Origin of the sequence: Pseudomonas boreofloridensis, assembly GCF_030580795.1 — a bacterium.
Lineage (GTDB): Bacteria > Pseudomonadota > Gammaproteobacteria > Pseudomonadales > Pseudomonadaceae > Aquipseudomonas > Aquipseudomonas boreofloridensis.
Genome location: NZ_JAUQOQ010000003.1, coordinates 57,672 through 167,301, shown reverse-complemented (window position 1 = coordinate 167,301; position 109,630 = coordinate 57,672). Strand labels below are relative to the sequence as shown.

General features: G+C 63.2%; 108 protein-coding genes, 6 tRNA genes and 1 pseudogene (2 of these 115 only partly in view). 67 read left to right on the top strand and 48 right to left on the bottom strand.

From position 1 onward, the window contains the following. Window positions 1–27, top strand: partial view of a ComEA family DNA-binding protein gene (locus tag Q6A47_RS04990; protein ID WP_039579228.1) — the 3' end only. Its footprint begins 297 nt before the window's first position; 27 of the gene's 324 nt are visible here — the last part of the coding sequence; its start codon lies beyond the left edge, outside the window; its stop codon occupies window positions 25–27. Window positions 28–75: 48 nt separating this feature from the next. Here Q6A47_RS04990 and Q6A47_RS04985 read toward each other — a convergent pair whose 3' ends face one another. Next, on the bottom strand, window positions 76–243 hold the full coding sequence (locus Q6A47_RS04985; protein WP_080754748.1) for a DUF2897 family protein: 168 nt from the start codon (window positions 241–243) through the stop codon (window positions 76–78). Window positions 244–421: 178 nt separating this feature from the next. Between Q6A47_RS04985 and pyrF the strand changes: the two genes are divergently transcribed. Continuing rightward, window positions 422–1,123 (top strand): orotidine-5'-phosphate decarboxylase, encoded by a 702-nt coding sequence (pyrF, locus tag Q6A47_RS04980; protein ID WP_304483329.1) that lies wholly within the window; start codon window positions 422–424, stop codon window positions 1,121–1,123. 42 nt (window positions 1,124–1,165) lie between these two features. Here pyrF and Q6A47_RS04975 read toward each other — a convergent pair whose 3' ends face one another. Further along, on the bottom strand, window positions 1,166–2,167 hold the full coding sequence (locus Q6A47_RS04975) for an NADP-dependent oxidoreductase (RefSeq protein ID WP_295482632.1): 1,002 nt from the start codon (window positions 2,165–2,167) through the stop codon (window positions 1,166–1,168). Window positions 2,168–2,396: 229 nt separating this feature from the next. On the opposite strand from Q6A47_RS04975, the gene Q6A47_RS04970 reads away from it, so the two are divergent. Further along, a complete protein-coding gene (locus tag Q6A47_RS04970) occupies window positions 2,397–3,158 on the top strand; it encodes an SDR family oxidoreductase (protein WP_304483327.1) in 762 nt (253 codons plus the stop codon). Here Q6A47_RS04970 and Q6A47_RS04965 read toward each other — a convergent pair. Then, complete coding sequence (locus Q6A47_RS04965) at window positions 3,109–4,281, bottom strand: MFS transporter (protein WP_304483326.1); 1,173 nt, start codon at window positions 4,279–4,281, stop codon at window positions 3,109–3,111. The two genes, Q6A47_RS04970 and Q6A47_RS04965, sit on opposite strands and share 50 nt — an antisense overlap. Before the next feature lie 147 nt (window positions 4,282–4,428). On the opposite strand from Q6A47_RS04965, the gene Q6A47_RS04960 reads away from it, so the two are divergent. From Q6A47_RS04960 to Q6A47_RS22920, 3 genes and pseudogenes are all read left to right on the top strand, one after another. Next, window positions 4,429–5,826 carry an aminotransferase-like domain-containing protein gene (locus tag Q6A47_RS04960; protein WP_304483325.1) on the top strand — a complete coding sequence of 466 codons (1,398 nt, stop codon included), beginning with the start codon at window positions 4,429–4,431 and terminating at the stop codon, window positions 5,824–5,826. Window positions 5,827–5,941: 115 nt separating this feature from the next. After that, window positions 5,942–7,021, top strand: a pseudogene (locus Q6A47_RS22925) (HAMP domain-containing protein); the annotation flags it as partial. Then, window positions 7,010–7,885, top strand: coding sequence for a methyl-accepting chemotaxis protein (locus Q6A47_RS22920; protein ID WP_369811417.1), 876 nt, complete (start codon window positions 7,010–7,012; stop codon window positions 7,883–7,885). The pseudogene Q6A47_RS22925 and the gene Q6A47_RS22920, both read left to right, overlap by 12 nt. Before the next feature lie 67 nt (window positions 7,886–7,952). Here Q6A47_RS22920 and Q6A47_RS04950 read toward each other — a convergent pair whose 3' ends face one another. Then, the gene (locus Q6A47_RS04950; RefSeq protein ID WP_029613740.1) at window positions 7,953–9,146 is read right to left on the bottom strand and encodes a benzoate/H(+) symporter BenE family transporter; all 1,194 of its coding nucleotides are present in this window, start codon (window positions 9,144–9,146) and stop codon (window positions 7,953–7,955) included. A 142-nt stretch (window positions 9,147–9,288) separates the two neighbouring features. Between Q6A47_RS04950 and Q6A47_RS04945 the strand changes: the two genes are divergently transcribed. Then, window positions 9,289–9,891 carry a glutathione S-transferase family protein gene (locus Q6A47_RS04945; protein WP_304483322.1) on the top strand — a complete coding sequence of 201 codons (603 nt, stop codon included), beginning with the start codon at window positions 9,289–9,291 and terminating at the stop codon, window positions 9,889–9,891. Between the two features lies 1 nt (window position 9,892). Here Q6A47_RS04945 and Q6A47_RS04940 read toward each other — a convergent pair whose 3' ends face one another. The 5 genes from Q6A47_RS04940 to Q6A47_RS04920 all read right to left on the bottom strand — a co-directional run bounded on the left by Q6A47_RS04940 (window position 9,893) and on the right by Q6A47_RS04920 (window position 12,594). Next, window positions 9,893–10,264 (bottom strand): glutaredoxin family protein, encoded by a 372-nt coding sequence (locus tag Q6A47_RS04940; RefSeq protein ID WP_304483320.1) that lies wholly within the window; start codon window positions 10,262–10,264, stop codon window positions 9,893–9,895. 77 nt (window positions 10,265–10,341) lie between these two features. Then, entirely contained in the window at window positions 10,342–10,887 is a 546-nt protein-coding gene (folE, locus tag Q6A47_RS04935; RefSeq protein ID WP_039579200.1) for a GTP cyclohydrolase I FolE, read from the bottom strand. A gap of 67 nt (window positions 10,888–10,954) precedes the next feature. After that, on the bottom strand, window positions 10,955–11,515 hold the full coding sequence (locus Q6A47_RS04930) for a Smr/MutS family protein (RefSeq protein ID WP_304483319.1): 561 nt from the start codon (window positions 11,513–11,515) through the stop codon (window positions 10,955–10,957). 88 nt (window positions 11,516–11,603) lie between these two features. Further along, window positions 11,604–11,924 carry a hypothetical protein gene (locus Q6A47_RS04925; protein ID WP_304483318.1) on the bottom strand — a complete coding sequence of 107 codons (321 nt, stop codon included), beginning with the start codon at window positions 11,922–11,924 and terminating at the stop codon, window positions 11,604–11,606. Between the two features lie 79 nt (window positions 11,925–12,003). Further along, window positions 12,004–12,594: a cysteine hydrolase family protein gene (locus tag Q6A47_RS04920; RefSeq protein ID WP_295482611.1), complete on the bottom strand. Its 591-nt coding sequence runs from the start codon at window positions 12,592–12,594 to the stop codon at window positions 12,004–12,006. A 177-nt stretch (window positions 12,595–12,771) separates the two neighbouring features. On the opposite strand from Q6A47_RS04920, the gene prmB reads away from it, so the two are divergent. Next, window positions 12,772–13,680, top strand: coding sequence for a 50S ribosomal protein L3 N(5)-glutamine methyltransferase (gene prmB, locus Q6A47_RS04915; RefSeq protein WP_039579190.1), 909 nt, complete (start codon window positions 12,772–12,774; stop codon window positions 13,678–13,680). Between the two features lie 37 nt (window positions 13,681–13,717). On the opposite strand, the gene Q6A47_RS04910 is transcribed toward prmB, so the two are convergent. After that, a complete protein-coding gene (locus tag Q6A47_RS04910) occupies window positions 13,718–14,500 on the bottom strand; it encodes a hypothetical protein (RefSeq protein WP_039579187.1) in 783 nt (260 codons plus the stop codon). A 111-nt stretch (window positions 14,501–14,611) separates the two neighbouring features. Further along, complete coding sequence (locus Q6A47_RS04905) at window positions 14,612–15,568, bottom strand: alpha/beta hydrolase (protein ID WP_304483316.1); 957 nt, start codon at window positions 15,566–15,568, stop codon at window positions 14,612–14,614. Window positions 15,569–15,703: 135 nt separating this feature from the next. Here Q6A47_RS04905 and aroC point away from each other — a divergent pair, with 135 nt between their 5' ends. The 3 genes from aroC to Q6A47_RS04890 all read left to right on the top strand — a co-directional run bounded on the left by aroC (window position 15,704) and on the right by Q6A47_RS04890 (window position 18,548). After that, a complete protein-coding gene (gene aroC, locus Q6A47_RS04900) occupies window positions 15,704–16,795 on the top strand; it encodes a chorismate synthase (protein ID WP_029613746.1) in 1,092 nt (363 codons plus the stop codon). A gap of 68 nt (window positions 16,796–16,863) precedes the next feature. Then, the gene (locus Q6A47_RS04895) at window positions 16,864–18,018 is read left to right on the top strand and encodes an MFS transporter (protein ID WP_304483313.1); all 1,155 of its coding nucleotides are present in this window, start codon (window positions 16,864–16,866) and stop codon (window positions 18,016–18,018) included. Continuing rightward, window positions 18,018–18,548, top strand: a complete 531-nt coding sequence (locus tag Q6A47_RS04890) for a cupin domain-containing protein (protein WP_304483312.1) — start codon at window positions 18,018–18,020, stop codon at window positions 18,546–18,548. Before Q6A47_RS04895 ends, Q6A47_RS04890 begins: the two co-directional genes overlap by 1 nt. An 87-nt stretch (window positions 18,549–18,635) precedes the next feature. On the opposite strand, the gene Q6A47_RS04885 is transcribed toward Q6A47_RS04890, so the two are convergent. Then, the gene (locus Q6A47_RS04885) at window positions 18,636–18,908 is read right to left on the bottom strand and encodes a DUF3509 domain-containing protein (protein WP_029613749.1); all 273 of its coding nucleotides are present in this window, start codon (window positions 18,906–18,908) and stop codon (window positions 18,636–18,638) included. 272 nt (window positions 18,909–19,180) lie between these two features. On the opposite strand from Q6A47_RS04885, the gene Q6A47_RS04880 reads away from it, so the two are divergent. Continuing rightward, a complete protein-coding gene (locus Q6A47_RS04880) occupies window positions 19,181–19,702 on the top strand; it encodes an ankyrin repeat domain-containing protein (protein WP_029613750.1) in 522 nt (173 codons plus the stop codon). Window positions 19,703–19,755: 53 nt separating this feature from the next. Beyond that, window positions 19,756–20,286: a hypothetical protein gene (locus tag Q6A47_RS04875; RefSeq protein ID WP_304483309.1), complete on the top strand. Its 531-nt coding sequence runs from the start codon at window positions 19,756–19,758 to the stop codon at window positions 20,284–20,286. Window positions 20,287–20,331: 45 nt separating this feature from the next. Here Q6A47_RS04875 and Q6A47_RS04870 read toward each other — a convergent pair whose 3' ends face one another. Further along, the gene (locus Q6A47_RS04870) at window positions 20,332–21,270 is read right to left on the bottom strand and encodes a ZIP family metal transporter (protein WP_039579168.1); all 939 of its coding nucleotides are present in this window, start codon (window positions 21,268–21,270) and stop codon (window positions 20,332–20,334) included. Between the two features lie 128 nt (window positions 21,271–21,398). Between Q6A47_RS04870 and Q6A47_RS04865 the strand changes: the two genes are divergently transcribed. The 4 genes from Q6A47_RS04865 to Q6A47_RS04850 all read left to right on the top strand — a co-directional run bounded on the left by Q6A47_RS04865 (window position 21,399) and on the right by Q6A47_RS04850 (window position 24,769). After that, on the top strand, window positions 21,399–21,590 hold the full coding sequence (locus tag Q6A47_RS04865; protein WP_029613753.1) for a PLDc N-terminal domain-containing protein: 192 nt from the start codon (window positions 21,399–21,401) through the stop codon (window positions 21,588–21,590). Between the two features lie 154 nt (window positions 21,591–21,744). Next, window positions 21,745–23,823, top strand: a complete 2,079-nt coding sequence (locus tag Q6A47_RS04860) for an LTA synthase family protein (RefSeq protein ID WP_039579161.1) — start codon at window positions 21,745–21,747, stop codon at window positions 23,821–23,823. 190 nt (window positions 23,824–24,013) lie between these two features. Continuing rightward, the gene (locus Q6A47_RS04855; RefSeq protein WP_029613755.1) at window positions 24,014–24,250 is read left to right on the top strand and encodes a hypothetical protein; all 237 of its coding nucleotides are present in this window, start codon (window positions 24,014–24,016) and stop codon (window positions 24,248–24,250) included. Between the two features lie 186 nt (window positions 24,251–24,436). Beyond that, the gene (locus tag Q6A47_RS04850; protein ID WP_029613756.1) at window positions 24,437–24,769 is read left to right on the top strand and encodes a ribonuclease E inhibitor RraB; all 333 of its coding nucleotides are present in this window, start codon (window positions 24,437–24,439) and stop codon (window positions 24,767–24,769) included. 33 nt (window positions 24,770–24,802) lie between these two features. Here Q6A47_RS04850 and Q6A47_RS04845 read toward each other — a convergent pair whose 3' ends face one another. After that, a complete protein-coding gene (locus Q6A47_RS04845) occupies window positions 24,803–25,603 on the bottom strand; it encodes a cytochrome c (protein ID WP_304483307.1) in 801 nt (266 codons plus the stop codon). 535 nt (window positions 25,604–26,138) lie between these two features. On the opposite strand from Q6A47_RS04845, the gene Q6A47_RS04840 reads away from it, so the two are divergent. Further along, window positions 26,139–26,867 carry an amidotransferase gene (locus Q6A47_RS04840; RefSeq protein WP_029613758.1) on the top strand — a complete coding sequence of 243 codons (729 nt, stop codon included), beginning with the start codon at window positions 26,139–26,141 and terminating at the stop codon, window positions 26,865–26,867. 61 nt (window positions 26,868–26,928) lie between these two features. On the opposite strand, the gene Q6A47_RS04835 is transcribed toward Q6A47_RS04840, so the two are convergent. From Q6A47_RS04835 to Q6A47_RS04825, 3 genes are all read right to left on the bottom strand, one after another. After that, window positions 26,929–27,900: a magnesium and cobalt transport protein CorA gene (locus Q6A47_RS04835; protein ID WP_039579153.1), complete on the bottom strand. Its 972-nt coding sequence runs from the start codon at window positions 27,898–27,900 to the stop codon at window positions 26,929–26,931. A 70-nt stretch (window positions 27,901–27,970) separates the two neighbouring features. Further along, window positions 27,971–28,690 (bottom strand): lysophospholipid acyltransferase family protein, encoded by a 720-nt coding sequence (locus tag Q6A47_RS04830; RefSeq protein ID WP_304483306.1) that lies wholly within the window; start codon window positions 28,688–28,690, stop codon window positions 27,971–27,973. 102 nt (window positions 28,691–28,792) lie between these two features. Next, entirely contained in the window at window positions 28,793–29,482 is a 690-nt protein-coding gene (locus Q6A47_RS04825) for a crotonase/enoyl-CoA hydratase family protein (protein ID WP_304483305.1), read from the bottom strand. A 289-nt stretch (window positions 29,483–29,771) separates the two neighbouring features. Here Q6A47_RS04825 and Q6A47_RS04820 point away from each other — a divergent pair. Continuing rightward, window positions 29,772–29,861: transfer RNA gene (locus Q6A47_RS04820), tRNA-Ser, on the top strand. 56 nt (window positions 29,862–29,917) lie between these two features. Here Q6A47_RS04820 and Q6A47_RS04815 read toward each other — a convergent pair. The 5 genes from Q6A47_RS04815 to Q6A47_RS04795 all read right to left on the bottom strand — a co-directional run bounded on the left by Q6A47_RS04815 (window position 29,918) and on the right by Q6A47_RS04795 (window position 35,073). Then, entirely contained in the window at window positions 29,918–30,883 is a 966-nt protein-coding gene (locus Q6A47_RS04815) for a 2-hydroxyacid dehydrogenase (protein ID WP_304483304.1), read from the bottom strand. Between the two features lie 8 nt (window positions 30,884–30,891). Next, window positions 30,892–32,184 carry an MFS transporter gene (locus Q6A47_RS04810; RefSeq protein WP_304483303.1) on the bottom strand — a complete coding sequence of 431 codons (1,293 nt, stop codon included), beginning with the start codon at window positions 32,182–32,184 and terminating at the stop codon, window positions 30,892–30,894. A 60-nt stretch (window positions 32,185–32,244) separates the two neighbouring features. After that, complete coding sequence (locus Q6A47_RS04805) at window positions 32,245–33,195, bottom strand: sugar kinase (RefSeq protein WP_304483302.1); 951 nt, start codon at window positions 33,193–33,195, stop codon at window positions 32,245–32,247. Beyond that, window positions 33,188–33,967 carry a sugar phosphate isomerase/epimerase family protein gene (locus tag Q6A47_RS04800; RefSeq protein WP_304483301.1) on the bottom strand — a complete coding sequence of 260 codons (780 nt, stop codon included), beginning with the start codon at window positions 33,965–33,967 and terminating at the stop codon, window positions 33,188–33,190. The genes Q6A47_RS04805 and Q6A47_RS04800 overlap by 8 nt, the downstream gene beginning before the upstream one ends. 83 nt (window positions 33,968–34,050) lie before the next feature. Next, complete coding sequence (locus Q6A47_RS04795; RefSeq protein WP_304483300.1) at window positions 34,051–35,073, bottom strand: LacI family DNA-binding transcriptional regulator; 1,023 nt, start codon at window positions 35,071–35,073, stop codon at window positions 34,051–34,053. Window positions 35,074–35,308: 235 nt separating this feature from the next. On the opposite strand from Q6A47_RS04795, the gene Q6A47_RS04790 reads away from it, so the two are divergent. Next, window positions 35,309–36,745, top strand: coding sequence for a sensor domain-containing diguanylate cyclase (locus Q6A47_RS04790; protein ID WP_304483299.1), 1,437 nt, complete (start codon window positions 35,309–35,311; stop codon window positions 36,743–36,745). On the opposite strand, the gene Q6A47_RS04785 is transcribed toward Q6A47_RS04790, so the two are convergent. Next, a complete protein-coding gene (locus Q6A47_RS04785; protein WP_304483298.1) occupies window positions 36,742–38,874 on the bottom strand; it encodes a TonB-dependent siderophore receptor in 2,133 nt (710 codons plus the stop codon). The two genes, Q6A47_RS04790 and Q6A47_RS04785, sit on opposite strands and share 4 nt — an antisense overlap. A gap of 474 nt (window positions 38,875–39,348) precedes the next feature. Here Q6A47_RS04785 and Q6A47_RS04780 point away from each other — a divergent pair, with 474 nt between their 5' ends. Genes Q6A47_RS04780 through Q6A47_RS04760 form a run of 5 tightly spaced genes read left to right on the top strand, consistent with a single transcriptional unit; the run spans window position 39,349 to window position 45,644 of the window. Continuing rightward, complete coding sequence (locus Q6A47_RS04780) at window positions 39,349–40,806, top strand: serralysin family metalloprotease (RefSeq protein ID WP_039579134.1); 1,458 nt, start codon at window positions 39,349–39,351, stop codon at window positions 40,804–40,806. A gap of 55 nt (window positions 40,807–40,861) precedes the next feature. Continuing rightward, window positions 40,862–41,242 (top strand): AprI/Inh family metalloprotease inhibitor, encoded by a 381-nt coding sequence (locus Q6A47_RS04775; RefSeq protein WP_304483296.1) that lies wholly within the window; start codon window positions 40,862–40,864, stop codon window positions 41,240–41,242. A gap of 34 nt (window positions 41,243–41,276) precedes the next feature. After that, window positions 41,277–42,998 (top strand): type I secretion system permease/ATPase, encoded by a 1,722-nt coding sequence (locus Q6A47_RS04770; RefSeq protein ID WP_039579131.1) that lies wholly within the window; start codon window positions 41,277–41,279, stop codon window positions 42,996–42,998. Next, a complete protein-coding gene (locus Q6A47_RS04765) occupies window positions 42,995–44,287 on the top strand; it encodes an HlyD family type I secretion periplasmic adaptor subunit (RefSeq protein WP_304483295.1) in 1,293 nt (430 codons plus the stop codon). Before Q6A47_RS04770 ends, Q6A47_RS04765 begins: the two co-directional genes overlap by 4 nt. Before the next feature lie 10 nt (window positions 44,288–44,297). Next, window positions 44,298–45,644, top strand: coding sequence for a TolC family outer membrane protein (locus Q6A47_RS04760; RefSeq protein ID WP_304483294.1), 1,347 nt, complete (start codon window positions 44,298–44,300; stop codon window positions 45,642–45,644). Between the two features lie 6 nt (window positions 45,645–45,650). Here Q6A47_RS04760 and Q6A47_RS04755 read toward each other — a convergent pair whose 3' ends face one another. Together Q6A47_RS04755 and Q6A47_RS04750 are read right to left on the bottom strand one after the other, a co-directional pair. Further along, window positions 45,651–46,133: a GreA/GreB family elongation factor gene (locus Q6A47_RS04755; protein WP_039579123.1), complete on the bottom strand. Its 483-nt coding sequence runs from the start codon at window positions 46,131–46,133 to the stop codon at window positions 45,651–45,653. A 2-nt stretch (window positions 46,134–46,135) separates the two neighbouring features. Next, a complete protein-coding gene (locus tag Q6A47_RS04750; protein ID WP_304483292.1) occupies window positions 46,136–46,525 on the bottom strand; it encodes a hypothetical protein in 390 nt (129 codons plus the stop codon). A 186-nt stretch (window positions 46,526–46,711) separates the two neighbouring features. On the opposite strand from Q6A47_RS04750, the gene earP reads away from it, so the two are divergent. Together earP and efp are read left to right on the top strand one after the other, a co-directional pair. Continuing rightward, window positions 46,712–47,842 carry an elongation factor P maturation arginine rhamnosyltransferase EarP gene (gene earP / locus Q6A47_RS04745; RefSeq protein WP_304483512.1) on the top strand — a complete coding sequence of 377 codons (1,131 nt, stop codon included), beginning with the start codon at window positions 46,712–46,714 and terminating at the stop codon, window positions 47,840–47,842. 48 nt (window positions 47,843–47,890) lie between these two features. After that, entirely contained in the window at window positions 47,891–48,460 is a 570-nt protein-coding gene (gene efp / locus Q6A47_RS04740) for an elongation factor P (protein WP_029613941.1), read from the top strand. Window positions 48,461–48,530: 70 nt separating this feature from the next. Here efp and Q6A47_RS04735 read toward each other — a convergent pair whose 3' ends face one another. The 3 genes from Q6A47_RS04735 to Q6A47_RS04725 form a co-directional block, all read right to left on the bottom strand. After that, window positions 48,531–48,959: an organic hydroperoxide resistance protein gene (locus Q6A47_RS04735; protein WP_304483290.1), complete on the bottom strand. Its 429-nt coding sequence runs from the start codon at window positions 48,957–48,959 to the stop codon at window positions 48,531–48,533. A 114-nt stretch (window positions 48,960–49,073) separates the two neighbouring features. Next, complete coding sequence (locus Q6A47_RS04730) at window positions 49,074–49,529, bottom strand: MarR family winged helix-turn-helix transcriptional regulator (RefSeq protein WP_304483289.1); 456 nt, start codon at window positions 49,527–49,529, stop codon at window positions 49,074–49,076. 57 nt (window positions 49,530–49,586) lie between these two features. Continuing rightward, on the bottom strand, window positions 49,587–50,540 hold the full coding sequence (locus tag Q6A47_RS04725) for a LysR family transcriptional regulator (protein WP_304483287.1): 954 nt from the start codon (window positions 50,538–50,540) through the stop codon (window positions 49,587–49,589). 114 nt (window positions 50,541–50,654) lie between these two features. On the opposite strand from Q6A47_RS04725, the gene Q6A47_RS04720 reads away from it, so the two are divergent. After that, on the top strand, window positions 50,655–51,404 hold the full coding sequence (locus Q6A47_RS04720) for a sulfite exporter TauE/SafE family protein (protein WP_304483285.1): 750 nt from the start codon (window positions 50,655–50,657) through the stop codon (window positions 51,402–51,404). On the opposite strand, the gene Q6A47_RS04715 is transcribed toward Q6A47_RS04720, so the two are convergent. The 4 genes from Q6A47_RS04715 to Q6A47_RS04700 form a co-directional block, all read right to left on the bottom strand. Then, window positions 51,401–52,078: a response regulator transcription factor gene (locus Q6A47_RS04715; RefSeq protein ID WP_039579112.1), complete on the bottom strand. Its 678-nt coding sequence runs from the start codon at window positions 52,076–52,078 to the stop codon at window positions 51,401–51,403. The two genes, Q6A47_RS04720 and Q6A47_RS04715, sit on opposite strands and share 4 nt — an antisense overlap. A 7-nt stretch (window positions 52,079–52,085) precedes the next feature. After that, a complete protein-coding gene (locus Q6A47_RS04710; RefSeq protein ID WP_304483284.1) occupies window positions 52,086–52,463 on the bottom strand; it encodes an SH3 domain-containing protein in 378 nt (125 codons plus the stop codon). 115 nt (window positions 52,464–52,578) lie between these two features. Further along, window positions 52,579–52,878 carry a YciI family protein gene (locus Q6A47_RS04705; protein ID WP_304483283.1) on the bottom strand — a complete coding sequence of 100 codons (300 nt, stop codon included), beginning with the start codon at window positions 52,876–52,878 and terminating at the stop codon, window positions 52,579–52,581. A 1-nt stretch (window position 52,879) separates the two neighbouring features. Further along, window positions 52,880–53,476 carry a septation protein A gene (locus Q6A47_RS04700; RefSeq protein WP_029614291.1) on the bottom strand — a complete coding sequence of 199 codons (597 nt, stop codon included), beginning with the start codon at window positions 53,474–53,476 and terminating at the stop codon, window positions 52,880–52,882. A gap of 67 nt (window positions 53,477–53,543) precedes the next feature. Here Q6A47_RS04700 and Q6A47_RS04695 point away from each other — a divergent pair, with 67 nt between their 5' ends. The 6 genes from Q6A47_RS04695 to Q6A47_RS04670 all read left to right on the top strand — a co-directional run bounded on the left by Q6A47_RS04695 (window position 53,544) and on the right by Q6A47_RS04670 (window position 59,975). Then, on the top strand, window positions 53,544–54,404 hold the full coding sequence (locus Q6A47_RS04695) for a PHP domain-containing protein (RefSeq protein ID WP_295482511.1): 861 nt from the start codon (window positions 53,544–53,546) through the stop codon (window positions 54,402–54,404). Between the two features lie 13 nt (window positions 54,405–54,417). Further along, on the top strand, window positions 54,418–55,047 hold the full coding sequence (locus Q6A47_RS04690) for an L-threonylcarbamoyladenylate synthase (RefSeq protein WP_304483511.1): 630 nt from the start codon (window positions 54,418–54,420) through the stop codon (window positions 55,045–55,047). Beyond that, the gene (locus Q6A47_RS04685; protein ID WP_116888690.1) at window positions 55,044–55,871 is read left to right on the top strand and encodes a segregation and condensation protein A; all 828 of its coding nucleotides are present in this window, start codon (window positions 55,044–55,046) and stop codon (window positions 55,869–55,871) included. Before Q6A47_RS04690 ends, Q6A47_RS04685 begins: the two co-directional genes overlap by 4 nt. A 16-nt stretch (window positions 55,872–55,887) precedes the next feature. Next, window positions 55,888–56,652: an SMC-Scp complex subunit ScpB gene (gene scpB, locus Q6A47_RS04680; RefSeq protein WP_116888689.1), complete on the top strand. Its 765-nt coding sequence runs from the start codon at window positions 55,888–55,890 to the stop codon at window positions 56,650–56,652. A gap of 168 nt (window positions 56,653–56,820) precedes the next feature. Further along, complete coding sequence (gene rluB / locus Q6A47_RS04675) at window positions 56,821–57,903, top strand: 23S rRNA pseudouridine(2605) synthase RluB (RefSeq protein ID WP_304483282.1); 1,083 nt, start codon at window positions 56,821–56,823, stop codon at window positions 57,901–57,903. Between the two features lie 650 nt (window positions 57,904–58,553). After that, window positions 58,554–59,975, top strand: coding sequence for an amino acid permease (locus tag Q6A47_RS04670; protein WP_304483281.1), 1,422 nt, complete (start codon window positions 58,554–58,556; stop codon window positions 59,973–59,975). A gap of 212 nt (window positions 59,976–60,187) precedes the next feature. Here the strand turns inward: Q6A47_RS04670 and Q6A47_RS04665 are convergent, their stop codons facing one another. Further along, window positions 60,188–61,072, bottom strand: coding sequence for a LysR substrate-binding domain-containing protein (locus tag Q6A47_RS04665; protein WP_039579092.1), 885 nt, complete (start codon window positions 61,070–61,072; stop codon window positions 60,188–60,190). 162 nt (window positions 61,073–61,234) lie between these two features. On the opposite strand from Q6A47_RS04665, the gene ydiJ reads away from it, so the two are divergent. Next, a complete protein-coding gene (ydiJ, locus tag Q6A47_RS04660) occupies window positions 61,235–64,255 on the top strand; it encodes a D-2-hydroxyglutarate dehydrogenase YdiJ (RefSeq protein ID WP_304483279.1) in 3,021 nt (1,006 codons plus the stop codon). A 34-nt stretch (window positions 64,256–64,289) separates the two neighbouring features. On the opposite strand, the gene Q6A47_RS04655 is transcribed toward ydiJ, so the two are convergent. From Q6A47_RS04655 to phhA, 4 genes are all read right to left on the bottom strand, one after another. Beyond that, window positions 64,290–65,477, bottom strand: coding sequence for an MFS transporter (locus tag Q6A47_RS04655; protein ID WP_304483277.1), 1,188 nt, complete (start codon window positions 65,475–65,477; stop codon window positions 64,290–64,292). A gap of 95 nt (window positions 65,478–65,572) precedes the next feature. Beyond that, a complete protein-coding gene (locus tag Q6A47_RS04650; protein ID WP_275898054.1) occupies window positions 65,573–65,701 on the bottom strand; it encodes a hypothetical protein in 129 nt (42 codons plus the stop codon). 282 nt (window positions 65,702–65,983) lie between these two features. After that, a complete protein-coding gene (locus Q6A47_RS04645) occupies window positions 65,984–66,340 on the bottom strand; it encodes a 4a-hydroxytetrahydrobiopterin dehydratase (RefSeq protein WP_304483275.1) in 357 nt (118 codons plus the stop codon). A gap of 39 nt (window positions 66,341–66,379) precedes the next feature. Next, window positions 66,380–67,165 (bottom strand): phenylalanine 4-monooxygenase, encoded by a 786-nt coding sequence (gene phhA / locus Q6A47_RS04640; protein ID WP_304483273.1) that lies wholly within the window; start codon window positions 67,163–67,165, stop codon window positions 66,380–66,382. A gap of 252 nt (window positions 67,166–67,417) precedes the next feature. On the opposite strand from phhA, the gene Q6A47_RS04635 reads away from it, so the two are divergent. Then, complete coding sequence (locus Q6A47_RS04635) at window positions 67,418–68,980, top strand: sigma-54-dependent transcriptional regulator (RefSeq protein ID WP_304483272.1); 1,563 nt, start codon at window positions 67,418–67,420, stop codon at window positions 68,978–68,980. Window positions 68,981–69,041: 61 nt separating this feature from the next. Here Q6A47_RS04635 and Q6A47_RS04630 read toward each other — a convergent pair whose 3' ends face one another. Next, a complete protein-coding gene (locus Q6A47_RS04630) occupies window positions 69,042–69,299 on the bottom strand; it encodes a DUF2790 domain-containing protein (protein WP_029614282.1) in 258 nt (85 codons plus the stop codon). 402 nt (window positions 69,300–69,701) lie between these two features. Here Q6A47_RS04630 and acs point away from each other — a divergent pair, with 402 nt between their 5' ends. From acs to astE, 13 genes are all read left to right on the top strand, one after another. Beyond that, on the top strand, window positions 69,702–71,663 hold the full coding sequence (gene acs / locus Q6A47_RS04625; protein ID WP_039579080.1) for an acetate--CoA ligase: 1,962 nt from the start codon (window positions 69,702–69,704) through the stop codon (window positions 71,661–71,663). Window positions 71,664–72,173: 510 nt separating this feature from the next. Beyond that, entirely contained in the window at window positions 72,174–72,959 is a 786-nt protein-coding gene (locus Q6A47_RS04620) for an ABC transporter substrate-binding protein (protein ID WP_029614281.1), read from the top strand. Between the two features lie 91 nt (window positions 72,960–73,050). Further along, window positions 73,051–73,740: an ABC transporter permease gene (locus Q6A47_RS04615; protein ID WP_029614280.1), complete on the top strand. Its 690-nt coding sequence runs from the start codon at window positions 73,051–73,053 to the stop codon at window positions 73,738–73,740. Then, entirely contained in the window at window positions 73,737–74,435 is a 699-nt protein-coding gene (locus Q6A47_RS04610) for an ABC transporter permease (RefSeq protein WP_039579076.1), read from the top strand. Before Q6A47_RS04615 ends, Q6A47_RS04610 begins: the two co-directional genes overlap by 4 nt. Before the next feature lie 22 nt (window positions 74,436–74,457). Beyond that, window positions 74,458–75,222, top strand: a complete 765-nt coding sequence (locus tag Q6A47_RS04605) for an ABC transporter ATP-binding protein (protein ID WP_039579073.1) — start codon at window positions 74,458–74,460, stop codon at window positions 75,220–75,222. A 93-nt stretch (window positions 75,223–75,315) separates the two neighbouring features. Continuing rightward, window positions 75,316–76,296 (top strand): transcriptional regulator ArgR, encoded by a 981-nt coding sequence (argR, locus tag Q6A47_RS04600; protein WP_029614279.1) that lies wholly within the window; start codon window positions 75,316–75,318, stop codon window positions 76,294–76,296. A 205-nt stretch (window positions 76,297–76,501) separates the two neighbouring features. After that, a complete protein-coding gene (locus tag Q6A47_RS04595; RefSeq protein ID WP_304483269.1) occupies window positions 76,502–77,722 on the top strand; it encodes an aspartate aminotransferase family protein in 1,221 nt (406 codons plus the stop codon). A gap of 145 nt (window positions 77,723–77,867) precedes the next feature. Further along, window positions 77,868–78,887, top strand: coding sequence for an arginine/ornithine succinyltransferase subunit alpha (gene aruF, locus Q6A47_RS04590; RefSeq protein WP_116888677.1), 1,020 nt, complete (start codon window positions 77,868–77,870; stop codon window positions 78,885–78,887). Between the two features lie 62 nt (window positions 78,888–78,949). After that, on the top strand, window positions 78,950–79,981 hold the full coding sequence (gene astA / locus Q6A47_RS04585; protein WP_039579066.1) for an arginine N-succinyltransferase: 1,032 nt from the start codon (window positions 78,950–78,952) through the stop codon (window positions 79,979–79,981). Continuing rightward, on the top strand, window positions 79,978–81,441 hold the full coding sequence (gene astD, locus Q6A47_RS04580; protein WP_304483268.1) for a succinylglutamate-semialdehyde dehydrogenase: 1,464 nt from the start codon (window positions 79,978–79,980) through the stop codon (window positions 81,439–81,441). The genes astA and astD overlap by 4 nt, the downstream gene beginning before the upstream one ends. A gap of 23 nt (window positions 81,442–81,464) precedes the next feature. Beyond that, window positions 81,465–82,814 (top strand): N-succinylarginine dihydrolase, encoded by a 1,350-nt coding sequence (gene astB, locus Q6A47_RS04575; protein ID WP_116888675.1) that lies wholly within the window; start codon window positions 81,465–81,467, stop codon window positions 82,812–82,814. Between the two features lie 16 nt (window positions 82,815–82,830). Continuing rightward, window positions 82,831–83,121, top strand: a complete 291-nt coding sequence (locus tag Q6A47_RS04570) for a hypothetical protein (RefSeq protein WP_039579059.1) — start codon at window positions 82,831–82,833, stop codon at window positions 83,119–83,121. Window positions 83,122–83,132: 11 nt separating this feature from the next. Next, window positions 83,133–84,140 (top strand): succinylglutamate desuccinylase, encoded by a 1,008-nt coding sequence (gene astE, locus Q6A47_RS04565; RefSeq protein ID WP_304483265.1) that lies wholly within the window; start codon window positions 83,133–83,135, stop codon window positions 84,138–84,140. 4 nt (window positions 84,141–84,144) lie between these two features. On the opposite strand, the gene Q6A47_RS04560 is transcribed toward astE, so the two are convergent. Further along, a complete protein-coding gene (locus tag Q6A47_RS04560) occupies window positions 84,145–85,335 on the bottom strand; it encodes a M91 family zinc metallopeptidase (RefSeq protein ID WP_304483263.1) in 1,191 nt (396 codons plus the stop codon). Between the two features lie 358 nt (window positions 85,336–85,693). Between Q6A47_RS04560 and alaS the strand changes: the two genes are divergently transcribed. The 8 genes from alaS (at window position 85,694) to mgtE (ending at window position 92,446) form a co-directional block, all read left to right on the top strand. After that, window positions 85,694–88,318 carry an alanine--tRNA ligase gene (gene alaS / locus Q6A47_RS04555; protein ID WP_039579051.1) on the top strand — a complete coding sequence of 875 codons (2,625 nt, stop codon included), beginning with the start codon at window positions 85,694–85,696 and terminating at the stop codon, window positions 88,316–88,318. A gap of 87 nt (window positions 88,319–88,405) precedes the next feature. Beyond that, complete coding sequence (locus tag Q6A47_RS04550) at window positions 88,406–89,641, top strand: aspartate kinase (RefSeq protein ID WP_116888672.1); 1,236 nt, start codon at window positions 88,406–88,408, stop codon at window positions 89,639–89,641. A gap of 170 nt (window positions 89,642–89,811) precedes the next feature. Then, window positions 89,812–90,000 carry a carbon storage regulator CsrA gene (csrA, locus tag Q6A47_RS04545; RefSeq protein WP_003254503.1) on the top strand — a complete coding sequence of 63 codons (189 nt, stop codon included), beginning with the start codon at window positions 89,812–89,814 and terminating at the stop codon, window positions 89,998–90,000. Window positions 90,001–90,072: 72 nt separating this feature from the next. After that, a tRNA-Ser gene (locus tag Q6A47_RS04540) sits at window positions 90,073–90,163 on the top strand. 106 nt (window positions 90,164–90,269) lie between these two features. Then, window positions 90,270–90,346 (top strand) — tRNA-Arg (locus Q6A47_RS04535). A 72-nt stretch (window positions 90,347–90,418) separates the two neighbouring features. Continuing rightward, window positions 90,419–90,495, top strand: a tRNA-Arg gene (locus Q6A47_RS04530). A gap of 88 nt (window positions 90,496–90,583) precedes the next feature. Then, window positions 90,584–90,660, top strand: a tRNA-Arg gene (locus Q6A47_RS04525). 343 nt (window positions 90,661–91,003) lie between these two features. Beyond that, entirely contained in the window at window positions 91,004–92,446 is a 1,443-nt protein-coding gene (mgtE, locus tag Q6A47_RS04520) for a magnesium transporter (protein WP_039579015.1), read from the top strand. A gap of 63 nt (window positions 92,447–92,509) precedes the next feature. Here mgtE and Q6A47_RS04515 read toward each other — a convergent pair whose 3' ends face one another. Continuing rightward, window positions 92,510–92,836, bottom strand: coding sequence for an Arc family DNA-binding protein (locus Q6A47_RS04515; RefSeq protein ID WP_029613963.1), 327 nt, complete (start codon window positions 92,834–92,836; stop codon window positions 92,510–92,512). A 622-nt stretch (window positions 92,837–93,458) separates the two neighbouring features. Here Q6A47_RS04515 and Q6A47_RS04510 point away from each other — a divergent pair. Next, window positions 93,459–93,530 (top strand) — tRNA-Arg (locus Q6A47_RS04510). 77 nt (window positions 93,531–93,607) lie between these two features. On the opposite strand, the gene lpdA is transcribed toward Q6A47_RS04510, so the two are convergent. The 4 genes from lpdA to Q6A47_RS04490 are packed head-to-tail and all read right to left on the bottom strand — an operon-like array spanning window position 93,608 to window position 98,560. Further along, window positions 93,608–94,987, bottom strand: a complete 1,380-nt coding sequence (lpdA, locus tag Q6A47_RS04505; RefSeq protein ID WP_304483258.1) for a dihydrolipoyl dehydrogenase — start codon at window positions 94,985–94,987, stop codon at window positions 93,608–93,610. A 2-nt stretch (window positions 94,988–94,989) separates the two neighbouring features. After that, a complete protein-coding gene (locus Q6A47_RS04500; RefSeq protein ID WP_304483257.1) occupies window positions 94,990–96,270 on the bottom strand; it encodes a dihydrolipoamide acetyltransferase family protein in 1,281 nt (426 codons plus the stop codon). Further along, window positions 96,271–97,326 carry an alpha-ketoacid dehydrogenase subunit beta gene (locus Q6A47_RS04495; protein WP_039579008.1) on the bottom strand — a complete coding sequence of 352 codons (1,056 nt, stop codon included), beginning with the start codon at window positions 97,324–97,326 and terminating at the stop codon, window positions 96,271–96,273. Window position 97,327: 1 nt separating this feature from the next. Next, entirely contained in the window at window positions 97,328–98,560 is a 1,233-nt protein-coding gene (locus tag Q6A47_RS04490; protein ID WP_039579006.1) for a 3-methyl-2-oxobutanoate dehydrogenase (2-methylpropanoyl-transferring) subunit alpha, read from the bottom strand. Window positions 98,561–98,757: 197 nt separating this feature from the next. Here Q6A47_RS04490 and bkdR point away from each other — a divergent pair, with 197 nt between their 5' ends. From bkdR to Q6A47_RS04475, 3 genes are all read left to right on the top strand, one after another. Next, the gene (gene bkdR, locus Q6A47_RS04485) at window positions 98,758–99,243 is read left to right on the top strand and encodes a Bkd operon transcriptional regulator BkdR (protein WP_039579003.1); all 486 of its coding nucleotides are present in this window, start codon (window positions 98,758–98,760) and stop codon (window positions 99,241–99,243) included. A 207-nt stretch (window positions 99,244–99,450) separates the two neighbouring features. After that, a complete protein-coding gene (locus Q6A47_RS04480) occupies window positions 99,451–100,692 on the top strand; it encodes a glutamine synthetase family protein (protein ID WP_304483510.1) in 1,242 nt (413 codons plus the stop codon). A 126-nt stretch (window positions 100,693–100,818) separates the two neighbouring features. Next, window positions 100,819–102,174 carry an MFS transporter gene (locus tag Q6A47_RS04475; protein WP_039579000.1) on the top strand — a complete coding sequence of 452 codons (1,356 nt, stop codon included), beginning with the start codon at window positions 100,819–100,821 and terminating at the stop codon, window positions 102,172–102,174. A 62-nt stretch (window positions 102,175–102,236) separates the two neighbouring features. Here Q6A47_RS04475 and Q6A47_RS04470 read toward each other — a convergent pair whose 3' ends face one another. From Q6A47_RS04470 to flgA, 4 genes are all read right to left on the bottom strand, one after another. Further along, window positions 102,237–102,980 (bottom strand): flagellar brake protein, encoded by a 744-nt coding sequence (locus tag Q6A47_RS04470; protein WP_039578998.1) that lies wholly within the window; start codon window positions 102,978–102,980, stop codon window positions 102,237–102,239. A gap of 80 nt (window positions 102,981–103,060) precedes the next feature. Then, the gene (locus tag Q6A47_RS04465; RefSeq protein WP_304483253.1) at window positions 103,061–103,528 is read right to left on the bottom strand and encodes a flagella synthesis protein FlgN; all 468 of its coding nucleotides are present in this window, start codon (window positions 103,526–103,528) and stop codon (window positions 103,061–103,063) included. Between the two features lie 46 nt (window positions 103,529–103,574). Beyond that, window positions 103,575–103,889: a flagellar biosynthesis anti-sigma factor FlgM gene (flgM, locus tag Q6A47_RS04460; RefSeq protein WP_039578995.1), complete on the bottom strand. Its 315-nt coding sequence runs from the start codon at window positions 103,887–103,889 to the stop codon at window positions 103,575–103,577. A gap of 159 nt (window positions 103,890–104,048) precedes the next feature. Further along, entirely contained in the window at window positions 104,049–104,801 is a 753-nt protein-coding gene (flgA, locus tag Q6A47_RS04455; RefSeq protein WP_039578992.1) for a flagellar basal body P-ring formation chaperone FlgA, read from the bottom strand. 67 nt (window positions 104,802–104,868) lie between these two features. On the opposite strand from flgA, the gene Q6A47_RS04450 reads away from it, so the two are divergent. From Q6A47_RS04450 to flgE, 6 genes are all read left to right on the top strand, one after another. Further along, entirely contained in the window at window positions 104,869–105,798 is a 930-nt protein-coding gene (locus tag Q6A47_RS04450; protein ID WP_029612440.1) for a chemotaxis protein CheV, read from the top strand. A 51-nt stretch (window positions 105,799–105,849) separates the two neighbouring features. Continuing rightward, the gene (gene cheR, locus Q6A47_RS04445; protein WP_304483251.1) at window positions 105,850–106,677 is read left to right on the top strand and encodes a protein-glutamate O-methyltransferase CheR; all 828 of its coding nucleotides are present in this window, start codon (window positions 105,850–105,852) and stop codon (window positions 106,675–106,677) included. A gap of 253 nt (window positions 106,678–106,930) precedes the next feature. Beyond that, window positions 106,931–107,338 carry a flagellar basal body rod protein FlgB gene (flgB, locus tag Q6A47_RS04440; protein ID WP_029612438.1) on the top strand — a complete coding sequence of 136 codons (408 nt, stop codon included), beginning with the start codon at window positions 106,931–106,933 and terminating at the stop codon, window positions 107,336–107,338. Window positions 107,339–107,340: 2 nt separating this feature from the next. Beyond that, window positions 107,341–107,784, top strand: a complete 444-nt coding sequence (gene flgC / locus Q6A47_RS04435; protein ID WP_029612437.1) for a flagellar basal body rod protein FlgC — start codon at window positions 107,341–107,343, stop codon at window positions 107,782–107,784. A gap of 16 nt (window positions 107,785–107,800) precedes the next feature. Then, window positions 107,801–108,493: a flagellar hook assembly protein FlgD gene (gene flgD, locus Q6A47_RS04430; RefSeq protein ID WP_029612436.1), complete on the top strand. Its 693-nt coding sequence runs from the start codon at window positions 107,801–107,803 to the stop codon at window positions 108,491–108,493. Between the two features lie 30 nt (window positions 108,494–108,523). Further along, a protein-coding gene (flgE, locus tag Q6A47_RS04425; RefSeq protein WP_039578988.1) for a flagellar hook protein FlgE crosses the window boundary here: on the top strand, window positions 108,524–109,630 show its 5' portion. It continues 252 nt past the right edge of the window; only the first 1,107 of its 1,359 coding nucleotides appear in the window; the start codon lies at window positions 108,524–108,526; its stop codon lies beyond the right edge, outside the window.

The window sequence follows — 109,630 nt, the reverse complement described above, 5'->3', positions numbered from 1 at the left end:
AATCGGGGCAAGATGACCGTTCAGTAACAGGCCCATCAGGTCGGGGCCTGTGCCCCGACCTTCACTGTCGCTCAGTCACCGATCCCGCGCATCCTTGGCATCTGCCTCGGCATTGCGTTCATGTACTTTCTTCAACTGCTCGTCCGTCAGCGGCAATTTCTTCGCTGTATCGCGCAGCATCATCAGCCCACCTACGATGGAGCCGATGGCTACGATGAGTATCAGCCAGGCATACCAGGGCATTGTCGTTCTCCTGTGATCGTGAAAATGCTGCTTGTCATGGTATCGGACCTAGGGCTGCGATCATGCGTTCCTCTACGGCCAGCCTTGTTCATGCCAACTGTATCGTTGCGTATCCCCAATCGACTCGCCACTTCGTTTACAATGCGCGCCGTTCACGACTTGCCACAGAGATCCGACCATGTCCGCCTGCCAGACGCCCCTGATCGTCGCCCTCGATTTCCCGACCCGTGAGGCCGCCCTGAAGCTGGCTGACCAGCTCGATCCTGCACTGTGCCGAGTCAAGGTGGGTAAGGAGCTGTTCACCAGCAGCGCATCCGGTATCGTCGAGACCATTTGTGCCAAGGGCTTCGAGGTGTTCCTCGACCTGAAATTCCACGATATCCCCAACACCACGGCCATGGCGGTCAAAGCGGCTGCCGAGATGGGTGTATGGATGGTCAACGTGCACTGCTCTGGCGGCCTGCGCATGATGTCTGCATGCCGTGAAGAATTGGCCAAGCGCAGCGGTCCGCAGCCACTGCTGATCGGGGTGACCGTGCTGACCAGCATGGAGCGCGAGGACCTGGCCGGTATCGGCCTGGATGTCGATCCACAGGAGCAGGTGCTGCGCCTCGCTGCGCTGGCGCAAAAGGCAGGAATGGACGGCCTGGTGTGCTCGGCCTTGGAAGCTCCGGCGCTCAAGGCAGCCCATCCGTCGCTGCAACTGGTGACTCCGGGCATTCGCCCGGCAGGCAGTGCACAGGACGATCAGCGTCGCATTCTCACGCCGCGCCAGGCACTTGAAGCGGGCTCCGACTACCTGGTTATCGGTCGCCCGATCAGCCAGGCCGCGGATCCGGCGCAGGCGCTGGCTGCCGTGGTGGCCGAGATCCGTGCCTGATTGAAGCCAATCGGGGCCGCATTACGGCGGCCCCCTGCACGGTCAAACCTTCAACACCAGCTTGCCGAAGTTTTCCCCGTTGAACAGCTTCAGCAGTGTTTCGGGGAAGGTTTCCAACCCGTCCACCACGTCTTCCTTGCTCTTGACCTTGCCGCTGGCCAGCCAGCCCGCCATTTCCTGTGCGGCCTTACCGTACTCCTTGACGTGGTCCATCACCACGAAGCCTTCCATGCGTGCGCGATTGACCAGTAGCGACAGGTAATTGGCCGGTCCTTTTACCGCTTCCTTGTTGTTGTACTGGCTGATGGCCCCGCAGATGACCACGCGCGCCTTGAAATTAAGACGGCTGAGTACCGCGTCGAGGATATCGCCGCCGACGTTGTCGAAGTACACATCAACGCCCTTGGGGCACTCGCGCTTGAGGCCCGCCAGCACGTCCTCGGCCTTGTAGTCGATGACGCCGTCGAAGCCCAGTTCGTCCTTGAGGTACTGGCACTTCTGGGCACCACCGGCGATACCTACCACGTGACAACCTTTGATCTTGGCGATCTGTCCGGCGATGCTGCCCACAGCGCCTGCCGCACCGGAAATGACCACGGTATCGCCGGCCTTGGGTTGTCCTACTTCGAGCAGGGCGAAGTAGGCGGTCATGCCAGTCATGCCCAGGGCCGACAGATAGCGGGGCAGGGGGGCCAGGTTCGGGTCGATCTTGTGCATGCCCTGCGGGGTGCCAGTGAAATAGTCCTGTATGCCAAGCGCACCACTGACATGGTCACCAGGCTTGTAGTCCGGATGGTTGGACGCGACGACCTCACCTACACCCAAAGCACGCATCACGTCGCCCAGCCCGACCGGCGGAATATAGGATTTGCCTTCGTTCATCCAGCCGCGCATGGCCGGGTCCAGCGAAAGGTAGAGGTTGCGCACCTGGATCTGGCCGTCCGCCGGTTCGCTCGCCGGAACCTGTTGATAGTCGAAGTCTTCCCGCCGGACGGCGCCGGTCGGTCGCTTGGCCAGCAGGAAGCGGCGGTTGGTCTGGGTCATGGAACGTCTCCGGGTAGATGGCAAAGTCTGTTGATAAACCGTCGAGTCTTACTGTTCAAGCCTGACCTGAATGGCGAATGCTCGTCGATCCAGCAGAGTGATTGAGTGCCATGCATAAAATCACCACCGACGATGGTACTGCAACGGCAGACCTGATGATGCTGCCCTGTGCCCGGTTGTGCTGAGTAGACTCACCCGCCATGAGCCTTCATGAAAAACGGAGTGTGCGATGAGCATGACATTTTCTGGCCAAGTCGCTTTGGTTACCGGTGGTGCGGCGGGCATAGGGCGGGCGACGGCACTGGCGTTCGCTGCGCAGGGGCTGAAGTTGGTGGTGGCCGACGTGGATGCGGTCGGTGGCGAAGCGACGCTGGGGTTGATCCGTGAAAGCGGCGGCGATGGTCTGTTCGTCGCCTGCGATGTCACCCACGACAGCGATGTGCGCCAGCTCCACGAGCGCATCGTCGCGGCGTACGGTCGACTGGACTACGCCTACAACAATGCCGGAATCGAAATCGAGAAGGGCCGCCTCGCCGAAGGCAGCGAAGCCGAGTTCGACGCGATCATGGCGGTCAACGTCAAGGGCGTGTGGCTGTGCATGAAGTACCAGTTGCCGCTGATGATGGCCCAAGGCGGCGGCGCTATCGTCAATACCGCGTCGGTCGCAGGCCTTTGCGCGGCGCCCAAGATGAGCATTTATGCAGCGTCAAAGCATGCCGTGATCGGCCTGACCAAGTCGGCGGCCATCGAATACGCGAAAAAGGGTATTCGGGTCAATGCGGTGTGTCCGGCGGTGATCGATACCGATATGTTCCGCCGTGCTTACGAGGCCGACCCGCGCAAGGCAGAGTTCGCCGCAGCGATGCACCCGGTCGGGCGCATCGGCAAGGTCGAGGAGATCGCCAGCGCGGTGCTGTACCTGTGCAGCGATGGCGCGAAGTTCACCACTGGCCATAGCCTGACCGTGGATGGCGGCGCCACCGCCATCTGAGCCTTGGCCCGGCGCCGATCAGTGCAAGGGCCACCAGCGCGCATCCCAACACCAGGGCGGCACCGAACAGTTGCAGAGCGATGTGGGCACCCAGTCGATCGCTGAGCAACCCGGTGAAGACGACCGGCAGGCTGAATCCCAGATACGCGAGAAGAAAGAACCCGGCGCTGGCGCGCGGCTTCTCCGTGCCACCCAGGGCATTGACCGCCGCCAGACCGCCCAGGTAGATAAAGCCGTAGCAGGCGCTGCTGGCGGCCACTGCCCCGATCAACACGGCCATCAGTCTGCCGCTATCGGCCCCCCAGGCCAACAACAGGAAGCTGGGCGGCAGAATGACCAGCCCCAGCAGAGTCGCCGGCCTGCTGTTCAAGCGTCGGGCCAGCGGCTGGAACAGCACGCCGCAACTGATCACGCAGAAGGTAGAGAACCCTGACCATTGATCCAGACCGTGTTGTCGCAGCACGCCCGGCACCAGCGCGATGACCAGCCCGGTGCAGGCCCAGGCCAGCAGAATGGCCAGCCCATAGGGCAAGCTGCCGGCTGGATAGCAGGGCAGGCGCAGCATCGGCGTGCGATGTGCATTGCGCTGATCGGGCAGGCGCCAGACCAGGAACAACGCAGTGGCTGCCAGCGCCAGGTGTAGAGGGAAACTGAGTGGCGTCAGGCTTGGACCACACAGTAGGAACAGGCTGGTCAAAGCCGCCCCCAGGCCGAAGCCCAGCGACGTGCTGGCAGTGACCCAATTCGCCGCCCGTGTGGTGTCGCCATCGCCTTGCAGTTCGCCCATGTAGGCCGTGGCGAGGGTGGTCGAAAGCGCCGTGCCCACGCCCATCAGCAGCCGCGCCAGGGCCAGCGTCTGTAGTCCAGGCGCGAACATGACGAGCGTGGTGGCGATCATCGACAAGATCAGTGCGACCCTGATCAGCAGTCGGCGGCCCACCCGGTCGGCCAGCCCGCCAAACGCCAGGAGTACGGGCAGTACCCCCAGCACGTAGCTGGAGAAGGCCATGGCGGTGGCGGCGGCACCGTATCCCGAGAGGGTGGCATAGGTGGTGTAGAGCGGGGCTTGCAGGTTCACCGCCAGGGTGATCAGGCAAAGGGCAAAAGCCAGGCGTGCGGGCATGGGAGGTCCGTCTGGAAGTGGTGGATCAGGTGGTAAATACGGGGGAGCCCCGTGCAATCAGCTTCGGTTCATGGCCTTGCACAGGCAAGGCACGCCTCACGGGGATTTGTGATTAACTGTTCGCTAAAAATCGTCGAACACTTTGCCATGCACCTGACTCTGGATCGTCTCGCCGCTACACCCTTGGCCCAGCAACTCACTGAACAACTGCAAGCCTGGATCGAGCAGCAGCGCCTGCGTCCTGGCACGCGCCTACCCTCCATTCGCAGCCTGGCCCGCACCCTGGCGATCAGCCATGGCTGTGTGATCGATGCCTATGATCGACTGGTCGCCAGTGGTTGGCTCGAAGCGCGCCATGGGGCCGGGTTTTTCGTCGCCGAGCGGATGTCGACCTACGTTCGAGACGATGCGCTGGCCTGGGGCGATGCCATCGATGGCAGTTGGCGGCAGTTCAGTGACGCCCATCCAGCACTGCTCAAGCTCGGTTGCGGCTGGTTGCCCGACGCCTGGCAGGCGCAGGAGGCGCTGGCCCAGGCGATACGTCAGGTGAGTCGCGGCGACCCGCAAGACTTGCTCCGCTACTGCCCGCCATTGGGAATGGCCGGGCTGCGGCAGCAGTTGCTCAAGCGTCTGGCGCAGTTGCAGATTCCCAGCGAGCCGGAGGGCGTGCTCACCACACAGGGCGCCAGCCACGGGCTGGACCTGCTGGTGCGCACGCTGCTCGTGCCAGGAGATGCTGTGATCGTCGAAAGTCCCGGCTACTACAACTTGTTCAGCCTGTTGCGCCAGCACCAGGTGCGCATGCTGCCCTTGCCCCGCACCGCGACCGGGCCCGATCTGCAGGCGCTCGAGCAGCTTCTGGCTGAGCACCGGCCGCGCTGCCTGTTCATCAACAGCCTGTACCAGAATCCCACGGGTACCAGCCTCAGCCCCAAGACGGCCTATCGCGTGCTGGAACTGGCACGCGAGCATCATCTGCGGATCATCGAGGACGATATCTACGCCGACTTCCAGGATGGCCCCGCCACTCGCCTGGCGACGCTGGACAGCGAGCGGCAGGTGATCTACTTGTCGAGCTTCTCCAAAACATTGAGCAGTGCGCTGCGCGTGGGCTTTATCAGTGCAGATCCCGAACTCATTGCGCGCCTGGCGCAATTGAAGATGGTGACCGGCATTGGCACTTCCAGGTTCGTCGAGCAGGTGGTCGGACACCTGCTCGGCAATGGCAGCTATCGCAAGCATGTGCAGCGGGTGCGTGGGCGTCTGGCCGAGCACATGGCGAAGGCGTTGGGACAACTGGAAACCCATGGCTGGGAGGTACTCTGCGAACCCTACGGCGGCCTGTTCGTCTGGGCGCGCATGCCGGGTCGGGATTTCGCCTGGCTCGACCGCCTGGCCCTGGAGCATTCGGTGCTGCTCACGCCCGGCAGCGCCTTCGACCCCGTGGGCGGGCAAAGCGAGTGGCTGCGCATCAACGTCGCCTACGCACAGGACAGACGCGCCCAAGCGTTTCTCGCCGCTGCTGGACGACCCGCAGTTAGCTGAAAACGACAGGTTCATAGCTATTTGACACCATTCTGACCGCAGGGCCTTGTGACCCGAGCCATGCGGTTGTCACTCTTGTGCCTTCGGCAACACCTAAGGGCGAGGGGGAGTGGCGATGACGTCGACCAAGCGCGGTAGTCTGGCCAACCTGGGCATGGCCCGCAAACTCGGCCTGGGCTTCGCTCTGGTACTGCTGCTGACGTTGGCCGTGGCGGCCATCGGCATCCAGGCCTTGAGCAAGGTCGGCCAGCGTTTCGACGCATTGCACCAGATGGGCGAGGTCAAGGCCGACCTGCTTAGCCTGCGCCAGCACGAACAGGCCTTCGCCTTACGCTCGGACATCAAGCAAGCCGAAGCACTGCGCGCCGGCCTGCAGGCATTGATCGAACGCATCCGGGGCATTCCCCTATTGGCGGCGGGCGAAGCCGACCTGCATGCCTACGGCCAGGCATTCGATGCGTTCGTCGAGGCGGTGCAGGGCAAGGAGCTGGCGCTGGACACCGCTGCGTGGTCGGTCTCCAGTGTGGCCGGTAACCTCGATGTGCTGCAGTCGGGCTTGGCCGACGATGGCGCCGATGCCCTCAAGCAATCCCAAGGCCAGCAGGGCAGCGAGATGCTCGAACAATCCACCCAGGTGGCGCAGGTCTCGCGCTTGATGCTGCAGGCCATGGATGCTGCGCGGGTGCGCCTGGAGCAGGCACGCAAAGGCGATGAGTCGATTGACCAAGGGCGCATCGCGCAGACCGTCGAGGCCGCGAATCTGGTCGATGAACTCAAGACATCGGTTGCCGACACCAGTTACCAGAGCCTGCTCGGTGAGGTGGCCGGCCACATCGCCTCGTTCTCCGAAAAGCTCGATGAGTACACGGCCGAACTGGGCAAGGAGCAGGACATCAAGGCGCAGTTGCAGGCCAGCGCCGCACAGGTCACGGCACGCATCGACCAGGCGTATGATGCGCAGCAGGCGGCGATGCGCCAGGAGCTGACTCACAATACGCTGGCCATCGCGCTGGCCACGGCATTGGCCTTGCTGGTCGGGATCGTCGCCGCCTGGCTGATCACCCGCGCCGTGGTAGCGCCGCTCAAACGTGTGATCGCCAGTGCGCAGCGCATTGCCGCAGGGGACCTGTTGGTCGATGCGCAGGTCGCCGGGCGCGACGAGGTGGGCCAGTTGACCCTGGCCATGCAGCAGATGGCCGCTGGGCTGTCGGGCATCGTCAGTGGTTTGCAGCAGGGCATCGAACAATTGGCTGGTAATGCTCAGGCATTGTCGGCGGTGACCGAGCAGACCAATCGCGAGGTCGGCAGTCAGAAAGAGGAAACCGAGCAGGTCGCCACCGCCATGCAGCAGATGACGGCTACGGTGCACGATGTGGCGCGCAACGCCGAGGAAGCGGCCCAGGCGGCCCAGCAGGCCGATGACAAGGTCGAGTCCGGTCAGCAGGTGGTGCGCCAGAGCATGCAGCGTATCGAGCAACTGGCGCAGGCGGCGGAAACCGCCAGTGCCGGCATCGACAGCCTGAGTGCCGAGATTCACACCATTGGCGATGTGCTGGAAGTGATCAAGAGCGTGGCCGAGCAAACCAACCTGCTGGCGCTCAATGCGGCTATCGAAGCGGCGCGTGCTGGTGAGCAGGGTCGCGGTTTCGCGGTGGTCGCCGACGAAGTGCGTGCGTTGGCGCGCCGCACCCGTCAATCGACCGAGGAAATCGAGCGTTTGGTGGCGAGCCTGCGCGGCAACGCGCAGCAGTCGGTGACGCAGATCCGTGGCAGTACCGAGTTGGTGCGTCTGGCGGTGGCCGATGCGCTGCACACCGAAAGTGCCCTGGGCAGCATCGCGGCTGCCGTGTCATTGATTCAGCAGATGAACCAGCAGATCGCCGCAGCGGCCGAGCAACAGAGCTCGGTGGCCGAAGAGATCAGCCGCAGCGTCACGCAGATTCGCGGCAGCGCCGATCAGGCGGCGCTGGCCATGCAGGACACGGCGCGCTCGAGCGTCGAGTTGGCGCAGTTGGGCGATGAACTCAAGGGGATGGTGGGGCACTTCAGGCTGCATTGAGAGGCTGTAGTAGTCTCTTCGTGTCGCGCCCCGCGATCCCAGGGAGGGTCCATCGCCGGCGTGATGTTCATCCGGCCTTGCGCGGACTCAGAATCATCAAGGTGATCACTCCCGCCACGATGCCCCAGAACGCCGAACCGATGGAAAACAGCGTCAGCCCCGAGGCCGTCACCATGAAGGTGATCAGTGCCGCTTCGCGCTCGCGGGCCTCGCTCATGGCCACGCTCAGGCCGTTCATGATCGATCCGAACAGCGCCAGGGCCGCGATCGACAGAACCAGTTCCTTGGGCAGCGCGGCGAACAATGCCGCCAGTGTGGCGCCGAAGACCCCGGCGATACCGTAGAAAATCCCGCACCAGACGGCAGCGGTGTAGCGCTTGGCCGGATCCTCGTGGGCGTGTGGGCCGGTGCAGATTGCGGCGCTGATCGCTGCCAGGTTGACGCCGTGGGCGCCGAAGGGGGCCAGCACCAGCGAGGCCAGGCCGGTGGCCGAGATCAGCGGCGAGGCGGGCACCTGGTAGCCGTCGGCGCGCAGCACGGCCACGCCGGGCATGTTTTGCGAAGTCATCGCCACCACGAACAGCGGGATGGCGATGCTGATGGTCGCCGCCAGCGAAAAACTCGGTGTGGTCCACACCGGCCGTGCCACTTGCAAGTCGAAGTGACTGAAGTCCAGCAAGCCCAAGGCGCCGGACAATGCGCTGCCGACCAGCAGGGCGGCGAGCACGCAATAGCGCGGTGACAGGCGCTTGACCAACAGATAGCTGAAGAACATGCCCAGCACCAGCAGGGTGCGATGTTGCGCAGCGACGAAGATTTCGCTGCCGATCTTGAACAGGATGCCGGCCAGCAGGGCCGAGGCCAGCGACGCGGGAATGCGGCGAACCAGGCGCTCGAAGCTGCCGGTCATTCCGCAGATCACCACCAGCGCGGCGCAGGTGACGTAGGCACCGATGGCCTCGGCGTAATTGACCCCACCCAGGCTGGTAATCAGCAGCGCCGCGCCCGGTGTCGACCAGGCCACGGTGATCGGCGTGCGATAGCGCAGCGACAGGCCGATGCTGCACACCGCCATGCCGATCGACAGCGCCCAGATCCAGGAGGAGATCTGCGCATTGCTCAGACCGGCGGCCTGGCCGGCCTGGAACATCAGCACCAGCGAACTGGTGTAGCCGGTGAGCATGGCGATGAAGCCGGCCACCACGGCCGACGGCGAGCTGTCGGCCAGTGGACGCAGGGGCGTGGAAGTGGCGTCGGTCACGGTGCATTCCTTGTGCAATGGGGCATTTCGCGCAGCCTAACGCGCAGCGACCTGCCGCGCGCCATACAGCGACCATTGCATTTAGCCGTACAGTCCTCAACTATGGAGCGCTGACTTGCAGCTGCGCAGGAGGGGAGGGGCGATGTACAAGGTGTATGGGGACTATCAGTCAGGCAACTGCTACAAGGTCAAGTTGATGCTCAGTCTGCTGGAACGGCCGTGTGAGTGGCACCCGGTGGACATTCTCAAGGGCGAAACCGAAACACCGGAATTTCTCGCGCGCAATCCCAACGGCAAGGTTCCCGTGCTGGAGCTCGAAGACGGTACCTGCCTGTGGGAATCCAACGCCATTCTCAATTTTCTCGCCGATGGCAGCGAGTTTCTGCCCACCGAGCCGCGTTTGCGTACCCAGGTGCTGCAATGGCAGTTTTTCGAGCAGTACAGCCATGAGCCCTACATCGCGGTAGCGCGCTTCATCCAGTTCTACCTGGGGCTGCCGCAGGAGCGCCTGGAGGAATACCGCAAGCTGCACAAGGGCGGCTACAAGGCGCTGAGGGTCATGGAACGGCAGTTGCACATGACGCCGTACCTGGTGGGCGAGCAATACTCGATCGCCGATGTCGCGCTCTATGCCTATACCCATGTGGCCCACCAGGGCGGCTTCGATCTGGCCGAGTATCCCGCCGTGCGCGCCTGGCTGGAGCGGGTCGCCAGTCATCCCCGGCACGTGCCGATGGTGGGCTGACTCAGATCGAGCCGAAGCGCTTGTCCAAGTAGGCGATGATGTCGTTGGACTCGTACATCCAGGTGGTCTTGCCGTCTTCCTCGATACGCAGGCACGGCACTTTCACCCGCCCGCCGCCGTCTTGCAGTGCTTGACGGTGCTGCGGGTCGTTCTTCGCATCGCGCAGTGCCACCGGCACGTTGAGCCGGTGCAGGGCGCGGCGGGTCTTGACGCAGAACGGGCAGGCATGGAACTGGTACAGCGCCAGGCCTTTGGCCTGTTGCTCGACGTGGGCCTGGGCGGCGGCGTCACGCTTGCGCTTGGCCGGGCGGCTGATCCAGTCGCCGAACACGATGAGCTGGCCGAGGCCGACCCGCAGGGATTTGACGATCATGGGCTACTCCTGAGCTTGGGGGCACGAAGGCCAAATAAAAAGCCGACCCCGAGGGGCCGGCTTAAGGTCGACGCCGATCACTTGATCAGGCTGAGGAACTCACTGCGGGTGGCGGCATTGGCACGGAATTCGCCAAGCATCACCGAGGTGATCATGCTGGAATTCTGCTTTTCCACACCGCGCATCATCATGCACATGTGCTTGGCCTCGATGACCACGGCCACACCGGCTGCGCCAGTGACCTGCGAGATGGCCTCGGCGATCTGACGGCTGAGGTTCTCCTGGATCTGCAGGCGACGCGCGTACATGTCGACGATCCGTGCCACCTTGGACAGTCCCAGCACCTTGCCCTTGGGCAGATAGGCCACATGGGCCTTGCCGATGAACGGCAGCATGTGGTGCTCGCACATCGAATACAGCTCGATATCGCGGACCAGCACCATTTCGCTGTTGTCGGAAGTGAACAACGCGCCGTTGGTGACTTCTTCCAAGGTTTGCTCATAACCGCGGCAAAGGTACTTCATGGCCTTCGCGGCCCGCTTGGGCGTGTCGAGCAGGCCCTCGCGGGAGACGTCCTCGCCAATCTGGCTGAGGATCTCGGTGTAGTTCTGTTCCAGGGACATGGATCTACCTGTGGGAAAAAACGCAAAAACGAAGGGTACGGCGGCGCACGCGGCGCTGCAAGCGCGATTACTCGTCGCGGCCTTCGAGCATGGTCCGCTTGAGCATCACGTAGAGCGCACCCGTGCCACCATGGCGGGCCTGGCACGACGCGAATCCAAGCACCTGCGGGTGCTGGCGCAACCAGGTGTTGACGTGGCTCTTGATCATCGGCCGCTTGCCATCCAGGCGGGCCGCCTTGCCGTGGGTGACCCGCACACAGCGTACTTCCAGGCGGGTGGCTTCGGCGATGAAGGCCCACAGCGTCTCGCGGGCGCGCTCGACGGTCATGCCATGCAGGTCGAGGCTGCCTTCGAAGGTGATCTGGCCAAGCTTGAGCTTGCGGATCTGGCTTTCCTGAACGCCGTCACGGCGCCACATGAGCTCGTCTTCAGCACCCACGTCGATGACGAACTGGTCCGACAGACCGTCGACCACCAGCGCTTGGCCGGTGCGCACGCTGGCGGCCTGACGCAGGCCGGCCAGTTGCGTGCGGTCAGCCTTGGGCTTGCCCACTTCGGCACGGTCATGAGCGATGGGCTTGACGCCGCGCACTTCGCTGCGGAAGAGGGAAAAGTCGTCGTCTTGCATGGGAGCCTCCACGTGGGCGGCGTAGTCTACGCGATCGGCGCTGGGTCGTCAGCAGACGCGCCAGCGCACGCCTCGGCGTGTGGGGGCTTCAGTCGTGTTTCTTCATCAGGTGCGGCGACAGGTTGAGATCGCGACTGCGGCGCAGGCGAATGCGGCTCAGGCGCCAGAAGCGCACACCCAGGTAGAGCAGTAGCAGGCCGAGCGCGACGAGAATCGCCGCGAGGCTGTGATTGGCGTTCAACTCGGCCAGGGCTTCGTAGTTGCCCAGCAGGCCCGCAATGCCCGCCATGGCCAGAAGAATGCCCACTGTGGCCAGCAGCGCCGACAGTGCTGCCGCCAGGCGCACGCCCCAGTTGCCCGCTTGGCGTGGGCGCAGGCGTCTGGCATCGAAACTGCCTTTGAGCTTCATTCCGTATTCCTCTCTCGGTATCGGAATTCGACCTGCGCCGACCCGTGCGGTTCCGCCCGGCGGCCGGGCGCTGGGGCGATCAGATCAGGCTGTCGGTGGGCGCTACGCAGGCGAAGTTGTCGGCCATGACCGCCATCTCGCTGCGATGAATCTGCGCGGCCGGGATGACCGTGTCCTTGAACGCCAGGTCGCGGGTGGCGGAGGCGTCTTCGACCAGCGTGCAGCGGTAGCCGTAGTCCTTGGCGCGGCGCACGGTGGTGCTGACGCTGGAGTGGCTCATGAAGCCGCAGACGATCAGGTCCAGGTGGCCGAGGCGCTGCAAGGTTTCGTGCAGGCTGGTGTTCTTGAAGGCATTGGGCATGCGCTTTTCGATGACCACTTCGTCACCCTGTGGCTCCAGGCCCGGGATGAACTCCCCGGCAGGGCCCTGTGGGTCGAAGCGTCCGCCCACCGTACCGAGGTGGCGGACATGGATGATCGGGCGGCCGGCCTTGCGGGCCGCGTCGAGCAACCGGGCAATGTTCGCCACGGCCTCGTCCATGCCCGAGAGTGCCAGCGGACCGCTGAGGTACTCCTTCTGCGCGTCGATGACGATCAGGCTGGCTTGGCTCAACCGGGCCGGCGGGTAGTCGCGACCGGTGAGGCGGAACATCGTGGTTGGAACGGACATCGAGGGCTCCTCGGGAAGGGCTTACATCGCGCTATTGTCACTTGCCCAGGCGCCAATGTGAATGGTTGACAACGCAGATGGCGCCGTTACTGGCCTGTGGCTACCTGAGCGGCGGGCGATGGAACATTTCAGCTAGTGGACTGGTAGACTTTTGCACAGTCTGAAAAGGAGTACTTTGTGATCACTTCTCGCCTGCGCACCCTGCGCGACCATATTCGCTGGGCTGTCAGCCGTTTCCATGAGCATGAGCTGTTCTTCGGCCATGGTGCCGACAACGCCTGGGACGAGGCCCGCCTGCTGGTGCTGGGGGCCGTGCATCTGCCCTGGCAGATGGCTGACAGCTACCTGGACTGCCAGTTGGAAGATGACGAGCGCGTGCGTCTGCAGCACCTGCTCAAGCGCCGCATCGAAGAACGTGTGCCCACCGCTTACCTGCTGGGCGAAGCCTGGTTCTGCGGCATGTCGTTCATCGTCGACGAACGCGTACTGGTGCCGCGCTCACCGATTGGCGAACTGATCGAGAAGCGCTTCGAGCCCTGGCTGGCCAGTGAGCCGGCGCGCATTCTCGACCTGTGCACGGGGTCCGGCTGCATCGGCATCGTCGCGGCTGACGTCTTCCAGGACGCCGAGGTGGTACTGGCCGACCTGTCGTTCGACGCCCTGGAAGTGGCCAACCGCAATATCGAGCGTCATGGCCTGGAGCAGCGCGTCTTCACGGTGCAGGGCGATGGCTTCGCCGCCCTGCCGGGACAGCGCTTCGACTTGATCCTGTCCAATCCGCCGTATGTGGATGCCGAGGATTTCGCCGACATGCCCGCCGAATACCAGCACGAACCGGAGTTGGGCCTGGCGTGCGGCAACGATGGGCTGGACCTGGTACGGCGCATGCTCGCCGAGGCGGCCGATCACTTGACGGAAAAGGGCTTGTTGATCGTCGAAGTGGGCAACAGCCAGGTGCATGTCGAAACCCTGTACCCGGAAGTGGATTTCACCTGGCTGGACTTCGAGCGTGGTGGCCATGGCGTGTTCATGCTCACGGCGCAGCAGTGCCGCAACCATCAGGAACTGTTCGTCTCGCGGGTCTAGGACCAGGCCTGGCGGGCGTGTGGCCCGCCAGGCACATTCAGCGTGTGGCGATCCAGATCAGCAGGCCTGCCTGAAAGACTGCAAAAGCCACCAGGCAGGTAATGGTGAAGCGCAGCCCGCTGTCCTCGCGGCGATACTTGGCCACACGCTCGTCACGCTCGCGCAGTTGCACGTCTTTCTCATGCAGTTTCTGATCGGCCTGTTGCAGCAGCGTCGCAGCCTCGAGCATGTCGACGCGCTGCAGCTTGTCGTTGCTCCAGCCGCCCTTGAGCTGGCCCACGGACGTTTCCACGGTACGCGCCTTGAGCGTCTGGCCATCGGCGTATTCCACCTCGATGCCAACGCTGCGCAACACATGGTCGCGACGCAAGCGGGTGTCCTCGTTGAGGGCATCCTTGTTCGGCAATGCCATGCCTTCGACGCGATAGTGCGACCACTTGCGTTGCAGCCACTGCACGGCCTGGGTCAGCAAGTACCGGCCCAGGCCACGATTGAGCGGCTCAAGTTGCAGGCCGGCCGGATCGCCGATGCGCACCAGGTGCTGCTCATGGTCGACGCGCACGTCCAGTCGATTCTGTTCCTTGCGCACCTTCTGTGCGGGCAGCAGAATTTCCAGGCGCAACAGGCTGTTGGCCTTGTCATGCCGTTCGGCATAGCCCAGTTGGACGAAGCGCAGCGGTCGCGCGCCGGTGCTGCGGTCGGTGGGCAGCGGCGCCAGGCGCAGCAACTGGAAGTGCTCGGCGGTCAGGTCCGCCCAGGGCAGTGGGGGGCTTTCGGGCGGTTGTTGTTCGGTCGCCTCGGTGGCGGGAGTATCGGTCATCAGGCCATCCTCGATTGCGTGGGTCGGTGACAGCCAAGCGCCTGGCCCGGTTTCACCGCCTGTTGCCCTGCGTTATCGGCAGGGCGGGGCAAGACCTGAGGAGGGTGTCGATCAGGCCGACTGCAATTGCTTGATGAACGCGACGATGCGTTCGCCCAGCTCGCGGGCCAGGGGCAGGTCAGGGTTGCTGTAGCTGTCGCGCTGCGCGCTCATGGCCTTGGGACTGATGCGCAGCATGTGGTTCATGCCGTCGATCAATACCAGTTGCGCATCGGGTTTCGCCGCCTTGAGGCGTTCGGCGTCTTCGACCTCGACCTGCACGTCGTTACGCCCCTGCACGATCAGCGCCGGCACCTGCACCTGAGCGAACGCTTGGGCGGGATCCTGGCGGAACAACGAGATCAAGTAGGGTTGCACCGTCGGGCGGAACACTTCGCGCAAAGGCGCCGGCACGTCCAGGCTGGTCTGCCCGGCCTGCAGGCGATCGAGCAGGCGATTGCCGCGGGCCAGTTGCGCCGGTGACAGGCGCTGGGCGAGTTGCTCGCGCAACACGTCGGCGATGGGGCGTCCGCTGCCGGCCAGGGTGATCACGGCGCGGGCATCGGCTTGTGGCGCGGCGAGGCTGGCGATCAGCGCGCCTTCGCTATGGCCAATCAGAATCAGCGGCCCGAAGCGCGGGTCGGACTGCAGTAGATGTGCCCAGGCCACCACGTCGGCGACATAGCCCTCCACGCTCAGGTCGCGCTCGTCCGGCGCGGCAGGGCGGCTGGTCGCGACGCCGCGCTTGTCGTAGCGCACGCTGGCGATGCCTTGGCTGGCGAGCAGTTGCGCCAAGCGCTTGAGGTTGTCGATGCGTCCCGAGGCGGGGTTGTTGCCGTCGCGGTCGGTGGGACCGGATCCGGAAATGATCAAGGCCACCGGTACGGGCGTGTCCTGCTGGGGCAGCAGCAGGCTGCCATGCAGCACGCCAGTGCCGGTGTCCAGGTCGATGGGGCGTTTGATGACGGTGGCGGGGCTGGCCTGGGCCAGGCCGGTGCAGAACAGCAGGAACAGGGCGACGAAGCGCATCGGCGAATACTGCGTGGGGAGATGCTCGATTTGACCGGGGGGCCAAGCGAAGGTTCTCGGGTTTTTTGTCGCAGGGGCGCGGCTTTCCGTATACTGGCGACCTTCTCAAGTTCAGGCTGATTTCGCGGAGCGTCCATGTCCGGCAATACCTACGGCAAGCTGTTCACCGTCACCACCGCAGGCGAGAGCCATGGTCCCGCGCTGGTCGCCATCGTCGACGGCTGCCCGCCCGGTCTGGACATCACCCTGGCCGACCTGCAACGTGACCTGGATCGGCGCAAGCCCGGCACCAGCCGCCACACCACCCAGCGTCAGGAGGCCGACGAAGTCGAGATTCTTTCCGGGGTATTCGAGGGGCGCACCACCGGTTGCTCGATTGGTCTGCTGATCCGCAACACTGATCAGAAGTCCAAGGACTACTCGGCGATCAAGGATCTGTTCCGCCCGGCCCACGCCGACTACACCTATCACCACAAGTACGGTGAGCGCGACTACCGCGGCGGTGGCCGCAGCTCGGCGCGCGAAACCGCCATGCGCGTGGCGGCCGGTGCCATCGCCAAGAAATTCCTGGCGACCCAGGGTATTCGCGTGCGCGGCTACATGAGCCAGTTGGGTCCGATCGCGATTCCGTTCAAGACCTGGGACAGTGTCGAGCAGAACGCGTTCTTTTGCCCGGACCCGGACAAGGTGCCGGAACTGGAGGCCTACATGGATCAATTGCGCCGCGACCAGGACTCGGTCGGTGCCAAGATCACCGTGGTCGCCGAAGGGGTGATGCCTGGCCTTGGCGAGCCGATATTCGACCGTCTGGATGCCGAGTTGGCCCACGCCCTGATGAGCATCAATGCGGTGAAAGGCGTCGAGATCGGCGCCGGTTTCGCCAGCATTGCCCAGCGGGGCAGCGAGCACCGCGACGAGATGACGCCCGAGGGCTTCCTCAGCAACAACGCGGGCGGCATTCTTGGCGGCATTTCTTCGGGTCAGCCGATCGTGGCCCATCTGGCGCTCAAGCCGACCTCCAGCATCACCATTCCCGGACGCTCCATCGATGTCGATGGCAATGCGGTGGAGGTGGTGACCAAGGGCCGTCATGATCCCTGCGTGGGCATTCGGGCCACGCCCATCGCCGAGGCCATGATGGCGATCGCCTTGATGGATCACCTGCTGCGCCACCGCGCGCAGAACGCCGATGTGAAGGTGACCACGCCGGTACTCGGTCTGCGCTGATCCACCTGCTGCGGCTCTGTCGCACCCCGGTGTGACGGAGTCGGCGCAGGTTATTCCCAGGTCCACCCATGTCTTCCATTCCCTACTGGCGCCTGTCCAGCTTTTACCTCAGCTACTTCGCCCTGTTGGGCGCCACTGCGCCGTTCCTGGCCCTGTACTTCGATCATCTGGGGTTTGCTCCGGCACGCATCGGCGAGCTAGTGGCCATTCCCATGCTCATGCGCTGCGTGGCCCCGAACTTGTGGGGGTGGCTGGGTGATCGCAGCGGTCGCCGGCTGTTGATCGTGCGCCTGGGCGCACTGTGCACGCTGGGTGCGTTTTCGCTGATCTTCTTCGCCAAGAGCTACGCCTGGCTGGCGCTGGTCATGGCCTTGCATGCGTTTTTCTGGCATGCCGTGTTGCCGCAGTTCGAGGTGATCACCCTGGCTCACCTGCATGGCCAGACCTCGCGCTACAGCCAGGTCAGGCTGTGGGGTTCGATCGGCTTCATTCTCGCTGTCGTGGGCCTGGGACGATTGTTCGAGTGGTTGAGCCTGGACATCTATCCGCTGGCGGTGGTGGGCATCATGGCCGGCATCCTCGTCGCCAGCCTTTGGGTACCCAATGCGCAGCCGGCGGAGCATGCAGTGAGACCTGCTGGCGAAGGCTTTCTGGCGCAACTGCGGGCTCCGGGCGTGTTGGCGTTCTATGGGTGCGTGGCACTGATGCAATTCAGTCATGGGCCTTACTACACGTTCCTCACCCTGCATCTGGAGCACTTGGGCTACAGCCGTGGCGCCATCGGCCTGCTGTGGGCGCTGGGGGTGGTGGCCGAGGTGCTGATGTTCCTGTCGATGAGCCGGGTGTTCGCGCGCTCGAGCATACGCGCTGTGCTGCTGGTGAGCTTCCTGCTTGCCACACTGCGCTGGCTGCTATTGGGCAGCCTGGCCGAAGTGCCGGCCGTGCTGATTTTCGCGCAATTGCTGCACGCGGCGACCTTTGGTTGCTTTCATGCCGCGGCCATCGCCTTCGTCCAGTCCAGCTTCGGGGCGCGGCAACAGGGGCAAGGGCAGGCGTTGTACGCTGCGCTTTCCGGAACCGGCGGCGCGTTGGGTGCACTGTTCTCCGGTTATGCCTGGAGCGGCCTGGGCCCGTCATTCACCTTTGGTATGGCCAGCCTCGCGGCGCTGGCCGCAGCCATTATCATTGCCCGCCATTGTCCACCGAGCAGGAGCAGCCCCTGATGAGCATTCTCAGCGTTTTCCAGTGCAGCAGCCCACAGCTGCCGTACAAGGTGCTGACCCACCACGACGACATCGTTGCAACGTTGGCCGAACATGGCGTGCGGTTCGCCCACCAGAGTCTTCCGTGGTCTATCCGGCCAGGTAATGCCCAGCAACAGGTTAGCGACGAGGCGGGTGAGTGGATCGATGGGCTAATGGCTGAGCATGGCGCCACATCATGGACGTTGCTCGATTGTGAGGAAGAATTGCCGGACGCTGGCGGCTGGCGCGAGGAGCACGTTCACAACGCGCTTGAGGTATTTGCCGTGATGGCGGGGCGTGCTCAGGTCAGCCTGCGGATAGGCGATGAGGTGTTCGCAGTATTGTGCGAGAGGGGCGATATTCTGCACGTGCCAGCCGAAATACGGCGCTGGATCGACCTGGGGGACAGGCCGTTCTGCCTGGCGCTGCGCCTCACCGGGAACGGTCAGCCCGCGAAATTCACAGGGGATAACGTGTGCCGCGAACTTCCTGGGATGGCTGAGCTCTAACGCTCCACGCAACGATCGCGGGGTACTCCTGCTCCAGCGCAGTCCCTTCGTGGGAGCAGGAGTGCCTCGCGAACCCGGTGGCCACGCTCAACGGTAGGTTGGCAGGGCGAAGCGTTGTTGGCTTTGCAGCATGGAAATGACGGGCAATTCGCTTGCCTGCTCGGCCAGATCGCGGCGGATGGCGCTGATGGCCCAGGACAGTTGCTCGGCGCTGTGCAGTTGTGCGTAAGAGAGCACGCGGCGGGTCACGGTACCGTCAGCAGCGCGCAGCGTCAGCAGGATGCCACCGTCCGGGCGGGACTTGGTGTCGACCTGGTAAGCGGAAAAGACCGAAACGAATTTTTCCTGGATAAGGTCCATTAGCAACTCCTGATGTGTAAGCGTTGGCAATCGTGGAGTAATGGTTGCAGTCACCGTGCCAGGAATCGGACTTTATTATTTTCCTTTAAAATCAATTACTTATTACTGATTTCCATAAAGCCTTCCATGCATTGTGCATGGTCGTGCAATTTGCACAGTGCATTTTGCAAGGTCATAGCCGCTGTATTTGACGTCGATAGAATCTGAACCTTTGTCCTGCGCCTGAGGCCTGAAGCAGAATCAGGCCATCATTTTTTGCCAGGAGGTTGCAGATGTCCGATTCACAGCCCGTCACCATGACTGAAGATGAAACCGCTGCGTTCGCTGCAGAGGTATTCGAGCGCGCCCGCCAAGGCGATGCGGTGATGATCGAGCGGCTGCTCGAAGGTGGATTGCCTGCCAACTTGCGCAACCACAAGGGTGACACCTTGCTGATGCTGGCCAGCTATCACGGCCACCACGCCACGGTGCAGGTGCTGTTGAACCACGGTGCAGATCCCCTGATCGCCAATGACAATGGTCAGTTGCCTATCGCCGGGGCGGCCTTCAAAGGCGACCTGCCGATGATTCGCCTGTTGGTCGAGCATGGCGTGCCAGTCGATGCCGCCGCCCAGGATGGCCGCACCGCGCTGATGCTGGCGGCCATGTTCAACCGCAGCGAGATTCTCGACTACCTGCTCGCCCAGGGTGCCGATCCGGCTCATCGGGACGCGCGGGGCGCCACGGCCTTGGTGGCCGCGCAAACCATGGGCGCCAGCGACGCTGCCGCTCGGCTCCAGGCCCTGGCCGGCTGAGGGCGCGGCGGGTATCCTTGGCGCCTTTTTGCCCTTCGCCAAGCAGGCCCTCCATGAAAACCCAGTTGCTCGAATTCATCAGCCTCATCGGCGCCGGCTGCATCCCGGAGGCTGACATCGAGCGAATCGCTGACGAAGCCGCCCAGGCCTACGCCGATCCGGCGGCTTTTCTTGCAGCCAATCCCGACATCAATTACGACGACAGCTTCCCGATCCCGCTCGGCGAATGGGTGGTGCTCGGCAGTCTCCCGGATACCGTGGTGTTTCAAGCCGATACCTACCAAGGGCTGTTTCAGGCCATCAGTGACTCCTTCGACAAGAGCGTGCCATTGACCCTCAAGCCCAAGCAGTTGGCGCGCACCGAACCGCTGACAGCGCTCAACCGCATTCAGGTTCAGTTGAGTGCGCTGAACAAGGAGGCGGGCGGCTATGTGCTGCTCGACTTCAGCCAACTGCTCGATGACGAATTGCAGATGGTGATGGTCGGTCAACATGACCTGCCGCGGGTGCTGGAGTTGGGTCAGGCACTGGGTATCAAGGTGGCGCCAGCGCTGGAGGCGCTCAAGGTCGCTGTTCACGTCTGAGGCGCGAGTCAGTGCCTTGAGCGGGTAAGAGGACGTGCCGACGCGTCAGCCCAGGGCCGTGTCGAGAAACATCATCACTGCGAAACCGCCCATCAGACCCAGGGTTGCTGAGGTTTGGTGACCGTTGCGATGGGTTTCGGGGATGACTTCATGGGACACCACGAAGATCATCGCGCCAGCCGCCAGGCCCATGCTGATGGGGTAGGCGAGGGCAAAGCCGGTGGAGATGCCCAGGCCAATCACCGCGCCCAGCGGCTCCATGAGCCCCGAGCCGATGGCCACAAGCGCCGCCTTGAAATTCGACAGCCCCGTGGCGCGCAGTGCCATGGCCACCGCCAGACCCTCCGGGATGTCCTGAATGGCGATGGCGCTGGTCAATGGCAAGCCGATGCTCATGTCGCCATTGGTGAAGCTCACACCGATGGCCATGCCTTCGGGCAAGTTGTGCAGCGTGATCGCCAGTACGAACAGCCATACCCGGCTCACCCGCTCGGCGTCCGGGCCGCAAGGACCAGTGCTTTCGTGCTCATGGGGGGTGAAGCGGTCCAGGCCGAGCATCAGCAGGACCCCCAGGCCCATGCCCAGCACCACCACAGCGGCAGCGGCCGGGCCGTTGCCGGTGATCGCCCGAGCCGCATCCAGCCCGGGCAGAATCAGGGAAAACGAACTGGCGGCGAGCATCATGCCGGCGGCAAAGCCCAGCATCACGTCCTGGCTGCGGGCGCTGACGTCGCGCAGCACCACGGCCAGGATCGCGCCCAGCGCCGTCGCGGCAAAGCCCGATAGACCGCCCAGTGCCGCCAGGTGCAGGTTCTGCGAGTGATCGCCATTGACCGCATTCCACAAGCTGGCCAGCAGCAGCAGGATGATCGCCAACAGGCTCAGCCCCAGTCCGGCGCTCAGCCAGGGCGTGTTCAGCGCCTGCTGGCGCCAGGCATCCAGAAACGAGGAGGGTGAGGAGCCGTGGGTGTGAACTGGGGGCATGCAGACCTCTGCGACGATGAATGGCGGCAGTCTATCCAGTGACCCGTGGCGCGGGCCAAGGATTCCCTTCTATGGGGGTAATAGCCGACTATGCTCAGCCCTATCGACGTCACACTGGGAGTTGCCACATGGGTTCAACCTTCAATGGCCTCGTTGGCCTCATCATTCTGGCCCTGGATATCTGGGCGATCATCAACGTGCTGAAAAGCTCGAGCGAGGTCGGGATCAAGATCCTGTGGATTCTGCTGATTGTGTTGTTGCCGGTCTTGGGACTGATCATCTGGGCGATTGCCGGACCGCGCGGTGACGTGCGGCTGTGACCGTTCGTCGTGACAAAATTTTCACACGGGATTCACCAAACTCCGCGCCGCACGTTTACTGTATGCGTCCCTGCCGGCAATCGACCGGCACGGGCCTGAAAAAGGCGCGCCAGTGCCTTCTCCCACTCCCTGAAACCCTAGGATCCTCCCATTCATGGCCAATTCGGATGCCTTGAAGCCACGGGCCACGTCGGCACCGTTCGCACCGACCGTCAAATCACACCTTGCCTACACCTTGCTCAGCGGTCTGCTGATCATGCTGATGCTCAGCCTGGTGCGCCTGGCGCTGCTGATCTACAACAGCGACCTGATCGGCGATACCCCGGCGGCTACGGTCGCCGAAGGCTTCGTCAACGGCCTGCGCTTCGACCTGCGGGTCGTGGTGTACCTGAGCATTCCGCTGCTGCTGGCGACCCTCAGCCCATGGGCCATGGCACGCCGCGGGCTGTTCCGTTTCTGGCTGACGGTCAGTTCCAGTGTGGTGATGTTCCTCGGCCTGATGGAGCTGGACTTCTACCGTGAGTTCCACCAGCGCCTGAACGGTCTGGTCTTCCAGTACATCCAGGAAGACCCCAAGACCGTCATGAGCATGCTCTGGTACGGCTTCCCGGTGGTGCGCTACCTGTTGGCCTGGCTGTTCGGCACCTGGCTGCTGAGCTTGCTGTTCAAAGGTATCGACCGCCTCACCCGGGGCAGCGGCAGCACGGCGCAGGTGGCCGGAGCGCGTCGCGTGGCACCCTGGTACGGGCGTCTGGCCGTGTTCATGGTACTGCTGCTGGTGGCGGTGGTCGCGGCACGCGGCACGCTGCGTCAAGGCCCGCCGATGCGCTGGGGCGATGCGTTCACCACCGACTCGAACTTCGTCAACCAGTTGGGCCTCAATGGCACCCTGACATTGATCGATGCGGCGAAGAGCCGTTACGGGGAGGACCGCGCCAATATCTGGAAGCCGGTCCTGGACACCCAGGTGGCCCAGCAGACCGTGCGCAACATGCTGCTGACGCCCAACGACACGCTGGTCGATGCCGACCAGGCGGCCGTGCGCCGCGACTTCCGGCCGCCGGCCGAGAACACCTTGCCGATCAAGAACGTGGTCGTGATCCTGATGGAGAGCTTCGCCGGCCACTCCGTCGGCGCGCTGGGCAGTCCGAACAACATCACACCGTATTTCGACAAGCTGGCCAAGGAGGGGTTGTTGTTCGACCGCTTCTTCTCCAATGGCACCCACACCCATCAAGGCATGTTCGCCACGATGGCGTGCTTCCCCAACCTGCCGGGCTTCGAGTACCTGATGCAGACGCCTGAGGGCGGGCACAAGCTGTCCGGTCTGCCGGCGCTGCTCAGTGCCCGCGACTATGACGATGTCTACGTCTACAACGGCGATTTCGCCTGGGACAACCAGTCCGGTTTCTTCGGCAACCAGGGCATGACCACCTTCATCGGCCGCAACGACTTCGTCAACCCGGTGTTCTCCGACCCGACGTGGGGTGTGTCCGACCAGGACATGTTCGATCGCGCCAATCAGGAGTTGTCGCACAATTACGGCAAGAAGCCTTTCTACGCCCTGCTACAGACGCTTTCCAACCACACTCCGTATGCCTTGCCGGCAGACCTGCCGGTGGAAAAGGTCACTGGCCAGGGACGTCTGGACGAGCACCTGACTGCCATGCGCTACTCCGACTGGGCACTTGGCCAGTTCTTCGAGAAGGCGCGCAAGGAGCCGTACTTCAAGGACACTCTGTTCGTGATCGTCGGCGACCACGGTTTCGGCAACAACCAGCAGATCACCGAGTTCGACCTGGGTCGTTTCAACGTGCCGTTGCTGTTGATCGCGCCGGGTATCCAGGAGAAGTTCGGTGCGGTCAGCCACACGGTCGGCACCCAGGTCGACATCGTGCCGACGATCATGGGTCGCCTGGGTGGCGAAACCCGCCACCAGTGCTGGGGGCGTGATTTGCTGAACTTGCCTGCTGGCGACCAGGGTGTAGGCATGATCAAGCCTTCGGGCAGCGAGCAGGTGGTCGGTCTGGTGCAGGGCGATCGCTTGCTCATCGAGTCCAAGGACATGTCCCCGCGCATGTATCGCTACCAACTGGGTCGCGAATTCAAGGCCGAGCTGATCGAAAGCCCGGACCAGCCGGAGATGCTCCAGAAGCTCGAAGCCTTCATCCAGACGGCCACCAAGAGCCTGCTGGACAACACGGCTGGCGTGGTTCACGGCAAGCCGCAGTAATTGCCAGCGGTATGATCGAGCCCGCCGTCTATCGGCGGGCTTTTCATATGCCACCCAGGCTCATAGGGGGCGTAGTGGATCCTGAAAAAATCTTCATGCCACAGCGCCAGCCTTTCTGAACAACGCCCTAGCCCCATGGTCAGCTATTAACAGACGTCACCCACGTTGTGCTTCGAGCGAGGATCTATCAATGAAAGAATGGGAAGTCATCTTTCTCGACCAGAAAGGTGTGAAGCAGAGTTTGCGTTTTGCCAGCGAGCGCGAGCCTAGCTTCGAGGCTGCGGCGCACGAGATTCTTTCAAAATGGTTCCCTGTGACGAAGCGGCTCGACCTCAATGATTTCGAGGACCGTAATCCCACCCCAACGCTCGAGCTGCTCAAGGAACAGCATGGGGTGACCATTCACACGATTCTCGAAGCGTCCTGATCACAACGCCCTGGCTGGGCACCGCACGACGTACTACTCTGCACACAGGCGCCGGTTCACTTCGAGTCGGTGCCTATCACCTCCACCGCTGCATCAGCTCGAACTGCCAGTCACCTAACCTGCGCGCCCGCGCGGGCGCGTCAATGCACGGAAAGTCTATCCCTTGGTTTTTCAGGAGGACGATTCATGAGCAGCCAGAACGATGACATCAGCAGCAGCGTACTCCGCCAGATGAAGGCGGGCGGGTTCGACTTCACCCAGATCCATCCCATCGAGTTCTATGCCACCTTCCCGGACGAGGACGGTGCGCGTCAGGCTGCCGGACAGTTTCGCGGGGAGTCGATCAATGCCCAGGTGCATGAGCGTGACGATGGAGCCTGGCACCTGGAACTGAGCAAAGTAATGTTCGCCACCCATCGTGGTATCGGGGCGTTCGAGCAAGCCTTCGAGGCGGTGATTTCGCCCTTGGGCGGCGAAGTCGAGGGCTGGGGCGTTCGGCAGGAACGCTGTGTAGCCTGAACCGGCGGGGCCATGGATCGGCCCCCTCATCGCTCAGCGTCGACGTCCGGCCATATGCGCCAGATAGCCGATCAGCGCGTCCAGTTCCTGATCACTCCATACCGTCTCCGGGAATCCAGGCATGCGCGCCTGCGGCCAGTGCCTGAGGCTCTGTGGGTCACGCAAGTACTGGCGCAGATAGCCGGGCTGGAAATATTCAGTGGGGTTGTGCGGCACATTGAGGTCCGGTCCGAACTGCGCGTCGCCTGCGCCGTTGAGGCGGTGGCAGACCAGGCAGTTTTGCTGAAACAGCGCAAAACCCTGCCGCACAGGGTCTTCGGCCGACAGTTCAGCCGCAGGCAGCAGGGCAGGGAAGCGCTCGGAGACGGGCGCCAGCCGACGGATGCTGGCTATCTGATAGGGCCATTGTTCAGGGCGAATGGCGCTGGCAGCTGGATCAGTCCACACCAGATAGAAGGGACCTGCACTGGACTTGCCTGGTTTCAGGCCGGGCCATGGTTGATGCGGGTCTTCCACTGCCACCCAGGCCCGCGCCGGGCCGGATTGCAGTAAAGGGCCAGCCGGCATTTCCGCGGCGAATCCATCCAGCGCTACGGCCTGCAGATGATCGTCTTTGTCGACGCCCTCGAGCAGGCTTGCCAAGGGTACGGCACGGTAGTGCATCGCTCGCTTGTAGGCCACATCCTCTGGAATGTCGATCGCTCGAGCTTGCGGGTGCTTCAACAATTGCTCGGTCTGCCACTCACGCTGACCATGCCCCAGGTCCAGTGTCAGTTGCGCGGCCGCCAACGGCGCGCTGATCAGCAAAAGGAACAAGCCCAGACAGTGGCGCACGACGTTTCTCCAACCCATGAGGGTTGGCAGGTTACCGTTGCCCGGCCTGATGGCGCCAGCCTTGCATCAACCGAACAGACGCGTCAGGTTGGGAAGGATCAGCAGCAAGGTGGTGGCGAAAAGTATGAGTCCCGCTTGGCGTACTTTCGAGTGTCTGAACATGGCGGACCGCCTTCTTGTTGTTATTCCTGAATAACCCTTGGCTTCCTTGTCGCGCGTCGGGTCGATCACGATGGCGTGCACAACGCCATTTCTGCTTGCCTGTTGCTGCCCTGATACACGTGTCTACACCCAAAAGTAGGGCGATTGTCACCCGTGTTTCAGAACCCTTTGTTCTAACGTAAGACGTCTGCATTCCCTGACATTATGAGGCCATTGGCCAGATCGCTGTCATGCTTGGACTAGACGCCTTCAAGTGAGCCCTCGAGAGAACGTTGCTTCCCTACCGTTCGTCAGTGCACACCTCTTGCTTGTACGTGGCTTTCGCGGCAGTCTCTAGCGTTGATTTCTACCCTTGTCGTTCAGGACTATCCCTATGTCGTTACGCATCTGCATCCTTGAAACCGATGTCCTGCGACCGGAGTTGACGGCGCAGTACCAGGGCTATGGAAGGATGTTCGAGCAGCTGTTCTCGCGTCAGCCGATCGCAGCGCAATTCTGCGTCTACAACGTGATGAACGGTGAATACCCTCCGGAAGGCGAAACCTTCGACGCCTATCTTGTGACCGGCAGCAAGGCCGACTCGTTCGGTTCCGATGCCTGGATTCAAACGCTCAAGGCCTACCTGCTGAAACTCTACGAGCGCGGTGAAAAGTTACTGGGCGTCTGTTTCGGCCATCAGCTGCTGGCGCTGGTGCTCGGAGGGAAGGCCGAGCGTGCCGATCGCGGCTGGGGGCTGGGCATCCACCGCTACCGTCTGGCCGCCCATGCGCCGTGGATGGATCCGCAGGTCAGTGAACTCACCCTGTTGATCAGCCACCAGGACCAGGTGACGCAACTGCCCGAAGGCGCAACGCTGATCGCCTCAAGCGATTTCTGCCCCAATGCCGCTTACCACGTGGGTGACCAGGTCCTGTGCTTCCAGGGCCATCCGGAATTCGTCCACGACTACTCGCGTGCATTGCTCGATGCCCGTCAGGATCGCTTGGGCGATGAAGTCTACAACCAGGCCGTAGCGAGCCTGAGCACCGACCATCAAGGTGATCTGGTGGGCGAGTGGATGCTGCGCTTCATCCAGCATCCCCGCAAGCAAAGCGCGGCCTGACTTCAGACGAAAAAGCTCACCGAAGCCAGCGCCCGCATTGGGCGCTGCGCTTCGCGGGCGGTCACAACCAGCCTGAGCGCTTGAAGCTGGCGAACAGCCCGGTGCAGCCGGCCGCGATCACGCCCAGGACCAGGAAATAACCGTAGTGCCAGCCCAACTCCGGCATGTTCTGGAAGTTCATCCCATAGATACCGGCAATGGCCGTAGGGAAGGCGAGAATCGCCGCCCAGGCAGCGAACTTGCGCTGCACGATGCTCTGTCGTGAGGACTCCAGCAGCATGCCGATCTCGATGGTCTGGCTGGCGATGTCGCGGATGCCGACCAGGTCTTCCATCTGTCGGGTGACGTGAATCTGTACGTCCCGAAAGTACGGGCGCATGTTCTTGTCGATGAAGGGAAAGCTCAGGCGCTGCAGCTCTTCGCCAATTTCCACCATCGGTGCCACGTAACGTCGCATGCGCAGGATGTCACGGCGCAGACTGTGCAGGCGGCGGATGTCCTGTTCCTGCAGCGAGCCACTGAGCACGCTCTGCTCCAGTGCCTCGATCTCGCTGTGGATCGCCTCGCTGACCGGCTGGTAGTTCTCGGTGACGAAGTCGAGCAGGGCGTACAGCACGAAGTCCTCGCCATGTTCGAGCAGCAAGGGCCGCGCTTCGCAGCGCTGGCGGACCAGGGCATAGGATTTGGAGTGACCATTGCGGCAGGTGATGACATAACCCTTGCCGGCGAAGATGTGGGTCTCGATGAATTCCAGGCGACCTTCATGGCGCACCGGCGAATACGTGACGATGAACAACGCGTCGCCGAAGGTCTCCAGCTTCGGGCGGCTGTGCTTTTCCAGTGCGTCCTCGATGGCCAGTTCATGCAGGCCGAACTGGCGCTGCAGGTTGGCCAGTTCCTGGGCACTGGGTTCCTCCAGGCCGATCCAGACGAAATGACCGGGTTTGTTCGCCCATTCGCTGCCTTCGTCGAGGCTGATGTTGGTGACCTTTCTGCCGGCGCTGTACACCGCCGCTGCAACGACTCGACCCATGGCTGCCTGCTTGTTCGGTTGATTGTTGCGACAGCTTGGGCTGAGTCGCGGCGAACGGCAAGCAGCGCGCTCAGCGCGTGGGCAGTTCCTGCTCCATGTGATCGATGCACTGCTGCATCTGCGTGCGGCACTGTTCCATCAGGGCGGGCAAGTCCTGTTGGCTGAGCCCTCGCGTGGCAATTGGCGGCAGCGAGCGGACGATCACCGTACGTCGTCGCCAACTGTTCAGGTTCAGGCGCTGCGTGTAGCGGCTGACGCACACGGGCACGATGGGCACGCCGGCTTCCAAGGCCATGTGAAAGGCGCCTTTCTTGAACGCCAACAGCTGTTCGGACGGGTTGCGCGTGCCTTCGGGGAAAATCCAGATCGAGGTGCCGTCGCACAGGATACCCGTCGTGGTCTGCAGCGCCTTACGCGCCTGGTAGGCATTCTTTCGATCCACCAGCACGTTGCCGCCGAGCCAGAACAACTGGCCGAACAAGGGAATCCAACCCAGGGTCTTCTTGCCGATGGCCACGGTGCGTCGCGGCACCACTTGCCCGAGGATGAACAGGTCGTAGTTGGATTGATGGTTGGCGACGATGACGCAGCCGGGCGGTTGATCCCACAAGGGCCCGACTTCGGCCTTGACCTGGATACGCATGAACCAAGCGGCCGGCACACTGTAGAGGCGGGCAAAGAGGCGGCTGTTATCCGGGTTGAAGGGGCGGCACAGGCCGATGAGCAGACCCACGGCGCCGACCAGTAGGAAGTGCAGGCCCAGCACAAGCATGCGAAGCAGATAGAGCATGATACGACTCACACCAGACAGTCGCGGTGCAGTGTACGACCGTGCACTGGCTGGGGCAAACACCGGCAGCGCTGACCACCGGTGAGCCTGGGCCCAGGCGTGTCAGCCCATGTGATGCTGGTCGGCTTGGATCGCCTCGTCCAATTTCGCCAGCAACGCCTTGCGCACCTTCAGCTTGGTGTTCTTGTGGGCCAGCATATTGAGCTTCTTCAGTTCGTGTGCTGCCGCGAGCGCTGCCTGCTGGAGCTGTTCGGCCGGCACCACCTTGTCGAGGAAGCCGGCGACCACGGCGGCGTGCGGATCGAACACTTCGGCGTTGTTCACCGAGCGCTGGAAGCTCGAGCGGGTCAGGCGGTCGCGCGCCAGCTCGATGCCAGCGTGATGCATGGTCATGCCGATCTGCACTTCGTTCAGGCAAATCTTGAACGGGCCTTCGACGCCAATCCGGTAGTCGGCCGAGAGCAGCAGGAACGCGCCTTTGGCCACGGCATTGCCGGGGCAGGCGACGATCACCGGGAAGGGGTGCGAGAGCAGGCGGCGGGACAGGGTGGAGCCAGCGGTGACCAGACCGATGGCCTCCTTGGGACCCGCCGTCATGACCTTCAGGTCGTATCCACCCGAGAGAATGCCGGGTTGGCCGGTGACGATCACCACCGCGCGCTCCTCGGCAGCGCGGTCCAGGGCCGCATTGAAGGCCGTGATCAGGTCCGGCGAGATCGCATTGACCTTGCCATTGTTCAGCGTCAAGGTGGCGATGCCGTCTTCGGCATGGTAGGTAATCAGCTCGCTCATGACAGAGTCCTTTGGGTGGCGTGGCCACGACGTTACCCAGCGCTGCCGGCCAGGTAAAGCGCCTTGGCTGACTGCCTGGTCAGCCGACGCGGCGCAGGCCGCGTGTCGTCGGGTCCGATTGAAAGGCAGTGAAAAAAGCACGGGTCAGATTGGCCGTATTGCCCTGGCCCCGAGCGCTTGCCGGACGAAAGCCTTAAGCGCATGAAAATTCTGAAAAAAATGCTTGCCAAAGAAAAGCGCTTCTACTAAATTAGCGCGCCTCGACAGGCTGAATGGCTTGAAGAGATCCGGTGAAGTGTCCGAGTGGTCGAAGGAGCACGCCTGGAAAGTGTGTATACGAGAAATCGTATCAAGGGTTCAAATCCCTTCTTCACCGCCACTTTCATGCAACCCCAGCACATCGACGATGTGCTGGGGTTTTGCATTTCTGGACCCTCAGAACGGGTTTACCCAATGCCTCGGCCGCTCTCCGGCCAATCCCTCCAGCAGATTCTCCACCGCGCAGCGGGCCATGGCTTCACGAGTCTCGTGGGTCGCCGAGCCGATGTGCGGAGTCGCCACCACGTTGGCCAACTGCAGCAGCGGCGAGTCGGCCGGCAGCGGTTCCTGCTCGAAGACATCCAGTCCCGCGCCGCGCAGGCGTCCGCTGCGCAGGGCCTCGATCAGCGCCGCTTCATCGACCACGCGACCGCGGGCGATGTTCACCAGGATCGCCTCCGGCTTCATCAGCGCCAGTTCCCGGGCGCCGATGAGGCCTTCGGTGCTGGCGCTCAACGGCACGGTCAGGCAGACGAAATCCGCTTCGCCCAGCAAGGCCTCGAGGCTGCGAAAGCGCGCGCCGTGGCGGGCCTCGGCGTCGGGCTTGCGTTGGTTGCTGTGGTACAGCACGCGCATGCCGAAGCCGGCAGCGGCGCGTCGCGCCAGGGCGTCGCCGATGCGGCCCATGCCGATGATGCCGAGGGTCTTGCCTTGCACATCGGTGCCAAAATGCGCAGGTCCCAGGCTCTTGTGCCAGTGGCCATCGCGCACCCAGTTGGCCAGCTCCACCACCCGCCGCGCACTGGCGAGAATCAGCGCGAAACCCGTGTCGGCGGTGGTTTCGGTGAGCACGTCCGGGGTGTGGGTGAGCATTACCCGGCGTCGAGTCAGGTCCGCGACATCGTAGTTGTCCACGCCCACCGAGATGCTCGATACCACTTGCAGATTCGGCGCGAGGTCCAGCAGCGCGCTGCCCAACGGCAGGCTGGCACCGAGCAGGCCGTGGGCGTCGGGCAGGGCATCGCGCAGACGTGCCAGCCCGTCGGAGGCGTTGAGGTCCACTTGAGTGACGTCCACCTGCTGCTGTAGACGCTCGAGCAGCGGCTGGGACAGCGTCTTGTACACAACGACACGTTTGTTCATGTCAGCTCCTAATGACTGGCCGCCAGTTGCGCTGGACCTTGATCGTTGCAGTCGGCGCGGTGCGGGGGTTTGAGAAAGGCGGTCAGCGCTACGGCGAGCAGTAGCGCTGCCGCCATGAACAAGTACGAACTGCCGGGTCCGCCGGTGATGCCGTTGAGGTAGCCCACCAACCACGAGCCACCGAACGAGCCCAGCGCGCCCATGCTGTTGATCAGGGCCATGGCGCCACCGGCGACGTTGCTTGGCAGGATCTCCGGCACGATGGCGAAAAACGGCCCATAGGGCGCATACATGCACGCGCCTGCGACGACCAGCAGCGTGTACGACAGCCAGAAGTGTTCACTGCCCAGCGCATAGGAGCCGTAGAACGCCACCGCTGCGATCAGCAGCGGCGGCCAGACGAAGCGCTTGCGCACTTGCAGGCGATCCGAGGTCCAGGACACGCCGACCATCGCCAGCACGGCCGCCAGGTAGGGCACCGAAGCGAGCCAGCCGGCTTCGACGATGTCCACCTGGGCGGCCTGCTTGAGGATCGACGGCAGCCACAGCACGAAGCCGTACACCCCGATGCTCCAGCAGAAATACTGCAGCGACAGGATCATCACCTGCGGCGAACGGAAGGCCTCACGGTAGTTCTTCACCGGTTTCAGCCCCTGCTGTTCATCGGCCAACGCCTGCGCCAGTCGGGCTTTATCCGCCTCGCTCAGCCAGCTCGCCTGCGCCGGCCGGTCATCCACCAGGCGCCACCAGATGAATGCCCAGATCACCGCCGGCAAGCCTTCGATGATGAACATCCAGCGCCAGTCCAGGTGCTTGATCAGGTAACCGGATACCACCGACATCCAGAGGATGGTCACCGGATTGCCGAGCATCAGGAAGGTATTGGCCCGTGAGCGCTCGGCGCGCGTGAACCAGTGGCACAGGTACACCAGCATCGCTGGCATCACCACGGCCTCTACCACGCCGAGCAGGAAGCGGATGGCGATCAGCAGGTAGACGTTGCTGACCATCCCGGTCAGGGTCGCCAGGCCGCCCCAGAGGATCAGGCTGACGAAGATCAGCTTCTTGACGCTGCCTTTCTGGGCGTAGAGCGCACCGGGCACCTGGAAGAAGAAGTAGCCCAGGAAGAACAGCGCTCCCAGCAGCGAGGACAGGGCCGGGGTGATGTGCAGGTCGTCGGCCATGCCCGAGGCGGCGGCGAAGCCGTAGTTGGCGCGGTCCAGGTAGGCCAGGCTGTAAGTGATGAAGACGATGGGAATCAGGTACCACCAGCGCCGAGGCGCGAGACTGTTCGAGTGCATGAAAAAACTCCTGAGCGAATTGTTGTTGTCTCAGCAGGGCCGGCGCACCGGCGATGTTCATCAGGCGCTGGCGCGCAACTCGTAGGCGGCCAGTTCTTCGCGCCGCGGCAGGCCCTCCATGTCGCCCAGGCTTTGTACGGCGCGGCTGCCACACCAGTTGCCACGGGCCACCGCCAGTGCCAATGGCAGGCCGTCCAGCAGGGCACTGATCACGCCGACGGCGAAGGCATCGCCGGCACCGACGGTATCGATCACCTTGGCTACCGGCACCGGGGCGACCAGGCCCTGGCTGGCGGCGTCGCGGTAATAGGCCCCGGCGGCACCGAGCTTGATCGCGACGCGCTGGACACCCTGGTCGAGGTAGAACGCGGCAATGTCGGCTGGCGTGCTCCAGCCGGTCAGTACGCGACCTTCCTCCAGGCCCGGCAGCACCCAATGCGCTTTGATCGCCAGGGCGTTGATCTCGCGCACCATGGTCTGGCGGTCCGGCCACAGGGACGGGCGCAGGTTGGGATCGAAGGAAATGCTCGCGCCCGCCGCCCGCATGCACTCGATCAAGCGATGTGACAGCTGCCGACATGGGGCGGACAGGGCAGGAACGATGCCGGTGGCGTGCAGATGGCGCGCCTGCGTCGAGGCGACGTCCAGATCGTCGACCGATAACCTGCTCGCCGCCGAACCCGCGCGGAAGTACTCGACCGCCGGGTCGCTGCCGTCATCACAACGGGCCTTGAGCTGAAAACCGGTGGGATGACGCGGATCGACCGCCACCTGGCTGCAATCCAGGCCCTCGCGGCGCAGGCTGGCGAGGACGAAGCGGCCCAGCGCATCGTCGCCCACGCGGCTCAGCCAGCGCACCCGCAGACCTAGCCGTGCCAGACCGATCGCGACATTGCTGTCGGCGCCGGCGATACGCCGGCTGAAGGTCTCCACCTGGTCAAGGTCGCCCGGTTGCTGGGCCACGAACATGGCCATGGTTTCGCCGAAACACAGCACGTCATGCTCAGGCATGGCTCACCTCCGGGTGAGTGCCGAGCCGGGCCAGTGCGCAGGCGTGCAGATGGGTCACGGCGGTGAGGTCGGCACCGACCAAGGGATACTCCACGGCCCGGGGCACCCCTGGCGGGAAACAGGCGAACAAGCGCTGCCAGTTCGCCAGCTCGCTCGGCTCCGGCGGTACGGCGACCAAGCGGCCATCGGGGTTGCGCGCCACCGCCTTGCAGTGCACGTAGCGCACCCAGCCCCCCAGATGACGCGCCGCGTGTGCAGGCGATTCGCCTTGCCAGTGCCAGTTGCCGATGTCGAATGTCATGCCCACCGGCAGTGCGGCCTGTTGTGCGCGTTGGAAGAAGCTCAGCAGCGCCTCGAGCCGACCGCCGTACGCGGTCTGGTCGTTCTCGACCAGCAACAGCGGATCGCCGGGCTTGAGCCAGGGCCCGAGGTCGGCCAGGTCGCATTCGGCGCGGAAATGACCGAGCGATACCTTCAGCGCGACCGCGCCCAGCGCCCGGGCTGTGGCCAGTGCCTGTGGCAACTGCGGGTCCGGCCGGCCTTGCCGCGTCCACAGCTCCAGGGGCGCTGAATACAGGCATTCCAGACCGCGGCTGGTGATCGCTGCCTTGAGCCGGGCGGTATCAGGCGGCTCGGTGAACAACTCTTCGCGCAGTTCGACGCGGTCGACCCCGGCATTGGCCAGCACGTCGAGAAAAGCGACCTGGCCACGCTCGCGGACCTGGTCGGCGCCGTAGCTGGAGAGGCTGATGGAAACAGGATTGGGCTGCATTGTTATTGTCCTCGTCTGCTTCGAATGAAACCGGTTTCATTTTGAGTCGCAGCGGTGTGCTGCGCGGTGTCGTCGCAACCTTGTTACGTGGGGAGGGGTGTGGAACCGCGCACGATCAACTGCGCTTTGAAATCCAGACGCCGAGGCTGGGCTTCACTGCCGCGCAGGCGTTCGAGCAGGCACTCGAACGCGGCAGCGCCGATGCGTTCGGTGGGCTGGGCCAAGGCAGTGATGCCGGGACCGACCAGCGAGCACCAGTCCAGTTCGTCGATGGCGATCAGGCCCAAGTCATCGCCCAGCCCCCGTCCCGCAACCTGCAGGGCGCGGGTCACAGCCAGCGTAGCGACACCATTGAAGGTGAGCAGGGCCTGGGGACCGTGATCGTCGTTGGCCAGACATTGCTCGAGTGTCTGCGGCAAATGGGCATCGAGGCTCAGCACCCGCCCGCGCACGCTGGCCCGTCGTTGCACGGAGGCGGTAAAGGCCTGCACACGCTCATGACGCGAACTGGTGCCGTCCAGCGGCTCGCCAATGGCAATGATGTCGCGGTAGCCCTGGGTCTGGAGGTGGTCCAGGGCCTGCTCGACGGCATCGGTGTTGTCCAGCCCGACCAGGTCGACCTGCAGATCCGCCAGTTGGCGATCCACCAGCACCATGGGCAGGCGACGGTGCAGGTCGAGCAATTCGCCGGGCTGATGACCGAGGGTATTCACGATCAGGCCTTCGACGTTGTACGACTGCAGCGCTTGCAGGTGGTGACGTTCCTGCTCATCGTCACGGTTGGTGTTGCACAACACCAGGCTGTAGCCGTGCTGGCGGCAGGCCGTTTCCACGCCATGGATCACCGCGACGGAATAGGGGTTGAGAATGTCCGCGACCAGCATGCCGATCAGCCGCGTCTGTCCGCGCTTCAGGCCACGGGCCATCTGGTTGGGGCGGTAGCCCAACTGCTGGATCACGGCTTCCAGGCGTTGGGCAGTGGCTTCGGCCAGCAACTGGCGGTCGCCGCCGATGTAGCGCGACACGGTGGCTTTGGACACACCGGCGGCTTTCGCCACTTCGCTGATGGTGACCCGGGGCCGGGTCAATGAAGATTGTGTGGTCATTGCGAGCCTTATTGGCGTTGTAATGGGCGAATGAAACCGGTTTCAATACAGCAAATGTTCAGACATCCGTCAATCTACCGTTGGTCAGGCAGCCATGCCGGCGCGTGGTTACCTGCCGTTGCGACAGGTGATCGACCGGTCGAAGATGCATCAATCTGCCAGACTGTCTTTTGAAATAGCGTTGTTTTCCGACAGAATCGGTCGCAGCCCTGGGTCGCGAGTGGATTGCCTCATGATGAGCTTCGTTCGAGCCGGACGCTGGTTGCGCTGGAGCCTGCCGCTCCTGGCCTTCACCGGCTTCTTCCTGCTCGGCTGGATTCTGTTGGAGCGTTTCGACGAGGACGCTCGACGCCTCGAACAGGTGCGCACCGGCGAGGTGGCGACTACCTTTGCGGTGGCGGTGGAAAAAGTGCTTGAGCGGGCGCTGACCGCCAATCGCACGCTGGCGGTGATGGTCTATCAGGGTCACGGCCAAGTGCCGGATTTCCCCGCCCTCGCGCATTTTCTGCTGCCGCTGTACAAGGGCGCCTACGCGTTCTCACTGGCCCCCGAGGGCATCATCCGCCAGATCGAGCCGCTGGACCGCAACCTGATCGTGCGCGATCACGATCTGCTGGAGTTCTATGACCGCAAGCAGGTACTGGCTGCGCTGGACCCTGTGGCGCCGCGTCTTCAGTTCACCGGTCCCTTCACCCTGATCCAGGGACCTTTGGGCGCCATTGGCATGCTCCCGGTCTTTCTGCCGGATTCAAACGGAACACCACGCTTTTGGGGGTACACGGTGGTCACCCTGGTGCTGCCCGAAGCCCTGGAAGATGCCAACCTGCCAGCCATCGAGGCTCAAGGCTACGCCTACGCGCTGTCGGGCCTGGATGCCGAGACCGGCGAGCGTCGCGTGCTGCTGCGCTCGCCAGGTGATCTGGTCGACGGGCTGTGTCGCGATGTCAGGATCGGTACCACGGTATGGAATCTGTGTGTGGCGCCGCTGCACGCCACAGCCGCAGATGCCCGGCACTACTTCGAGTTCGGACTGATCCTGCTGGGCAGCGGCTCGGTCGCCTGGCTGATGCATGCCTTGCTGAGCCTGCGCCAGCGCCGCGCCGAACTGCTGCGCCAGGCGCTGATCGATCCACTCACCGGGCTGGCCAACCGAAGGCTGATGCTACGGCGCCTGGAGCAGGCCGAGCAGCGCAGCCATCGGCAAGGCAAGCGCTTCGCCCTGGCGCTGCTGGACCTGGACGGTTTCAAGGGCGTCAATGACCGTTTCGGCCACGCTCAGGGTGATCGGGTGCTGATCACGGTTGCCCAGCGTTTGCTGGGCAAGGTGCGCGGTTCAGACACGTTGGCGCGGCTGGGGGGCGATGAGTTCGTGCTGATCATGGAGGACCTGTCCGGGCGCCCTGAATGCCGCATGATCCTCGATCGGGTGATCGCTGCCGTGCGCGAGCCGATTGCCTTGGAAGGTGGCAGCGCTCAAGTGCGCGCCAGCGTCGGTGTGATCCTCTGCGAAGACGCCAGCGACACCGACAGCGACAGCCTGCTCAGGGCGGCGGATGCCGCGATGTACCACGCTAAGCACCTGGGCAAGGACCGCTATGTGTTCGCCGACGAGTTCGAAGCGCCCGTGCAGGACAGCGCTTGGGAGAGCTGTCCGCGTCCGCAAGCGCCCTAGAAGCTGACCGACGCCGACAGCCTGGCGGTACGCGGCGCGCCCTGGAACAGGTAGTCATCGCCCAGGTAATCGCCGACGTCGCGCCAGTAGCGTTTGTCGAACAGGTTATCGACGCTCAAGCGCACGACCGTGTCGTAGTCGCCGATACGGGTGCGATAACGGCTACCCACATCGAATACGGTGTAGCCGCCCACGGCCACGTTACCCGCCTGACTGGCGTACTTGCTGGCGCTGTAGCGAGCGCCGCCGAGCAGCGCCAGGCCGGGCAGCGGCAAGCTGTATTCGGCCTGCAACGCAGCGCGAAGGCGTGGCACGTTGATCGCCTGGTGACCCTCGTAGGCGTCGGTGCCTGTGTCGTTCACCCGCGCCCGGATGGCCGCCGCACTGGCATGCAGTTGCAGGTTGGCGGTGACCCAACCGCTGGCCCCCAGCTCCAGGCCGGTGTTCTTTTGCTGCCCCTGCTGCACGTAGAGCGGCGCGGCGCCGTCTCCGGGCTTGGCGTACTGGTAGGCCTGACGGATCTGGAACAGCGCTGCGCTCAGGCTCACGCCCTGCCAGTCACGCTTGATACCCACCTCCAACTGGCGTGACAGGGTCGGCGCGAGGATCTCGGCGGCGTTGCTGGCGAACCAAGGCGCGGTGTCGCCGGCTGACAGGCCCTTGGACCAGCTGGCGTAGAGGGTGGTGTCGGCCTGCGGTTTGTAGATCAGCGCGACGTTGGGCAACAACTGGTACTGCCGTGTGTGGCGGTCAGGCGTGCCGGTCTCGTCCCAGGTCTTCTCGTCCAGGCGCACTTCGCGCGCGCCGAGCACGGTCTGCCAGTGTTCATCGAAGCGGATGCGGTCGCTGAAGAACAGGCCGTACTGGCGACTGTCCAGGCGGCGTTCGCTGTGCCCCACCGGCTTGTCCGAAGGGGCGAGGGCGGGTGCGCCAGTGTCGATGTTGCCGGTGCCCAGCCACTCGTTGTAGTAAGGGCGCTGATCCACGGTGCGCCGCTGGGCGCTGCTGCCCAGGGTCAGCTCGTGGTCGAGGCCCAGGGCCTGGAAGCGTCCATCGAGGGTGGCCTGCAGGGCGTCCACACGCCGGGTGTCGTCGGGGCTGCGGTAGTCGTAGATACCGTAATCACCGTTGCGGGCGAACACGGCGCCAGCGTCCGAGCCCCAGGCGAAGGCGCTGTAGTCGTCGATCACCACCTGGCTGCGCGACGCGCTCAACGCACCGCTCCAGGTGTCGCTGAAGCGGTATTCGAAGCGACCGCCCAGGTTCAGCGAATCGTTCTGCACCGGCTTTGCCCACGACTGATAGGCCAGGCGATCCCGCGGGTTGACGCCGTGCGGCACCTCGCTACCCCCCAGCAACTGGTAACCCGGTACCGAGCGCTGTTCACGGTGCTGGTATTCAGCATCCAGTTGCAGCGTGGCATTGGCGTTGATCTGCCAGTCGAAGGCCAACGAGGCGAAGTCGCGCCTGCCGTCGGCGTGGTCGACGTAGTTGCGCAGGTCTTCATGGGCCAGGTTGGCGCGCAGACCGAACTGCTTCTGCTCACCGAACCAGCCGCCCAGGTCGGTGGCCAGGTAGCGCTCGCCTTGGTCGTTGGTCGAGACGGTGACGCTGCGCACGTCCTCGGTGCGCTTGGTCACGTAGTTGATCAGCCCGCCGGGTTCGGAGACGCCGCTCTGCAGCCCCGACAGACCCTTGAGCAGTTCGACCTGCTGCTTGTTCTCCAGCGCCACGTTCTGCTCGCCGGCGATGGTCTGGCCGTTGATTCGGTAGCTGTTGGCCGCGTCGAGGCTGAAGCCACGCACGTTGAAGTTCTCGTAGTAGCCGATGGGCGCATAGCTCTCGCCGACCGAGGCATCGCTTTGCAGCACTTGGCTGAGCAGACGCACTTGGCGATCGTCGAGCAGTTGGCGGCTGAACACGCTGACCGAGGCGGGGGTGTCGAGCAGTGGGGCCGCTTGCCAGCCGCCAACCTGCGCTTGATCGGCCTGGTAGCCGGCGTCCGTCGCCCGTTCGCTGATCTGCACCGGTGCCAGGTTGACCGGTTCTGCGCCATGGCCAGGGCAGGCGTGCAGCGCAACCCCCAGGCCCAACAGGCCGAAGGGCAGACGAGAACGAAGCGGGGTCATGCGAGGCTCCTTGGAAGCGGGCAGGGCGGGGAGGGCAAAAAGGGCGACATGGTAGCAGGGCGGCTCGATGTCGGGTGGCCGAGCCTGAACCGGTCGGAGCCGACGACGGACAGCGCGCGTCTTTGAATTCAAACGAATAGCGATAGCGCTGTTTTACCGATGCGCCACACGCGTTGTAATTCATGTCGCTTTTTTATAATAAAACTTCCCGGACGCGCATAATGAACGGCCAGTCATTATTTGAATAAATCGTTCTGCACTGCCCTAATAATTCGCGACTGTTTGCGCAAATAACCCAGAACTTCGACGTGGTTGGCAATTCGTATAACGCACGCCAAAAAAAGACTGGACATTAAGTTTCAGGGTGTGTCAGTTTTTTTACGCCTCATAAGGGCGAGTGACAGGATGCTCTCGCCAAATGCTTGAGCGTTCCTGTCGAACTTCAATCATTTCCGCAAACAAGGAAGTGTCTGCATGTCGAATGTCAATGCTAAGGCCCTGTACGCTGCTGCCTCGGCGCTGCAGCCCAACGGTCCCAGTTCAGCTTTCGGGCTGATCAACGGCTTCGCCCACCAGTACGATCGCGGTGGTGCGAAGATCAATGGCAAACCGTCGTTCACCGTCGACCAGGCAGCGACCCAGCTGCTGCGTGACGGCGCGTCCTGGAAGGACCTGAACAAGGACGGCACCATCAGCCTCACCTACACCTTCCTGAGCAAAGCGCCGTCTGACTTCGTCAGCCGCGGCCTGGGCACCTTCAGTCAGTTCAACACCCAGCAGAAGGCCCAGGCCAAGCTCGCCATGCAGTCCTGGGCGGACGTGGCCAAGGTCACCTTCACCGAGTCGGCCTCAGGTGGCGACGGTCACATGACCTTCGGCAACTACAGCGCCAACGACGGCGGCGCGGCCTTCGCCTACCTGCCGTTCGACGGCGCCGGGTCGCACAAGGGTGAGTCGTGGTACCTGGTCAACAACGGCTACCAGGTCAACATCAGCCCGGACACGGGCAACTACGGTCGCCAGACCTTGACCCACGAGATCGGCCACACCCTGGGCCTGTCCCATCCCGGCGACTACAACGCCGGCCAGGGCAACCCGAGCTACCGTGACGCTTCGTACGCCCAGGACACCCGCGGCTACAGCGTGATGAGCTACTGGAGCGAGAGCAACACCGCGCAGAACTTCGTCAAAGGCGGTGGCCAGTACTATGCCTCGGCGCCTTTGATCGACGACATCGCGGCGATCCAGAAGCTCTACGGCGCCAACTACGCCACCCGCTCGGGCGACACCGTGTACGGGTTCAACTCCACGGCCGATCGCGATTTCTACTCGGCCACCTCGGCTTCGTCCAAGCTGGTGTTCACTGTGTGGGACGGTGGCGGCAACGATACCCTGGACTTCTCCGGGTTCACCCAGAACCAGAAGATCAACCTCAACGAAGCCTCGTTCTCCGACGTGGGGGGGATGGTCGGCAACGTCTCGATCGCCAAGGGCGTGACCGTGGAAAACGCCATAGGCGGTTCGGGCAACGACCTGCTGATCGGCAACGCGGTGGCCAACGTGCTCAAGGGCGGTGCCGGCAACGACATCATCTACGGCGGCGGCGGGGCGGACGTGCTCTGGGGCGGTAGCGGCGCAGACACCTTCGTCTATGGCGCAGTCAGCGATTCCACGGCCAAGGCGCCGGACCGGATCATGGATTTCGCCAGCGGTCAGGACAAGATCGACCTGTCGGCCATCCCGGCCTTCGCCCAGAGCAAGTTGCCACTGGCCTTCGTCAACAGCTTCAGCGGCCATGCCGGCGAAGCGGTGCTCAGCTATGACCAGGCCACCAACCTGGGCAGCCTGGCCATCGACTTCACCGGTAACAGCCAGGTTGATTTCCTGGTGACTACCGTGGGTCAGGCGGTCGCCACGGACATCGTGGTCTGACCTGACGGGGCGGCCCGTGCAGGCTGCGGGTCGCCCTCGCCACGGAGGTGGACGAATGCGAGCAGTCAACCCCATGATCGCGCTAGGCGCGATCGTCCTGATATCGATGACCGAGGTAGGTATGGCGAGCAGCCTGCTACTCCCCAGCGCGGCGCAACTGGCCGGGCGCTGGCAGCTTTATCCGCAACCACGTCCGGCCGAGGGCTGCGCCCTGCGCCTGGAGGCCGAGCAAGGCACCCTGGACGGCGACCTGGCCTGCGCCCAGGCCCTGCTGGGTCTGCGTCCCGGCAGTTGGTTGGTGACGCCCGACACGCTGGCCCTGGTGGGGGCCGATGGCAGCACCGTAGTGCATTTCAGCCGCCAACAGGTAGACCGCTATACCGGCACTGTGCCGGGCGGTGAGGTGTTGGTACTGGAGCGTCTGGATAATAACTAACCAGGCCAAGTTGCAACGGTAATAAGGGCGAAACATGAAACTTCCGAGCCATCAGCCCGGTGCACTTCTGTGGGCGGCACTTGCCGAATTCAAATCGACCTTGATCAGTGTTGGCTGTTTTACCGCCTTGATCAATGTTCTCATGCTGGTGCCGTCGATCTATATGTTGCAAGTGTACGACCGTGTACTGACTTCGCAGAATCCCACGACGTTATGGATGTTGACCCTGATGGTCGTGGGCTTCTTCTTTTATATGGGCGTGCTGGAGGCAGTGCGCAGTTTCATCGTGATTCGAGTGGGTTATCGGTTGGAACAGCGGTTCAACTTGACCCTCTATCGCGCCGCCTTCGAGCGTAACTTGCGCCAGGGTGACGGGGCGGCGGGGCAAGCCCTGACCGACATGACCCAGGTGCGCCAGTTCGTCACCGGTCCGGCTTTGTTCGCCTTCTTCGACGCGCCCTGGTTTCCGGTGTACTTGGCCGTGATCTTCCTGTTCAACGTCTGGCTGGGCGTGCTCGCCAGTGCCGGCGCCTTGTTGCTGGTGCTGCTGGCGGTGCTCAACGAGCGCTTGACTCAACGCCCCTTGGCCGAGGCCAGCGGCTTGCAGCAGCAGTCCAGCAGCCTGGCCGCCAGCCAGTTGCTCAACGCCGAGAGCATCCAGGCCATGGGCATGCTCGGCGTCCTGCGCCAACGCTGGTTCGCCCTGCACAGCCGTTTTCTCACGCTGCAGAACCAGGCCAGCGACACCTCTGCGGTGATCACTGCGACCAGCAAGGCCCTACGCCTGTGCTTGCAGTCGTTGGTGCTGGGACTCGGTGCCTTGCTGGTGATCGAAGGGCAGATGACGCCCGGCATGATGATCGCCGGCTCGATCCTGATGGGACGGGTGCTGGCGCCGATCGACCAGCTCATCGCTGTGTGGAAGCAATGGAGCGGTGCGCAGTTGGCCTACCGGCGTCTGGATGCGCTGCTGCGCGAGCACCCCGAACCGCCGGCACCGATGCCACTGCCCACGCCGCTTGGGCAATTGACGGTGGAGCAGGTCAGCGCTGGACCGCCCGGTCGCCAGCAGGCCACGCTGCAGCAGGTCAGCTTTGCGCTGGCGCCGGGTGAGGTGCTGGGTGTGCTGGGCGCCTCGGGCTCGGGCAAGTCGACGTTGGCGCGTTTGCTGGTCGGTGTCTGGCAGCCATTGGCCGGTCATGTTCGCCTGGACGGCGCCGAGCTGCGCCAGTGGGATCGGGAGGCGCTCGGCCCGCACATTGGCTATTTGCCCCAGAGTATCGAACTGCTGCGCGGCAGCATCGCCGAGAACATTGCCCGCTTCGGCGAGCTCGACGGCCTCAAGGTGGTGGAGGCCGCGCGCCTGGCGGGGGTCCATGAATTGATCCTGCGCCTGCCGCACGGCTACGACACCCGCTTGGGCGAAGGCGGCGCCGACCTCTCCGGTGGCCAGAAGCAGCGCATCGCGCTGGCGCGGGCGCTGTACGGCCATCCGTGCCTGGTGGTGCTCGACGAGCCTAATTCCAACCTGGACAGCCTCGGCGAGGCGGCATTGGCCAATGCCTTGGTCCAGCTCAAGGCGCTGGGGCGCAGCGTGGTACTGGTGACCCATCGCAGCGCGGCGCTGGGCCAGGCCGACAAGCTGCTGGTGATGAACGAGGGGCGGATGCAGGTGTTCGGCCCAGCACGTGAGGTGCTCCAGGCCTTGGGCCAGGGCGCGGTGCATCGTCCGCTGCAGGCCGGAGGTGGCGCATGAGCCGTTCGATGCGCGATTCAGGTTTCTATGTACGCCTGGGCTGGCTGCTGACCCTGCTCGGCTTTGGCGGGTTCATGCTCTGGGCCAGCCTGGCGCCGCTCGATCAGGGCGTGACGGTGCCTGGCACCGTGGTGGTGTCCGGCAAGCGCAAGGCGGTGCAGTCGATGGCGGCGGGCGTGGTCAGTCGCATTCTGGTCAGCGAAGGGCAGGCGGTGCGCCAAGGCGAGCCGCTGCTGCGTCTGGACCGGACCCAGGTGCAGGCCGATGTCGAGGCCTTGCAGGCCCAGTACCGCATGGCCCAGGCCAGCCTGGCGCGGTGGCGCGGCGAGCGTGACAATGCGCAGCAGGTGCAATTTCCGGCCGAACTGAACGAGGCATCCGACCCGCAGTTGGGACTGGTGCTCGAAGGTCAGCGTCAACTGTTCGAGAGCCGTCGCCAGGCCCTGGCCCGCGAGCAAGGCGCATTGTCGGCGAGCGTCGAGGGCTCGCGGGCGCAGTTGGCCGGTATGCGCCGGGCGCGCGGCGACTTGCAGGCTCAGGCCGACTCCTTGCGCGAGCAGCTCGACAACCTGAGGCCATTGGCTGGCGAGGGCTATATCCCGCGCAATCGGGTGCTGGAGTACCAGCGCCAGTTGTCCCAGGTCCAGCGCGACCTGGCGCAGAATGCCGGCGACAGCGCCCGTCTCGAACAAGGCATCGTCGAAGCCCAGCTCAACCTGCAACAGCGCCGCGAGGAGTACCAGAAGGAGGTGCGCAGCCAGTTGGCCGATGCGCAGGTACGCGCTGCGACGCTGGAGCAGCAACTGAATTCGGCACGTTTCGAACTGCGCCACAGCGAGATCCTGGCGCCGGCCGACGGCATCGCCATCAACCTGGGCGTGCACACCGAAGGCGCGGTAGTGCGGGCGGGCGAGACCCTGCTGGAAATCGTGCCCCAGGGCACGGCCCTGGAAGTGGAGGGGCGTCTGCCGGTGAACCTGGTGGACAAAGTGGCGCCGCAGTTGCCGGTGGACATTCTGTTCACCGCCTTCAACCAGAACCGCACGCCGCGGGTCACTGGCGAAGTGGCGCTGATCTCGGCCGACCAGTTGCTGGACGAGCGCAGCGGCCAACCCTACTACGTGCTGCGCAGCACCGTGAGCGAAGAGGCGTTGACGCGTCTGCAGGGGCTGTCGATCCGCCCCGGCATGCCGGCGGAGCTGTTCGTGCGCACCGGCGAGCGCTCGCTGCTCAACTACCTGTTCAAGCCCCTGCTCGATCGAGCGGGCAGCGCCTTGAGCGAACCTTGAGGACGCTGTGATGAAGTCTTTTGCCACCGGCCTGCTGGCGGCCTGCACACTGTTGCCGGCCTTGGTCCAGGCCGCCATGGGGCCGTTCCAGGTCTACGAGCAGGCGCTGCGCCGAGACCCGACCTACCTGGCGGCCTTCAAGGCCCGCGAGGCGGGCCAGGAGTACCGTGCGATCGGTCGCGCGGGTCTGCTGCCGAACCTGTCCTACAGCTACAACAAAGGCCGCAACGATTCGAAGGCCAGCTACCTGGGTGACGCGCGGCGCACCAGCGAAGATCGGCGCTACGATAGCTACGGCTCGACCTTCATTCTGCAGCAGCCGCTGTTCGACTACGAAGCCTACGCCGCCTATCGCAAAGGCGTGGCCCAGGCCTTGTTCGCCGACGAGAGTTTCCGTGACCAGAGCCAGCAGTTGCTGGTGCGGGTCATGACCAGCTATACCCAGGCGCTGTATGCCCGTGATCAGATCGCCATCAGCGTGGCCAGCAAGCAGGCCTACCGCCAGCAGTTCCAGCAGAACCAGCGGTTGTACCAGGCGGGCGAGGGCACGCGTACCGACATCCTCGAGGCCCAGGCACGTTTCGAGCTGGCCGATGCCGAGGAAATCCAGGCCCGCAACGACGAAGACGCCGCCCTGCGCGAACTCGGTGCGTTGATCGGCGAACCGGCGGTGCACATCGACGATCTGGCGCCGCTGCGCAGCGGCTTCGCCTTGCCGGTGATGGCGCCCACAGGCTTCGAGGCCTGGCAGTCGCTGGCGTTGGAGGGCAACCCCGTGCTCGGCTCGCAGCGCCATGCGCTGGACGTGGCCCGCTACGAAGTCGAGCGCAACCGGGCCGGGCACCAGCCCAAGGTCAATGCCTTCGCCACCTCGCGGCGCCAGGAGTCGGACAGCGGCAACACCTACAACCAGCGTTATGACACCAACACGGTGGGTATCGAAATCAGCCTGCCGCTGTTCGCTGGCGGTGCCGTGAGTGCGTCCACCCGCCAAGCCAGCCGACACCTGGAGCAGGCCGAGTACGAACTCGATGGCAATACCCGCAGCACCCTGATCGAACTGCGTCGGCAATACAACGCCTGCGCCTCTGGCGCCAGCCGCTTGCGCGCCTACGAACGGGCCCTGCAGGCCGCCGAGGCGTTGGTGGCCTCGACGCGCAAGAGCGTGCAGGGCGGGGAGCGGGTCAACCTGGATGTGCTCAATGCCGAGCAGCAGTTGTCCACCACTCGACGCGATCTGGCCCGGGCGCGTTACGACTACCTGCTGGCGTGGATCAAGCTGCACTATCAGGCCGGCACGCTGAGCGAGGCGCAGTTGGCTCGGGTGGACGAGGCTTTCGTGGCCAGCGGCGGGTAGGGCGGCTCAGTCGACCTCGACCACGCACTGCACCTGCGCGGTGCCGGCGAGCATCAGGGTGACTTCGTCGTCGAGTCGCTTGCCGAGCAGTTGCAGGCCCAACGGCGAGCGCGGGGTGATCACGGTGACCTGTGCATCGCCTTCGCCGATCTTCAGGCCTGCACCCTCAGGTCCGAGGAACAGGCACTGGCGAGTGCCCTGCTCATCTTCGAGGGTGACCCTATTGCTCACCTGGATACCTCGCACGGGGTCGTAGTCGCGCAGCAGCAGTTGCTGATAGCTCACCAGCGCCTGGCGAATCTCGGCCGTGCGCCGCGCTTGTCCGGTGGCGAGGTAGGAGGCTTCCAGGCCGAGCGTGTCGTACTTGTTCTCGGCGATGTTTTCTTCGGCTGTCGCGGTTTCGTAGGCCGTCTGGGCGGCGCGACGCAGCACCTCGCTGTCGTGCTCGAGGCGTTCGATGATGTGGGCGAGCAGGCAGGCCTTGTCCATGATCAGTTGCAGAACTCCATCACTTTGGCCTGGCTGTTGGCGGTGGGGGCGTTGCGGTTCTGCTGCAACCAGAACTGGCATTTGGGGTTGGCCAGATGGCGCGGATCGGCCTCGATGGCCTGGCGTGCCTGCTGCTCCTGCAGCACCTGCTGGTAACGCTCGAACATCGCCTGCTGAGCGTCTTGTTGCGCGGGCGCTGGTGGGGTTGGCCCTGGCGCAACGCGTGCCGGCGCCACGGCGCGTGCCAACGGCTCGACCTGCGCCGGCCAGAGATGCCAGACCAGCCCTACGCTCAAGCCAACGGCCACCGCCCCAAGCCATAGGCCCAAGGCAATGCTCAGGACCAACTGCACAGGGCTAAGCGTGATCTTCACTGCGCGACGACGATTCATCGTGGCTTCCTGGAAAAGAGAATGACCCCTCGATTGTCGCACGACCACGCATCGGCACCCACACTCGAACCAGAAAACCCGGTGAGGACTGCGCCCACAAGCAACGCTTTCCCCCTCGTCCCTTTACCGCCAGAATACCCGGCCCCCAATCCGCCGCTATCGAGAATGACCATGCAGCACGCGCCCTTGCCGCCCACCTGGGACATCTTCTGCACGGTCATCGACAACTACGGTGATATTGGCGTGACCTGGCGCCTGGCCCGGCAACTGGCCAATGAGCACTCACTGCACGTGCGCCTGTGGGTCGACGATCTCACCGCCTTCACCCGCCTGTGCCCAAGCGCCGACCCGCAAGCCTCACAGCAGTGGCAACAGGGTGTCGACGTGCGTCATTGGGCAAGCGACTGGCCCGCGTGCGCCACTGCCGAGGTGGTCATCGGCGCCTTCGGCTGCCGCCTCCCTGGCCCCTACCTCGACGCGCTGGCGGCACGTCCAACGCCCGCGTTATGGCTGAACCTGGAATACCTCAGCGCCGAAGACTGGGTCGAAGGCTGCCATGGCTTGCCTTCGCCACAGCCCAATGGTCTGCGCACCGTGTTTTTCTTTCCCGGCTTCACGGCCAAGACCGGTGGCCTGCTGCGAGAACGCGATCTCGTCCAGCGCTGCCTGGTCTGGCAGACCGACGACACCGCGCGACAGGCATTCCTGGCCCGGTTGAACGTGCATCCAGCGCCCTCGGCACGGCTGATCTCGCTGTTCGCCTACGAGAACCCGCAGTTGGCCAACTGGCTGGACGCGTTGATCGAAGATGTCCAGCCCACGCACTTGCTGGTGCCAGAGGGACGAATTCTCGCCGACCTCAATGTCTGGTTCGGCGAAGCCTTGGCCGTGGGGGATGTACGCCGTCGCGGTGGCTTGACGCTTCAGGTACTGCCGTTCGTCAGCCAGCAAGACTACGACCAGTTGCTCTGGTGCTGCGATTTCAACGCCGTGCGCGGTGAGGATTCCTTCGTGCGCGCCCAGTGGGCCGGCCAGCCGTGGCTGTGGCACATCTACATTCAGGATGAGAACGCCCACTGGGAAAAGCTCGAAGCCTTCTTGAAGATCTACCGCCAGGGCCTGTCGGACGAAGCGGCGCAGGCGCTGCTGGCGGTGTGGCGGGCGTGGAACATGGACCGCGACATGGCCCAGGCCTGGCGCGCGTTGCAGCCCCACTGGCCGACACTCCAGGCGCACGCCCGGCAGTGGCGCAGCGCACAGGCCGCTCGACCGGACCTTGCTACAGCGCTGGTACAGTTTTATCGAAATTGGCTATGATACGCGGCCTCGATTTTTATAAATCCATCCAGATTCGGATACTGCGTAATGAAAACTGGTAAAGAACTGAAACCCGGCACCGTCCTGCGGATCGACAACGACCCGTGGCTGGTCCAGAAAGCGGAATTCACCAAGTCGGGCCGTAACAGCGCGATCATGAAGACCAAGCTGAAGAACCTGCTGACCGGCTACAAGACCGAGACCGTCTACTTCGCCGACGACAAGCTGGACGACGTGATCCTGGATCGCAAAGAAGCGACCCTGTCGTTCATCAATGGTGACGAATACACCTTCATGGACACCACCGACTACACCATGTACGAGCTGAACGCCGAAGACATCGACGCCGTTCTGCCGTACATCGAAGAAGGCATGGAAGACATCTGCGAAGCCGTCTTCTTCGAAGGCCGTCTGGTGTCGGTCGAACTGCCGACCACCATCAGCCGTAAGGTCGTCTACACCGAGAACGCTGCCCGTGGCGACACCTCCGGCAAGGTCATGAAGCCTGCCAAGCTGGCCAACGGCACCGAGATCCAAGTCGCCGACTTCATCGAAATCGACGAGTGGATCGATATCGATACCCGCGACAACAGCTTCAAAGGCCGCACCAAGAAGTAAGACTTCTGGTGAGCCAATAAAAAACCCGGCGTATGCCGGGTTTTTTGTGTCCGTCAGCAAGGCGGCTGATTCAGACCGTCACGTGCAGGCGCACATCCACGTTGCCACGGGTGGCGTTGGAATAAGGACAGACCTGATGGGCCTTCTCGACCAGCGCCTCGGCGTCCGCCTGGGTCAGGCCGGGGAGGGCGATGTGCAGGTCGATGTCCAGCCCGAAACCACCGGGGATCTGACCAATACCGACCTTGGCGGTGATCGCCGTGTCAGCGGGCAATGCTTGCTTGGCCTGGCCGGCGACGAACTTAAGCGCACCGATGAAACAGGCCGAGTAACCCGCAGCGAACAACTGCTCGGGATTGCTGCCTTCCCCGCCTGCGCCGCCCAGCTCCTTGGGGGTGCTGAGCTTGACCTCGAGCTTGCCATCGCTGGAGCGGGATTGGCCGTCACGGCCGCCGGTGGAAGTCGCTTGTGCAATGTACAGCGCATTGACCTTGTGCATCTTGAGCCTCGCTTGCGTGATGAGCGCCGGAGCGCGATGGGGTGTGGCTATTAATTTAGTTCGCAATTATTTTGCGCGCAATATAATTTTCACGCCATTCGTCCGGTTGCTCGCTCACAGGCTCTTTTGCAGGCTCTCGCGCAATTCCAGTAATTCAGCCTGCAATTTCTGCAGGCGCTGCACTGTGCGCCCGGAGGCTTCCAGGATGCACTGCGGCACCTTGCGCGCTTGCTCGCGCAGAGTCCGTCCTTTGTCGGTCAGTTCCACCAGCACCACACGCTCATCTTCACGGCTGCGGGTGCGGTTGAGCAGCCCTTCGCTCTCCAGGCGCTTGAGCAAAGGGGTCAACGAACCGGGATCGGTCAGCAGGCGATGGCTGATTTCACCTACGGTGAGCCCGTCCTGCTCCCACAACACGAGCATGGCCAGGTACTGCGGGTAGGTCAGACCCAAGGCTTGCAGCAGAGGCTTGTAGACCTTGGTCATCAGCAACGAGGTGGAATGCAGGGCGAAACACACCTGATTGTTCAGCAGCAGCTCGTCGCACGGGGCGTTGGTGTCGGCGTTCATGCAAGTCCTTGAATGAGTTCGGTTAAGAATCTAGCACGCTGATCGTTAGTGCGCTCACTAACTGCGCAGTCCACTGCGCAGTGCCAGGTCCCAAGGCGGTACCGGGCTGAAGCGGCTCTTGAGGAATTCGAGCAACAAGCGGCTGCGAGAGTTCGTTTCATGTTCGAGTCGCAACGCATAGATGCCGGTGGTTTCCGGTTCTGGCAGGCCGTTTTCGCAAAACAGCGGCTGCAATTCGCCGCGCAGCAGGTACTCGCTGACCAGCCAAGTGGGCAGATGCGCGATGCCGAGGCCGGCCAGGGCGCCGAACAGCAAGGTCTCGGCATTGTTCGCGGTCATGCGCAGGCGGGCAGGGCGATACAGCCGCTGTTGGCCATTCACGGTGAAGCGCCAGGCAAAAGGGGGGGCCAGGCCGTCCCAGTCCAGGCCATCGTGCTGCGGCAGTTCACTGGGGCAGCCGGGTACGCCGCGGCTGGCCAAATAGGCAGGACTGGCGCAGGCGATGCGCACCATCTTGGCTAGAGGGGTCGCCACCAAACGAGTGTCGGCCAGCGTGCCGGCGCGCAGGACCAGGTCGACCTCGCCCAGATGCCCACCGTGCATGTCGACGAAGCTGTCGATCAAGCGCAGTTGCACGTCCAGGCCGGGATAGGCCACCAGAAAGTCGGCAATGGCCGGCGCCAGGTGACGACGGCCGAAGGCGGCGGGTGCGTCCATGCGGATCAGCCCTTCGGGCGCGCTGCTCAACGACACCGCCTCGGCCCGCGCCAGGCGCAGTTCCTCGATGATGCGTCGGGCACGTTCGGCGAACGCGTTGCCCGCCGGGGTCGGGCGCACGGCGTGGGTACTGCGCACGAACAGGCGGCTGCCCAGGGCGTTCTCCAGCGCGTCGATGCGCCGGGCAACGGCCGAGGGGGTCAGCGGATGGCGTCGCGCGGCGGCGGAGAAACTGCCGGTGTGCAACACGTCGAGGAACAGGCTCAGCTGTTCGGTGAGGATATCGGGGCTCATGACAGGTCCTTGCTTGTGCGTGATACGCATAGCCATTGTGCGCTGCTGTGCGTTTCCCTGCCAGGCACGACTGCGTAGCATGCGGGCATCGAGAACGTGGCGCATGAGGGACTGATGATCGAGTGGTTGATGTATGTGCTGTTGGGGACGGTGCTGGGCACCGTTGGCGGGTTGTTCGGGATCGGTGGCGGCCTGATCGCCATTCCCGCCCTGGGTGTGCTATTCGGCCTCGATCAACAACTGGCTCAAGGGACCGCGTTGGTCATGGTGGTGCCGAATGTGCTGCTGGCGCTGTGGCGCTACCATCAGCGTAACCGTATCGAGCTGCGACACGCCGTGCCCTTGGCGCTGTGCAGCTTTGTGTTCGCCTGGCTGGGCTCGATCTGGGCGGTGGGGCTCGATGCGCACGCGATGCGTCTGGGCTTCGTGGCGTTTCTGGTGGCTTTGGCGGTGTGGAACGTGGCGCGCATGTTCATGAAGGTGGCGCCACCGAGCAGCCAGTTACGTTATCCCTGGCCGTGGCTCGGTGTGCTGGGCTGTTTTGCCGGCAGCATGGGCGGGCTGTTCGGGGTCGGCGGGGCCGTGGTGGCCACGCCCCTGTTGACCAGTGTGTTCGGCGCCTCGCAGGTGGTGGCCCAGGGCTTGTCGCTGGCACTGGCGGCGCCCAGTACCCTGGTGACCTTGGTCACCTACGGTGTGCATGGCAGCGTCGACTGGCGCATGGGCGCTGGCTTGGCCATCGGCGGGCTGCTGAGCATCAGCTGGGGCGTGCGGCTGGCCCATGCGCTGCCTGAGAAGGTGCTGCGCACGCTGTTCTGCGTGTTCTTGATCCTGTGCGCGGTGGTGCTGGGGCTGGAGCTCTAGAGGCTGTAGTAATAACCCCGGCTGCGCAGGGCAACGATGCGCGGCCGGCCATCGGCATGGGGGCCGATTTTCTTGCGCAGGTTGCTGACGTGCATGTCCAGGCTGCGGTCGTACAGCGTGAGTTTGCGGCCCAGGGCGAGCTGCGCCAGGGCCTGCTTGTCCAGCGGCTCGCCGGGCTGGCGCAGCAGGGCTTCGAGGATACGGCTCTCCGACAGGGTCAGGCTCATCTCGCGCTGATCGATGCTGACCACGCCGCGCACCGGGCTGAAGATCAGGTCACCGATCTCGACCTGGGTACTGGGCGCAGCCGGATGGCTGCGGCGCAGTACCGCACGCAGGCGGGCGGTGAGCTCGCGTGGATCACACGGCTTGGCCAGGTAATCGTCGGCGCCCAGTTCCAGGCCGAGAATGCGATCCAGCGGTTCGCCACGGGCCGAGAGCATCAACACGGGCAGTTCGGCGTGCTCGCTGCGCAGTTGCTTGAGCAACTCCAAGCCGCTGCCGTCGGGCAGCATCACATCCAGCACCACGGCCGCCGGCGCCTGGGCGGCCAAGGCCTGGCGCGCACTTTCGCCATCGTGGCAGGCGCGGACCGCAAAACCTTCCTGAGTCAGCCAACTGCCGAGCAGCTCGCACAACTCCTGGTCATCATCAATCAGTAACAGCTCGCTCATGACTCACTCAATTCAACCATTGCCGACGTCTTCTGTGTCCGCCGCTGGCTAAGATACCGCACACAGCCGATAACAGTGCAACGCCCGAGCCGATCACGAACCACTGTTGCTGTTCGGTGAGCAGGTGCAGCGGGCCGCTGGCCTGCTGTTTCTGCACGGCTGCCTGCAAACGCTGGTTCTCCTCACGCAGGCGTTCGAGCTGGGTGCTGTCGATTCCCTGGAGTTGTCGGCTCAGCACCGCGCGCTGCTGCTCGCTGGCTTGCAGGCGCTGCTGCAGTTCGCTGACACGTGCATCGGTATCCGTCGAGTGCGGTTGCTCGGCGAGCGCGAGGGGGGAGGACGACAGCAGGCAGCACAGCAGCAGGAACAACGGACCTTGGCGCATCGGAACTCCTGATTCTCTGATTCGATTCAGGAGGTTGTCGGCAGGTGGCCGCGATAGATGAATGTTCAGCAAAAGGCCTGTGCGTCGCAGAGCGTGCGTACAGGCCTGGGGCCGGTCAGGGCAGGACTTGCTTGAACGGCTTGACCACCACTTGCGCGTAGACGCCGGCCGCCACGTAAGGGTCGGCATTCGCCCAGGCCTGGGCCGCGGCCAGCGAGTCGAACTCGGCGACGATCAGGCTGCCGCTGAAGCCTGCCGCCCCGGGATCGTTGCTGTCGACGGCCGGATGCGGGCCGGCCAGCACCACGCGGCCTTCGGCCTTGAGCTGCTGCAGCCGCTCGATGTGCGCGGGGCGTGCGGCCAGGCGCTGTTCCAGGGAGTTTTCGACGTCGCTGGCGATGATGGCGTAGAGCATGTCAGTCCTTGGGTTTGGAAGGGGAGGTGTCGGCGTCGTGCAAATGGCGCGACAGGTAAACGCCCTGGGCGATGAGGAAGACCACGGTCATGCCGAGGCTGCCGAAGACTTTGAAGTCGACCCAGAAGTCCTGGAAGGTGAAGGCGACGAACAGGTTGGCCGCACCGCAGACCAGGAAGAATGCGATCCAGGCCAGGTTCAGGCGGGTCCAGATTACGTCCGGCAGGGTCACGGCGTGGCCCATGATGCGCTTGATCAGGACCCGATCGCCGATGAAATGGCTGCCGGCGAAGGCCAGGGCGAACAGCCAGTTGACCACCGGTGCCTTCCATTTGAGGAAGGTTTCGCTGTGGAAGGCCAGGGTCAGGCCGCCGAACACCAAGCAGGCGACCAGGGTCAGCAATTGGCTCTTTTCCAGCCTGCGCTGGCGCAGGAAGACGGCGCCATAGACCAACACGGAGCTGACGATGAGCATCGCCGTGGCGCTGTAGATACCGCCGAACTCGAAGGTGTGGCCGGCGAATTCCAGCGGTCGCGGGTCCATCTTGTAGACGATGAAGAACAGCAGCAGCGGGATGAAATCGATGAATTGTTTCACAGTGGCAGCCAGAAGCGGGATGTGACGGCATAATAACAAACATCGATTCCGGCGAAAGCGCTCCTCCATGAATGTTGATCTGCACTGTCACAGCACGGCCTCCGACGGCGCCTTGTCGCCCACGGCACTGGTCGCGCGCGCCCATGAACACGGGGTGCGCACGCTGGCGTTGACCGATCACGATACCCTCGAAGGCTTGTCGGAGGCGCGTGCCGCCTGCCTGGAGCGGGGCCTGCAGTGGGTCAGCGGTGTCGAACTGTCGTGCACCTGGGGTGGGGCCACCATTCATGTGCTGGGTTACGATTTTGCGCTCGATGCGCCGCCTCTGCTCGAGGCCATCGAACAACTGCATCGCGGTCGCTGGATGCGCGCCGAGGACATCGCCCGACGCCTGGCGGCCAAGGGTATGCCCGATGCCCTCGACGGGGCCCGGGCGGTGCAACAGGCGTTGGGCGACAGCCAGAATGCGCCGGCACGCCCGCATTTTGCCGAATTCCTGGTCCGTGCCGGCTACGTCAAGGACCGCGGCGAGGCGTTTCGCAAGTGGCTGGGCGCCGGCAAACTGGGCGACGTCAAGTTGCACTGGCCGACGCTCGAGGAAACTGTCGCGACCCTTCGTCAGTCAAACGCTTGGGTCAGCCTGGCCCACCCGATGCACTACGAGCTCACCCGCAGCAAGCGCAGGCGCCTGATCGCCGACTATATTCAAGCGGGAGGGCAGGCACTGGAAGTGGTCAATGGGATGATGCCGCCCGAACAGGTGGGCACGATGTCCATTCTGACCCGTGAGTTCGGCCTGCTGGCAAGCGCCGGCAGTGATTTCCACGGCCCCGGCACCTGGGGCGAGATCGGTGCCTACCGGCCCCTGCCCGAGGACCTGCCACCTCTGTGGCGCCGATTCCATCATGAACAGCCTATGGCGGTATGAACAGGACGACGAAGTGAGCCAATTCTTCCAGATTCACCCGGAGAATCCGCAGTCGCGGCTGATTCGTCAGGCCGTGGAGATCATTCGCAAAGGCGGAGTGGTGGTCTATCCGACCGACTCGGCTTATGCCCTGGGTTGTCAGATGGGCGACAAGGCGGCGATCGAGCGCGTCCGGCGTCTGCGAGGCTTGGACAAGACCCACAACTTCACGCTGATGTGCTGCGACATGTCGCAGTTGGGGCTGTATGCCAAGGTCGACACCGGCACCTTCCGCCTGCTCAAGGCCCATGTGCCCGGCCCCTACACGTTCATTCTCAACGGCACCCGCGAGGTGCCGCGTTTGCTACTGCATGAAAAACGCCGCACCATCGGTCTGCGTGTGCCGAACCATGCGATTACCCTGGCGCTGCTGGCCGAGCTTGGCGAGCCCCTGATGAGCGTCAGCCTGATCCTGCCGGGCGACGACGAACCGATGACCGATCCCTACGAAATCCGTGAGCGCCTGGAGCACCACGTCGACCTGGTGATCGACGGTGGATTCGGCGATCTCAAGGCGTCCACCATCATCGATCTGTCCGGCGCCGCGCCGAAGCTGATCCGCGAAGGGTGTGGCGACCCGTCGCCTTTCCTGGTCGACGCGTGAGCCAGGCCGACGCCCCCGAGGCCCTGACGCACGAACCTGAAACGCCGCAGCAATTGCAGTTGGCGCTGGTCTATGGCGAAGCCCTGACCGAGCTGCCCATCGACCTGTATATTCCGCCGGATGCGCTGGAGGTGTTTCTCGAAGCCTTCGAAGGCCCGCTGGACCTGCTGCTGTACCTGATCCGCAAGCAGAACATCGACATCCTCGACATCCCGGTGGCCGAGATCACCCGGCAGTACATGGGCTACGTCGAGTTGATGAAGTCCGTACGCCTGGAACTGGCGGCGGAGTACCTGGTGATGGCCGCCATGCTCGCCGAGATCAAGTCGCGCATGCTGCTGCCGCGCTCCAGTGAAGTCGAGGAAGAAGAGGGCGATCCGCGCGCCGAGCTGATCCGTCGCCTGCAGGAGTACGAGCGCTTCAAGGCTGCCGCCGAGGACATCGACGGCTTGCCGCGCATTGGCCGCGAGGTGCTGGTGCCGCAACTGGAGGCGCCCCAGGCCAAGGTGCGCAAGCTGCTGCCGGAGGTGGCGCTGGAGGAGATCCTGCTGTCCATGGCCGAGGTCATGCGCCGCAACGACCTGTTCGAAAGCCACCAGATCACCCGCGAGACGCTCTCTACCCGCGAGCGCATGAGTCAGGTGCTGGAGCGCTTGAAGGGCGGCGGCTTCGTACCCTTCGTCGAGCTGTTCGAGGCCGAGGAAGGCAAGCTTGGGGTGGTGGTCACCTTCATGGCGATTCTCGAGCTGGTGAAGGAATCGCTGATCGAACTGGTGCAGAATGAGCCGTTCACCCCGATCCATGTCCGAGTCCGCGCCGAGTAACGGTCAAACTACCCCGATGAACCTCAATGAACCCCGCGACCTGGCGTCGCTGATCGAAGCTTTTCTGTTGGCCAGCGGCAAGCCGCAGTCGCTTGAGCGCCTCTACGAGCTGTTCGAGGAGGCCGAGCGGCCGGCGCCGGCCGTGTTCAAGAAGGCGCTGGCAGCCTTGGAGAAATCCTGCGCCGGGCGCGCCTTCGAGCTCAAGGAAGTGGCCAGCGGCTATCGTCTGCAGATCCGCGAAACCTACGCGCCGTGGGTCGGCCGGCTGTGGGAAGAGCGCCCGCAGCGTTACTCCCGCGCGCTGCTGGAGACCCTGGCGCTGATCGCCTACCGTCAACCCATCACCCGCGGGGAGATCGAGGACGTGCGTGGCGTGGCGGTCAACAGCAATATCGTCAAGACGCTGATGGAGCGCGAGTGGATCCGCATCGTCGGCTATCGCGAAGTGCCGGGCCGTCCAGCGATGTTCGCCACTACCAAGGCGTTCCTCGATCACTTCAATCTGCGTAGCCTGGACGAGCTGCCGCCGCTGGCCGAACTGCGGGAAATGGAGCCGCAGGTGCTGGCTGACGACCCGGACGAGGCCCCGGTGCCTGCGCATCTGCAGGCGCTGGCCGACGCCAGCCTCGCCGATGAGGCCCAGGAGGGTGAGCCGAAGGAGCAGACCAGCTTCCGCAGCTTGTTGGTGGAGCTCGACGCGATGGAGGAGGGACTCAAGACCGATTTCGATGATTTGCGCCAGGCCAATGATGCGGTCGAGGCGCCGGAGGACAAGATCTGAGGGCCTGGCACCGGCTGCGCCCATGATCAGGTCGACGTGTTGCATACCGTTGGGAAAAAAACACCTGCGCCCCGATGCATCGCTTGCGTCAACCACGTACAATGCGCGCCCCCTTGGCGCATCCGTCGCCGAATCGCTTTCATACACCGTACACCGGGAGGTGCCCAGATGAGCGACAAAGACCTGCAAGAAACCCAACCCACCCCGCCGTCCGGCGAAAAGCTGCAAAAGGTGCTGGCGCGCATTGGCGTGGGTTCGCGCCGTGACGTCGAAGCCTGGATCAGCCAGGGCCGCATCAAGGTCAACGGCGTCGCTGCCACGCTTGGCCAGCGCGTCGACCTGCACGATGCCATCGCCGTCGATGGCAAGCTGATCAAGCGCGAGGAAGCCGCCGAGGCGACCCGCCGCGTCATCATGTACAACAAGCCCGACGGCGAGATCTGCACCCGTGACGACCCCGAAGGTCGTCCCACCGTGTTCGATCGCCTGCCGCGTCCCAAGGAAGGCCGTTGGATCAACATCGGTCGCCTGGACATCAACACCACCGGCCTGCTGCTGTTCACCACTGATGGCGAGTTGGCCAACCGCCTCATGCACCCCTCCTACGAGATGGACCGCGAATACGCGGTGCGCGTGCGGGGCGAGGTCGATGACGAGATGATCGACCGCCTCAAGGCCGGTGTGATGCTCGAAGACGGCCCGGCCAACTTCACCGACATCCAGAAGGCGCCCGGTGGCGAAGGTTTCAACCACTGGTATCACTGCGTGGTGATGGAAGGTCGCAACCGTGAAGTGCGCCGGTTGTGGGAATCCCAGGGCATGGTGGTCAGCCGCCTCAAGCGTGTGCGCTTCGGCCCGGTATTCCTCAACTCAGACCTGCCGATGGGCCGCTGGCGTGAAATGAGCCAGGGCGAGATCGATATCCTGGCAGCCGAAGTCGGGCTGCAGCCGGTGGCGCTGCCGACCCTCAACCTCAAGGCCAAGGACAAGCTCGAGCGTCTGCAGCGCAAGTCCACCCGACCGCTGGGCCGTGGCGAGCGCGTGCGCAACCTGCGTCCTGCCCAGGAGGCGGGCGAGCGCCAGCCGCGCGAGGCGGCTGAGCGTCCGGCACGTCCAGTACGCGAAGAGGCCCCGCGCAAGGGCAATCGCGGCAGTGCCGTCGCCGAGCGTCCAAGCGAGATGCGTAAGCGTGCGACCAAGCCCGGCGCTGACAAGCCGGCCGGCCGTGGACGCGGCAAGCCACGCGGCTGATCGGTTTGCGCCGTGCATGAGCCAGCCCTCGGGCTGGCTTTTTTGCACCTGCGCAAAGAGCCGGAAAGTTATTACAAGTCCTTGAGCAAAAAGTCTTTTTCCAGCCTGTGGAAGATCTGGTTTCCACCTTGTAAAGAAAAGTGTACGAGTGCTTCGCGCAGGCCTTGAAGAAAACGCCGCATCGGCGCCACCTGTAAAGCCAGCGTTCCGTATCGGGGTGCGTTGGCACGTTTCTGTCTGCATCACGGGCCTTGTCTGACGCGTGCGTTCTCACCGATAGTCCAGCCAGCCCCGTGCACCGCGCAGCCACGATGCTGCGCCCGACAACAATAAATGGAGGCGCCATGTACGCCGATCATCCCGCCTCAGTCGGCCTCTCCCTCAGGACCGCTGCGTTTTGCCCCGAGCAAACCACGCAACGCGTTGATGCCTGCGCGCTCGCAGGGGTATACAATGCGCCGCGTTTTACCTGTGACCCCCTCGCGTACCACGCATTCTCGCCGACACCCGGCTGATCTGCCCCAGGCCCAGCGCCCGGCGCGGCGCCAGGGTCCGAGAACCCAAGGTAACCACCTTGCTTCATTCCGCTGTGCCACGAGCGCTGCGGGTCCGATTCCGTCACAGATAAAAACAAGCAGGTGACTTCGTTCATGAGTGGACAACATTCGCAGCCGTCAGGCGAACTCAAGCGCGGCCTGAAGAACCGCCACATCCAGTTGATCGCCCTGGGCGGTGCCATCGGCACCGGGTTGTTCCTGGGCTCGGCCGGGGTGATGAAATCCGCCGGCCCGTCGATGATTCTCGGTTATGCCATCTGCGGCTTCATCGCCTTCATGATCATGCGCCAACTCGGCGAGATGATCGTCGAGGAGCCGGTGGCAGGCTCATTCAGCCATTTCGCCCACAAGTACTGGGGCGGTTTCGCCGGCTTTCTGTCGGGCTGGAACTGCTGGGTGCTGTATATCCTGGTGGGTATGTCGGAACTGTCGGCGGTCGGCAAGTATGTCCACTACTGGTGGCCGGAGATCCCCACCTGGGTCACGGCGGCGGGTTTCTTCGTGCTGATCAACGCCATCAACCTGATGAACGTCAAGGTGTTCGGCGAGGCTGAGTTCTGGTTCGCGATCATCAAGGTGGTGGCCATCGTCGGCATGATCGCTTTGGGCGCCTACCTGCTCACCAGCGGCAGCGGCGGTCCGGAGGCTTCGGTGAGCAACCTGTGGAGCCACGGCGGTTTCTTCCCCAATGGCGTCAGCGGATTGGTGATGGCATTGGCGATCATCATGTTCTCCTTCGGCGGCCTGGAAATGCTCGGTTTCACCGCTGCCGAAGCCGACAAGCCGAAGACGGTGATTCCCAAGGCGATCAACCAGGTCATCTACCGCATCCTGATCTTCTACATCGGCGCGCTGGTGATCCTGCTGTCGCTGACGCCGTGGAACAGCCTGGTGGCGAGCATCGACGCGTCCGGCGGCAGTTATGGCAGCAGTCCGTTCGTGCAGGTGTTCTCCCTGCTGGGCAGCGACGTGGCGGCGCACCTGCTCAACTTCGTGGTGCTCACTGCCGCATTGTCGGTCTACAACAGTGGCACCTACTGCAATGCGCGCATGCTCTACGGCATGGCCGAGCAGGGCGACGCGCCGGCGGCCCTGGCAAAAATCGACCGTCGTGGCGTTCCCGTCCGGGCGATCCTGGCATCGGCGGCCTTTACCCTGATTGCCGTGCTGCTCAACTATTTCATGCCGCAACAGGCCCTGGAGTTGCTGATGTCGCTGGTCGTAGCGGCGCTGGTGATCAACTGGGCGATGATCAGCTACTCGCACCTCAAGTTCCGTCAGCACCTGGACCGCACGGGCCAGAAACCGCTGTTCAAGGCGCTGTGGTATCCGTATGGCAACTACCTGTGTCTGGCTTTCGTGGTGCTGATCCTGGGCATCATGCTGCAGATTCCAGGGATCCAGATTTCGGTCTACGCGATTCCGGTGTGGTTGCTGGTGATGTACGTGTTCCATGTGATCAAGAGCAAGCGCATGGCGCAGGCGGGCGAGGCGACGCGCAGCGTGGCCGAGTGAAGCGCGGTTGATGCCATCAAACCCGGTGCCAGGTAACGGGTACCGGGTTTTTTGTTGTCTGGGCGAAAGCTAGGCTCTGTTTGAAAAGCCTTGAGACGAAGGTCAGGCAAGGCGAAAACCGCCGAGGAAGCGGAGTTTACGGGTTGTAAATGAGCATTCCGAGGCGGTTTTCAACGCAGCATCACCGAGTGTCAAGGCTTTTCAGGCAGAGCCTAGATCTGCTCCAGCAACCACCCGCGAAAGGCCCGCAACGACGGCAGCCCTTCATTGCGGGGTGGATAGATCAGGTAGTAGCTGCGCTGGCTGGCGAACGCCCCTGCGGGACTGAACAGCTCGCCTTTGGCCAATTCCTCGGCCACCAGGATCCTGGGCACCAGGCCGATGCCGATGCCCGCACGGACCGCCTGGATCAAGTGCGAGGTCAGCTCGAAGCTTGGCCCCAGGCGCATCGAGCGGTGCGCCAGTCCATGATGGGAGAACCATTCGCCCCAGGCGTGCGGATTGTTGGCGACGTTGAGCAGCAGCTCTTCGCTGATCCGCCGCGGTGTCCAGCCATCGGCCGCAAGTGCCGCTTGCGGCGGCAGGATCACCACCAACTCTTCGGCATGCAGCCGATGACAGATCAAGCCAGGTAGGTCGTGGCTGGCCACGCCGATGGCGGCATCGATTTCGCTGGTGTCGAAGTCGATGGCTTCGATACGTGAATGAATATGCACCAGCATGCCCGGATGCGCCTGATAGAACGCGTGCAAGCGCGGCAGCAGCCATTTCGAGCCGAAAGTCGGCAAGGTCGCCAGGCGCAAGGTGCCGACCCCGGATTGGTAGGCCAGGGCCTGCAGGGTGGCGCTGCGAATTCGACCCAGGGCTTCGCTCAATTCGCGCTGGTACAAGCGGCCCACATCGGTCAATTGCACCTGGCGCCCCTCGCGGCGGAACAGTGTCAGCCCCAGTTGCTGCTCCAGCGCCTGGACCTGGCGGCTGACCGCACTCTGGGTGAGCGACAGCTCCACGGCAGCGCGGGTGTAGCTTTCATGGCGCGCAGCCGCCTCGAAGGCCAGCAGCAGCGACATCGAGGGCGTCAAGTGGCGGTAATTCATTCATGAAACTCATCGATAGCGGCAGGATTATCCGTTTGCCCTCGAGCGGAAACTACAGGAACATGGGCGCATCCGTCATCTGACCTGTCGGCATTCATGCATGCTGCGCAGGTGTCAGTAACGTCCATACCGTGATCAGACCTATCAAGAGGCCATCCTTCGATGATCGCCCAGTTGCCTGTCCGTGCGCCTGCCGCCGGTTACCCCGAATTCCTCGACGCTCTGCGTGCCAGCGGTTTCCGCGGCCAGATCAGCGCCGACTACGGCACCCGCACGGTGCTGGCCACCGACAACTCGATCTACCAGCGCTTGCCCCAGGCGGCGGTGTTCCCGCTGGACGCCGACGATGTGGTGCGGGTCGCCACGCTGATGGACGAGCCGCGCTTCACTCAGATCAAGCTGACCCCGCGCGGCGGCGGCACCGGCACCAACGGCCAGTCGCTGACCGATGGCATCGTCGTCGACCTGTCGCGGCACATGAATGCCATTCTCGAGATCGACGTCGAACAGCGCTGGGTGCGGGTGCAGGCCGGTGTGGTCAAGGACCAGCTCAATGCCGCGCTCAAGCCTCACGGGTTGTTCTTCGCTCCTGAGCTGTCCACCTCAAACCGCGCCACCCTTGGCGGCATGATCAACACCGATGCCAGCGGCCAGGGCAGTTGCACCTACGGCAAGACCCGCGACCACGTACTCGAATTGCACAGCGTGCTGCTCGGTGGCCAGCGCCTGCACAGCCTGCCGCTGGACGACGCAGCCCTGGAACGGGCCTGCGCCGCACCCGGACGGGTGGGCGAGGTGTATCGCACGGCGCGCGACATCCAGCAGAGCCAGGCCGAATTGATCGAGGCGACCTTTCCCAAGCTCAACCGCTGCCTGACCGGCTACGACCTGGCGCACCTGCGCGACACGCAAGGCCGCTTCAACCTCAACAGCGTACTGTGCGGCGCCGAGGGCTCATTGGGCTATGTGGTCGAGGCCAAGCTCAATGTGCTGCCGATTCCCAAGTATGCGGTGCTGGTCAACGTGCGCTATGCCAGCTTCATGGACGCGCTACGCGATGCCAATGCGCTGATGGCGCTCAAGCCGCTGTCGATCGAGACGGTCGACTCCAAGGTGCTGATGCTGGCGATGCAGGACATCGTCTGGCACAGCGTGGCCGAATACTTCCCCGCCGATACGCAGCGTCCGACCCTGGGCATCAACCTGGTCGAGTTCTGCGGCGATGAGCCGGAGGCAGTCAATGCGCGGGTGGCGGCGTTCGTCGAGCACCTGCGCAGCGATACCAGCGTCGAGCGCCTGGGCCATACCTTGGCCGAGGGCGCCGAAGCGGTGACGCGGGTGTACGCCATGCGCAAGCGGTCGGTGGGGCTGCTGGGCAACGTCGAGGGCGAGGTGCGGCCGCAGCCCTTCGTGGAGGACACCGCCGTGCCGCCGGAGCGCCTGGCCGACTACATCGCCGAGTTCCGCGCGCTGCTCGACGGCCACGGCCTGGCCTACGGCATGTTCGGTCATGTCGATGCCGGTGTGCTGCATGTTCGGCCGGCGCTGGACATGAAGGACCCGGCCCAGGCCGCGCTGGTCAAGCCGATCTCCGATGCGGTAGCAGCGCTGACCAAACGCTACGGTGGCCTGCTCTGGGGCGAGCATGGCAAAGGCTTGCGCTCGGAGTACGTACCCGAATATTTCGGCGAACTGTACCCGGCCCTGCAGCGCCTCAAAGGTGCCTTCGACCCGCGCAATCAGCTCAACCCTGGCAAGATCTGCACCCCGTTGCACAGCGCCGAGGGCCTGACGGCGGTCGATGGCGTGACCTTGCGCGGCGACCTCGACCGTCACATCGACGAGCGCGTCTGGCAGAGTTTCGCCAGCGCGGTGCACTGCAATGGCAACGGCGCCTGCTACAACTACGACCCCAACGACGCCATGTGCCCGTCGTGGAAAGCCACCCGCGAGCGCCGCCACTCGCCCAAGGGCCGCGCCTCGCTGATCCGTGAGTGGCTGCGCCTGCAGGGCGAGGCCGATATCGACGTACTGGCCTCGGCGCAGCGCAAGGCACCGTGGTTCAAGGGCCTGCCCAAGCGCTTGGCCAACCGGCGCGCGCAGCGCCAGGGGCAGGCCGACTTCTCCCACGAAGTCTACGACGCCATGGCCGGTTGCCTGGCGTGCAAGTCCTGCGCCGGGCAGTGCCCGATCAAAGTCAACGTGCCGGACTTCCGTTCGCGTTTCCTCGAGCTCTATCACGGGCGCTACCAGCGCCCGTTGCGTGATTACCTGATCGGCTCGCTGGAATTCACCATTCCTTACCTGGCCCGCGCGCCGGGCCTGTACAACGCCGTGATGGGGGCGAAGTGGGTGAGCCGCCTGCTGGCCGAGCAGGTGGGCATGGTCGACAGCCCGCTGATCAGCCGCTTCAACCTGCAGGCCACGCTGACCCGCTGCCGGGTGAAGATGGCCAGCGTACCCAGCCTGCGCGAACTGACGCCGATGCAGCGCGAGCGTAGCCTGGTGCTGGTGCAGGATGCCTTCACCCGCTATTTCGAAACGCCGCTGCTGGCCGTGCTCATCGAGCTGGCGACCCGCCTTGGCTATCAGGTGTTTCTCGCCCCCTACAGTGCCAATGGCAAGCCGCTGCACGTACAAGGTTTCCTCGGTGCGTTCGCCAAGGCGGCGATTCGCAATGGTCGTCAACTCAAGGCCCTGGCCGACTGCGGCATACCCTTGGTCGGGCTGGATCCGGCGATGACCTTGGTTTATCGCCAGGAATACCAGAAAGTCGATGGGCTCGAAGGCTGCCCCAAGGTGCTGCTGCCTCAGGAGTGGTTGGTCGATGAGCTGCCACGCCAGGCTGCAGGGCAGGGCGGCAGCTACCGTCTGCTGGCCCACTGCACGGAGAAGACCAACGCGCCGGCCAGCACGCGTCAGTGGGAGCAGGTGTTCGAGCGGTTGGGGCTCAAGCTGGTGACCGAAGCCACCGGTTGCTGCGGCATGTCTGGCACCTACGGCCATGAGGCGCGCAACCAGCAGACGTCGAAGGCCATCTTCGAGCAGTCCTGGGCGGGCAAGCTGGACAAGGCAGGCGAGGCCTTGGCGACGGGTTATTCATGCCGTAGCCAGGTCAAGCGCATGACCGACAAGCCGTTGCGACATCCGTTGGAGGTCGTGCTGCAACATCTGCTGCGCTGATCCTGATGGTCACCCCGCGCCTTCACAGGCGCGGCTACCCGCGATCGTATCGGCGCGTCTGCCGGTACAGATACACACTCAACACCAGCCCGCACACCGCAGCCCCAGCGGCGAACAGGAAGATCGAGCGGAATCCGAACCCTGCGGCCACCGCGCCCACCAGTGGCCCGGTGATCCCCAGCGACAGGTCGATGAACAACGAGTACGCCCCCACCGCTGCGCCGCGGTTGGCGGCCGACACCTGATTGACCGCCTCCACGCCCAGTGCCGGAAAGACCAGGGAGAAACCGAATCCGCTCAAGGCCGCGCCGAGCAGCGCAAGCTCCGCGCTCGGTGCCAGCCACAGCAACAGCAGCCCAAGGGTTTCCACCGACAGGCAGGCGATGGCCACGCGAAAGCCGCCCAGGCGGTTGATCAGGTTGCCGAACAGCAGGCGCGCGCAGATGAAGCTGGCGCCGAACACGCTCAGCGTCAGTGCGGCGCTCGGCCAGCCGCGACTGGCGTAGTACAGAGTGATGAAAGTCGCGATGGTGCCGAAGCCGATCGAGCCCAGGGCCAGTCCCGCGCCGTGGGGAAACACCTTGCCCAGCACTTGCAGAAATGGCAGGCGCTTGCCAGCCACGATCGGCGCCGCCGGCTTCGACCACGCCAGGGCCAGACCGATCAGGCCCAGCGCAATGACGCTGGCGCCCATGCTCCACAGCCCCAGGCGGTTGACCATCAGCACCCCGAGCGGAGCGCCGATGGCCAGGGCGCCGTAACTGGCGATGCCGTTCCAGGAAATGACTTTGGCCGTGTGTTCGGCGCCCACGCGGCCAATGCCCCAGCCTATCGAACCCGAGCCCACCAGGCTTTCCGCGCTGCCTAGGACCAGGCGCCCCACCAGCAGACAGGCCAGGCTCACCCACGGCAGGTGGCCGAGGAAGCTGCACGCGAGCATGAACACGCCGCTCAGGCCGCAGCCGGCCAAGCCCCACATCACCGCCTTCTTGCTGCCCAGATTGTCGATGATGCGGCTGGCGGTGGGGCGGCTGAGCAGGGTGGCCAGGTATTGCACGCTGATCACCAGGCCGGCCAGTACGGCGCTCAAGCCCAGGTCGTTATGCACGTAGCCGGGTAGCACGGCCAGCGGGATGCCGATGTTCAGGTAGCCGATGAAGGTGAACAGTACGATGGAGACGATTTGCAGCGTGATCGCCAAGCGGCGCGGTGATTCGGGCATTGGGGGATTCGCGGGAGAGGGTCTGGACAGTGTGAAAGCGCGCTGACGGGGCGAGCCCGCAGGTCAGCCGTTTTCACACGGTCGGGGGTGCGCGATTAGTCCTGATCGGCGCTGGAGGGGTCGTCACCTTCGTGCCCAGCAGGTGCCGGCTCGGCGGCATGGGCGGTAACGGTCTGCTCTTCGGGGTTCAGGCTTGGGAAGGGAAGATTCGGGATTTCGTGCATCTCGTCGTTCCTCGCAAGTGTGAGTGAAAAGGCTGCGCCAGGCGCATTCTGAAGCGTTTGCAACGCCGAGGCAGGATACAGGAGTCTGGATGACAGTTTGAAAAAAATCCCGCGCGCACTTCGGATTTGTGGGCGGATAGCGGACGGTCAACGCGCTGGGCGAGCGCGAGAAACCTTGAGCAGTGGGAGGTGGCAGGGATCATGGGCGCTGCTCGCGCCAGGTGCAGAGGCGCGGGCATCGCGGGTGAATCGCAGCGGCAAACCGCTGCGAATGTGCAGCGCTTACTTACGCCCTTCAGCCGTTTGCGCCACCTGGTCGGTACGCGCGCACATGATGAAGTCGTTGCGGTGCAGGCCCTTGATGGAGTGGCTCCACCAAGTGACGGTGACCTTGCCCCATTCGGTCAGCAGGCCTGGGTGATGCCCTTCGGCTTCGGCGATTTCACCGACCGCGTTGGTGAAGGCCAGCGCATGCTTGAAGTTCTTGAACAGGAACACCCGCTCCAGTTCCATGTGACCGTCGCGCACTTCCACGCTCCAGTCGGGTATTTCGCGGATGAGCTCGGCCAGCTCTTGGTCGCTGACCTTCGGTGCATCGGCACGGCACGCTTCACAGTGGGCTTGGTTCAAGGCATTCATCGAGGGTTTCCACTATCAGTTTGTTGTCGACAAGGTGGCTCAGGCCGCCTTGGGTGGGAATTTCGGCGCATGCAAGCCCAACTGCGTGGCTCGCTGGACCATGCCCATGATGTCTTCGTGGGCCAGGTCGAACAGGCGCTTCATGTTCGGCAGCACGAAATACACCGGCTGCAGAATGTCGATGCGATACGGCGTACGCATGGCTTCGATGGGGTCGAAGGCCTGGTGCTCGGGCTCGTTGGAAAGGCTATACAGGGTTTCCTTGGGCGAGGAGAGAATACCGCCACCGTAGATCTTGCGGCCGTGGGCAGTCTCCATCAGGCCGAACTCGATGGTCATCCAGTACAGTCGCGCCAGGTACACGCGCTGCTCCTTGGTCGCGGCCAGGCCGAGCTTGCCGTAGGTATGGGTGAACTCGGCGAACCAGGGATTGGTGAGCAAGGGGCAGTGACCGAAGATCTCGTGGAAGATGTCCGGTTCCTGCAGGTAGTCGAGTTCTTCGGCGCTGCGAATGAAGGTGGCGACAGGGAAGCGCTTGCTGGCCAGCAATTCGAAGAACGTCTGGAAGGGGATCAGCGCCGGGACCCGGGCGACTTGCCAGCCAGTGGTAGCGGCCAGCACCTTGTTGATTTCACCCAGTTGCGGGATGCGGTCGTGGGGTAGGGCGAGCTGCTCGATGCCGTCCAGGTATTCCTGGCAGGCGCGGCCCTCGATCACCTTCAACTGACGGGTGATCAAGGTGTTCCACACCGCATGCTCATGCTGCGGGTAGTCGATAAAACCTTGCGCGTCGGGCTCACGGGCCACGTACTGCGTTTGTTTCATGTCGCTCTCCTGCTGAGGGCTTTGTTGTTATGACCGCGATGGCATTAGAAATAGCCCTTGGTTTGGGCGATTGCATCCGGTGATCAGGTCAGGCGAGCCGTGTCTGCAAAGGATTTCTGTAAGGTAAATTTTACAAAGAGCCTGTATTGACCGAAGATCCGCCTTCCTAAGGCCTTAAGGCTGATTGATTTGTCAGCTTATCTTTACGAATTTCTGCGCTGAACATGAAAAAGACGGCGTGACGGAGCTTCCATGCGCATCAAAGTCCATTGTCAAAACCGCATCGGCATCCTGCGCGACATTCTCAATCTTCTGGTGGAGTACGGCATCAACGTGCTGCGCGGGGAGGTCGGCGGCGATCAGGGCAATGCGATCTATCTGCACTGCCCCAACCTCATCAATCTGCAATTTCAGGCCCTGCGTCCAAAGTTCGAGGCCATCGCCGGCGTGTTTGGTGTCAAGCGCGTCGGCTTGATGCCCAGCGAGCGCCGACATATGGAACTCAACGCCCTGCTCGGTGCGTTGGAATTTCCCGTGCTGTCGGTGGACATGGGCGGCAGCATCGTCGCGGCCAACCGCGCGGCGGCGCAGTTGCTGGGCGTGCGCGTCGACGAAGTGCCTGGGCTACCGCTGGCGCGCTATGTCGAAGATTTCGACCTGCCGGAACTGGTGCGGGCCAATCAGTCGCGCATCAACGGCCTGCGGGTCAAGGTCAAAGGCGATGTATTCCTGGCCGACATCGCCCCGCTGCAGTCCGAGCACGACGACAGCGAAGCGCTCGCCGGCGCCGTGCTCACGCTGCACCGCGCCGACCGCATCGGCGAGCGCATCTACAACGTACGCAAACAGGAGTTGCGCGGTTTCGACAGCATCTTCCAGAGCTCTCGGGTAATGGCCGCAGTGGTGCGTGAGGCGCGGCGCATGGCGCCGTTGGATGCGCCGTTGCTGATCGAGGGCGAGACCGGCACCGGCAAGGAGCTGCTGGCTCGCGCCTGTCACCTGGCCAGTCCGCGCGGCCAGGCGCCGCTGATGGCGCTCAACTGCGCCGGGTTACCGGAATCGATGGCCGAGACCGAGCTGTTCGGTTACGGTCCTGGCGCCTTCGACGGCGCCCGCGCCGAAGGCAAGCTCGGCCTGTTGGAACTGACGGCAGGCGGTACGCTGTTTCTCGATGGCGTGGCCGAGATGAGCCCGCGGCTGCAGGTCAAGTTGCTGCGCTTTCTGCAGGACGGTTGTTTTCGTCGTGTCGGCAGCGACGAGGAGGTGCATCTGGACGTGCGGGTGATCTGCGCGACCCAGGTGGACCTGTCGGAGTTGTGCGCACGCGGCGAATTTCGTCAGGATCTGTATCACCGCCTCAATGTGCTGTCATTGCATATTCCGCCACTGCGTGAATGCATGGATGGTCTCGAAGGGTTGGTTCGTCATTTCCTCGACCAGGCCAGTCGACAGATTGGCTGCGCCTTACCGACATTGGCGCCGGCGGCATTCAACAAGTTGAGTCTTTATCAATGGCCGGGCAATGTGCGGCAATTGGATAACGTGGTGTTCCAAGCCGTCTCGTTATGCGAGGGCGGGGTGGTGAAAGTTGAACATATTCGCCTGCCGGATTACGGCGCGCGTCAACCGCTGGGTAACTTTTCGTTGGAAGGAGAACTTTCGGATATTATCGGTCGCTTTGAAAAAGCGGTGCTTGAAAGTTTGAAGGCAGACTTTCCAAGTAGTCGAGCGCTGGGGAAACGATTGGGCGTCTCGCACACGACGATTGCCAACAAGTTACGCGATTATTCCCTGGGCAAGATGACCGATCGATAGTGGGCCTGTGGGGTGTCCGTCGGGGCGGCGAAAGGGGCCCGCAGGGCCCCCGTGTCGCGACTCAACCGTTGGAGCAGCCATTGCCCATCACGCGGTACTCGAGGACGTGTCGGTGGCCTTGGGAGTCCTCGTAGGTCATGCGCGCCGGCACCACTGCGCAGACATCGGCGACCGGGCTCATGGACAGCACCTTGGCGATATCCAGGTGCTGGGAGTAATTGTAGTGTTCGACCGGAATCTGCTCGGCGGGCGGCGTCAGGTCATCGGCCATCGCCGCGCTGCAGACACTGCCCAGTAGCAATACCAGTAAAGCTTTCATGTTCGAGTTACCTGTCTAAGGTCGTGAAGGGACGCGCGGCACGCAGGGCGCCGCGAAAACGTACAACGTTGAAAGTTGAGTTCGGGAGAGGATCAACAAAGCCGCGTGGGGGCTGGACTGGAAGTTGATCGGTTTGCCGTTGTTGGCGAGGGCCATGTTAGGCCTGCGTGGCAAGTTGAAAAAGACACTGTTTTGATACAGTTTTTGCTGGATTCGGTAACAATCTTTTCCTGCGCCACCGCTTTTTTCTGGACATCAGCGATTACGCCGGTTGCAGCGCTGTCGTGGAAGCGCTGACGCGCCAGTCGGGTTTTGGTACTACCAACGTCGAATGGTCACGCGCGCTCTGGTACAGTTAAAACCTTCGTATACAAAAACAACTATTACACCGAGGTAAAACAGATGAGTGCGGCTCCCCTGTATCCCGTTCGTCCCGAGGTCGCGGCAAATACCCTGACCGACGAGGCCACCTACAAGGCCATGTACCAGCAATCGGTGATCAACCCGGACGGCTTCTGGCGCGAGCAGGCCCAGCGCCTGGACTGGATCAAGCCTTTCACCAAGGTCAAGCAGACCTCTTTCGATGACCACCACGTGGACATCAAATGGTTCGCCGACGGCACTCTGAACGTCTCCTACAACTGCCTGGATCGTCACCTCGAAGAGCGGGGCGACCAGTTGGCCATCATCTGGGAGGGTGACGACCCTTCCGAACACCGCAACATCACCTACCGCGAGCTGCACGAGCAGGTGTGCAAATTCGCCAACGCGCTGCGTGGGCAGGACGTGCACCGTGGCGATGTGGTGACCATCTACATGCCGATGATTCCCGAAGCGGTGGTGGCGATGCTCGCCTGTGCACGCATCGGCGCCATTCATTCGGTGGTGTTCGGCGGCTTCTCGCCCGAAGCGCTGGCCGGACGCATCATCGACTGCAAGTCCAAGGTGGTGATCACCGCCGACGAGGGCCTGCGCGGCGGCCGACGCACGCCGCTCAAGGCCAACGTCGACCTGGCCCTGACCAATCCTGAAACCAGCAGCGTGCAGAAGATCATCGTGTGCAAGCGCACCGGTGGCGACATTGCCTGGCACCAGCACCGCGACATCTGGTACGAGGACCTGATGAAGGTGGCCTCCAACCACTGCGCGCCCAAGGAAATGGGCGCCGAGGAAGCGCTGTTCATCCTCTATACCTCGGGTTCGACCGGCAAGCCCAAAGGCGTGCTGCACACCACCGGCGGTTACCTGGTGTACGCCGCGCTCACCCATGAGCGGGTCTTCGACTACCGTCCGGGCGAGGTCTACTGGTGCACCGCCGACGTAGGTTGGGTCACCGGGCACAGCTATATCGTCTATGGTCCGCTGGCCAACGGCGCCACCACGCTGCTGTTCGAAGGCGTGCCGAATTACCCCGACATCACCCGTGTGTCGAAGATCGTCGACAAGCACAAGGTCAACATCCTCTACACCGCCCCGACCGCCATCCGCGCGATGATGGCCGAAGGCGAGGCGGCAGTGGCCGGCGCCGACGGTTCGAGTCTGCGCCTGCTCGGCTCGGTCGGCGAGCCGATCAACCCGGAAGCCTGGAACTGGTACTACAAGACGGTCGGCAAGGAGCGTTGCCCGATCGTCGACACCTGGTGGCAGACCGAAACCGGCGGCATCCTCATCAGCCCGTTGCCAGGTGCCATCGGCCTCAAGCCAGGCTCGGCGACCCGGCCGTTCTTCGGCGTGGTGCCGGCACTGGTGGATAACCTGGGCAACCTGATCGAGGGCGCGGCCGAGGGCAACCTGGTGATCCTCGACTCCTGGCCGGGGCAGTCACGTTCGCTGTATGGCGACCACGACCGTTTCGTCGACACCTACTTCAAGACCTTCCGTGGCATGTACTTCACCGGTGACGGCGCGCGTCGAGATGAAGATGGCTACTTCTGGATCACCGGGCGGGTCGACGACGTGCTCAACGTCTCTGGCCACCGCATGGGCACCGCCGAGATCGAGAGCGCCATGGTGGCGCACGCCAAGGTCGCCGAAGCGGCGGTGGTGGGCGTGCCGCACGACATCAAGGGGCAGGGCATCTATGTCTACGTCACCCTCAATGCCGGCGAGGAGCCCAGCGAGCAGTTGCGCCAGGAGTTGAAGAACTGGGTGCGCAAAGAGATCGGCCCGATTGCCTCGCCGGATGTCATCCAGTGGGCACCAGGCCTGCCCAAGACCCGCTCGGGCAAGATCATGCGCCGTATCCTGCGCAAGATCGCCACGGCCGAGTACGATGCGCTGGGTGATATTTCCACCCTGGCCGATCCGGGTGTGGTGCAACACCTGATCGACACCCACAAGGCCATGAGCCGGGCGTCGGCGTAGTTGCATGACAGGGGCTGCGATGCAGCCCCTTTTCATTCTCGCGGCAGCTTCCCCTTTAAGGGGGTTCTGCTCGATTTTGCCGAGTGTTACCCGATATTCATCGGTAACCCGTCGCGCTGATCCATTGCACCGAATCGGGGCCAGGGGAAACAGTCCTGCAGCCCTCCGGTGCATTTCCTATCCCATCGCCACCCCCACGCACCCCGCACTTGCCGGAATTCAAGGCTTTGCCAATAATAGGCGCGCTTATTGCTTCGTCTAAAGGTTGTATTCCTTTTGCGCTTGCATGTTTCGCAAGAGCTGTCAATATCGCCGCCCGCAGGTTTATTCGCTTCTATACGTAGTTGTCGCTTTGAAGAAATATCGACCACCGGGCTGCCGTTAGAATGCCACTCACTCGCTCGTGGTCTGCGACCCTGGTCGAACCCTGCGCGGCTCGCGTTGTACTCATTCGCCTCTCGGGCAGTCGTTTCCCTGCCTGCTAGTGCCCCGTACCGATGGAGTTACCTGATGAAGAAGCTCGCACTGCTTGGCGCCCTGGCGCTGTCCGTGTTTTCCCTGGTCTCGCAGGCCGACGAAAAGCCGTTGAAGATCGGTATCGAAGCGGCCTATCCACCCTTTGCCTTCAAACAGCCCGATGGCAGCATTGCCGGCTTCGACTACGACATCGGTAACGCCCTCTGCGAAGAGATGAAAGCCAAGTGCACGTGGGTCGAGCAAGAATTCGACGGCCTGATCCCGGCACTGAAAGTGCGCAAGATCGACGCCATCCTGTCCTCCATGTCGATCACCGACGATCGCAAGAAGTCGGTTGACTTCACCAATCGTTACTACCTGACCCCGGCGCGCCTCGTGATGAAGGACGGCACCACCGTCAGCGACAGCCTTGACGAGCTCAAGGGCAAGAAAATCGGCGTACAACGTGGTTCGATCCATGACCGCTTCGCCAAGGAAGTGCTGGCACCGAAGGGCGTCACCGTCGTGCCCTATGGCACGCAGAACGAAGTCTACCTGGACGTCGCGGCCGGTCGCCTGGACGGTACCGTGGCCGATGCCACCCTGCTCGAAGACGGCTTCCTCAAGACCGACGCTGGCAAAGGCTTCGCCTTCGTCGGGCCTGCCTTCACCGACGTGAAGTACTTTGGCGACGGTGTGGGTATCGCCGTGCGCAAGGGTGACGACGCCAACCGCGAGCGCATCAACAAGGCCATCGACGCCATCCGCGCCAACGGCAAGTACAAGCAGATCGAGGCCAAGTACTTCAACTTCGACATCTACGGTCCAGACGCGAAATAAGCGTCCGGCAATCACCTGAGCAATGGTGCAAACAGCAGGAGCGCTGAGGTTTGCACCATTTTTCGTTCCCAAGTCCTGAGGAATTCGAAACATGTTGAAAGGCTACGGGGCAGTCATCCTCGAGGGGGCGTGGCTGACGTTGCAGCTCGCCCTGTCGTCGATGGCCCTGGCCATCGTTCTTGGCCTGATCGGCGTAGCCTTGCGGTTGTCGCCGGTGCGCTGGCTGGCCTGGCTGGGTGACCTCTATTCCACGGTCATCCGTGGCATCCCGGACCTGGTGCTGATCCTGCTGATCTTCTATGGCGGTCAGGACATCATCAACCGGGTCGCACCGCTGGTCGGCTACGACGACTACATCGACGTGAATCCGCTGGTCGCTGGCATCTTCACCCTGGGCTTCATCTTCGGTGCATATCTGTCGGAAACCTTCCGTGGCGCGTTCCTCGGGATTCCCCGTGGGCAGGCCGAAGCCGGGGCGGCTTATGGCATGAGCTCGCGGCAGGTGTTCTTCCGCATCATGGTGCCGCAGATGATCCGTCTGGCGATTCCGGGCTTCACCAACAACTGGTTGGTTTTGACCAAGGCCACTGCGCTGGTGTCGGTGGTGGGCCTGCAGGACATGATGTTCAAGGCCAAGCAGGCAGCCGACGCTACCCGCGAACCTTTTACCTTCTTCCTGGCGGTAGCCGCGTTGTACCTGGTGTTGACCAGCGTCTCGCTGCTGGCGCTCAAGTACCTGGAAAAACGCTACTCGGTCGGCGTGAGGGCCGCTGAACTATGATCTTCGACTACAACGTCGTCTGGGAAGCCATGCCGCTGTACCTCGGTGGCCTGCTCACCACGCTCAAGTTGCTGGCGCTGTCGCTGTTCTTCGGCTTGCTGGCGGCGATCCCGCTGGGTTTGATGCGCGTCTCGCGCCAACCGCTGGTGAACATGACCGCCTGGCTCTACACCTACGTGATTCGTGGCACGCCGATGCTGGTCCAGTTGTTCCTGATCTACTACGGCCTGGCCCAGTTCGAGACCGTGCGCGAGAGCTTCCTGTGGCCGTGGCTGTCCAGTGCGACCTTCTGCGCCTGCCTGGCCTTCGCCATCAACACCAGTGCCTACACCGCCGAAATCATCGCCGGCAGCCTCAAGGCCACGCCCCATGGCGAGATCGAAGCGGCCAAGGCCATGGGCATGTCGCGCCTGAAGATGTACCGCCGCATCCTGCTGCCTTCGGCGCTGCGCCGCGCGCTGCCGCAGTACAGCAACGAGGTGATCATGATGCTGCAGACCACCAGTCTGGCGTCGATCGTGACCCTGATCGACATCACCGGCGCCGCGCGCACGGTCAGTGCCCAGTACTACCTGCCTTTCGAGGCCTTCATCACCGCGGGCGTGTTCTACCTGTGCCTGACCTTCATCCTCGTGCGCCTGTTCAAGATGGCCGAACGCCGCTGGCTCAGCTACCTGGCGCCGCGCAAGCACTGACCGCTCTGTGAGAATCGACAGCATGTACAAACTCCAAGTCCAAGACCTGCACAAGCGCTACGGCAGCCATGAGGTCCTCAAGGGCGTGTCCCTGGAAGCCAAGGCGGGCGATGTCATCAGCATCATCGGCTCCAGCGGTTCCGGCAAGTCCACCTTCCTGCGCTGCATCAACCTGCTCGAGCAGCCCCACGCGGGCAGGATCGTGCTCAACAACGAAGCGCTCAAGCTGGTGGCCGACAAGGACGGGGCGCTGCGCGCCGCCGACAGCAAGCAACTGCAACGCCTGCGCTCGCGCCTGTCGATGGTGTTCCAGCACTTCAACCTGTGGTCGCACATGACTGCGCTTGAGAACGTCATCGAAGCGCCAGTGCACGTGCTGGGCGTCAATCGCAAGGAAGCGCTGGAAAAGGCCGAGCACTACCTGGCCAAAGTCGGTGTGGCGCACCGCAAGGACGCCTTCCCCGGACACATGTCCGGCGGCGAGCAGCAGCGTGTGGCGATCGCCCGTGCGCTGGCCATGGAACCTGAGGTCATGCTGTTCGACGAACCGACCTCAGCGCTTGACCCGGAACTGGTGGGCGATGTGCTCAAGGTCATGCAGGCGCTGGCCCAGGAAGGTCGGACGATGGTGGTGGTCACCCACGAGATGGGCTTTGCCCGCGAGGTGTCCAACCAGCTGGTCTTCCTGCACAAGGGGCTGGTCGAGGAGCGCGGCAATCCACGCGAAGTGCTGGTCAATCCGCAGTCCGAGCGTCTGCGCCAGTTTCTCTCCGGCAGCCTCAAGTAAGGGCTGCACTCGCGCACCAGAATAGGGCATGCTGCGCTACGGGCGCGGTAGCGCCTGCCGCCTCATTCGACCCCAGGTTTCGGACCGTCACCTATGACCACCCAGCGAATCGGCTTTCTCATCTGGCCCGGCACTCGGCCGCTGACCCTGGCTCTGGCCGAGGAAGTGCTGCAGCTTGCCCAGCGGGTGCACCCGGAGGTGATCTACGACCTGAGCTACCTGCAGGCCGAGCCCGCCGAAGAGGGCGCCTGGCGTCTGCCGGGCGAGCCTTGGAATGGTCGTCTCGAAGGCCTGCACAAACTGCTGCTGTTGGCGGATGAACCCATCTTCGCCCTGGGTGCGCCGCTGACGACGGCGCTCAAGCAGGTGGCGCGCAGCGGCTGCATGGTCGGCGGCCTTTCTGCTGGCGTGTACCCGCTGGCCTTGCTGGGTTTGCTCGATGGCTACCGGGCCGCGGTGCACTGGCGCTGGCAGGACGACTTCGCCGAGCGCTTTCCCAAGGTCATCGCCACCAGCCATCTGTTCGACTGGGACCGTGACCGCCTGACCGCTTGCGGCGGCATGGCGGTCACCGACCTGCTGCTGGCGGTGTTGGCCCGTGACCATGGCGCTGAACTGGCGGGGGCGGTGTCCGAGGAACTGGTGGTCGAGCGCATTCGCGAGGGCGGCGAGCGCCAGCGCATTCCGCTGCAGAACCGCCTGGGCTCCAGCCATCCCAAGCTGACCCAGGCGGTGCTGTTGATGGAGGCCAATATCGAAGAGCCGTTGACCACCGACGAAATCGCCCAGCATGTCTGTGTGTCGCGTCGGCAACTGGAGCGGATTTTCAAGCAGTACCTCAATCGCGTGCCCAGCCAGTACTACCTGGAACTGCGTCTGAACAAAGCCCGGCAGATGCTGATGCAGACCAGCAAGTCGATCATCCAGATCGGCCTGTCCTGCGGGTTTTCTTCCGGGCCGCATTTCTCCAGTGCCTACCGCAACTTCTTCGGCGCCACGCCCCGTGAAGATCGCAACCAGCGGCGCAGCAGCAGCCCGTTCGAGCTGAGTTCAACGCCCGCGGAGAAAGGCTGAGGCGTGCAGCGTTCACCCAATGCCATGCTGCCGGTACACTGCGCGAATGCGACTGTGTTTGTCGCATTGCCGAAAGCCTTGGCAAAACCGGGTTTGACCCTGTAACAAGTTGTCGCCTGGCAGCAAGGACAGGCGTCGATCAGTCCTTACAATCCCCCCATCGCTGGTGACTCCACAGGCCAGCGTTCCTCTTCAGGAGACTCAGATGTCCGTTGAGCAAGCCCCAGTGCAACGTGCCGATTTCGACCAGGTCATGGTGCCCAACTATTCCCCGGCGGCCTTCATTCCCGTCCGAGGCGAGGGTTCCCGTGTGTGGGATCAATCGGGCCGCGAACTGATCGACTTTGCCGGCGGCATCGCGGTGAACGCCCTGGGCCATTGCCACCCGGCGCTGGTCAAGGCCCTGACCGAGCAAGCCAACACGCTCTGGCACGTGTCCAACGTGTTCACCAACGAACCGGCCCTGCGCCTGGCGCACAAGCTGGTGTCCGCGACCTTCGCCGACCGTGCGTTCTTCTGCAACTCCGGCGCCGAATCCAACGAGGCCGCTTTCAAGCTGGCCCGTCGCGTGGCCCATGACCGCTTCGGCCCGGACAAGCACGAAATCATCGCCACCGTGAACAGCTTCCACGGGCGCACCCTGTTCACCGTCAGTGTCGGCGGCCAGCCCAAGTATTCCGATGGCTTCGGCCCGAAGATCACCGGCATCAGCCATTTGCCCTACAACGACCTCGAGGCGTTGAGGGCGCAGATTTCGGACAAGACCTGCGCGGTGGTCATCGAGCCGATCCAGGGCGAAAGTGGTGTGGTGCCCGCCGACCAGGCTTACCTTGAGGGCGCGCGTGCATTGTGCGACGAGCACAACGCTCTGCTGATCTTCGACGAGGTGCAGACCGGCGTCGGCCGTACCGGTTCGCTCTACGCCTACCAGCACTACGGCGTCACCCCGGACATCCTCACCAGCGCCAAGAGCTTGGGCGGCGGCTTCCCGATCGGCGCCATGCTGACCACGGCCGAGCTGGCCAGCCACCTGGCCGTCGGCACCCACGGCACCACCTACGGCGGCAACCCGCTGGGGTGCGCCGTCGCGTGCGCGGTGATGGACGTGGTCAACACTCCCGAGACGCTGGCAGGCGTCAAGGCCAAGCACGCGCGGTTCAAGACGCGTCTGGAAGCGATTGGTCAGGCTGCCGGTCTGTTCAGCGAGGTGCGTGGTGTCGGCCTGCTGATCGGCTGCGTCCTCACCGAAGCCTGGAAAGGCAAGGCCAAGGACGTGCTCAACGCCGCCGAGAAAGAAGGGCTGATGGTGCTGCAGGCCGGTCCCGACGTAGTGCGTTTCGCCCCAAGCCTGGTGGTCGAGGATGCTGATATCGACGAGGGCCTGGCCCGCTTCGAGCGCGCTGTACGCACGCTGACCCAGGGCTGATCGGCCTGCGGTTCATCGCCGATGCAGGCTGCGCCGCGTCGGCGATCATCGAATTCCAGTGCGGGTGCCGCTGTGCGCGTGCAGGCACGTACCCGCCGATTTTCCGTGCCGACCCGTTCGGCCCGTATTCCTGAGGAGTGACACCATGCTGGTGATGCGCCCCGCGCAAATGGCGGACCTGAACGAAGTGCAGCGCATGGCTGCCGACAGCCCCATTGGTGTCACTTCGCTGCCCGATGATGCCGGGCGCCTGGGCGACAAGATCGCCGCTTCGGAAACCTCCTTCGCCGCCGAAGTCAGTTTCAATGGCGAGGAAAGCTACTTCTTCGTGCTCCAGGACAGCGTCACCGGCAAGCTGGCCGGCTGCTCGGCCATCGTCGCCTCGGCGGGCTATTCCGAGCCGTTCTACAGCTTTCGCAACGAGACCTTCGTGCACGCGTCGCGCGAGCTGAAGATCCACAACAAGATCCACGTCCTGTCGCTGTGCCATGACCTTACCGGTAACAGCCTGCTGACCAGCTTCTATGTGCTGCCTGAACTGGTCGACAGCGGCTGGGCCGAACTGAATTCGCGAGGACGCCTGCTGTTCATGGCGTCGCATCCGGAGCGCTTTGCCGAGTCGGTGGTGACCGAGATCGTCGGCTACAGCGACGAGCAGGGCGAGTCGCCGTTCTGGGACTCGATCGGGCGCAACTTCTTCGACCTCAACTACGCCGACGCCGAACGCCTGTGCGGCCTGAAGAGCCGTACCTTCCTCGCCGAGCTGATGCCGCACTACCCGATCTACGTGCCATTGCTGCCCGACCGCGCCCAGGAAGCGATGGGCCAGGTCCACCCGCGGGCGCAGATCACCTTCGACATCCTGATGCGCGAGGGCTTCGAAACCGAGCACTACATCGACATCTTCGATGGCGGGCCGACCCTGCATGCGCGCACCTCGGCCATTCGTTCGATCGCCCAGAGCCGCGTGGTGCCGGTCAGGCTCGACGATACGCCGATCAAAGGTGGACGCCCGTACCTGGTGTGCAATGGTCAGTTGCAGGACTATCGCGCCGTGTTGCTGGAGCTGGACTGGGTGCCGGGCAAGCCGCTGGTGCTGAGCAATGAAGCGGCCGACGCCCTGGGCGTTGGCGAAGGTGGCAGTGTCCGTGTGGTTGCCGCCTGAGCCGAGCGCTCGCCGGCAGGCGCGATTCGCGGCAGGCACAGGCCGCCGCACAAGGAGATAGCATGATCGTTCGTCCCGTACGCAGCAGCGATTTACCCGCGCTGATCGAACTGGCTCGCAGCACCGGCAACACCGGACTGACCACGTTTCCGGCCAACGAAGAGCGCCTGGCCAGGCGGGTTGGCTGGGCCGAGAAGAGCTTCAGTGGCGAAGCCGCGCGCGGCGACACCGACTACCTGTTCGTGCTCGAGAACGACGAGGGCCTGGTGGTCGGCATCAGTGCCATCGCTGGCGCCGTCGGTCTGCGTGAGCCCTGGTACAACTACCGGGTCGGCTTGACCGTGAGCGCCTCCCGCGAGCTGGACATCTATCGCGAAATTCCCACCCTGTTCCTGGCCAACGACCTGACCGGCAACGCCGAACTGTGTTCGTTGTTCCTGCGCAGCGACTACCGTAACGGGCGCAACGGCCACTTGCTGTCCAAATCGCGGATGCTGTTCATCGCCGAGTACCCGCAACTGTTCGGCAAGAAGATCATGGCGGAGATGCGCGGCATGGCGGATGCGCATGGCCGTTCGCCGTTCTGGGAAAGTCTGGGTCGGCATTTCTTCAAGATGGAGTTCAGTCAGGCTGATTACCTCACCGGGGTGGGCAACCGGGCCTTCATCGCCGAGCTGATGCCCAAGTTCCCGCTGTACACCTGCTTCTTGTCCGAGGCAGCGCGCAGCGTTATCGGCCGCGTGCACCCGGACACCGAACCTGCGCTGGCGATGCTCGAGCGCGAAGGGTTCGCCTATCAGGGTTATGTAGACATCTTCGATGCGGGTCCGGCGATCGAATGCGAGACCCAGCGTATCCGCGCCGTGCGCGACAGTGAAACCTTGGTGCTGGCCGTCGGCACGCCGGGCGAGGACGCCACGCCCTACATCATCCATAACCGCAAGCGCGAAGACTGCCGCATCACCGCCGCGCCGGCACGCCTGGCGGCAGGCACCCTGGTGGTCGATGCACTGACCGCCAAACGGCTGCGTCTGGGCGTTGGCGACAGTGTCCGCGCCGTGCCGCTGAGTGCGCCCCGGGAGGTTCAGGCATGACCACGCATTTCATCGCTGGCCAGTGGCAGCCCGGTCACGGCCAGGCGCTGCAGTCGCTCGATCCGGTGAGCCAGGCGCTGCTCTGGGAAGGTCAGGGCGCCACCGCCGATCAGGTCGATGCGGCCGTTGAGGCGGCGCGCTCGGCATTCCCCGGCTGGGCGCAGCGTAGCCTGGAGGCCCGCCTCGCAGTATTGGAGGCTTTCGCCGAACAGCTCAAGACGCGCGCCGACGAATTGGCTCGCTGCATCGGTCAGGAGACCGGCAAGCCGCTGTGGGAGTCGGCGACCGAAGTCACCAGCATGATCAATAAAGTGGCGATCTCGGTGCAGAGTTATCGTGAGCGCACCGGCGAGAAAAGCAGCCCCCTTGCCGATGCCACCGCCGTGCTGCGGCACAAGCCCCACGGCGTGGTCGCGGTGTTCGGGCCGTACAACTTTCCGGGCCATCTGCCCAATGGGCATATCGTGCCGGCGTTGTTGGCCGGTAACTGCGTGGTGTTCAAACCCAGTGAGCTGACGCCCAAGGTCGCCGAATTGACCGTGCAGTGCTGGATCGCCGCGGGTCTGCCCAACGGCGTGCTCAATCTGGTGCAAGGCGCGCGCGACACGGGTGTTGCGCTGGCGGCCCACCCCGGCCTCGACGGGCTGTTCTTCACGGGCTCGAGCCGTACCGGCACCGTGCTGCATCAGCAATTCGCCGGGCGTGCGGACAAGATCCTGGCGCTGGAGATGGGCGGCAACAACCCGCTGCTGGTGGATCAGGTCAAGGACCTGGAGGCAGCGGTCTACACCATCATTCAGTCGGCCTTCATCACTGCCGGCCAGCGCTGCACCTGCGCACGACGCCTGTTGGTACCGCAGGGGACGTGGGGTGATCGGCTGCTGGCGCGACTGGTCGAGGTGTGCGGCCAGTTGCGGGTCGGCGCTTTCGATGCTCAGCCGGCGCCCTTCATGGGCTCGGTAATTTCCCTGGACGCGGCGCGCGCGCTGTTGGCGGCGCAGGCTGACCTGCTGGCCAAGGGCGGCACGGCGCTGCTCTCGATGACCCAACCGCAGGATGGCGCGGCCTTGCTGACCCCAGGCATCGTCGATGTGACCGCCGTGGCCGAGCGCCCTGACGAGGAGTTTTTCGGTCCGCTGCTGCAGGTGATTCGCTATGACGATTTCGAGTCGGCGATCGATGAGGCCAACAACACGCAGTTCGGCCTGGCGGCCGGCCTGTTGTCCGATTCGCACGCCCGTTACCAGCACTTCTGGCTGCGCAGCCGCGCCGGCATCGTCAACTGGAACAAACAGCTGACCGGCGCGGCCAGCAGCGCCCCCTTCGGTGGCGTGGGCGCCAGCGGCAACCATCGCGCCAGCGCCTACTACGCCGCCGACTATTGTGCCTATCCCGTGGCATCGCTGGAGACCGCCAGCCTTGCTCTGCCGGCGACCCTGACGCCGGGTGTGACGCTATGACAACAGGTCTCGGAGCCGAGCCGATGAAAGCCCATGAAGTGAATTTCGATGGCCTGGTGGGGCCGACCCACAACTATGGTGGCCTGTCCTACGGCAACGTGGCCTCGCAGAGCAACAGCCAGCAGCACTCCAACCCGCGAGAGGCTGCGCGTCAGGGCCTGGCCAAGATGAAGGCGCTGATGGACATGGGCTTCAAGCAGGGCGTGCTCGCCCCGCAGGAGCGCCCGGACGTGGCCGCCTTGCGCCGCTTGGGGTTCGCTGGCAGCGACGCCGAGGTCATCCGACGCGCTGCGCGCGAGGCGATGCCATTGCTGGTCGCCAGTTGTTCGGCGTCGAGCATGTGGGTGGCCAATGCCGCCACGGTCAGCCCGAGCGCCGACACCGCCGATGGGCGTGTGCACTTCACCGCAGCCAACCTCAACTGCAAGTATCACCGCAGCATCGAGCACCCGACCACCAGCCGCGTTTTGGCGGCGATGTTCGCCGACGCGAAGCACTTCGTCCATCACCCGGCGCTGCCTGCGGTGGCGCAGTTCGGTGACGAAGGCGCGGCCAACCACACGCGGTTTTGCCGCGACTACGGCGAGCCGGGAGTGGAATTCTTCGTCTATGGCCGCAGCGCGTTCGACAGCCGTTATCCGTCTCCGCAGAAGTACCCGGCACGCCAGACTCTGGAAGCGTCGCAGGCGGTGGCGCGGCTGCACGGCCTCAGCGCCGATGGCGTGGTCTACGCTCAACAGAATCCGACGGTGATCGACCAGGGCGTATTCCACAACGACGTGATCGCGGTGGGTAATGGCCAAGTGCTGTTCCACCACCAAGACGCCTTTCTCGACAGCGATGCGGTGCTCGGCCAGTTGCAGACCAAGCTGGCGGCCAGGGGGGGGCAGTTCCAGGCCATCGCGGTGCCGCGCTCGGCGGTGACGGTGGAAGATGCCGTCCGCTCTTACCTGTTCAACAGCCAATTGCTGTCACGCGACGACGGCTCCATGGTGCTGGTGGTGCCCGAGGAGTGCCGCAACAATGAGCGGGTGTGGCAGTACCTGCAGCAGCTCACTGCGCAGCAGGGCGTGATCCAGGAGGTCAAGGTGTTCGACCTCAAGCAGAGCATGCGCAACGGCGGCGGCCCGGCATGCCTGCGTTTGCGTGTGGCGCTCAAAGAACATGAGTTGGCGGCGGTCAACCCAGGCGTGATACTCACCGCGCCGCTGTATGAACGTTTGCTGCAGTGGGTGGATACGCATTATCGCGATCGCCTGGCCGACGCCGACCTGGCCGACCCGCAACTGCTCGATGAATGCCGTACGGCACTGGACGAGCTGACCCGGATCCTGAACCTGGGTAGTGTCTACCCGTTTCAATACCAACCTTGATAGAGAGTACCTTGTGATGTCCGATGCCCTGCGCCTGATCCTGGAAGATGAAGACGGCACCCAACTGGAAACCTCCTGCACACGCTTTGCGGTGATGTGGCAAGGCAAGGAGGTGTGGATCCAGCAGGATGGTCGCGGCCAGTTGCTGATCGGCGTCGACGTGGAGGAGGGCGATGCTGAATACGCCAACCTGCTGCTGCGCCCGATGGCCACCAACCTGGTCAGCCTGCAACTGGAGATGGAACCCGCCGAGGTCGACGAAGACGACGATCACGTGCACGGCCCCGACTGCGGCCACCAACACTAAGGAAGCGCCCTATGCTCGCCCTCGGCAAACTGCTTGAGTTGACCCTCACCGATCATGAACCGGCCGAGAAGACCCAGGTGACGTCCCGGGGCGTGCGTCTGCGTTGGCTGGGCGAGGGGGCGCTGGAAGTGCGTCCGCCCGAAGGCGAGGACTGCGGGCTTGATCTGCTGGTTTCGGCAGGTATTCACGGCAACGAGACTGCGCCGATCGAGCTGCTCGAGCGGTTACTGCACGGCGTTGCCAGTGGCACCCTGATACCCCGTGCGCGGGTGTTGTTTTTGTTTGGCAATCCGGCTGCGATCCGCAAGGGCGAGCGCTTCGTGGAGCAGGACATCAATCGCCTGTTCAACGGTCGCCATGCCCTGTCCAGCGGTTTCGAGGCATTGCGTGCGGCCGAGCTGGAGCAGTTTGCCCGCGTTTTCTTCGCTACACCTGGCCGCCAGCGCCTGCATTACGATCTGCACACCGCCATTCGCGGCTCGAAGATCGAGCAGTTCGCCTTGTATCCATTCAAGGAAGGTAGGCTGCATTCACGTGAACAACTCGCGCGATTGGCAGCGGCCGGTATCGAGGCGGTGCTGTTGCAGAGCAAGTCGTCGATCACCTTCAGCGCTTTCACCTACGAACAGCTCGATGCTGAAGCCTTCACCCTGGAGCTGGGCAAGGCGCGGCCGTTCGGGCAGAACGCGCCGGTCAACCTCGACCGGCTCGAGCAGCGCCTGATTCAGCTCATCGAACACGCCGAACCAGAGGCTGCGCAGAGCCTTGAGAACCTCAAGCTGTTCCGAGTCGCCCGCGAGGTCATCAAGCACAGTGACAACTTCCGCCTTCACTTGCCGCCGGACATCGAGAATTTTTCGCCGCTGCCGCAAGGCTACCTGCTGGCTGACGATATCGCCCAGACCCGCTGGGTGGTCGACGAGCAGGATGCTCGGATCATCTTTCCCAACCCCAAGGTGCGTAATGGGCTGCGTGCCGGCCTCCTGGTGGTGCCGGATGCTGGGCAGCAGTTGGGTTAGGTTGTTACGGGTAGCTCAATCGCGGTGGCAGCCCCAGTTCGAAGCGTAGGGCATTTTCATTGAAAGGCGGCGGATTGGTGTCGGTGTCCGGGGTAGTGGGATCGTCGTCGTAATCGAATATGGACCCTGGGTTGTCGAGCCCGACCGCCAACCGCTCGACGTTGTCCGTCACGCTTCCGGTGGCGTAGTTCCAGGCATGGCACAGCTCGTGGTACAGCATGACCAACGACGGTGTATCCAGACGCTGCGCCAACGGGTTGTAGTGGACCTCGCAGTCGCGTAGGCGATCGCCGCGAACCCCATCGCGCATACGTGGATCGCCCAGATTCAAATCGTAACTCGCGAAGGCATTGTCCAGCGCCTCGCAGGGCTTGATCGTTATGGTCATCTGTTGCGCTACCAGTCGATCAAGCAACACCGAGGCGCTTGGGCTGGCTCTGAGCATTGTCAGTTGACGCGTGACCTGGTCGACGTAGTGTGCATCGCCCTTGATCTTGAAGGCGGCCACGTATTCAGGCGGCAGTTGGGCATCCTGGAGTGGGTACAGCAAGGGCGCGCTGAAGCCACTCTCGGCGATGATGCGCGCAGGGTCGCCGTAAATCCGATCATCCTGTTTGCCGGTGCTCACTCGGTTGCTGCCGTGCAGCGCTTCGAGTGTGCCCTTGCCAGCCTCGACCTCAAGGCAGTCCTCGCCAGGGCCTGCGTAGAGCAGGCTGTATGCGGCGCCGCTACGCAGTACATCGTTGCCGGCGCCACCGTCGATCTCTACCTGCCTGAGCCCTTGCACAAAGACGCGGTCATCACCGCCTCCGGCGTCCACCATCACTGAGCCGGCATCCAGTGCTTGCGCGTCCGGCTCAGGGCCGTGCACCTGTATGTCGTCGTTACCGTCGCCGCTCTCGATCACCGTGTGCCGGTCCAGGCTGGACTCGACGATCACCTGATCGTCGCCATCGCCAGTACGTACCCGCACGGTATCGTGCGCTGCCAGCGCCAGGGTGCAGGTGACGTCGCGCCAGAGCAACGCAAGTCCTTCGGGGCAGTGGCGCACAATCAGGTTGCAGCCTTGGTCGAGCACCTCGATCAGCAACTGTCGGCTTTGGCGAGTGATCGTCAGCGGCCCGCTGCGATAGGGCAGGTTCTGCACGACTGAGACGCCGGAGGGATCTTCGATTCTAATTTCGTCCGGTGACATGGAGCGCTTCCTATAAGAACGATGGAAGTCGCATCTTGGCGCCTGATCCGCCTTTGCCAAGGCTATGTGCTTACCACCTGGCGCTGCTGACAGGTGGATGAACAGGATTTAATCCATGTGCCGTTTTCTTTTGCGCGCAGATGCGCGGTAATTGGCTTGTCAGTGGCCAAAGCGACGATTTAGCATCCGCCGATGCCGTTTTTACCGCCGCGAGCCCGAAAATACTCAGGATTACCGGTTTGCATCGCATAAACACACTGCACCTTGCCTGCAGGACCGATATAATGCGGCCCTTTGCCGTCGTTTCGTCGATCCGACGCGTTAGCCAAAAACGGCCGCCGTTTCCGTGGAAGAACCTATGAAAAGCGCAGAAATCCGTGAAGCCTTCCTTCGCTTCTTCGAAGAGCAGGGCCACACCCGAGTTGCCTCCAGCTCGCTGATCCCGGGCAACGACCCGACCCTGCTGTTCACCAACGCCGGCATGAACCAGTTCAAGGACTGCTTCCTCGGTCAGGAAAAGCGCGCCTACACCCGCGCAGTGAGCAGCCAGAAATGCGTGCGTGCCGGCGGCAAGCACAACGACCTGGAAAACGTCGGCTATACCGCGCGGCACCATACCTTCTTCGAAATGCTGGGCAACTTCAGCTTCGGTGACTACTTCAAGCGCGACGCCATCACCTTCGCCTGGACCTTCCTCACGTCCGAGCAGTGGCTGAACCTGCCCAAGGACAAGCTCTGGGTCACCGTCTACGCGAGCGACGACGAAGCCTACGACATCTGGACCAAAGAGGTCGGCGTGCCGGCAGAGCGCATGGTGCGCATCGGTGACAACAAAGGCGCCCCTTACGCTTCCGACAACTTCTGGACCATGGGCGATACCGGCCCATGCGGCCCGTGCACCGAGATCTTCTTCGACCACGGGCCGGACATCTGGGGTGGCCCGCCCGGCTCGCCAGAAGAAGACGGTGACCGCTACATCGAGATCTGGAACAACGTCTTCATGCAGTTCAACCGTACGGCCGACGGCGTGCTGCATCCGCTGCCAGCGCCTTCGGTAGACACCGGTATGGGCCTGGAGCGCATCAGTGCGGTCATGCAGCACGTGCACTCGAACTACGAGATCGACCTGTTCCAGAACCTGCTCGCCGCGGCCGCCAAGGCCATCGGTTGCAGCAACGACGAGCAGCCGTCGCTCAAGGTCGTGGCCGACCATATCCGCTCCTGCGGCTTCCTCATCGCCGACGGCGTGCTGCCCTCCAACGAGGGGCGTGGCTATGTGCTGCGTCGCATCATTCGCCGCGCCTGCCGTCACGGCAACAAGCTCGGCGCCAAGGGCAGCTTCTTCCACCTGATCGTCGCGGCCCTGGTCGCCGAAATGGGCGAGGCCTTCCCCGAGCTCAAGGGCCAACAGGCGCATATCGAGCGCGTGCTCAAGACCGAAGAAGAGCAGTTCGCCAAAACGCTCGAGCAGGGTCTGCGCATCTTGGAGCAGGATCTGGCGCAGTTGCAGGGCAAGGTCGTGCCGGGCGATGTGGTGTTCAAGCTCTATGACACCTACGGTTTCCCCATGGACCTGACCGCCGACATCGCCCGCGAGCGCGAGTTGACCATCGACGAAGCCGGCTTCGAGCGCGAGATGGACGCCCAGCGCGAGCGCGCCCGCTCGGCCAGCGCCTTCGGCATGGACTACAACAGCCTGGTCAAGGTCGACACCGCCACCGAGTTCCTCGGTTACGAAGCGACCTACGGCGAAGGCAAGGTCATTGCGCTGTACAAGGACGGTCAGTCGGTCGATCAGTTGGGTGAAGGCGAGGAGGGTGTGGTGGTGCTCGACCGCACGCCGTTCTACGCCGAATCCGGTGGCCAGATCGGTGATGCCGGCTATCTGCAGTCCGGCGCCGTGCGCTTCGATGTGCGCGATACCACCAAGACCGGCGGGGCTTTCCTGCACCATGGCGTTGTCGCCAGCGGTGCGCTGCTGATCGGCGCGCCTGTCCAGGCCCATGTCGATGCCGACGTGCAGCACGCCACCTCGCTTAACCACTCTGCCACTCACTTGCTGCACGAAGCGTTGCGCCGGGTGCTGGGCGATCACGTGCAGCAAAAGGGCTCGCTGGTCGACAGTCAGCGCCTGCGGTTCGACTTCAGCCACTTCGAGGCGGTCAAGCCGGAACAGATCAAGGTGCTGGAAGACATCGTCAATGCCGAGATCCGTCGCAACACCGAAGTCACCACTGAACTGACCGATATCGACACCGCCAAGCGCAAGGGCGCCATGGCCTTGTTCGGTGAAAAGTACGGCGATACGGTGCGTGTGCTGACCATGGGCGGCGACTTCTCGGTGGAACTGTGCGGCGGTATCCACGCCAAGCGTACCGGCGACATCAGCCTGTTCAAGATCGTCAGCGAAGGTGGGGTGGCCTCCGGCGTGCGCCGTATCGAGGCGATCACCGGCGCGGCGGCGCTGGCCTGGCTGAACGCGGCCGAAGAGCAGGTCAAGGAAGCTGCGCAACTGGTCAAGGGCAACCGCGACAACCTGATCGACAAGCTGTCGGCTGTGCTGGAGCGCAACCGTCAGTTGGAGAAGCAACTCGAGCAGTTGCAGGCCAAGGCCGCCAGCGCCGCAGGGGACGATCTCTCCAATGCGGCCGTTGAGGTCAAGGGTGCCAAGGTGCTTGCCGCCCGTCTTGATGGGCAGGATGGCAAGGCGCTGCTGGCGCTCGTCGATCAGTTGAAGAACAAGCTCGGCCACGCAGTGATCCTGCTGGGCAGCGAGCATGAGGGCAAGGTCGTGCTGGTGGCCGGCGTGACCAAGGACCTCTCCAGCCAACTCAAGGCTGGCGACCTGATGAAACAGGCCGCTGCGGCGGTCGGCGGCAAGGGTGGTGGCCGTCCGGACATGGCTCAGGGTGGTGGCGTCGACGTCGCCGCGCTGGATCAGGCCCTGGCACTGGCCGTGCCGTTCGCCGAGCAGGGGCTTTGAGAGGAAGCGGCCGCGGGCATGACTGCCAGCGGCCGCTTCGGCAAGGATTGATTACTGGGTGCCCTTCGTGGGCTGAGGCACTTTGAAATGGCGTTGATCGTACAGAAATTTGGCGGCACCTCCGTCGGCTCAATCGAGCGGATCGAGCAGGTGGCCGACAAGGTCAAGAAACACCGCGAAGCCGGCGACGACCTGGTGGTTGTTCTGTCGGCCATGAGTGGGGAAACCAACCGTCTGATCGACCTGGCCAAGCAAGTCAGCGACCAATTGGTGCCCCGCGAACTGGACGTGATCGTTTCGACCGGCGAGCAGGTGACTATCGCATTGCTGGCCATGGCCTTGATCAAGCGGGGCGTGCCGGCGGTGTCCTATACCGGCAACCAGGTGCGCATCCTCACCGACAGTTCGCACAACAAAGCGCGCATCCTGCAGATCGACGATCAGAAGATTCGCGCCGACCTCAAGGAAGGCAAGGTGGTCGTTGTCGCCGGTTTCCAAGGTGTCGACGAGCAAGGCAACATCACGACCCTCGGTCGTGGCGGCTCCGATACCACTGGCGTTGCCCTGGCCGCGGCGCTGGGTGCGCAGGAGTGCCAGATCTACACCGACGTCGACGGTGTCTACACCACCGACCCGCGTGTTGTGCCGCAGGCGCGCCGCCTGGAGAAGATCACCTTCGAAGAGATGCTGGAAATGGCCAGCCTCGGCTCCAAGGTGTTGCAGATCCGCTCGGTGGAGTTCGCCGGCAAATACAACGTTCCGCTGCGCGTGCTGCACAGCTTCAAGGAGGGTCCGGGTACCCTCATTACCATCGATGAAGAGGAATCCATGGAACAGCCGATCATTTCCGGTATCGCCTTCAACCGTGATGAGGCCAAGCTGACCATTCGTGGTGTGCCGGATACCCCGGGTGTCGCCTTCAAGATCCTCGGCCCGATCAGCGCGGCGAACATCGAAGTCGACATGATCGTGCAGAACGTTTCCCACGATAACACCACCGACTTCACCTTCACCGTGCACCGTAACGAGTACGAGAAGGCGCTCAGCGTCCTGGAAAACACTGCGCGCGAGATCGGTGCCCGGGAAGTAATCGGCGACACCAAGATCGCCAAGGTGTCGATCGTCGGTGTAGGCATGCGCTCCCACGCCGGTGTGGCCAGTCGCATGTTCGAGGCCCTGGCCAAGGAAAGCATCAACATCCAGATGATCTCCACGTCTGAGATCAAGGTCTCGGTGGTGATCGAGGAGAAGTACCTGGAGTTGGCCGTGCGTGCGCTGCACACCGCGTTCGAGCTCGATGCGCCTGCCCGACAGAGCGAGTGACGCATTGCCCGCAGGGGCGCGGCCGATGCCGCGCCCTTCGTGTTTCTGGCTGGCTGGCGGGTTACTGTCCTTTTCCTGCCTGACAGCCGACAAGGGCGCCGGATCTTCCCGTCCGGCGCCCTGATCCCAACAGACTGTTGTCCCTGAATGAATTGCGTGAGGAGAAAGCTATGTTGATTCTGACTCGTCGGTGCGCCGAGAGCCTGATCATTGGAGACGGTGAGATCACCGTGACCGTCCTGGGTGTGAAAGGTAACCAGGTGCGTATCGGTGTGAGCGCCCCTAAAGAAGTGGCCGTTCACCGCGAGGAAATCTACCTGCGGATCAAGAAAGAGAAGGACGAAGAACCAAGCCTTTAATTTTTATCGGTTTTTTTTCAAAAAAAGGTTTGCAAACGGGGAAGGGTCTGGTTAATATACGCCCCGTGTTGCGGTGAGGTGGCCGAGTGGCCGAAGGCGCTCCCCTGCTAAGGGAGTATACCTCATAAGGGTATCGGGGGTTCGAATCCCCCCTTCACCGCCATTTTTTGTGTAGGGCGCTGTAGCAGGTCAAGATGCTAAGTCGTTGAAATTAAACGAAATAGTACTTGGCAAAATGATTCAGCGAACTATAATGCGCGGCAAGACACGGACTCATAGCTCAGCTGGATAGAGTACTCGGCTACGAACCGAGCGGTCGGAGGTTCGAATCCTCCTGAGTCCGCCATACAATGAGGCGGTTTTCCTAGGAAAGCGCACCATTCAACCAGTGGTAATCTGGTCTAAAACTACCAACTGTGGACTCATAGCTCAGCTGGATAGAGTACTCGGCTACGAACCGAGCGGTCGGAGGTTCGAATCCTCCTGAGTCCGCCACTTTATGAAGTGGTTTTGCTTGCCGAAAGGCTTTTCAGTGAAGCCAAGTCAAAAACCAGTGGTAACCTGGTCTAAAATTACCAACCACGGACTCATAGCTCAGCTGGATAGAGTACTCGGCTACGAACCGAGCGGTCGGAGGTTCGAATCCTCCTGAGTCCGCCACACCCAAAAAGCCCGCTCACTGTAGCGGGCTTTTTCATGTCTGTCGTTCGGTGCTGCAGTCTGCAGGGCGTCGGTGCCCGCGATGTGATTTTTCACTGCGCGACGCCGTCGCACTGTAGGCTTCGAGCATTGTCAGAGCTTTAACGCGCAAACGATTGTTACAACCAAAAATTTAAGCGATCACCTGGCTCGACCCGTGTATGATTGCGCCCGTCAGCCCCGCCGGGGCTTGTGGAATACCACCATGGACTTACCCAGTAGTTACTCCTTACTGATTCTTGCCAAGCCAGATCTGACCGATTGATTCTCCCGGCGCGCCCACTGCTGGGAGTGGAGTTCGCCTATGACCGAAGTCGAAGTAAAGAAAGTTCAAGAAAGCCTGCAGGATCGTCTGGCTCAGGTGATCGAGCTGCTGCAGCGCCAACGTCTGGTCGAAGACCTGACCCACCGCCAGGAAGGTCAGCACAACGACCTGGTGGAAAACCTCGTCCACCGGCAGAACCTGGTCGAGCTGCAACGCAAGCTCGATGATCTGCACCCCGCCGATATCGCCTACATCCTTGAAGCCTTGCCGCTGGAAGACCGTCTGACGGTCTGGCAGTTGGTGCGCTCGGATCGCGATGGCGACATTCTCCTGGAAGTCTCCGACGCTGTGCGCCAGACGCTGATCGCCGACATGGACGATCACGAGCTGCTCGCTGCCGCCAAGGAGATGGATGCCGACGAACTGGCTGACCTTGCGCCAGAGCTGCCTCGCGACGTTGTTCATGAGCTGATGGAGAGCCTCGACGCCCAGCAGCGCGAGCGCGTGCGCTCGGCGTTGAGCTACGACGAGGAGCAAGTCGGTGCGCTGATGGACTTCGAGATGGTCACCATCCGCGAAGACGTCAGCCTTGAGGTGGTGCTGCGTTACCTGCGCCGGCTCAAAGAGCTGCCTGGCCACACCGACAAACTGTTCGTGGTCGATCAGGGCGGCATCCTCAAAGGCGTGCTGCCCATCAAGCGCTTGCTGGTCAATGACCCGGACAAGAAAGTGGCGGAGGTCATGGCGACCGATCCGGTCAGCTTCACACCCGAAGAAGATGCTTATGATGCGGCGCAGGCCTTCGAGCGTTATGACTTGGTATCCGCCCCGGTGGTGGACAAAGGCGGGCGTCTCATTGGTCGTCTGACCATCGATGAAATGGTCGACCTGATTCGTGAGGAGAGTGAGAGCGAAGTGCTCAACATGGCCGGTCTGCGCGAGGAAGAAGATATCTTCGCTTCGGTTTGGCGTTCGTTGCGCAACCGTTGGGCATGGCTTGCAATCAACCTGATCACTGCTTTCGTCGCCTCGCGGGTGATCGGCCTGTTCGAAGGTTCGATCGAGAAGCTAGTGGCCTTGGCTGCGTTGATGCCTATCGTTGCCGGCATCGGTGGCAACTCGGGCAACCAGACCATCACCATGATCGTGCGTGCCATGGCGCTGGATCAGGTATCACCGGGTAACACGCGCCGCCTGATGCGCAAGGAGCTGGCGGTGTCGCTGCTCAATGGCCTGATCTGGGGTGGGGTGATCGGTGCGGTGGCGTTCCTGCTCTACGGCAGTTGGTCGTTGGGTGTGGTGATGACCGCAGCCATGACCCTCAACCTGTTGCTGGCGGCCTTCATGGGCGTCCTGATTCCCATGACCCTGACGCGTTTGGGGCGAGACCCTGCGATGGGCTCGAGCGTGATGATCACGGCGGTGACCGACAGCGGCGGCTTCTTCATCTTCCTGGGTCTGGCGACGCTGTTCCTGCTCTGAGGCTTTGCAGCCACCACGAAAAAAGCCAGCTTGCGCTGGCTTTTTTCGTGGGCGTTGGAAACCTCAGGAGGCGTCTGCGGCCATTTCCACATCGTGGGCGATGAGGGCGACCAGGGCATTCTGCTGGCGGTGGGTAAGCTGGCGGAAGCGTTGCAGTAGCTCGCGCTCGTGCAGCGACAACTCTGGACTATCCAGACGCATGCTCAGCTCATCGCCCAGGGCGCCTTCCTGGATAAGGCTTTGCTCCAGGCGGGCGATGATTTCGGAGTTCATGCTGCGGTGATGGTTGCGCGCTACCTCGGCAATGCGCTCACGCATCCCGTCAGGCAGGCGGACGACAAACTTGTCAGCGGTGCGGCTGGAGTAGATAGCCTGTTTCATTGGGCGCATATTAATTGACCGGTTAGTTCGGGTTCAGGGAAGCGGTTCTCAAATTGGCCGCACGGTTGTGGCTACGACCGTGGCGAGAGCAAAATGTTCAACCGTTATGATTTTGGATGCTCATCTTGCCTCAAGGTCGCCGTTTCTTTGGCGTCAATTCTGTGACAAATAGTGATCCGAATAAAGGCTTTTTGCCAGCACCAATTATCAGAAATGCGTACTGGTTTGAAAAGTTTTACACGCGATCAGTTTGCACTTAAGTCCCCATCCGGCTCAAAAGAGCTGGTAAAACCGGCAAAAGCCTAGGGAAATGACTAAAGGCCCCAAGGATCTTGCGCTGCCAGCGGACTGCCTCGACGACCTGTCACAAGCACTCCCCATCAGGCCTTCAATGCCCGACGTTGACGTTTGGACCGCGGTCACGGGAAAAATTCCCTGTCGATGCCACTAATATGCAATTAATCCCGTAGGCGTGCTGGGGAGGGGAACGGAGGAAGAGGCCGACACGCCAGGCGCCATCTTGGTCATGACAAACAGCGATGGGATGGTTAACATGCGGGCCTTGTGCGTCGCACTCGAGCTTGGTTAGCTTCTCCAAGCTACTGAATCTGCGTAGAATGCTCGCCGCGATGTCCCCTTAGTTCAACGGATAGAACAAGCCCCTCCTAAGGGTTAGATGCTGGTTCGATTCCAGCAGGGGACACATCTCTTTCTCTGGCCAGTGCGCGCCAGACCGCCAGGGCCGCCAATGCTGCAACCCCGGCCCCCCTGTCTATGCCATCAAATGTGCAACGCGTGTCCCAGCGCCCGTAGTGCAGCTTCCTGCACTGCCTCGCCGAGCGTTGGATGAGCATGGATGGTGCCGGCTACATCCTCCAGGCGCGCGCCCATCTCCAGCGATTGGGCAAAGGCTGTAGACAATTCCGACACCGCCGCCCCGACCGCCTGCCAGCCCACGATCAGATGATTGTCGCGGCGCGCCACTACCCGCACGAAGCCGCGCTTGGCCTCCAGGCTCATGGCTCGGCCATTGGCGGCGAAGGGGAACTGCGCGACGATGCAGTCCAGGCCTAGCGCCTGGGCCTGTTCCGGCGTCTTGCCGGCCACCACCACTTCCGGATCGGTGAAGCACACCGCAGCAATGGCGGCGGGTTCGAATCGCCGCGCCTTGCCGGCGATCAGCTCGGCCACCATTTCGCCCTGGGCCATGGCTCGGTGTGCGAGCATCGGCTCGCCTGCCACATCGCCGATGACCCAGACGTTACGCATGCTGGTCTGGCAGCGTTCGTCGATGGCGACAGCCGCCCCGTTCATGGTCAAGGCCAGGCCTTCAAGGCCAAAGCCGTGAGTGCGCGGCCGACGCCCAACGGCCACCAGCACCTGGTCGGCCTCCAGGCGCAGCCGTTCGTCAGCCTTGGAGCGTGCCCGCAGACTGCCATCTTCATACCCCTCGACGCTGTATCCCAGGTGCAGAGCAATGCCGAGCGCCTTCAGTGATTCAGACACCGGTGCCGTGAGCTCGGCATCGTAGCTCGGCAGAATACGCTCGCGCGCCTCCACCACGCTGACTTGCGCCCCGAGCTTGCGATAGGCAATGCCCAGTTCCAGGCCAATATAGCCACCCCCGACGACCACCAGGTGTTCTGGCAGACGCTCAGGTGCCAGGGCCTCGGTGGAGGAAATGACCGGCCCGCCGAGCGGCAGCATTGGCAGTTCGACGCTGCTGGAGCCTGTTGCCAGCAGCAGGTGCTCGCACTGAATACGCTGGCCGTCGACCTCCACGTGCTTGCCGTCGAGGATCTTCGCCCAGCCATGGATGACCTGCACACCCTGCTTTTTCAGCAGGGCGGCGACGCCGCTGGTGAGGCGGTCGACGATACTGTCCTTCCATTGCACGCTACGACTGATATCCAGCTGTGGCGCCGTCACGCGGATACCCAGCGGCGAGTCGCCGCTCAGCCGGGTGGCCTGGTGGAACTGCTCAGCGACATGAATCAAGGCCTTGGACGGAATGCAGCCAACGTTCAGGCAGGTGCCGCCCAGTGCCTGGCCCTCGACCAGCACGGTCGGAATGCCCAGTTGTCCGGCGCGGATGGCCGCCACGTAGCCGCCGGGCCCGCCGCCGATGATCAGCAGGGTCGTCTCGATGATCGGTTGCATACTCACTCCACGAACAGGCAGGCGGGTTGTTCCAGCAGGCCGCGCACGGCCTGGATGAACAGCGCGGCATCCATGCCGTCGACCACACGGTGATCGAACGAGCTGGACAGGTTCATCATCTTGCGCACGACGATCTGCCCGCCGACGACCACCGGCCGCTCGACGATGCGGTTGACCCCGATGATCGCCACTTCCGGGGTATTGACCACTGGCGTGCTGACGATGCCGCCCAGGGCGCCGAGGCTGGTCAGGGTAACGGTCGAACCGGACAGCTCTTCGCGACTGGCCTTGTTGCCGCGTGCGGCCTGCGCCACGCGGGCGATCTCACTGGCGTTGTCCCACAGGCTGCCCGCCTCGGCGTGGCGTAACACCGGCACCATCAGGCCGCTGTCGCTCTGGGTGGCAATACCGACGTGAACAGCGCCGTGGCGGGTGATGAGCTGGGCTTCGTCGTCATAAGTGGCGTTGATCTGTGGGAAGTCACGCAGGGCGACCACCAACGCGCGCACCAGCAATGGCAGCAGGGTGAGTTTGCCGCGACGCTCGCCGTATTGCGCGTTGAGCTGCTGGCGCAAGGCTTCGAGCTGGGTCACGTCGACTTCTTCGACGTAACTGAAATGTGCCACTCGGCGTTTGGCGTCCTGCATGCGCTGGGCGATCTTGCGCCGCAGACCGATCACCGGCACCTGTTGGCTGTCGGTGCGTTTGCCGCAGGCGGGCGAGCGCTGACCCGCAGCGCCCTGTGGTGCGCTGATGAAGGCATCCAGGTCTTCGTGGAGAATCCGCCCGGCCGGCCCGCTGCCGTGCACGTAGCGCAACTCGATGCCGGCATCCAGCGCGCGCTTGCGCACGGCGGGGGAGGCCAGCGGTTTTTCCTGGGCTTCGCGTGGGACGATGGGCGAGGCGACCGGACCGGCTTCAGGCGTGGAAGTGCGCTCGATGGGCGGCTGTGGCGCTGCCTGGACTTCGACCTGCGCCGGCGCGACGGCGGCCGCGGACTGTTGCACCTGGCTCGGCGCGGCATCGACATGATTGCCGCTGCCTTCGACCTCGATCCGGATCAGTTCGCTGCCAACGGCCATGACCTCTCCGGGTTGCCCGCCCAAGGCCAGCACCTTGCCGCTGACCGGCGAGGGAATCTCCACCGTGGCCTTGTCGGTCATGACATCGGCCACTACCTGATCCTCGGCGATCAGGTCGCCGACCTTGACGAACCACTCCACCAGCTCGACCTGGGCGATGCCTTCGCCGATGTCCGGCATCTTGATGACGTGCGTGCCCATTCAGACCTCCATGACCCGTTTCAATGCCGCACCGACCCGCGCAGGCCCTGGGAAGTAGGCCCATTCCTGTGCGTGAGGGTAGGGTGTGTCCCAGCCGGTGACGCGTTCGATCGGTGCTTCGAGGTGATGGAAGCAGTGCTCCTGCACCAGCGACACCAGTTCGGCGCCAAAGCCGCAGGTGCGCGTGGCTTCGTGCACCACCACGCAGCGTCCGGTCTTTTTCACTGAGGCCACGATTGTGTCCAGGTCCAGCGGCCACAGGCTGCGCAAGTCGATCACCTCGGCATCGACGCCGCTCTCTTCGGCGGCCACTTGGGCCACGTAGACCGTGGTGCCGTAGGTGATCACTGTGACATCGTTGCCGGGGCGAGTGATGGCGGCCTTGTCCAGCGGCACGCGGTAGTAACCGTCGGGCACTGCGCTGTGCGGGTGCTTGGACCAAGGCGTCACCGGGCGATCGTGGTGGCCGTCGAAGGGGCCGTTGTACAGGCGCTTGGGCTCGAGGAAGATCACCGGGTCGTCGCATTCGATGGAGGCGATCAGCAGGCCCTTGGCGTCGTAGGGGTTGGACGGCATCACCGTGCGCAGGCCGCAGACCTGGGTGAACATCGCTTCCGGGCTTTGGCTATGGGTCTGGCCGCCGTAGATACCGCCGCCGCAGGGCATGCGCAGGGTCAGTGGGGAGATGAATTCGCCCGCCGAGCGATAGCGCAGGCGCGCCATCTCCGAGACGATCTGGTCGGAGGCAGGATAGAAGTAGTCGGCGAACTGGATTTCCACCACCGGGCGCAGACCATAGGCGCCCATGCCTACCGCCGTGCCGACGATGCCGCTCTCGGAGATCGGCGCGTCGAACACCCGCGACTTGCCGTACTTGGCCTGCAGGCCCTCGGTGCAGCGGAACACGCCGCCGAAGTAACCGACGTCCTGGCCATAGACGACCACGTCCTCGTCGCGTTCGAGCATGACATCCATGGCCGAGCGCAGGGCCTGGATCATGGTCAGGGTGCTGGTGGTCATGGCGTTTTCCGGGTTGATGCTGGTGTGATCGTTCATCTCAAACCCCCAGGTCCTGGCGTTGACGACGCAGGTGATCGGGCATGTCCTTGTACACGTCCTCGAACATCGAGGCGGCGCTGGGAATGTGGCCATTGGCAAGGGTGCCGAACTGCTCGGCCTCTTTCTGTGCCTTGACCACTTCGGCTTCCAGTTCGGCACTGACGGCCTGGTGCTCGTCATCGGACCAGTGCCCCGCCTTGATCAGGTGCTGCTTGAGGCGGGCGATGGGGTCGCCCAGCGGGAAGTGGCTCCAGTCGTCGGCAGGACGGTACTTGGAGGGATCGTCGGAGGTGGAATGGGGGCCGGCGCGGTAGGTGACCCACTCGATCAGGGTCGGGCCCAGGCCCCGGCGCGCACGTTCGGCGGCCCAGCGCGAAGCGGCGTAGACGGCGATGAAATCGTTGCCGTCGACCCGCAGCGAGGCGATGCCGCAGCCCACGCCGCGGCCGGCGAAGGTGGTCGATTCGCCCCCGGCGATGGCCTGGAAGGTGGAGATCGCCCACTGATTATTGACCACGTTGAGGATCACCGGCGCGCGGTAGACGTGGGCGAAGGTGAGGGCGGTGTGAAAATCGGATTCAGCCGTGGCGCCGTCGCCGATCCAGGCCGAAGCGATCTTGGTATCGCCCTTGATCGCCGAGGCCATGGCCCAGCCAACAGCCTGCACGAACTGCGTGGCCAGGTTGCCGCTGATGGTGAAGAACCCGGCCTCGCGCACCGAGTACATGATCGGCAATTGGCGGCCTTTGAGCGGATCGCGCTCGTTGGACAGCAACTGGCAGATCATGTCCACCAGCGACACGTCGCGGGCCATCAGGATGCTTTGCTGGCGGTAGGTGGGGAAGCACATGTCGCTGCGGTTCAGCGCCAGCGCCTGACCGCTGCCGATGGCTTCCTCACCCAGGCTCTGCATGTAGAAGGACATCTTCTTCTGACGCTGGGCGACCACCATGCGGCTATCGAAGATGCGCGTCTTGAGCATGGTGCGCAGGCCCTGGCGCAGCACCTGCGGGTCGATGCCCTCGGCCCAGGGACCGACGGCGTCGCCCTGTTCGTCGAGCACGCGCACCAGGCTGCCGGACAAATCGGCGGTCTCGGCGGGTTCAACGTCAATGGGTGGTTTGCGAACTTGACCGGCGTCGTTCAGGCGCAGGTAGGAAAAATCGGTCTGGCAGCCTGGCCGGCCTGTAGGCTCGGGCACATGCAGACGCAGGGGGGCGTACTCGTTCATGCTGTTTACGCTCGCTCGAATATTGTTTTTGTGAGCTTTGCAACGATCGCCGCTGAGTGCCGGCTCGTGACTGGCAGGTCAGCGTTCCCTACATCTTAGAGGCTGGCTCGGAGAATATTTCTCTCAAGTTGATTGCCTTTGCCGCAGGGCACAGATAAACATTCCGCACAACCACAAGAATCAGGTGAATTTGTCTCATGCGAAAACTCGATCGCACGGATATCGGCATTCTCAACAGCCTCCAGGAGAATGCACGGATCACCAACGCTGAGCTGGCGCGCTCGGTGAACCTGTCGCCGACCCCTTGCTTCAACCGCGTCAAGGCCATGGAGGAGCAGGGTGTGATCCGTCAGCAGGTGACATTGCTGTCGCCAGAGGTGCTGGGACTGGACGTCAATGTGTTCATCCATGTGAGCCTGGAGAAACAGGTGGAGCAATCGCTGCACCGTTTCGAGGAGGAAATCGCCGAGCGCCCGGAGGTGATGGAGTGCTACCTGATGACCGGCGATCCGGATTATCTGTTGCGTGTGCTGCTGCCCAGTATCCAGGCGCTGGAGCGCTTTCTCGACTACCTGACGCGCTTGCCGGGGGTGGCCAACATCCGTTCCAGCTTCGCCCTCAAACAGGTGCGTTACAAGACCGCCTTGCCGCTGCCGGCCAACGGCATGACCCTGCGGGAATAGGACGTCGCCGTCACCCTGTGTGGGGTGCTTGATATTTTAAACACCCCCGGCCTATGTTGTGCCTGTCGCCGCTCGCGGCCAGCCAAAACAACAAGGATCTCTGTGATGACGACCCAAGGCCTGCGCTCTGCTGCCGAGCGCCTGACCGGCATCGACGAAATCGAATGCGTCACGCCCGACCTGAACGGCGTACCACGAGGCAAGGTGATGACCGCCGAGGGTTTCCTCGAAGGGCGACGCTTGCAGATGGCGCGTGGCGTATTGCTGCAGTGCATCATGGGCGGCTACCCGCCGGCGAAGTTCTACGGCAGTGACGACGGTGATCTGGCACTGGTCGCCGACCCAAAACAGACCCACGTGCTGCCCTGGAGTGACCGCCCACGGGCGCTGGCGATTTGTGATGCGGTGGAGCTCGATGGCACACCCTCGCCGTTATCCACGCGCGGCCAGCTCAAGGCGGTCATCGCACGCTATGCCGCCCTCGGCCTGGCGCCGGTGGTGGCCACCGAGCTGGAGTTCTTCGTCTTCGCCGCCAATCCCGATCCGCACCAGCCGTTCGTGCCGCCCCTGGGCCTGGATGGGCGTCGCGAACTGGGCCACTCGGCCTTCAGCCTCAGCTCCAACAATGGCCTGCGGCCGTTCTTCGACGAGGTGTACCGTTGCATGGCGGCGCTGGGGCTGCCGCGCGATACTTTCATGCACGAGATGGGTGTCAGCCAGTTCGAGATCAACCTGCTGCACGGTGATGCCTTGTTGTTGGCCGACCAGACCTTCCTGTTCAAGCACCTGCTCAAGGAAGTGGCGCTCAGGCACGGGCTGAACGTGGTGTGCATGGCCAAGCCGCTGGCGTACACGCCGGGCAGCTCGATGCACATCCACCAGAGCCTGGTCGAAATCGCCACAGGTCGAAATGTCTTCAGTGATGAGCAGGGGCGGGCGACCGAGCGCTTCGATCACTTCATCGGCGGACTGCAGGCTTGCATGGCCGACTTCACCGCGCTGTTCGCACCCAACGTCAATTCCTACCAGCGGCTGTGTCACCCCTACGCCTCGCCGAACAACGCCTGCTGGTCGCAGGACAACCGCGCCGCCGGCCTGCGCATCCCGGCCAGCGCGCCGGTGGCCCGGCGCGTGGAAAACCGCCTGCCGGGGGCCGACTGCAACCCCTACCTGGCGCTCGCTGCCAGCTTGGCGGCTGGCCTTCACGGCCTGGAGCGCAGGCTGCAACCTGCACCGGCCGTGCAGGGCGAGTTCACCGTGCCCGAGCACCTGAGCCTGCCGTGCACCTTGCATGCCGGTCTCGAACGCCTGCGTCGCAGCGCACTGGCGCGGGAACTGTTCGGCGAGGTGTTCATCGAAGGATACGTCGCTACCAAGCTGCTGGAACTGAGCGATTTTCTCGACGAGATCACCCCCTGGGAGCGGCGGGTGCTGGCCGCGCAGGCCTGATCGAGACACGCTGTTCTGCGCCTGCGTCGCCGCTGGTTTTTTTTTCCGGCCAGCGGCCCATGAACGGTTCACAGACCTTATGCTGTCCAGCAGCACCATACCTGCCCAAGGAGCCCGCGGGGTCGCATGCGCCAGATCTGGAAGTCCTTTCGTTCGTTGTATTTCGCTGCGTTGATGATGCTGATCGGTTCCGGTCTGCTCAGTACCTACCTGGCCCTGCGCCTGGCCGCCGATCAAGTCGACAGCCTGTGGGTGGGTGCGCTGATGGCCGCCAACTATTTCGGCCTGGCATTGGGCGGCAAGGTCGGCCATCGGCTGATCGGCCGGGTCGGGCATATCCGGGCCTATGCCACCTGCGCCGGTATCGTCGGCGCGGCGGTGCTGGGACACGGCATGACCAACTACGTACCGGCCTGGATCGGCCTGCGGGTGATCGTTGGCCTGGGCATGATGTGCCAGTACATGGTCATCGAGAGCTGGCTCAACGAGCAGGCCGATGCCAAGCAGCGGGGTGCGGTGTTCAGCGGCTACATGATCGCTTCCTACCTGGGCCTGGTGCTGGGTCAGTTGATCCTGGTGGTACACCCGGCACTGGGTCCTGAGCTGCTGATGCTGGTGGCCATGTGCTTTGCCCTGTGCCTGGTGCCGGTGGCCATGACCCGTCGAATTCACCCTGCACCGTTGCGGCCTGCACCCATGGAGCCGAAGTTCTTCATCAAGCGGGTGCCGCAGTCGTTGAGCACGGTACTGGGCGCAGGATTGATCGTCGGTGCGTTCTACGGTCTGGCCCCGCTGTATGCAGCGCGCCAGGGGCTCAGCACCGAGCAGGTCGGTCTGTTCATGGGCTGCTGCATCTTCGCCGGTCTCGTGGTGCAGTGGCCGCTGGGCTGGTTGTCGGACCGCTATGACCGTGCGCTGCTGATTCGCAGCATTTCCATAGGACTGGCCGTGGCGTCGCTGCCGCTGGCGATTCTGCCCAGCGTGCCCTTGGAGGTGTTGTTCGCGATGGGCTTCATCGTGTCGCTGCTGCAGTTCTGCCTGTACCCGCTGGCCGTGGCGTTTTCCAACGACCATGTGGAAAGCGAGCGGCGGGTGTCGCTGACGGCGATGTTACTGGTGACCTACGGCGTCGGCGCGAGCATCGGGCCGCTGGTGGCGGGCGTGCTGATGAAGGTACTTGGCGCGCAGATGCTGTACGCCTTCTTCGTGTTCTTCGCCTTGGTACTGGTCTGGCGCATACGGCCCAAAGCGGTTACCGGTCTGCACCAGGTGCAGGACGCGCCGCTGGGTCACGTGGCGATGCCGGCGGCGGGCTCGCCTTTGTCGGCGGCGCTCGACCCGCGGGTGGACGAGCAGACGGTTCAGGATGTGATGCAGACGCCGGTGGCGGCCGAAGACACCGAGGTCACCGAAGGCGAGATCGAGCATCCGGCTTCGGTCGATCCCGCTGTTTCCCAGGCGCCCCTGGACAAGTCAGGTTGAAGCGCATGCAACGCAAAAGGGCCGCTTGAGCGGCCCTGGCAATCCCGGCTATCGGCGCGGAATCAATAATCGTCTTTGTCGAATCGCCGCGCTTCACGCTGCAACTGATAAACGAAACTCTCGACCTTGCGCTGGCCCTGGCCGCTGAGGTTGTGAAAGCGCAAGCCGGCAAAGGTGGTGTTGATGCGCTCTTCGAAGTGCAGGTGCCGTAGCTCCACCATCACATCGCTCAGGCCAAGCGGATTGGCAGCCTTGAAGCGTTCATAGACCTGACCCAGTTGCAGACGCTCCTCGACGTTGCCGTCGAAACGCAGCTTGCAACCGGTGGCGGATACGTCCAGCAGCTTGCCGCGCATGGCGCCGTTGCCTTTGAGGTGCGTGCCATCGAGGGTGATGTCGACCAGTTGCGACAGCTTCAGCGCAGCGCGGAAGGCGTTACGACGCTGGTGGTAGGTCATTTCCTGGGGAAGCGCGCCACGGTAGCAGCGGTGCCCATCGACTTCACCGAGGGTCAGCGACGTATCGCATTCCCAGGCGATACGTACGCCATCATGGAAACCCTCGACGCGGAAAGGCTCGCCGTTTTCGATGAATCGCTCGCCATCGCGGGGAATGAGCTCGTCCAGGGCCAATACGTCGGCATCCCGGTCCACATGAACCACGTAGCTCTGGAAGCGCTGGCTGCGCTCGGGGAAGCTGATGATCAGCGGATCGTGGCTGTCCATCAACTGGCGCAGGTTGGCCGCAATTTCCAGCGCGGTGGTGAGCACCTTCGGTGGCTGAGGTGCATCGGCTTCAGTGAACACGGATTATCGATCTCCAGGCAAAAACGGCACACGCAAGTTACGGCATTTTGCCAGTATGATCCGTGCCTTGAACAGGACTATTAAACCTGGCTGATCGCCCGAGGCTTGTCCATGGGGGAGGTGGTGCCACGGCTGTCATACAGTGACGGAGAGTCGCCACCCATGAGGATTCTGATCTGGTTGGCCGTGGCGTGCTGCTGCACCTGGATGACCCGACCGTTGGTCTCGTTGACCTTCTGGCAAGCGTCCATCAGGCCGGTCAGCACATCGAGCTGCTGGAGAATGAGCTCACCATTGACCGACTGCGCGGCAACGGCCTGCACACCTGCCCGGTCGGCACTCAGGCCCAGCCCGTTGAGCAGGTGATTGCGGCGCATGCCCTGCTGCTCGAGCAAGACGATCAGCGACTGCTTGCGGGCCAGGATGGTCTCCAGTACCTGCATGTCACGACCATGCAGGGCCACCGTCTCCTTTTGCAGGAGGTCGAGCAGTTCCTGGGTCGGCGCGATGTCATCTTCGATCAGTTGCAGCAGTGTGGTGTCGTGCATGGCTGGCTCTGGGCTCTGGCGTCCTGTAAGTCAGCGCACCCGGGGGTTAGCGCTGAGCTTCGAAATCAAGCAGTTTGGAGGCGACACGGCCGGCATCGACCTTGTAGCTGCCATCGGCGATCGCTTGCTTCAACTGCGCCACACGGGCGTTGTCGACGGCGGGCTGATCGCGCAGCTTGTCGCTGATCTGTTGCAACTTCTGGGCCTCTTGGCTGAGGTGTACCGCTTCTCCGCTGACGCTGGCCGGCTTGCTGGTATCGCTGCTGGCCGCGGCTTTTTCGCTGTTGCCGCTGGCGCTCGTGCTGCGCACGCCGCCCGCTACGGACGGGGAGTTATTCAAACGACTGAAGTCGATGACCATGATCAGAAACCTCTGGGTAAATAGGACGCTTGCCTTTGTTTCGGCTAACCCGGAGCAAACTTTAGGCATAAAAGTTTTGCCGTCCGTCAGTACAGGCGCGCATCCCGATTTCTGACCCAGTTTAGGAAAGGCGGTTCCTTGCCGCCAGTCCCCCACCCGTTACATAGGCACCTCGACCTGGCCCGGTCCGATCACCGTGGCCTTGACCACCCGCTTGGAATTGAGGTTGCGCACGCGGATCTGTTCGGTCAGGCCGCCTTTGGCCAGCGCCTCCCCCGGCATTCTCACGCTCAGGCCGCCGCTGCGGGCGGTGATCACCACCTGGTCGCCCTTGCGAATCACTTCGGCCTGCTCCAACTGCTGCAAGGTGAGCACCTGGTCCATTACGGTGGGGCGCAACAGCTTCATGCCCACGGCTTGATCGAGGTCGCTGATGAACCCTTGGCCCAGGCTGCTGACGTCGCGCTCGCGCAGGGTCACATCGCCTTCGCCGATCACGCTTTCGCGCTTGAGCGGGCGGGTCATGACCACCACGTCGCGCAGCAGCTTGACCTGCGCCGGCACGAACACGGTCCACGGCGCTTCGCCGTCACAGCGTACCCGCACCGTCACTCGCCCCAGTGGCTGCGCCGGACTTTCCAGCGAGGCGTCCAGCGACTGGCTGCACAGCGGCATGCGCAGGCGCGGGTCGAGGTTGTTGACCTGGATGTCATAACGCCCAGGGGTCTGCGTGCGGCTCAGATAATCTTCGACGGTGAACTCAAGAAACCCTTGGGTGACACCGATAAGCTGTTCAGGCAAGGTAAACGAATCCGCCAGCGTGCGAGCGCCGGACGCGAACAGGCAAGCGGTGGCCAGAAAAAGGGCCACGAGGCGTGTCGGTCGTCGGAAAAATGTCGTTTTCGTGTACATGGGCTCAAAAAAGCAAAGCCCGTGCCGACTTGTTGTCTAGCAAGCAGAAAAACATAAGGAGTCTGGCATGGCTGGCGTTATGGATTCGGTCAACCAGCGCACACAGCTGGTTGGACAGAATCGCCTGGAGCTGCTGTTGTTCCGTCTCAATGGCGATCAACTCTACGGCATCAACGTGTTCAAGGTGCGGGAGGTGCTGCAGTGCCCGGACCTGACCCTGTTGCCCAAGTCACATGCGGTGGTGCGTGGCGTGGCGAACATTCGCGGGGCGACCATTCCCATTCTCGACCTGTCGATGGCCACCGGTCTGCCGGGCCTGAAGGAAGAGACGCGCAACAGTTTCGTGATCATCACCGAATACAACACCAAGACCCAGGGCTTCCTGGTGCACTCGGTCGAGCGCATCGTCAACATGAACTGGGAAGAGATCCATCCGCCACCCAAGGGCACCGGCCGCGATCACTACCTCACGGCGGTCACCCGTGTGGACAATCGCATGGTCGAGATCATCGACGTGGAGAAGGTGCTGGCCGAAGTGGCGCCGTCGTCGGAGTCGGTGTCGGCCGGCGTGGTGGATGCCGACGTGCAGGACAAGGCCGTGTTGCTGCGGGTGCTGACGGTCGATGACTCTTCGGTGGCACGCAAGCAGGTCAGCCGTTGTCTGCAGACGGTGGGCGTGGAAGTGGTGGCGCTCAACGATGGCCGTCAGGCGCTCGACTACCTGCGCAAGCTGGTCGACGAGGGCAAGCGTCCCGAAGAAGAATTCCTGATGATGATTTCCGACATTGAAATGCCGGAGATGGACGGCTATACCCTCACTGCCGAGATTCGCAGCGATCCACGCATGCAAAAGCTGCACATCCTCCTGCATACTTCGCTGTCGGGCGTGTTCAACCAGGCGATGGTCAAGAAAGTCGGTGCCGACGACTTCCTGGCCAAGTTCAGGCCGGATGACCTGGCCCACCGCGTGGTCGACCGGATCAAGGCGACGCACTGAAACTGTCGGGGGTTCGCCCCCGGCGCAAGCGATTGAAAAGAGGCGGCAGCATTGTCTACGGGTAATTTGGATTTCGAACAGTTCAGGGTCTTCCTGGAGAAAGCCTGTGGCATCCTGCTGGGCGAAAATAAGCAGTATCTGGTGTCCAGCCGTCTCAACAAGTTGATGGAGCAGCAGGGCATCAAGAGCCTCGGCGAGCTGGTGCAGCGCATTCAGACCCAGCCACGCAGCGGTCTGCGCGAGCAGGTCGTCGATGCCATGACCACCAACGAAACCCTGTGGTTTCGCGACACCTATCCGTTCGAGGTGCTCAAGAGCCGGGTCATCCCGGAGTTCATTCGTGCCAATCCGGGGCAGCGCCTGCGCATCTGGTCGGCGGCGTGTTCGTCGGGGCAGGAGCCGTATTCGCTGTCGATGGCCATTGACGAATTCGAGCGCAGCAATCTTGGCCAGTTGAAGATGGGCGCGCAGATCGTTGCCACCGATCTCTCCGGCGCCATGCTCAACAACTGCAAAACCGGCGAGTACGACAGCCTGGCCATCGCCCGTGGCCTGTCCCAGGAACGCCTGCAGCGCTACTTCGACCCGAAAGGCCCGGGCCGCTGGGCGGTCAAGCCGTCGATTCGCAGTCGCGTCGAGTTCCGCTCGTTCAACCTGCTCGACAGCTACGCGTCGCTGGGCAAGTTCGACATCGTGTTCTGCCGCAACGTGTTGATCTACTTCTCCGCCCAGGTGAAGAAAGACATCCTCATGCGCATTCACGCCACCCTCAAGCCCGGCGGTTACCTGTTCCTTGGCGCCTCCGAAGCGCTGAACGGCTTGCCGGATCATTACCAGATGGTCCAGTGCAGCCCGGGGATCATCTACCAGGCCAAGTAATGAAAAAGCCGGTGTCGAAAGACGCCGGCTTTTTCGTTCTGCGCGATCACGTCAATTTTTTGGATTGCCGCCGTTGCCGCTGCGCTTTTGCCGCTTCGCCGCCATGAAGCGGAAACCCCTTGCCGCTTTTCTGGCAGGCCAAACCCCTCGCTAAAGGTTCAATGCCCGGCATTGCTGGGCTTCAGCATGTTGGCACAGCCCTTGCTATATCTTGGCCAACGCAACGCTGGTCAACCTTCGAAGGTTCCCCGACATGAGCATCAGCTTCGACAACGCCCTCGGCATCCACGAAAAGGCATTGGGTCTGCGCGCCCAGCGCGCCGAGGTGCTGGCCAACAACATCGCCAACGCCGACACCCCCGGCTACAAGGCTCGCGACCTGGACTTCGCCTCGGTACTGGCCGGTGAGTCCGGCAAGCGCACCGAAGAGCGGGTGTCGTTGCAGCGCACCAACAGCCGACACATCGAGGCCGAAGGCATGGCGCTGGCCGACGACACGCTCAAGTACCGCACGCCGATGCAGCCGTCGATCGACCAGAACACCGTCGATGCCCATATGGAACAGTCGAACTACACGCAGAACGCCATCGACTTCCAGGCCAGCTTCACCTTGCTCAACAGTAAATTCAAAGGGCTGGTATCGGCCCTGCGCGGAGAGTGACCATGTCCCTTGCCAGTGTCTTCAATATCGCCGGTAGCGGCATGAGTGCGCAGAACACGCGCCTGAACACCGTCGCTTCCAACATCGCCAACGCCGAGACCGTGTCCTCGAGCATCGACCAGACCTACCGTGCCCGCCACCCGGTGTTCGCCACCACCTTCGAGCAGGCGCAGAACGGCGGCAGCCAGTCGCTGTTCGAGGATCAGGGGCAGGCCGGCCAGGGCGTGCAGGTCAAGGGCATCATCGAGGACCAGAGCAATCTGGAGGCTCGCTACGAGCCCAACCACCCGGCGGCGAACAAGGACGGCTACGTCTACTACCCCAACGTCAACGTGGTCGAGGAGATGGCTGACATGATCTCCGCCAGCCGTGCGTTCCAGACCAACGCCGAGCTGATGAACACCGCCAAGACCATGATGCAGAAGGTCCTGACCCTGGGTCAGTGATCACGGAGTGTAAGACATGGCCACGAACCTCAATGAAGTCCTCGCCAATTCGGGCGTGAGCACCACTGGCAACACCAAGAAGAACACCACCGAGTCGACCGACAAGAACGCGCTCGGCAAAGATGCCTTCCTGCAGTTGCTGGTCACCCAGATGCAGCACCAGAACCCCCTCGACCCGCAGGACAACAGCGAGTTCGTCTCGCAGTTGGCGCAGTTCAGCAGCCTGGAGGGCATCCAGACCCTCAACCAGTCGGTCAACGGCATCACCAACGCAATGGGTTCCTCTCAGGCCCTGCAGGCGTCCTCGCTGGTCGGTCGCTCGGTGATCGTGCAGAACGACAAGGCCATGATCGACCCGAGCAAGAGCCTCAATGGCCAGGTGGTGGTGCCGCAGAACATCGACAACGGCAAGATCACCATCAAGGACAAGGATGGCAACGTGGTCAAGACCATCGACCTCGGCGCGCAGAACAAGGGCAATGCCGACTTCATCTGGGATGGCACCAACGACAAGGGCGAGAAGGTCGCTGCCGGCAATTACAGCTTCAGCGCCACCACCACCGTCGATGGCAAGGCCCAGCAGATGTACACCCTGCTGCCGGCCACGGTCACCAGCGTCACTGTCGCCGGTGCGGGCGGCGAGATGATGCTCAACCTCGCCGGCATCGGCAAGGTCGGCATCTCCAAAGTACAAACCATCGGAATCTAAGGCCGGTCTGTTCGGCAGAAGGAGCACTACATGTCTTTCAATATCGGCCTTAGCGGTCTCTACGCAGCCAACAAGCAACTGGACGTCACCGGCAACAACATCGCCAACGTCAACACCACCGGCTTCAAGTCGTCGCGCGCCGAGTTCGCCGACGTCTATGCTGGCGCCAACCGCCTGGGCGTGGGCAAGAACCAGATCGGCAATGGCGTGCGCCTGGCTGCCGTCTCGCAGCAGTTCACCCAGGGTGACGTGAACAACACCGGCAACGTGCTGGACATGGGCATCCAGGGCCAGGGCTACTTCGTGCTCTCGGACAACGGCTCGCTCAGCTATACCCGTGCCGGTGCGTTCCGCACCGACAAGAACAGCAATGTGGTCACCTCCGACGGCTTGAACCTGCAAGGCTACGCCGCCGACAGCACCGGCAAGATCCAGAAGGGCATCCTCACCAATCTGAAGATCGACACCTCGGCACTGGCGCCCAAGGCGACCACCCTGATCGATCAGGGCATCAACCTGAACTCCTCCGCCGACACCATTCCCCTGGAAGTGTCCAACGGCGCTACGCCGCCGGTGATGGTGCCGAACAAGCCGTTCGACCCGGCCGACCAGACCACCTACACCAAATCGTTCCCGACCAAGGTCTACGACAACCAGGGCAACGAACACACGATGGAGCAGTTCTATCGCAAGACCGGCACCAACGAGTGGACCATGTACACCTTGGTCGATGGTCGCAACCCGCTCGATCCAACCAGTGCCGCGCCGCTGACCGGTACCATGGACTTCAATGCCGACGGCAGCATCAAGGCCATGGCCACCGACAACACCAGCGTGCCTGCCGCGAACTGGAGCGTGACCAACAACACCTTCAGCCTCAAGGGCTGGATCCCGGCGTCCAAGGACGCCTCCGGTAACTGGGCGAGCAACGGTTCAAGCGGCAACACCGACGGCATGCGCCTGTCGATGAACAGCACCACCTCGTACAACACCGAGACCGCGCGCATGTCGCAGAGCCAGGACGGTTACGCCACCGGCATCCTGTCGAGCCTGTCGATCGACTCCTCGGGGGTGATGTTCGCCAGCTTCAGCAACCAGCAGTCGCGTGCAATCGGCCAAGTGGCCATCGCCAGCTTC

What these genes read in the sequence shown, in the direction of transcription:
- Q6A47_RS04985 (WP_080754748.1), bottom strand. Translation starts at nt 243, where the DNA reads ATGCCCTGGTATGCCTGGCTGATACTCATCGTAGCCATCGGCTCCATC.
- pyrF (WP_304483329.1), top strand. Translation starts at nt 422, where the DNA reads ATGTCCGCCTGCCAGACGCCCCTGATCGTCGCCCTCGATTTCCCGACC.
- Q6A47_RS04975 (WP_295482632.1), bottom strand. Translation starts at nt 2,167, where the DNA reads ATGACCCAGACCAACCGCCGCTTCCTGCTGGCCAAGCGACCGACCGGC.
- Q6A47_RS04970 (WP_304483327.1), top strand. Translation starts at nt 2,397, where the DNA reads ATGAGCATGACATTTTCTGGCCAAGTCGCTTTGGTTACCGGTGGTGCG.
- Q6A47_RS04965 (WP_304483326.1), bottom strand. Translation starts at nt 4,281, where the DNA reads ATGCCCGCACGCCTGGCTTTTGCCCTTTGCCTGATCACCCTGGCGGTG.
- Q6A47_RS04960 (WP_304483325.1), top strand. Translation starts at nt 4,429, where the DNA reads ATGCACCTGACTCTGGATCGTCTCGCCGCTACACCCTTGGCCCAGCAA.
- Q6A47_RS22920 (WP_369811417.1), top strand. Translation starts at nt 7,010, where the DNA reads ATGCAGCAGATGGCCGCTGGGCTGTCGGGCATCGTCAGTGGTTTGCAG.
- Q6A47_RS04945 (WP_304483322.1), top strand. Translation starts at nt 9,289, where the DNA reads ATGTACAAGGTGTATGGGGACTATCAGTCAGGCAACTGCTACAAGGTC.
- Q6A47_RS04940 (WP_304483320.1), bottom strand. Translation starts at nt 10,264, where the DNA reads ATGATCGTCAAATCCCTGCGGGTCGGCCTCGGCCAGCTCATCGTGTTC.
- folE (WP_039579200.1), bottom strand. Translation starts at nt 10,887, where the DNA reads ATGTCCCTGGAACAGAACTACACCGAGATCCTCAGCCAGATTGGCGAG.
- Q6A47_RS04930 (WP_304483319.1), bottom strand. Translation starts at nt 11,515, where the DNA reads ATGCAAGACGACGACTTTTCCCTCTTCCGCAGCGAAGTGCGCGGCGTC.
- Q6A47_RS04925 (WP_304483318.1), bottom strand. Translation starts at nt 11,924, where the DNA reads ATGAAGCTCAAAGGCAGTTTCGATGCCAGACGCCTGCGCCCACGCCAA.
- Q6A47_RS04920 (WP_295482611.1), bottom strand. Translation starts at nt 12,594, where the DNA reads ATGTCCGTTCCAACCACGATGTTCCGCCTCACCGGTCGCGACTACCCG.
- Q6A47_RS04910 (WP_039579187.1), bottom strand. Translation starts at nt 14,500, where the DNA reads ATGACCGATACTCCCGCCACCGAGGCGACCGAACAACAACCGCCCGAA.
- Q6A47_RS04905 (WP_304483316.1), bottom strand. Translation starts at nt 15,568, where the DNA reads ATGCGCTTCGTCGCCCTGTTCCTGCTGTTCTGCACCGGCCTGGCCCAG.
- aroC (WP_029613746.1), top strand. Translation starts at nt 15,704, where the DNA reads ATGTCCGGCAATACCTACGGCAAGCTGTTCACCGTCACCACCGCAGGC.
- Q6A47_RS04895 (WP_304483313.1), top strand. Translation starts at nt 16,864, where the DNA reads ATGTCTTCCATTCCCTACTGGCGCCTGTCCAGCTTTTACCTCAGCTAC.
- Q6A47_RS04890 (WP_304483312.1), top strand. Translation starts at nt 18,018, where the DNA reads ATGAGCATTCTCAGCGTTTTCCAGTGCAGCAGCCCACAGCTGCCGTAC.
- Q6A47_RS04885 (WP_029613749.1), bottom strand. Translation starts at nt 18,908, where the DNA reads ATGGACCTTATCCAGGAAAAATTCGTTTCGGTCTTTTCCGCTTACCAG.
- Q6A47_RS04880 (WP_029613750.1), top strand. Translation starts at nt 19,181, where the DNA reads ATGTCCGATTCACAGCCCGTCACCATGACTGAAGATGAAACCGCTGCG.
- Q6A47_RS04875 (WP_304483309.1), top strand. Translation starts at nt 19,756, where the DNA reads ATGAAAACCCAGTTGCTCGAATTCATCAGCCTCATCGGCGCCGGCTGC.
- Q6A47_RS04870 (WP_039579168.1), bottom strand. Translation starts at nt 21,270, where the DNA reads ATGCCCCCAGTTCACACCCACGGCTCCTCACCCTCCTCGTTTCTGGAT.
- Q6A47_RS04865 (WP_029613753.1), top strand. Translation starts at nt 21,399, where the DNA reads ATGGGTTCAACCTTCAATGGCCTCGTTGGCCTCATCATTCTGGCCCTG.
- Q6A47_RS04860 (WP_039579161.1), top strand. Translation starts at nt 21,745, where the DNA reads ATGGCCAATTCGGATGCCTTGAAGCCACGGGCCACGTCGGCACCGTTC.
- Q6A47_RS04855 (WP_029613755.1), top strand. Translation starts at nt 24,014, where the DNA reads ATGAAAGAATGGGAAGTCATCTTTCTCGACCAGAAAGGTGTGAAGCAG.
- Q6A47_RS04850 (WP_029613756.1), top strand. Translation starts at nt 24,437, where the DNA reads ATGAGCAGCCAGAACGATGACATCAGCAGCAGCGTACTCCGCCAGATG.
- Q6A47_RS04840 (WP_029613758.1), top strand. Translation starts at nt 26,139, where the DNA reads ATGTCGTTACGCATCTGCATCCTTGAAACCGATGTCCTGCGACCGGAG.
- Q6A47_RS04835 (WP_039579153.1), bottom strand. Translation starts at nt 27,900, where the DNA reads ATGGGTCGAGTCGTTGCAGCGGCGGTGTACAGCGCCGGCAGAAAGGTC.
- Q6A47_RS04830 (WP_304483306.1), bottom strand. Translation starts at nt 28,690, where the DNA reads ATGCTCTATCTGCTTCGCATGCTTGTGCTGGGCCTGCACTTCCTACTG.
- Q6A47_RS04825 (WP_304483305.1), bottom strand. Translation starts at nt 29,482, where the DNA reads ATGAGCGAGCTGATTACCTACCATGCCGAAGACGGCATCGCCACCTTG.
- Q6A47_RS04815 (WP_304483304.1), bottom strand. Translation starts at nt 30,883, where the DNA reads ATGAACAAACGTGTCGTTGTGTACAAGACGCTGTCCCAGCCGCTGCTC.
- Q6A47_RS04810 (WP_304483303.1), bottom strand. Translation starts at nt 32,184, where the DNA reads ATGCACTCGAACAGTCTCGCGCCTCGGCGCTGGTGGTACCTGATTCCC.
- Q6A47_RS04805 (WP_304483302.1), bottom strand. Translation starts at nt 33,195, where the DNA reads ATGCCTGAGCATGACGTGCTGTGTTTCGGCGAAACCATGGCCATGTTC.
- Q6A47_RS04800 (WP_304483301.1), bottom strand. Translation starts at nt 33,967, where the DNA reads ATGCAGCCCAATCCTGTTTCCATCAGCCTCTCCAGCTACGGCGCCGAC.
- Q6A47_RS04795 (WP_304483300.1), bottom strand. Translation starts at nt 35,073, where the DNA reads ATGACCACACAATCTTCATTGACCCGGCCCCGGGTCACCATCAGCGAA.
- Q6A47_RS04790 (WP_304483299.1), top strand. Translation starts at nt 35,309, where the DNA reads ATGAGCTTCGTTCGAGCCGGACGCTGGTTGCGCTGGAGCCTGCCGCTC.
- Q6A47_RS04785 (WP_304483298.1), bottom strand. Translation starts at nt 38,874, where the DNA reads ATGACCCCGCTTCGTTCTCGTCTGCCCTTCGGCCTGTTGGGCCTGGGG.
- Q6A47_RS04780 (WP_039579134.1), top strand. Translation starts at nt 39,349, where the DNA reads ATGTCGAATGTCAATGCTAAGGCCCTGTACGCTGCTGCCTCGGCGCTG.
- Q6A47_RS04775 (WP_304483296.1), top strand. Translation starts at nt 40,862, where the DNA reads ATGCGAGCAGTCAACCCCATGATCGCGCTAGGCGCGATCGTCCTGATA.
- Q6A47_RS04770 (WP_039579131.1), top strand. Translation starts at nt 41,277, where the DNA reads ATGAAACTTCCGAGCCATCAGCCCGGTGCACTTCTGTGGGCGGCACTT.
- Q6A47_RS04765 (WP_304483295.1), top strand. Translation starts at nt 42,995, where the DNA reads ATGAGCCGTTCGATGCGCGATTCAGGTTTCTATGTACGCCTGGGCTGG.
- Q6A47_RS04760 (WP_304483294.1), top strand. Translation starts at nt 44,298, where the DNA reads ATGAAGTCTTTTGCCACCGGCCTGCTGGCGGCCTGCACACTGTTGCCG.
- Q6A47_RS04755 (WP_039579123.1), bottom strand. Translation starts at nt 46,133, where the DNA reads ATGGACAAGGCCTGCCTGCTCGCCCACATCATCGAACGCCTCGAGCAC.
- Q6A47_RS04750 (WP_304483292.1), bottom strand. Translation starts at nt 46,525, where the DNA reads ATGAATCGTCGTCGCGCAGTGAAGATCACGCTTAGCCCTGTGCAGTTG.
- efp (WP_029613941.1), top strand. Translation starts at nt 47,891, where the DNA reads ATGAAAACTGGTAAAGAACTGAAACCCGGCACCGTCCTGCGGATCGAC.
- Q6A47_RS04735 (WP_304483290.1), bottom strand. Translation starts at nt 48,959, where the DNA reads ATGCACAAGGTCAATGCGCTGTACATTGCACAAGCGACTTCCACCGGC.
- Q6A47_RS04730 (WP_304483289.1), bottom strand. Translation starts at nt 49,529, where the DNA reads ATGAACGCCGACACCAACGCCCCGTGCGACGAGCTGCTGCTGAACAAT.
- Q6A47_RS04725 (WP_304483287.1), bottom strand. Translation starts at nt 50,540, where the DNA reads ATGAGCCCCGATATCCTCACCGAACAGCTGAGCCTGTTCCTCGACGTG.
- Q6A47_RS04720 (WP_304483285.1), top strand. Translation starts at nt 50,655, where the DNA reads ATGATCGAGTGGTTGATGTATGTGCTGTTGGGGACGGTGCTGGGCACC.
- Q6A47_RS04715 (WP_039579112.1), bottom strand. Translation starts at nt 52,078, where the DNA reads ATGAGCGAGCTGTTACTGATTGATGATGACCAGGAGTTGTGCGAGCTG.
- Q6A47_RS04710 (WP_304483284.1), bottom strand. Translation starts at nt 52,463, where the DNA reads ATGCGCCAAGGTCCGTTGTTCCTGCTGCTGTGCTGCCTGCTGTCGTCC.
- Q6A47_RS04705 (WP_304483283.1), bottom strand. Translation starts at nt 52,878, where the DNA reads ATGCTCTACGCCATCATCGCCAGCGACGTCGAAAACTCCCTGGAACAG.
- Q6A47_RS04695 (WP_295482511.1), top strand. Translation starts at nt 53,544, where the DNA reads ATGAATGTTGATCTGCACTGTCACAGCACGGCCTCCGACGGCGCCTTG.
- scpB (WP_116888689.1), top strand. Translation starts at nt 55,888, where the DNA reads ATGAACCTCAATGAACCCCGCGACCTGGCGTCGCTGATCGAAGCTTTT.
- rluB (WP_304483282.1), top strand. Translation starts at nt 56,821, where the DNA reads ATGAGCGACAAAGACCTGCAAGAAACCCAACCCACCCCGCCGTCCGGC.
- Q6A47_RS04670 (WP_304483281.1), top strand. Translation starts at nt 58,554, where the DNA reads ATGAGTGGACAACATTCGCAGCCGTCAGGCGAACTCAAGCGCGGCCTG.
- Q6A47_RS04665 (WP_039579092.1), bottom strand. Translation starts at nt 61,072, where the DNA reads ATGAATTACCGCCACTTGACGCCCTCGATGTCGCTGCTGCTGGCCTTC.
- ydiJ (WP_304483279.1), top strand. Translation starts at nt 61,235, where the DNA reads ATGATCGCCCAGTTGCCTGTCCGTGCGCCTGCCGCCGGTTACCCCGAA.
- Q6A47_RS04655 (WP_304483277.1), bottom strand. Translation starts at nt 65,477, where the DNA reads ATGCCCGAATCACCGCGCCGCTTGGCGATCACGCTGCAAATCGTCTCC.
- Q6A47_RS04650 (WP_275898054.1), bottom strand. Translation starts at nt 65,701, where the DNA reads ATGCACGAAATCCCGAATCTTCCCTTCCCAAGCCTGAACCCCGAAGAG.
- Q6A47_RS04645 (WP_304483275.1), bottom strand. Translation starts at nt 66,340, where the DNA reads ATGAATGCCTTGAACCAAGCCCACTGTGAAGCGTGCCGTGCCGATGCA.
- phhA (WP_304483273.1), bottom strand. Translation starts at nt 67,165, where the DNA reads ATGAAACAAACGCAGTACGTGGCCCGTGAGCCCGACGCGCAAGGTTTT.
- Q6A47_RS04635 (WP_304483272.1), top strand. Translation starts at nt 67,418, where the DNA reads ATGCGCATCAAAGTCCATTGTCAAAACCGCATCGGCATCCTGCGCGAC.
- Q6A47_RS04630 (WP_029614282.1), bottom strand. Translation starts at nt 69,299, where the DNA reads ATGAAAGCTTTACTGGTATTGCTACTGGGCAGTGTCTGCAGCGCGGCG.
- acs (WP_039579080.1), top strand. Translation starts at nt 69,702, where the DNA reads ATGAGTGCGGCTCCCCTGTATCCCGTTCGTCCCGAGGTCGCGGCAAAT.
- Q6A47_RS04620 (WP_029614281.1), top strand. Translation starts at nt 72,174, where the DNA reads ATGAAGAAGCTCGCACTGCTTGGCGCCCTGGCGCTGTCCGTGTTTTCC.
- Q6A47_RS04615 (WP_029614280.1), top strand. Translation starts at nt 73,051, where the DNA reads ATGTTGAAAGGCTACGGGGCAGTCATCCTCGAGGGGGCGTGGCTGACG.
- Q6A47_RS04610 (WP_039579076.1), top strand. Translation starts at nt 73,737, where the DNA reads ATGATCTTCGACTACAACGTCGTCTGGGAAGCCATGCCGCTGTACCTC.
- Q6A47_RS04605 (WP_039579073.1), top strand. Translation starts at nt 74,458, where the DNA reads ATGTACAAACTCCAAGTCCAAGACCTGCACAAGCGCTACGGCAGCCAT.
- argR (WP_029614279.1), top strand. Translation starts at nt 75,316, where the DNA reads ATGACCACCCAGCGAATCGGCTTTCTCATCTGGCCCGGCACTCGGCCG.
- Q6A47_RS04595 (WP_304483269.1), top strand. Translation starts at nt 76,502, where the DNA reads ATGTCCGTTGAGCAAGCCCCAGTGCAACGTGCCGATTTCGACCAGGTC.
- aruF (WP_116888677.1), top strand. Translation starts at nt 77,868, where the DNA reads ATGCTGGTGATGCGCCCCGCGCAAATGGCGGACCTGAACGAAGTGCAG.
- astA (WP_039579066.1), top strand. Translation starts at nt 78,950, where the DNA reads ATGATCGTTCGTCCCGTACGCAGCAGCGATTTACCCGCGCTGATCGAA.
- astD (WP_304483268.1), top strand. Translation starts at nt 79,978, where the DNA reads ATGACCACGCATTTCATCGCTGGCCAGTGGCAGCCCGGTCACGGCCAG.
- astB (WP_116888675.1), top strand. Translation starts at nt 81,465, where the DNA reads ATGAAAGCCCATGAAGTGAATTTCGATGGCCTGGTGGGGCCGACCCAC.
- Q6A47_RS04570 (WP_039579059.1), top strand. Translation starts at nt 82,831, where the DNA reads ATGTCCGATGCCCTGCGCCTGATCCTGGAAGATGAAGACGGCACCCAA.
- astE (WP_304483265.1), top strand. Translation starts at nt 83,133, where the DNA reads ATGCTCGCCCTCGGCAAACTGCTTGAGTTGACCCTCACCGATCATGAA.
- Q6A47_RS04560 (WP_304483263.1), bottom strand. Translation starts at nt 85,335, where the DNA reads ATGTCACCGGACGAAATTAGAATCGAAGATCCCTCCGGCGTCTCAGTC.
- alaS (WP_039579051.1), top strand. Translation starts at nt 85,694, where the DNA reads ATGAAAAGCGCAGAAATCCGTGAAGCCTTCCTTCGCTTCTTCGAAGAG.
- Q6A47_RS04550 (WP_116888672.1), top strand. Translation starts at nt 88,406, where the DNA reads ATGGCGTTGATCGTACAGAAATTTGGCGGCACCTCCGTCGGCTCAATC.
- csrA (WP_003254503.1), top strand. Translation starts at nt 89,812, where the DNA reads ATGTTGATTCTGACTCGTCGGTGCGCCGAGAGCCTGATCATTGGAGAC.
- mgtE (WP_039579015.1), top strand. Translation starts at nt 91,004, where the DNA reads ATGACCGAAGTCGAAGTAAAGAAAGTTCAAGAAAGCCTGCAGGATCGT.
- Q6A47_RS04515 (WP_029613963.1), bottom strand. Translation starts at nt 92,836, where the DNA reads ATGCGCCCAATGAAACAGGCTATCTACTCCAGCCGCACCGCTGACAAG.
- lpdA (WP_304483258.1), bottom strand. Translation starts at nt 94,987, where the DNA reads ATGCAACCGATCATCGAGACGACCCTGCTGATCATCGGCGGCGGGCCC.
- Q6A47_RS04500 (WP_304483257.1), bottom strand. Translation starts at nt 96,270, where the DNA reads ATGGGCACGCACGTCATCAAGATGCCGGACATCGGCGAAGGCATCGCC.
- Q6A47_RS04495 (WP_039579008.1), bottom strand. Translation starts at nt 97,326, where the DNA reads ATGAACGATCACACCAGCATCAACCCGGAAAACGCCATGACCACCAGC.
- Q6A47_RS04490 (WP_039579006.1), bottom strand. Translation starts at nt 98,560, where the DNA reads ATGAACGAGTACGCCCCCCTGCGTCTGCATGTGCCCGAGCCTACAGGC.
- bkdR (WP_039579003.1), top strand. Translation starts at nt 98,758, where the DNA reads ATGCGAAAACTCGATCGCACGGATATCGGCATTCTCAACAGCCTCCAG.
- Q6A47_RS04480 (WP_304483510.1), top strand. Translation starts at nt 99,451, where the DNA reads ATGACCGCCGAGGGTTTCCTCGAAGGGCGACGCTTGCAGATGGCGCGT.
- Q6A47_RS04475 (WP_039579000.1), top strand. Translation starts at nt 100,819, where the DNA reads ATGCGCCAGATCTGGAAGTCCTTTCGTTCGTTGTATTTCGCTGCGTTG.
- Q6A47_RS04465 (WP_304483253.1), bottom strand. Translation starts at nt 103,528, where the DNA reads ATGCACGACACCACACTGCTGCAACTGATCGAAGATGACATCGCGCCG.
- flgM (WP_039578995.1), bottom strand. Translation starts at nt 103,889, where the DNA reads ATGGTCATCGACTTCAGTCGTTTGAATAACTCCCCGTCCGTAGCGGGC.
- flgA (WP_039578992.1), bottom strand. Translation starts at nt 104,801, where the DNA reads ATGTACACGAAAACGACATTTTTCCGACGACCGACACGCCTCGTGGCC.
- Q6A47_RS04450 (WP_029612440.1), top strand. Translation starts at nt 104,869, where the DNA reads ATGGCTGGCGTTATGGATTCGGTCAACCAGCGCACACAGCTGGTTGGA.
- flgB (WP_029612438.1), top strand. Translation starts at nt 106,931, where the DNA reads ATGAGCATCAGCTTCGACAACGCCCTCGGCATCCACGAAAAGGCATTG.
- flgC (WP_029612437.1), top strand. Translation starts at nt 107,341, where the DNA reads ATGTCCCTTGCCAGTGTCTTCAATATCGCCGGTAGCGGCATGAGTGCG.
- flgD (WP_029612436.1), top strand. Translation starts at nt 107,801, where the DNA reads ATGGCCACGAACCTCAATGAAGTCCTCGCCAATTCGGGCGTGAGCACC.